Annotated in this window: 86 protein-coding genes and 1 pseudogene (1 of these 87 only partly in view); 23 read left to right on the forward strand and 64 right to left on the reverse strand. The window is 60.2% G+C overall.

The features are described 5' to 3' along the window. From KVG87_RS22165 to KVG87_RS22190, 6 genes are all read right to left on the reverse strand, one after another. Positions 1-203, reverse strand: partial view of a baseplate J/gp47 family protein gene (locus KVG87_RS22165; protein ID WP_217852610.1) — the beginning only. 793 nt of this gene lie to the left of the window's left edge; only the first 203 of its 996 coding nucleotides appear in the window; the start codon lies at positions 201-203; its stop codon lies off the left edge, out of view. Next, complete coding sequence (locus KVG87_RS22170; protein WP_207808960.1) at positions 200-532, reverse strand: phage baseplate protein; 333 nt, start codon at positions 530-532, stop codon at positions 200-202. The genes KVG87_RS22165 and KVG87_RS22170 overlap by 4 nt, the downstream gene beginning before the upstream one ends. 14 nt (positions 533-546) lie before the next feature. Continuing rightward, complete coding sequence (locus KVG87_RS22175) at positions 547-1,155, reverse strand: phage baseplate assembly protein V (protein WP_217852612.1); 609 nt, start codon at positions 1,153-1,155, stop codon at positions 547-549. Positions 1,156-1,158: 3 nt separating this feature from the next. Further along, positions 1,159-1,680, reverse strand: coding sequence for a hypothetical protein (locus tag KVG87_RS22180; RefSeq protein ID WP_217852614.1), 522 nt, complete (start codon positions 1,678-1,680; stop codon positions 1,159-1,161). A 71-nt stretch (positions 1,681-1,751) separates the two neighbouring features. Next, entirely contained in the window at positions 1,752-2,090 is a 339-nt protein-coding gene (locus tag KVG87_RS22185) for a phage holin family protein (protein WP_024011844.1), read from the reverse strand. Between the two features lie 526 nt (positions 2,091-2,616). Then, positions 2,617-3,360 carry a LexA family transcriptional regulator gene (locus KVG87_RS22190; RefSeq protein WP_110600122.1) on the reverse strand — a complete coding sequence of 248 codons (744 nt, stop codon included), beginning with the start codon at positions 3,358-3,360 and terminating at the stop codon, positions 2,617-2,619. Between the two features lie 202 nt (positions 3,361-3,562). Between KVG87_RS22190 and mutS the strand changes: the two genes are divergently transcribed. After that, entirely contained in the window at positions 3,563-6,145 is a 2,583-nt protein-coding gene (mutS, locus tag KVG87_RS22195; protein ID WP_217852616.1) for a DNA mismatch repair protein MutS, read from the forward strand. Positions 6,146-6,308: 163 nt separating this feature from the next. After that, positions 6,309-6,632, forward strand: a complete 324-nt coding sequence (gene fdxA, locus KVG87_RS22200) for a ferredoxin FdxA (RefSeq protein WP_041478114.1) — start codon at positions 6,309-6,311, stop codon at positions 6,630-6,632. A gap of 527 nt (positions 6,633-7,159) precedes the next feature. Here the strand turns inward: fdxA and rpoS are convergent. The 8 genes from rpoS to KVG87_RS22240 all read right to left on the reverse strand — a co-directional run bounded on the left by rpoS (position 7,160) and on the right by KVG87_RS22240 (position 14,385). After that, on the reverse strand, positions 7,160-8,167 hold the full coding sequence (gene rpoS, locus KVG87_RS22205; protein ID WP_016771451.1) for an RNA polymerase sigma factor RpoS: 1,008 nt from the start codon (positions 8,165-8,167) through the stop codon (positions 7,160-7,162). Between the two features lie 106 nt (positions 8,168-8,273). Further along, positions 8,274-9,143, reverse strand: a complete 870-nt coding sequence (locus KVG87_RS22210; RefSeq protein ID WP_016771452.1) for a peptidoglycan DD-metalloendopeptidase family protein — start codon at positions 9,141-9,143, stop codon at positions 8,274-8,276. A gap of 212 nt (positions 9,144-9,355) precedes the next feature. Next, positions 9,356-9,991, reverse strand: a complete 636-nt coding sequence (locus KVG87_RS22215) for a protein-L-isoaspartate(D-aspartate) O-methyltransferase (RefSeq protein WP_160768345.1) — start codon at positions 9,989-9,991, stop codon at positions 9,356-9,358. A gap of 38 nt (positions 9,992-10,029) precedes the next feature. Then, positions 10,030-10,779 (reverse strand): 5'/3'-nucleotidase SurE, encoded by a 750-nt coding sequence (gene surE / locus KVG87_RS22220; protein WP_024011837.1) that lies wholly within the window; start codon positions 10,777-10,779, stop codon positions 10,030-10,032. Next, a complete protein-coding gene (gene truD, locus KVG87_RS22225; protein WP_217852619.1) occupies positions 10,767-11,825 on the reverse strand; it encodes a tRNA pseudouridine(13) synthase TruD in 1,059 nt (352 codons plus the stop codon). The genes surE and truD overlap by 13 nt, the downstream gene beginning before the upstream one ends. Continuing rightward, positions 11,822-12,295, reverse strand: a complete 474-nt coding sequence (gene ispF / locus KVG87_RS22230; protein ID WP_076566141.1) for a 2-C-methyl-D-erythritol 2,4-cyclodiphosphate synthase — start codon at positions 12,293-12,295, stop codon at positions 11,822-11,824. The genes truD and ispF overlap by 4 nt, the downstream gene beginning before the upstream one ends. Before the next feature lie 43 nt (positions 12,296-12,338). Beyond that, a complete protein-coding gene (gene fghA / locus KVG87_RS22235; protein ID WP_039762487.1) occupies positions 12,339-13,184 on the reverse strand; it encodes an S-formylglutathione hydrolase in 846 nt (281 codons plus the stop codon). A gap of 88 nt (positions 13,185-13,272) precedes the next feature. Then, the gene (locus KVG87_RS22240) at positions 13,273-14,385 is read right to left on the reverse strand and encodes an S-(hydroxymethyl)glutathione dehydrogenase/class III alcohol dehydrogenase (RefSeq protein ID WP_007908835.1); all 1,113 of its coding nucleotides are present in this window, start codon (positions 14,383-14,385) and stop codon (positions 13,273-13,275) included. A gap of 116 nt (positions 14,386-14,501) precedes the next feature. Between KVG87_RS22240 and KVG87_RS22245 the strand changes: the two genes are divergently transcribed. Next, positions 14,502-15,398, forward strand: a complete 897-nt coding sequence (locus KVG87_RS22245; RefSeq protein ID WP_217852621.1) for a LysR family transcriptional regulator — start codon at positions 14,502-14,504, stop codon at positions 15,396-15,398. A 132-nt stretch (positions 15,399-15,530) separates the two neighbouring features. On the opposite strand, the gene ispD is transcribed toward KVG87_RS22245, so the two are convergent. From ispD to rpsB, 23 genes are all read right to left on the reverse strand, one after another. Continuing rightward, positions 15,531-16,238 (reverse strand): 2-C-methyl-D-erythritol 4-phosphate cytidylyltransferase, encoded by a 708-nt coding sequence (gene ispD / locus KVG87_RS22250; RefSeq protein WP_217852623.1) that lies wholly within the window; start codon positions 16,236-16,238, stop codon positions 15,531-15,533. Continuing rightward, entirely contained in the window at positions 16,235-16,513 is a 279-nt protein-coding gene (ftsB, locus tag KVG87_RS22255) for a cell division protein FtsB (protein WP_016771460.1), read from the reverse strand. Before ftsB ends, ispD begins: the two co-directional genes overlap by 4 nt. Positions 16,514-16,682: 169 nt before the next feature. Further along, entirely contained in the window at positions 16,683-17,972 is a 1,290-nt protein-coding gene (eno, locus tag KVG87_RS22260) for a phosphopyruvate hydratase (RefSeq protein ID WP_056783223.1), read from the reverse strand. A gap of 155 nt (positions 17,973-18,127) precedes the next feature. Then, a complete protein-coding gene (gene kdsA / locus KVG87_RS22265) occupies positions 18,128-18,973 on the reverse strand; it encodes a 3-deoxy-8-phosphooctulonate synthase (RefSeq protein WP_007954807.1) in 846 nt (281 codons plus the stop codon). Positions 18,974-18,977: 4 nt separating this feature from the next. Beyond that, a complete protein-coding gene (gene pyrG, locus KVG87_RS22270; protein ID WP_076566135.1) occupies positions 18,978-20,609 on the reverse strand; it encodes a CTP synthase in 1,632 nt (543 codons plus the stop codon). A gap of 274 nt (positions 20,610-20,883) precedes the next feature. Continuing rightward, complete coding sequence (tilS, locus tag KVG87_RS22275; RefSeq protein WP_217852625.1) at positions 20,884-22,212, reverse strand: tRNA lysidine(34) synthetase TilS; 1,329 nt, start codon at positions 22,210-22,212, stop codon at positions 20,884-20,886. 131 nt (positions 22,213-22,343) lie between these two features. Further along, on the reverse strand, positions 22,344-23,291 hold the full coding sequence (locus KVG87_RS22280) for an acetyl-CoA carboxylase carboxyltransferase subunit alpha (protein WP_016771465.1): 948 nt from the start codon (positions 23,289-23,291) through the stop codon (positions 22,344-22,346). A gap of 139 nt (positions 23,292-23,430) precedes the next feature. Beyond that, positions 23,431-26,952, reverse strand: coding sequence for a DNA polymerase III subunit alpha (gene dnaE, locus KVG87_RS22285; RefSeq protein WP_076566131.1), 3,522 nt, complete (start codon positions 26,950-26,952; stop codon positions 23,431-23,433). A gap of 76 nt (positions 26,953-27,028) precedes the next feature. Continuing rightward, complete coding sequence (gene rnhB, locus KVG87_RS22290; protein WP_016771466.1) at positions 27,029-27,655, reverse strand: ribonuclease HII; 627 nt, start codon at positions 27,653-27,655, stop codon at positions 27,029-27,031. Positions 27,656-27,666: 11 nt separating this feature from the next. After that, positions 27,667-28,797, reverse strand: coding sequence for a lipid-A-disaccharide synthase (gene lpxB, locus KVG87_RS22295; RefSeq protein ID WP_225930968.1), 1,131 nt, complete (start codon positions 28,795-28,797; stop codon positions 27,667-27,669). Positions 28,798-28,799: 2 nt separating this feature from the next. Further along, positions 28,800-29,576, reverse strand: a complete 777-nt coding sequence (gene lpxA, locus KVG87_RS22300; protein ID WP_016771468.1) for an acyl-ACP--UDP-N-acetylglucosamine O-acyltransferase — start codon at positions 29,574-29,576, stop codon at positions 28,800-28,802. Continuing rightward, on the reverse strand, positions 29,573-30,013 hold the full coding sequence (fabZ, locus tag KVG87_RS22305; protein WP_016771469.1) for a 3-hydroxyacyl-ACP dehydratase FabZ: 441 nt from the start codon (positions 30,011-30,013) through the stop codon (positions 29,573-29,575). The genes lpxA and fabZ overlap by 4 nt, the downstream gene beginning before the upstream one ends. A gap of 106 nt (positions 30,014-30,119) precedes the next feature. Further along, positions 30,120-31,175, reverse strand: coding sequence for a UDP-3-O-(3-hydroxymyristoyl)glucosamine N-acyltransferase (gene lpxD / locus KVG87_RS22310; RefSeq protein WP_056783213.1), 1,056 nt, complete (start codon positions 31,173-31,175; stop codon positions 30,120-30,122). Positions 31,176-31,178: 3 nt separating this feature from the next. After that, positions 31,179-31,682, reverse strand: coding sequence for an OmpH/Skp family outer membrane protein (locus KVG87_RS22315; RefSeq protein ID WP_003222140.1), 504 nt, complete (start codon positions 31,680-31,682; stop codon positions 31,179-31,181). Between the two features lie 45 nt (positions 31,683-31,727). Continuing rightward, positions 31,728-34,103: an outer membrane protein assembly factor BamA gene (bamA, locus tag KVG87_RS22320; RefSeq protein WP_041478127.1), complete on the reverse strand. Its 2,376-nt coding sequence runs from the start codon at positions 34,101-34,103 to the stop codon at positions 31,728-31,730. 74 nt (positions 34,104-34,177) lie between these two features. Next, positions 34,178-35,530 carry a sigma E protease regulator RseP gene (gene rseP / locus KVG87_RS22325; RefSeq protein WP_056783211.1) on the reverse strand — a complete coding sequence of 451 codons (1,353 nt, stop codon included), beginning with the start codon at positions 35,528-35,530 and terminating at the stop codon, positions 34,178-34,180. 54 nt (positions 35,531-35,584) lie between these two features. Beyond that, entirely contained in the window at positions 35,585-36,775 is a 1,191-nt protein-coding gene (gene ispC, locus KVG87_RS22330) for a 1-deoxy-D-xylulose-5-phosphate reductoisomerase (protein WP_217852627.1), read from the reverse strand. Further along, complete coding sequence (locus tag KVG87_RS22335; protein WP_016771474.1) at positions 36,772-37,578, reverse strand: phosphatidate cytidylyltransferase; 807 nt, start codon at positions 37,576-37,578, stop codon at positions 36,772-36,774. The genes ispC and KVG87_RS22335 overlap by 4 nt, the downstream gene beginning before the upstream one ends. Continuing rightward, positions 37,578-38,333: a polyprenyl diphosphate synthase gene (gene uppS / locus KVG87_RS22340; RefSeq protein ID WP_016771475.1), complete on the reverse strand. Its 756-nt coding sequence runs from the start codon at positions 38,331-38,333 to the stop codon at positions 37,578-37,580. The genes KVG87_RS22335 and uppS overlap by 1 nt, the downstream gene beginning before the upstream one ends. Positions 38,334-38,347: 14 nt before the next feature. After that, the gene (frr, locus tag KVG87_RS22345) at positions 38,348-38,905 is read right to left on the reverse strand and encodes a ribosome recycling factor (protein WP_007954771.1); all 558 of its coding nucleotides are present in this window, start codon (positions 38,903-38,905) and stop codon (positions 38,348-38,350) included. After that, a complete protein-coding gene (pyrH, locus tag KVG87_RS22350) occupies positions 38,902-39,645 on the reverse strand; it encodes a UMP kinase (RefSeq protein WP_003222124.1) in 744 nt (247 codons plus the stop codon). Before pyrH ends, frr begins: the two co-directional genes overlap by 4 nt. 209 nt (positions 39,646-39,854) lie before the next feature. Beyond that, the gene (tsf, locus tag KVG87_RS22355) at positions 39,855-40,718 is read right to left on the reverse strand and encodes a translation elongation factor Ts (protein ID WP_041478130.1); all 864 of its coding nucleotides are present in this window, start codon (positions 40,716-40,718) and stop codon (positions 39,855-39,857) included. Between the two features lie 191 nt (positions 40,719-40,909). Further along, positions 40,910-41,647, reverse strand: coding sequence for a 30S ribosomal protein S2 (rpsB, locus tag KVG87_RS22360; RefSeq protein ID WP_003222119.1), 738 nt, complete (start codon positions 41,645-41,647; stop codon positions 40,910-40,912). Positions 41,648-42,020: 373 nt separating this feature from the next. Here rpsB and map point away from each other — a divergent pair, with 373 nt between their 5' ends. The 3 genes from map to dapC all read left to right on the forward strand — a co-directional run bounded on the left by map (position 42,021) and on the right by dapC (position 46,967). After that, positions 42,021-42,803, forward strand: coding sequence for a type I methionyl aminopeptidase (gene map / locus KVG87_RS22365; protein ID WP_024011828.1), 783 nt, complete (start codon positions 42,021-42,023; stop codon positions 42,801-42,803). A gap of 40 nt (positions 42,804-42,843) precedes the next feature. After that, positions 42,844-45,546 carry a [protein-PII] uridylyltransferase gene (locus KVG87_RS22370; protein ID WP_095180486.1) on the forward strand — a complete coding sequence of 901 codons (2,703 nt, stop codon included), beginning with the start codon at positions 42,844-42,846 and terminating at the stop codon, positions 45,544-45,546. Positions 45,547-45,767: 221 nt separating this feature from the next. Continuing rightward, entirely contained in the window at positions 45,768-46,967 is a 1,200-nt protein-coding gene (dapC, locus tag KVG87_RS22375; RefSeq protein WP_217852629.1) for a succinyldiaminopimelate transaminase, read from the forward strand. 45 nt (positions 46,968-47,012) lie between these two features. On the opposite strand, the gene KVG87_RS22380 is transcribed toward dapC, so the two are convergent. Beyond that, on the reverse strand, positions 47,013-48,644 hold the full coding sequence (locus KVG87_RS22380) for a Na+/H+ antiporter (RefSeq protein WP_056783200.1): 1,632 nt from the start codon (positions 48,642-48,644) through the stop codon (positions 47,013-47,015). Positions 48,645-48,936: 292 nt separating this feature from the next. On the opposite strand from KVG87_RS22380, the gene KVG87_RS22385 reads away from it, so the two are divergent. The 4 genes from KVG87_RS22385 (at position 48,937) to KVG87_RS22400 (ending at position 52,097) form a co-directional block, all read left to right on the forward strand. Continuing rightward, positions 48,937-49,299, forward strand: coding sequence for an ArsC family reductase (locus KVG87_RS22385; RefSeq protein WP_110600145.1), 363 nt, complete (start codon positions 48,937-48,939; stop codon positions 49,297-49,299). A 31-nt stretch (positions 49,300-49,330) separates the two neighbouring features. Then, positions 49,331-50,365, forward strand: a complete 1,035-nt coding sequence (gene dapD / locus KVG87_RS22390) for a 2,3,4,5-tetrahydropyridine-2,6-dicarboxylate N-succinyltransferase (protein ID WP_003222105.1) — start codon at positions 49,331-49,333, stop codon at positions 50,363-50,365. A gap of 125 nt (positions 50,366-50,490) precedes the next feature. Further along, positions 50,491-51,696: an aminotransferase class V-fold PLP-dependent enzyme gene (locus KVG87_RS22395; protein WP_217852631.1), complete on the forward strand. Its 1,206-nt coding sequence runs from the start codon at positions 50,491-50,493 to the stop codon at positions 51,694-51,696. Further along, positions 51,693-52,097: a SufE family protein gene (locus KVG87_RS22400; RefSeq protein ID WP_217852633.1), complete on the forward strand. Its 405-nt coding sequence runs from the start codon at positions 51,693-51,695 to the stop codon at positions 52,095-52,097. The genes KVG87_RS22395 and KVG87_RS22400 overlap by 4 nt, the downstream gene beginning before the upstream one ends. A 116-nt stretch (positions 52,098-52,213) precedes the next feature. Here KVG87_RS22400 and tcdA read toward each other — a convergent pair whose 3' ends face one another. Next, positions 52,214-53,032: a tRNA cyclic N6-threonylcarbamoyladenosine(37) synthase TcdA gene (gene tcdA, locus KVG87_RS22405; RefSeq protein WP_150743265.1), complete on the reverse strand. Its 819-nt coding sequence runs from the start codon at positions 53,030-53,032 to the stop codon at positions 52,214-52,216. 214 nt (positions 53,033-53,246) lie between these two features. Between tcdA and KVG87_RS22410 the strand changes: the two genes are divergently transcribed. The 4 genes from KVG87_RS22410 (at position 53,247) to KVG87_RS22425 (ending at position 58,494) form a co-directional block, all read left to right on the forward strand. Further along, positions 53,247-55,838: a glycosyltransferase gene (locus KVG87_RS22410; RefSeq protein ID WP_056783195.1), complete on the forward strand. Its 2,592-nt coding sequence runs from the start codon at positions 53,247-53,249 to the stop codon at positions 55,836-55,838. 242 nt (positions 55,839-56,080) lie between these two features. Beyond that, positions 56,081-57,232, forward strand: a complete 1,152-nt coding sequence (gene dapE / locus KVG87_RS22415; protein WP_016771486.1) for a succinyl-diaminopimelate desuccinylase — start codon at positions 56,081-56,083, stop codon at positions 57,230-57,232. Continuing rightward, a complete protein-coding gene (locus KVG87_RS22420) occupies positions 57,232-58,041 on the forward strand; it encodes a putative RNA methyltransferase (RefSeq protein WP_217852635.1) in 810 nt (269 codons plus the stop codon). Before dapE ends, KVG87_RS22420 begins: the two co-directional genes overlap by 1 nt. A gap of 75 nt (positions 58,042-58,116) precedes the next feature. After that, positions 58,117-58,494 (forward strand): hypothetical protein, encoded by a 378-nt coding sequence (locus tag KVG87_RS22425; protein WP_016771488.1) that lies wholly within the window; start codon positions 58,117-58,119, stop codon positions 58,492-58,494. A 97-nt stretch (positions 58,495-58,591) separates the two neighbouring features. Here the strand turns inward: KVG87_RS22425 and KVG87_RS22430 are convergent, their stop codons facing one another. Continuing rightward, positions 58,592-58,801 (reverse strand): cold-shock protein, encoded by a 210-nt coding sequence (locus KVG87_RS22430; RefSeq protein ID WP_016771489.1) that lies wholly within the window; start codon positions 58,799-58,801, stop codon positions 58,592-58,594. Between the two features lie 236 nt (positions 58,802-59,037). On the opposite strand from KVG87_RS22430, the gene plsB reads away from it, so the two are divergent. The 3 genes from plsB to KVG87_RS22445 all read left to right on the forward strand — a co-directional run bounded on the left by plsB (position 59,038) and on the right by KVG87_RS22445 (position 62,774). Next, entirely contained in the window at positions 59,038-61,539 is a 2,502-nt protein-coding gene (gene plsB, locus KVG87_RS22435) for a glycerol-3-phosphate 1-O-acyltransferase PlsB (protein ID WP_217852637.1), read from the forward strand. 119 nt (positions 61,540-61,658) lie between these two features. Then, on the forward strand, positions 61,659-62,057 hold the full coding sequence (locus tag KVG87_RS22440; protein ID WP_217852639.1) for a YbaY family lipoprotein: 399 nt from the start codon (positions 61,659-61,661) through the stop codon (positions 62,055-62,057). A 27-nt stretch (positions 62,058-62,084) separates the two neighbouring features. Beyond that, a complete protein-coding gene (locus tag KVG87_RS22445; RefSeq protein ID WP_024011760.1) occupies positions 62,085-62,774 on the forward strand; it encodes a DUF4197 domain-containing protein in 690 nt (229 codons plus the stop codon). Here the strand turns inward: KVG87_RS22445 and KVG87_RS22450 are convergent. The 3 genes from KVG87_RS22450 to KVG87_RS22460 form a co-directional block, all read right to left on the reverse strand. Beyond that, positions 62,771-64,162, reverse strand: coding sequence for a Fic family protein (locus KVG87_RS22450; protein ID WP_076566091.1), 1,392 nt, complete (start codon positions 64,160-64,162; stop codon positions 62,771-62,773). The two genes, KVG87_RS22445 and KVG87_RS22450, sit on opposite strands and share 4 nt — an antisense overlap. A gap of 569 nt (positions 64,163-64,731) precedes the next feature. Then, positions 64,732-67,800: an efflux RND transporter permease subunit gene (locus tag KVG87_RS22455; protein ID WP_217852641.1), complete on the reverse strand. Its 3,069-nt coding sequence runs from the start codon at positions 67,798-67,800 to the stop codon at positions 64,732-64,734. A gap of 6 nt (positions 67,801-67,806) precedes the next feature. After that, entirely contained in the window at positions 67,807-68,907 is a 1,101-nt protein-coding gene (locus KVG87_RS22460; protein WP_041478148.1) for an efflux RND transporter periplasmic adaptor subunit, read from the reverse strand. Between the two features lie 94 nt (positions 68,908-69,001). Between KVG87_RS22460 and KVG87_RS22465 the strand changes: the two genes are divergently transcribed. Beyond that, entirely contained in the window at positions 69,002-69,655 is a 654-nt protein-coding gene (locus tag KVG87_RS22465) for a TetR/AcrR family transcriptional regulator (RefSeq protein ID WP_076566085.1), read from the forward strand. Positions 69,656-69,739: 84 nt separating this feature from the next. On the opposite strand, the gene KVG87_RS22470 is transcribed toward KVG87_RS22465, so the two are convergent. Beyond that, positions 69,740-70,522: a class I SAM-dependent methyltransferase gene (locus tag KVG87_RS22470; RefSeq protein ID WP_225930969.1), complete on the reverse strand. Its 783-nt coding sequence runs from the start codon at positions 70,520-70,522 to the stop codon at positions 69,740-69,742. Positions 70,523-70,614: 92 nt separating this feature from the next. On the opposite strand from KVG87_RS22470, the gene KVG87_RS22475 reads away from it, so the two are divergent. Next, a complete protein-coding gene (locus KVG87_RS22475) occupies positions 70,615-71,235 on the forward strand; it encodes an energy transducer TonB (RefSeq protein ID WP_076566083.1) in 621 nt (206 codons plus the stop codon). A 3-nt stretch (positions 71,236-71,238) separates the two neighbouring features. On the opposite strand, the gene KVG87_RS22480 is transcribed toward KVG87_RS22475, so the two are convergent. The 7 genes from KVG87_RS22480 to ppc form a co-directional block, all read right to left on the reverse strand. Continuing rightward, positions 71,239-71,931 (reverse strand): extensin-like domain-containing protein, encoded by a 693-nt coding sequence (locus KVG87_RS22480; RefSeq protein WP_217852643.1) that lies wholly within the window; start codon positions 71,929-71,931, stop codon positions 71,239-71,241. A 2-nt stretch (positions 71,932-71,933) separates the two neighbouring features. Next, positions 71,934-72,770: an isocitrate lyase/PEP mutase family protein gene (locus KVG87_RS22485; protein ID WP_217852645.1), complete on the reverse strand. Its 837-nt coding sequence runs from the start codon at positions 72,768-72,770 to the stop codon at positions 71,934-71,936. Between the two features lie 30 nt (positions 72,771-72,800). Next, on the reverse strand, positions 72,801-73,661 hold the full coding sequence (locus KVG87_RS22490) for a DUF72 domain-containing protein (protein WP_041478155.1): 861 nt from the start codon (positions 73,659-73,661) through the stop codon (positions 72,801-72,803). Further along, positions 73,661-73,969 (reverse strand): hypothetical protein, encoded by a 309-nt coding sequence (locus KVG87_RS22495; RefSeq protein WP_024011752.1) that lies wholly within the window; start codon positions 73,967-73,969, stop codon positions 73,661-73,663. The genes KVG87_RS22490 and KVG87_RS22495 overlap by 1 nt, the downstream gene beginning before the upstream one ends. 292 nt (positions 73,970-74,261) lie before the next feature. After that, positions 74,262-74,936 (reverse strand): tRNA (adenosine(37)-N6)-threonylcarbamoyltransferase complex dimerization subunit type 1 TsaB, encoded by a 675-nt coding sequence (tsaB, locus tag KVG87_RS22500; RefSeq protein WP_095180471.1) that lies wholly within the window; start codon positions 74,934-74,936, stop codon positions 74,262-74,264. 93 nt (positions 74,937-75,029) lie between these two features. Then, positions 75,030-75,680: an adenylate kinase gene (gene adk, locus KVG87_RS22505; protein WP_217852647.1), complete on the reverse strand. Its 651-nt coding sequence runs from the start codon at positions 75,678-75,680 to the stop codon at positions 75,030-75,032. Positions 75,681-75,980: 300 nt separating this feature from the next. Beyond that, positions 75,981-78,611: a phosphoenolpyruvate carboxylase gene (ppc, locus tag KVG87_RS22510; protein ID WP_217852650.1), complete on the reverse strand. Its 2,631-nt coding sequence runs from the start codon at positions 78,609-78,611 to the stop codon at positions 75,981-75,983. 213 nt (positions 78,612-78,824) lie between these two features. Here ppc and KVG87_RS22515 point away from each other — a divergent pair, with 213 nt between their 5' ends. The 3 genes from KVG87_RS22515 (at position 78,825) to lptF (ending at position 80,784) form a co-directional block, all read left to right on the forward strand. Beyond that, complete coding sequence (locus tag KVG87_RS22515) at positions 78,825-79,169, forward strand: hypothetical protein (protein ID WP_016771500.1); 345 nt, start codon at positions 78,825-78,827, stop codon at positions 79,167-79,169. A 366-nt stretch (positions 79,170-79,535) separates the two neighbouring features. Continuing rightward, positions 79,536-79,940, forward strand: coding sequence for a DUF4398 domain-containing protein (locus KVG87_RS22520; RefSeq protein WP_024011747.1), 405 nt, complete (start codon positions 79,536-79,538; stop codon positions 79,938-79,940). Between the two features lie 55 nt (positions 79,941-79,995). Next, positions 79,996-80,784 (forward strand): lipotoxin F family OmpA-related lipoprotein LptF, encoded by a 789-nt coding sequence (gene lptF, locus KVG87_RS22525; protein WP_024011746.1) that lies wholly within the window; start codon positions 79,996-79,998, stop codon positions 80,782-80,784. Between the two features lie 173 nt (positions 80,785-80,957). Here lptF and KVG87_RS22530 read toward each other — a convergent pair whose 3' ends face one another. The 13 genes from KVG87_RS22530 to KVG87_RS22590 all read right to left on the reverse strand — a co-directional run bounded on the left by KVG87_RS22530 (position 80,958) and on the right by KVG87_RS22590 (position 95,990). Beyond that, positions 80,958-81,287, reverse strand: a complete 330-nt coding sequence (locus KVG87_RS22530) for a PA3694 family proteiin (protein WP_217852652.1) — start codon at positions 81,285-81,287, stop codon at positions 80,958-80,960. Then, positions 81,284-82,189, reverse strand: coding sequence for an alpha/beta hydrolase (locus KVG87_RS22535; protein ID WP_217852654.1), 906 nt, complete (start codon positions 82,187-82,189; stop codon positions 81,284-81,286). The genes KVG87_RS22530 and KVG87_RS22535 overlap by 4 nt, the downstream gene beginning before the upstream one ends. Before the next feature lie 163 nt (positions 82,190-82,352). Then, complete coding sequence (locus KVG87_RS22540; RefSeq protein WP_166554750.1) at positions 82,353-83,603, reverse strand: flavohemoglobin expression-modulating QEGLA motif protein; 1,251 nt, start codon at positions 83,601-83,603, stop codon at positions 82,353-82,355. Positions 83,604-83,824: 221 nt separating this feature from the next. After that, the gene (locus KVG87_RS22545; RefSeq protein ID WP_016771505.1) at positions 83,825-84,538 is read right to left on the reverse strand and encodes a TetR/AcrR family transcriptional regulator; all 714 of its coding nucleotides are present in this window, start codon (positions 84,536-84,538) and stop codon (positions 83,825-83,827) included. Positions 84,539-84,643: 105 nt separating this feature from the next. Further along, entirely contained in the window at positions 84,644-86,146 is a 1,503-nt protein-coding gene (gene lysS, locus KVG87_RS22550; RefSeq protein ID WP_076566067.1) for a lysine--tRNA ligase, read from the reverse strand. A 79-nt stretch (positions 86,147-86,225) separates the two neighbouring features. Continuing rightward, positions 86,226-87,321 (reverse strand): peptide chain release factor 2 gene (gene prfB / locus KVG87_RS22555; protein ID WP_099758102.1). Its coding sequence is split into 2 segments (ribosomal slippage): positions 86,226-87,248 and positions 87,250-87,321, totalling 1,095 coding nucleotides; the frame shifts between segments, so codons are not numbered across the junction. 235 nt (positions 87,322-87,556) lie between these two features. Then, a complete protein-coding gene (locus KVG87_RS22560; protein ID WP_024011741.1) occupies positions 87,557-88,558 on the reverse strand; it encodes a response regulator in 1,002 nt (333 codons plus the stop codon). A gap of 48 nt (positions 88,559-88,606) precedes the next feature. Continuing rightward, on the reverse strand, positions 88,607-89,617 hold the full coding sequence (locus tag KVG87_RS22565) for a chemotaxis response regulator protein-glutamate methylesterase (RefSeq protein WP_122505651.1): 1,011 nt from the start codon (positions 89,615-89,617) through the stop codon (positions 88,607-88,609). Continuing rightward, positions 89,614-91,884 (reverse strand): hybrid sensor histidine kinase/response regulator, encoded by a 2,271-nt coding sequence (locus KVG87_RS22570; protein ID WP_217852656.1) that lies wholly within the window; start codon positions 91,882-91,884, stop codon positions 89,614-89,616. The genes KVG87_RS22565 and KVG87_RS22570 overlap by 4 nt, the downstream gene beginning before the upstream one ends. After that, positions 91,881-92,564 (reverse strand): chemotaxis protein CheW, encoded by a 684-nt coding sequence (locus KVG87_RS22575; RefSeq protein WP_136492031.1) that lies wholly within the window; start codon positions 92,562-92,564, stop codon positions 91,881-91,883. The genes KVG87_RS22570 and KVG87_RS22575 overlap by 4 nt, the downstream gene beginning before the upstream one ends. After that, positions 92,561-93,835, reverse strand: coding sequence for a CheR family methyltransferase (locus KVG87_RS22580; RefSeq protein WP_217852658.1), 1,275 nt, complete (start codon positions 93,833-93,835; stop codon positions 92,561-92,563). The genes KVG87_RS22575 and KVG87_RS22580 overlap by 4 nt, the downstream gene beginning before the upstream one ends. Next, the gene (locus KVG87_RS22585; RefSeq protein ID WP_217852660.1) at positions 93,832-94,368 is read right to left on the reverse strand and encodes a chemotaxis protein CheW; all 537 of its coding nucleotides are present in this window, start codon (positions 94,366-94,368) and stop codon (positions 93,832-93,834) included. Before KVG87_RS22585 ends, KVG87_RS22580 begins: the two co-directional genes overlap by 4 nt. Further along, positions 94,368-95,990 carry a methyl-accepting chemotaxis protein gene (locus KVG87_RS22590; RefSeq protein WP_217852662.1) on the reverse strand — a complete coding sequence of 541 codons (1,623 nt, stop codon included), beginning with the start codon at positions 95,988-95,990 and terminating at the stop codon, positions 94,368-94,370. The genes KVG87_RS22585 and KVG87_RS22590 overlap by 1 nt, the downstream gene beginning before the upstream one ends. A 438-nt stretch (positions 95,991-96,428) precedes the next feature. Here KVG87_RS22590 and KVG87_RS22595 point away from each other — a divergent pair. Continuing rightward, positions 96,429-96,544, forward strand: a pseudogene (locus tag KVG87_RS22595) (Hcp family type VI secretion system effector); the annotation flags it as partial.

Raw genomic sequence — 96,544 nt, forward strand, 5'->3', positions numbered from 1 at the left:
ACACAGAACGCTTCCAGCGCGAGGGTCAGCAATTCGCTTTCGTTTTCCAGAATCGCCTTGAGTTTCACGGCGCTGGCCGGCGAGCGAGCCCCCACGTATTCGATGACGAAAGTCTTGAACTCGACGAGCAAGTCTTCGAACGCTTCGACCGTGATCAGCGCGGGTTCGGCCAGCTGATTCTGGCCAGGTATCAGCATGCTCATGTCAGCACCTCAAAGGTTTGTTGGCGGTTTTTCCAGGTGCCGGCGAAGCGCAGCTGCAGGCCGTCGCCGTGACGGCTGGCGACAATCACTTGCGGCTGAAAATCGTCGATGCCGTTTTGCGAGTTGTAGAACGCTTGCGCGGCGTGGCTCTGTGCCAGAAGCAGAATGTCGTCACCGAGGTTCTGCCCGAGGAGAGTGGGAATCAGCGAACCGTACAAAGGTCGTTTCTGCCGAGTGCCCAGCGGTGTGGTCAGGGCTCGGGTCGCGCGCTGCACGAATTGCAGCCAGTCGTCGACCGTGGCCCCGCTGTCTCTATCGATTCCGATCATGGGAGGCTCTTGAATCAGGGGCTGATGACGCGGCCCTGGTGATCGACCAAGGGGCCGCTGAAGTGCACCCCCGAGGCGTCGATACTCAGGCCGACGGCGCCCAGTTGCAGGGTGATCAGTTCTGGCGTCATGGCCAGACGTGCAGGGCCGATGCTCAGTTCGAGCGACTCGCGAGACCCGTGGAATTGCGTTGGTCCGTTGAGCCAGTGCAAGGCGTGGCTGGCGTCGTCGTAACCGCTTTCGCTGCCGTCCTGATGCACCCGACGGGTCAGCGTCGGCACAGTCGAGGCCGGGGGGAAACGGTCACTGTTCAAGCCGAACAACGCGACACTCTGCGCACCGCTTTCACCGCTGCCATAGTTGAACAGCAGGCACTGCTCGCCCACCGTCGGGATGCGCGATTCACTTTGCGCACCAGCGCTGGGGTTGAAGAACTTGATCGCAGGGGTGAGCAATCCACCATGGCTGACCTGGCAAGTGTTACTCGCCGCATCAACTGACTGGCAGATGCCAATACGACAGAAACTCTCGGCACGGCGATGCAGGTCTTCGATTTCCGCTTCCATTTCCGCCAGACGCTCAATGATCGGACCGAGCTGCATACGCAGTAATGCATCGAACATCGGTCAGCCCTCCAGCGCGGTGTACTGGTCCGGGTCGTCGATGTTGCTGACTTCCCAGGTGCGAGCGAATTTCGGCATGCCCAGTGGATCGTCGAGCAAGGCCGGGCCGAGGTAGAGTGTCTGGTTGAACGTCAGGGTCCAGGCTTTGTATTGTTGATCAGCACTGATAAGCAACGATGGCAAGCCATCGATATTCAGGGGCAGATCGCATTGATCGCCGGGCAATCCCCAGCGGTTGTCGGTGATCAGGTTTTTCAGCACGGCGATCAGATCGCACGCTGCAAAAGCGGTCGCTGAAAGCGCCGGGATGACTTGCAGTGACAACGTCATTACATGAGCGATACGCCCATCAGCGCCGCGCACGCCGGACGCGTTCCGGTCAAAGTCGATCAGTGCCCAGGCTTGTTCACCCGCTGCTGTGAAGTCAGCGCGACTGCCGACATTGAGGTTGAGACCGGCGGTGTTGCGCAGTGTCGTCGCGATGGCTGTGAACAGTTGCGACGGCTGCTGGATCGGTGTGGGCATACATGACCTCCTTTTCAATCGTCCACGCGCAGCCCTGCCGCCAACATGGCGGCACGGAAAAATATTCAGGGTTAAGGCTGGTCGCGCGGCGGTACTTCACAGACGCCGATGCGCTTGGCCGCCCAGCGTTCGTAAAGGCCTATGGCGACATCGGCGCCGGCCATCGCGGTCAGGCAGCCAAACGCGCCAGCGGCCCAGATCGACATGCCGGCGGCATACAGCAGCATGATCGCCGACACGCCGCAGATCATGCAGGCGCCGGAACGCAGAGCCAGACGCCGCACAAGTGACCAGCCGCGGGCGCCCTCCTTGTCGGCGCGCCACATTTCGCCGGACACCCCGCCGACGACGGCGAGGAGGATGACCAGCCAGATCGGCATGTCCGCCAACGCTTGTTGCTCGTTTGTCATGTCACGCCTCCGTGGGTGATTGATGAGTGATGGTTTGGGTTCAAACGATTTCTCTTGAGGCAGGCATTCCAAAAAGCCCGGCGCTTGCACACCGGGCTTTTCAGTAATGCGCTCCTTCGCCTTCCTTCAAATCCTGTGTTCGAGAAGGAAGCTGACTTTTCGGCGCTACTGGCGCGGTACGAGTCCATTCAGATTGTTTTTCCGACCGCGGTCCCTGCCCGCCGGATAACTGCTTCTGGTGCTTTACGCTGCACACCCGGGTCAGTTGCCAACCCTCTGAACCGTTGAGGCCGGTTCATCGCTGCCTGTTCTTGTGGAACTAAAGAGCTTGTCTTGCCAGCCGCTTTGTCGAGCGGCTTGGTGGCAAGAATATGCATGGATGCATATACAGTCAATGCGTAAATGCATTTATTTATGCATTAAATTTGCGCATATGCATGAAACCCAAGCGGGCCAAGGGGTGGGGAGATTTCTGCAGGCGTAAAAAAACCTGCCGAGGGGCAGGTTTCAGTTGAATCGAAAGGGGCTAGCGGGCGTACATGCCCCACCAGAAGACGTGACCAAGGATAACGATCTGCTCTTCCTGGATTTCCTGGAAGCTGTAGTCCTCGTCCGGATGCTCGTCGCGATTGAAGCTGCGCAGACGGATACCGGTGGGCAAACGATAGAGTTGCTTCACGCGCAGCTGGCCATTGTGATTGATCGCATACAGGTCGCCATCAATGATGTCGCCGATGCCGCACTTGCCGGCATTGACGCCGACGGTGGCGCCATCGCGCAGAACCGGCAACATGCTGTTGCCGCGTACTGTCACACACTTGGCCTGGTCGAACTGCACACCATTGTGGCGCAGGCTGCGCTTGCCGAAGCGCAGGCTTGAGCGCTCGCTCTCTTCGATGACGAATCTTCCTGATCCAGCAGCCAATTCAACCTCACGTAGAAAGGGCACCGACACCTCGTCGTCATCGACGGGCGTGTCGTCGTCCCACAGGCTTATGTCCTTGAGTTCCGCATGCACGTCAGCGCGCGTACCGCCGGTCGTTGGCGCGACATCAGCGCGCCCGCGCAACTGATCGGTGCTGACGTTGAAATATTCAGCGATCTTCGAGATGTGTTTATCCGAAGGATCGACAATCTTCCCGCTGAGAATCCGCGAGAGCGTTGATTGAGGCACGCCGGTGCGACGGTGGAGCTCCGTGGGGGAGATCCCGTGCTGGTCGAGCAGTGCTCTTAAGACGGAGGAAACGTTGCGTTTTTGCATAACGCGCATAGTGCTTGAAGTTTTTCGCGAAGACAAATGCTGATTTGCATAAATCGTGCATAGATCAACTTTTCTCTACAAGTCCACGCTCACCCGACCGCAGTGCCTGCGTCGGGCTGACTGCCCATGGTAACCTTGCGCCCATCGCGGAAAAGCCCGGCCACCGCCCGCGCTTTGCCCTACATCTTTTAACGAGTTGCCCGACAATCCGATGAATAAAGCCGTCTCCGACCTGTCCTCCCACACTCCGATGATGCAGCAATACTGGCGCCTGAAGAATCAGCACCCGGACCAGCTGATGTTCTATCGCATGGGCGATTTCTACGAAATCTTCTACGAAGATGCGAAGAAAGCCGCCAAGTTGCTGGACATCACCCTGACCGCACGCGGGCAGTCGGCGGGCCAGGCGATTCCGATGTGTGGGATTCCTTACCATGCCGCGGAAGGTTACCTGGCGAAACTGGTCAAGCTCGGCGAGTCGGTGGTGATTTGCGAGCAAGTCGGCGACCCGGCCACCAGCAAAGGCCCGGTGGAGCGCCAGGTCGTACGGATCATCACGCCGGGGACGGTCAGTGACGAAGCGCTGCTGGATGAACGCCGCGATAACCTGATCGCAGCTGTATTGGGCGATGAGCGCCTGTTCGGTCTGGCGGTGCTGGACATCACCAGCGGCAACTTCACCGTGCTCGAGATCAAAGGCTGGGAAAACCTGCTGGCGGAACTGGAGCGAGTCAACCCGGTGGAATTGCTGATTCCGGATGACTGGCCAAAAGACCTGCCGGCGGAAAAACGCCGTGGAGTACGCCGTCGCGCGCCGTGGGATTTCGAGCGTGACTCTGCGTTGAAAAGTCTCTGCCAGCAGTTTTCCACCCAAGACCTGAAAGGCTTCGGCTGCGAAAACCTGACCCTGGCCATCGGCGCTGCCGGCTGCCTGCTGGCCTACGCCAAGGAAACCCAGCGCACCGCCCTGCCCCACTTGCGCAGCCTGCGTCACGAACGTCTCGATGACACCGTGGTGCTCGACGGCGCCAGCCGGCGCAATCTGGAATTGGACACCAACTTGGCGGGTGGCCGCGACAATACTTTGCAATCGGTGGTCGATCGTTGCCAGACCGCCATGGGCAGCCGTTTACTGACCCGCTGGTTGAACCGGCCGCTGCGCGATCTGACGGTGCTGCTCGCCCGTCAGACTTCGATCCGTTGCCTGCTCGACGGTTATCGCTTCGAAAAGCTGCAACCGCAGCTCAAGGAAATCGGCGATATCGAGCGGATTCTGGCGCGGATCGGTTTGCGCAATGCGCGGCCGCGTGACCTTGCGCGTCTGCGTGATGCTCTCGGCGCACTGCCCGAACTGCAAGTGGCGATGACCGATCTGGAAGCGCCGCACCTGCAGCATCTGGCGGCCACCACCAGCACCTATCCGGAACTGGCCGCATTGCTGGAAAAAGCCATCATCGACAATCCGCCAGCGGTGATCCGTGACGGCGGCGTGCTGAAAACCGGTTACGACAGCGAACTCGACGAACTGCAATCGCTGAGCGAAAACGCCGGCCAGTTCCTCATCGATCTCGAAGCCCGAGAGAAAGCCCGTACTGGTCTGGCCAATCTGAAAGTCGGCTACAACCGTATCCACGGCTACTTCATCGAACTGCCGAGCAAGCAGGCTGAATCGGCGCCCGCTGACTACATCCGCCGGCAGACGCTCAAAGGCGCCGAGCGTTTCATCACGCCCGAGCTGAAAGAATTCGAAGACAAGGCGCTGTCGGCCAAGAGTCGTGCGCTGGCCCGGGAAAAAATGCTTTACGAAGCGCTGCTCGAAGACTTGATCAGCCAGCTGCCACCGCTGCAGGACACCGCCGGCGCATTGGCCGAACTGGACGTGTTGAGCAACCTCGCCGAGCGTGCCTTGAACCTCGACCTTAACTGCCCGCGCTTCGTCAGCGAGCCGTGCATGCGCATCACCCAGGGTCGTCACCCGGTGGTCGAGCAAGTGCTGACCACACCGTTCGTGGCCAACGATCTGAGCCTGGACGACAACACGCGCATGCTGGTGATCACCGGCCCGAACATGGGTGGTAAATCCACTTACATGCGGCAAACCGCGTTGATCGTGTTGCTGGCGCATATCGGCAGTTTCGTACCCGCCGCCAGTTGCGAGTTGTCGCTGGTCGACCGCATCTTCACCCGCATCGGCTCCAGCGATGATCTGGCCGGTGGCCGCTCGACCTTCATGGTCGAGATGAGCGAAACCGCCAACATCCTGCATAACGCCACCGAGCGCAGTCTGGTCCTGATGGACGAAGTCGGGCGCGGTACCAGCACCTTTGACGGTCTTTCGCTGGCGTGGGCAGCAGCCGAGCGCTTGGCTCATCTGCGCGCCTACACCCTGTTCGCCACGCACTATTTTGAACTGACCGTGCTGCCCGAAGCCGAACCTCTTGTAGCTAACGTGCACCTCAACGCCACTGAGCACAACGAACGGATCGTGTTCCTGCACCATGTTCTGCCTGGGCCTGCCAGCCAGAGCTATGGCTTGGCGGTGGCGCAACTGGCCGGCGTGCCGAGCGAGGTGATTCTGCGAGCGCGGGAGCATCTGAGTCGCCTGGAAGATACCGCCTTGCCCCACGAAGCGCCGAAACCGGCAGCCAAGGACAAGCCGTCGACACCGCAGCAAAGCGATATGTTCGCCTCGCTGCCTCATCCGGTGCTGGATGAATTGGCCAAGGTCGATCTCGACGACATGACGCCACGCCGTGCGCTGGAAATGCTCTATGCACTGAAGAACCGGATATAAGCACTGAAGAAGCGGATATAACGCAATTCGCTTCAAGCTGTTAGAATCTCGCGCGGTTCGGGATGCTGCTGGCTCATAGCCTGGTCAGCAGGTATCGCTCCCGAACCTGGCGACCCCAACCGTGAAGGGGCAACGCTGCCGCCGCCTGAGGAGAAAATTAGAAATGACCTTCGTCGTCACCGACAACTGCATCAAGTGCAAGTACACCGACTGCGTAGAAGTCTGTCCGGTGGACTGCTTTTACGAAGGCCCGAACTTCCTGGTGATTCACCCGGACGAGTGCATCGACTGCGCGCTGTGTGAACCAGAATGCCCGGCTGTGGCGATCTTCTCGGAAGACGAGATCCCAAGCGGCATGGAAAACTTCATCGAGCTCAATGCCGAGCTGGCGGATATCTGGCCGAACATCACCGAAAAGAAAGAATCGCTGCCTGATGCTGAAGAGTGGGATGGCAAGCCGAACAAGATCGAACAACTCGAACGCTGATCTGCCCCGCGCTCGACTGAAAGGCCCCTTGTGGGCCTTTTTGCTTTTGCAGGTTTTACTTTTCTGCAGACGAAAAAAGGGGCGGTATGACCCGCCCACATTTTTTCCCTATTCCCTGTAGTCCTTTTCATCGTCCTGATGAATCGCCTCCTGCGATGTCCATTCCCCTCTTCCGTGAAGGGCGTGTCTGTCCGTCGACACAGTTGAGATATTAGAGAGTTTCTGGAGACGAGCAATTGGCCCTCGGCGTACGCGCGCTCTGTCACAAGGACATAACATTTACGAAATAATTAACAAAATCAAAAGGTTGCTCACTGAAAGTGAGCGCGATCGCCTTCCACCGAAGTGTAAAAATAACGAACACTTACGACACAGTAAGCAAAGGCTTACAGCGCGAGACTACAAATTCAGAAATTGACGACCGCTTGTCTGGTGGCTGCCGAAAGCCCGATTTGCTGCACGCGAAAAACAAAAAAGCCCCGACTGATCGAATCAGCCGGGGCTTTTGCGGGCGGAGGATAAGGCGCTTATTGAAACAGCGACTCGCTCGACAGGCCGTTCTTTTCAAGGATCTCGCGAAGGCGCTTGAGCCCTTCCACCTGAATCTGCCGTACCCGCTCGCGGGTCAGACCGATCTCCAGGCCGACATCTTCCAGCGTACTGCTTTCGTGACCGCGCAGGCCAAAGCGGCGAATCACCACCTCGCGCTGCTTGTCGGTCAGCTCCGACAGCCATTGATCGATGCTCTGCGACAGATCATCGTCCTGCAACAGTTCGCACGGATCGGTCGGACGATCGTCAGTGAGTGTGTCCAGCAGGGTTTTATCCGAATCCGGACCCAGCGAGACGTCGACCGAAGAAACCCTTTCGTTGAGGCCGAGCATGCGCTTGACCTCCCCCACCGGTTTTTCCAGCAGGTTGGCGATTTCTTCGGGTGAAGGTTCGTGGTCGAGTTTTTGCGTCAGCTCCCGTGCGGCCCGCAGGTACACGTTGAGCTCCTTGACCACATGAATCGGCAACCGGATGGTCCGGGTCTGATTCATGATCGCGCGTTCGATGGTCTGACGGATCCACCAGGTGGCGTAGGTCGAGAAGCGGAAGCCGCGCTCGGGATCGAACTTTTCCACCGCGCGGATCAGGCCGAGGTTGCCCTCTTCGATCAGATCCAGCAGCGACAGCCCCCGATTGACGTAACGCCGGGCGATCTTGACGACCAACCGCAGATTACTTTCGATCATGCGCTTGCGCCCGGCAGGATCGCCACTTTGCGACAAGCGCGCAAAATGAACTTCTTCTTCCGGGGAGAGCAGAGGGGAAAAGCCGATTTCGTTGAGATACAGCTGCGTGGCATCAAGTGCCCGAGTGTAGTCGATGTATTTATGTTGTTTGAGTGTGGCGGAGTGTCTGGATTTGGAACGAACGGAAGGTGGAGCAGCCCCTTCATCATTCAACATCGAATCCGAATCGATGCCGGTCTCCATAAGGAGAACCTCATCGTCGATGTCAAACTCCGGCACTTCTTTACTGAGAGCCATTGTTATAGTCCTTTGGTGAGTTCGACCCCAAGCTCAAGCGACGCCTTTATCCTTGGCAACGCTGGAGCCTGTCCCCTCTACGCGACGGAACAGGCTGGCCTACAAATCAACGTCTTGGCAGGAACTGCAGCGGATCCACTGGTTTACCTTGGCGGCGAATCTCAAAATGCAGTTTCACCCGGTCTGTACCCGTTGACCCCATTTCGGCAATTGTCTGTCCGACCTTGACCTGCTGCCCCTCCCGAACCAACAGCCTGCGGTTATGTCCGTAAGCACTGACGTAGGTTTCGCTGTGTTTGATGATGACCAATTCGCCGTAGCCCCTTAAGCCACTCCCGGCGTATACGACCGTCCCATCAGACGCAGCTAAAACAGGCTGTCCCAAATCTCCGGCGATATCAATTCCTTTATTCAAACTACCGTTTGAAGAGAATTTTCCAATCAGAACGCCATTAGATGGCCATCCCCAGCCGGTCGGGGCCGGGCCTGCCGGAGGCAGTGGAGCGGGTGCAGGTTTGCTCGCGACGGACGGTACAACCCCTTTGGAACCGGTGGTTGTAGTGGTTGTGGTGCCATTCGCCTGGCGCCGGATTACCGTGGTTTTACTCGACGAAGAAGGTGAAGAACTGGAGTTGCTCACCACCGCTGTCGGCGTTGAACCGCTGCGCCCGTCGAAGCGAATTGTCTGACCCGGATGGATCGTATACGGCGTAGGAATATTGTTCCGGGCGGCGAGGGTTTTGTAGTCCCAGCCGTAACGAAAGGCGATCGAAAACAAGGTATCGCCGGGGCGGACTACATATTGCCCGGTAGTAACGGTCGGACGTTGTGCGACCGAATTATTGCGATCGACAACCCGTACGTTGCTCGATTTGGTGCTGGAGCAACCGACCAGCAAGGTGCTCAAGACAAGGCCAGTCACCAGGCGCTGAAAGCTCGTGTTACCCATACGCTGCGCAATGACTGTGAGACTCACCCGCCGCTCCCTTTGTGGTGGCTGAAAAATTCTGAATGCCGCATTGCGGCATGAGGTGTCGCAAGTATAACGGGCCGAACCGGCTTTACCTTTAATGAAGCGAAATCACCGGACGCACACGTTTGCCAGGGGCAAGTACGCTGCGTTTAAACTCTGGCTGCCGGTGTAAGACCGGCGCCGTTGAAAGGAATTCAGCGCCTGCTCGCAAATGCTCAGGCCAGTGGCCCGTTGAGCAAAGGCACGAAACGCACAGCGCCCAGAACGTGTCGGGAAAAGCCATGTTCTTCGCGCACGATCAGCATCAGTTGTTGCACTTCACCGGAGCCGACCGGAATCACCATGCGCCCACCGGGGGCCAGTTGATCCAGCAAAGCTTGCGGTACATCGGTGGCAACGGCGGTGACGATGATGCCGTTGTATGGTGCCAGCGCCGGCCAGCCTTCCCAGCCATCGCCCCAGCGAAACACCACGTTGCGCAGGTTCAGCTCGACCAGACGCTCCTTGGCGCGGTCCTGCAGCACCTTGATGCGTTCGACCGAAAACACCCGTTCGACCAGTTGCGACAACACCGCCGTCTGGTAGCCGGAACCGGTGCCGATCTCCAACACTTTATCCAGCGGGCCGGCCTCCAGCAGCAGCTCGCTCATGCGCGCCACCATATAAGGCTGGGAAATGGTCTGGTTGTTGCCGATCGGCAGCGCGGTGTCTTCATAAGCGCGATGTGCCAGCGCCTCATCGACAAACAGATGACGCGGCGTGCGGCGGATCACTTCCAGCACTTTGGCGTTCGACACGCCTTCTTCATACAGCCGCTGGATCAGTCGCTCACGTGTACGTTGGGAGGTCATGCCAATTCCGCTACGCAGGCGGTCGTCATGTTCACGCATCAGCTCAGCCCCCCCAGCCAGCCATCCAGACTTCTGAAGGCATCATTGAAGGTGCGATCGAGCTGCAACGGCGTGATGGACACATAGCCCTGCATCACGGCATGAAAATCGGTGCCCGGGCCGCCGTCTTCAGCGTCGCCGGCAGCGGCGATCCAGTAACCGGCCTTGCCGCGCGGATCGACCACTTTCATCGGCGCCGCCGCGCGGGCGCGATGACCGAGGCGGGTCAACTGAATGCCACGGATGTGATCGATGGGCAGATTGGGAATGTTCACGTTGAGCACCGTGCGCGGCGGCAGATCCAGCCCGGCGTGGGCCTCGACCAGTTTGCGCGCAAAGTAGGCCGCAGTCGGCAGATTGTCCACCTGACGCGAGACCAGGGAGAAGGCAAACGATGGGCGCTCGAGAAATCGTCCTTCCAGCGCTGCCGCCACGGTTCCGGAATACAGCACGTCGTCACCGAGGTTGGCGCCCAGGTTGATGCCGGAAACCACCATGTCCGCTTCGCGCTCAAGCAAGCCGTTAAGGCCCAGGTGAATGCAATCGGTCGGTGTGCCGTTGAGGCTGATAAAGCCGTTGGCCAGGTATTGCGGGTGCAGCGGACGGTCGAGCGTCAGCGAACTGCTGGCGCCGCTTTTGTCCTGCTCCGGGGCGATAACCACGCATTCGGTGTAATCCGCCAGCGCAGCATAAAGCGCGGCGAGACCGGGCGCGGTTACCCCATCGTCGTTTGAAATCAGAATACGCATGGGCTGTCCGTCTGCCCCACCGGCACCAGATCAACGAGCTCGCGCACCAATACGGTGGCAAAGCATCCGGCCGGGAGGACGAATTCCAGTTGCAGAATGTCAGGTTGGGGATAATGCCACGTCAACCCGCCAATGGGCAGCCGCAGGATGCGACGTTCATGGCTCATGCCGGCGTGGATCAACCAGTCACGCAGATCCGCTTCGCGGGCGGCGATCTCCTGCTCCAGTTCATGGACTGCGCCAGCGGTGGGCGAGTCACCTTCGCCCCACTGCGGACCGGTCGGGTGCAGGTCGAGAATTGCCAGACGCGGGTCGCTGCATTCGGCTTCACCTGCCGGAAAAAAACTGCGGCTGTCGGTGAAGGCCAGCAGATCGCCAACCAGCGCGGTGTTCCAGGTGCCATCGGCGACGCGCGCCGCCAGCACCTGGTTGAACAGAAAGCTGCGCGCCGTCGACAGCAACCGCGAACGCACATTGCGCTGTTCCGGCAAAGCCTTGCGCGCCGCCCACGCCCGGGCATCGACAACGTTGCCGCCGTCATGGCCGAAGCGCTGGGCGCCGAAATAATTGGGAATGCCTTGTTTGGCGATCAACTGCAAACGCTGTTCAAGCGCGTCTTTGTCGCCATTGAATTGCGTCAGGCGCAGGGTGAAACCGTTGGCCGAATGCGCACCGCGTTGCAGCTTGCGCTTGTGGCGCGTGGTCTTGAGGATCTTCAGCGTGTCGTTTTCCGCCGCCGACAGATCCGGATCGGCCTTGCCCGGCAACTGCACGCTGAACCACTGTCGGGTCAGGGCCTGACGGTCCTTCAGCCCGGCATAGCTGACGGTACGCAACGGCACGCCGGCTGCCTTGGCGATCCGCCGTGCCGCTTCTTCGGTATTGAGGCCGCGCTTTTCCACCCAGATCCACAGGTGTTCGCCGTCACCGCTGAACGGGATATCCAGCACTTCATCGACCTGAAAATCTTCGGCGATGGCTTTCAGTACCGCTGTGCCGAGGGGTTCGCCATAGGCCCGTGGGCCGAGTAATTGCAGTTCATTCATGCGCGCAGCAACAAGGCAACGGAATGCACGGCGATGCCTTCTTCGCGACCGACAAAGCCAAGCTTTTCGGTGGTGGTAGCTTTGACGTTCACTTGATCCAACTCAACTTGAAGATCCGCCGCGATCAGCGCGCGCATCGATTCGATATGCGGCGCCATTTTTGGCGCCTGGGCAACGATGGTGTTGTCGACGTTGCCGATTTTCCAGCCCTTGGCGTGGATCAGACTGACCACATGACGCAACAGCACACGGCTGTCGGCGCCCTTGAATTGCGGATCGGTGTCCGGGAAGTGTTTACCGATATCACCCAGCGCCGCCGCGCCGAGCAAGGCATCGCTCAAGGCGTGCAGCAGGACGTCACCGTCGGAATGAGCGAGCAGCCCGAAGCTGTGTGCAATTTGCACGCCGCCCAGAGTAATGAAATCGCCTTCAGCGAAACGGTGCACATCGTAGCCGTGGCCAATACGCATAAAAAAACGCCCCGATTTTTGTCAGGGCGTGATTCTACCTGCATTAACCGCGCAGAGCGCGCGCGTGATGCTGCAAGTGGTCGTCAATGAAGCTAGAGATGAAGAAATAGCTGTGGTCGTAGCCCGGTTGCAGGCGCAGCTCCAGCGGATGCCCCGCTTGTTTTGCTGCGTGTTGCAAGGCCTCGGGCTTCAATTGCGTGGCGAGGAAATCGTCACGATCACCTTGGTCGACCAGCAACGGCAACTTCTCCGTCGCCTCTGCGATCAGCACACAGGCGTCCCACTCCTTCCACTTTGAACGGTCTTCGCCCAAATAGTTGGAAAAGGCCTTCTGACCCCACGGGCAATCGATCGGATGGGTGATCGGCGAGAACGCCGACACTGACTGATAACGCCCGGGATTGCGCAGCGCGCAGACCAATGCGCCGTGGCCGCCCATGGAGTGGCCGCTGATGCTGCGCTTGTCGGAAGCGGGAAAATGCGCCTCGACCAGAGCGGGCAACTCCTGCACGACATAGTCATGCATCTGATAGTGCCGCGCCCACGGCTCCTGCGTGGCGTTCAGATAAAACCCTGCGCCGAGGCCGAAATCCCAAGCCTTGTCTGCATCGTCCGGAACATCCGGACCGCGTGGGCTGGTGTCCGGGGCAACGATGATCAGACCAAGCTCGGCAGCCATGCGCATCGCACCGGCCTTCTGCATGAAATTCTCATCGGTGCAGGTCAGCCCGGACAACCAGTACAGCACTGGCAGCTTGCCGCCCTGCTCCGCTTGCGGCGGCAGGTACACGGCGAAGACCATGTCGCAATCAAGCACTTCGGAGCGATGGCGATAACGCTTGTGCCAGCCACCGAAACTCTTCTGACAGGAAATGTTTTCCAGATTCATAGCACTTCAGCCGCAAGCTGCGAGCTTCAAGCTGCAAGAGGGCGTTGCGCCTGCTTGCAGCTTGCGGCTTGTAGCTTGCCGCTGCTCCTTAGAAATGAATGACTGTGCGGATGCTCTTGCCTTCGTGCATCAGGTCGAACGCCTTGTTGATATCTTCCAGGCCCATGGTGTGGGTGATGAAGGTATCCAGCGGGATTTCGCCGCTCTGGGCCATGTCGACGTAGCTCGGCAATTCAGTACGGCCACGCACGCCGCCGAACGCCGAACCGCGCCAGACGCGACCGGTGACCAACTGGAACGGACGGGTAGCGATTTCCTGGCCGGCACCGGCGACACCGATGATGACCGACTCGCCCCAGCCTTTGTGGCAGCACTCAAGCGCGGCGCGCATCAGTTGCACATTGCCGATGCACTCGAAGGAGAAGTCGACGCCGCCATCGGTCATGTCGACGATTACTTCCTGGATCGGACGATCAAAGTCTTTCGGGTTCACGCAATCGGTGGCACCGAGTTGTTTGGCGATTTCGAACTTGGCTGGATTGATGTCGATGGCGATGATCCGCGCAGCCTTGGCTTTCACCGCGCCGATCACGGCCGACAAGCCGATACCGCCGAGACCGAAGATGGCCACGGTGTCACCCGGTTTGACCTTGGCGGTGTTGAGCACGGCGCCGATACCGGTGGTGACGCCGCAACCGAGCAGGCAGACCTTTTCCAGCGGCGCGTCTTTGGAGATCTTCGCTACGGAAATTTCCGGCAGCACGGTGTACTCCGAAAACGTCGAAGTGCCCATGTAGTGGAAAATCGTTTCGCCCTTGTAGGAAAAGCGCGAAGTGCCGTCCGGCATCAGGCCCTTGCCTTGGGTGGCGCGAATCGCCTGGCAGAGGTTGGTCTTGCCCGACTTGCAGAATTTGCACTGGCCGCATTCCGGGGTGTAGAGCGGAATGACGTGATCGCCGACGGCAACCGATGTCACGCCCTCGCCGATCGCTTCAACGATGGCGCCACCTTCGTGGCCAAGGATCGACGGGAAGATGCCTTCCGGATCCGCGCCGGACAAGGTATAGGCGTCCGTGTGGCAAACGCCGGAAGCGACGACGCGCAGCAACACTTCACCGGCCTTGGGCATGGCGACATCGACTTCTACGATTTCCAGCGGCTTCTTGGCCTCGAAGGCAACGGCGGCGCGCGACTTGATCATGCTGACTCTCCAATGAATCCAGTAAATATAAAAGCAGACAGACAGTGTAGTTCAGCGTGCCCTGAGGAATAATCCGGACGAAAGCAAAACATTATTGCCATACAGGGATAATCCAAGTGTCGGAAAACCGCTGGGAAGGCATCGACGAGTTCGTTGCCGTCGCCGAATGCAATCAATTCACCGCCGCTGCCGAGCGTCTTGGGGTTTCTTCCTCACACATCAGTCGACAAATCGTACGGCTCGAAGAGCGTTTGCAGACGCGCCTGCTCTACCGCAGCACCCGGCGAGTTACGTTGACCGAAGCCGGGCAGACTTTTCTGCAGCATTGCCAGCGCCTGCAGGACGGTCGCGAAGAAGCCTTGCGCGCGGTAGGTGATCTGACCAGCGAACCGAAAGGCATGCTGCGCATGACCTGCGCGGTGGCCTACGGCGAACGTTTTATCGTGCCGCTGGTGACTCGCTTCATGGGGCTGTACCCGCAGTTGCGCATCGATATAGAGCTGAGCAATCGCCAACTGGATCTGGTGCATGAAGGGCTGGACCTGGCGATCCGTCTGGGTCGGTTACAGGATTCGCGCTTGGTCGCCACACGTCTGGCACCACGGAGAATGTACCTGTGCGCATCGCCGTCCTACCTGGAACGGTACGGACGCCCACACAGTTTGTCGGAGTTGAGTCGACACAATTGCCTGATCGGCAGTTCGGATATATGGCAACTGGAACAGAACGGCAGGGAATTTTCCCAGCGGGTGCAAGGCAACTGGCGTTGCAATAGTGGGCAAGCGGTGCTGGATGCGGCGCTTCAGGGCGTCGGGTTGTGTCAGTTGCCGGACTATTACGTGCTCGAGCATCTGCACAGTGGCGCGCTGATTTCCTTGCTGGAGGCGCATCAGCCGCCGAATACGGCGGTGTGGGCGTTGTATCCGCAGCAGCGGCATCTGTCGCCGAAGGTGCGCAAGTTGGTGGATTATTTGAAGGTGCGACTGGCTGAAAGGCCGGAGTACAAACTTTGAGTTATTGGTTGCCTGTGCGACCGCTTTCGCGAGCAGGCTCGCTCCCACAATTGACCGAGTTCGACAGCTGAATGCATTCCCTCTGTGGGAGCGAGCCTGCTCGCGAAGGCAATGCCACAGCGCCCCCAAATCTCAGCGGCGATTCGCCCATCGCTGGCGCAACCACTCCAGATCTTCCGGTCGGGTCACCTTGAGATTATCCGCCCGCCCTTCGATCAGACGCGGTGCCAGACCGGCCCATTCCATCGCCGAAGCTTCATCGGTGATCACGGCATCCGCAACCAGGCTGTCGGCCAACGCCCGATGCAACGCACCGAGGCGGAACATCTGCGGCGTATACGCCTGCCAGATCACGCTGCGATCCACGGTTTCAACCACACGACCGTTTTTATCAACGCGTTTGAGCGTGTCGCGAGCGGGCACCGCCAACAGACCACCGACCGGGTCATCCGCCAGTTCGGCAAGCAACTTGTCGAGATCATCGCGACTCAGATTTGGCCGGGCCGCATCATGCACCAGCACCCAATCGTCATCGTCGGCACCTTGCGCATGCAGGTGCAGCAAGGCATTGAGCACCGAAGCGGAACGCTCCGCCCCGCCGCCGACCCGCTGAATGCGCGGATCGTTGACGCATGCCAGATTCGGCCAATAGGGATCATCGAGAGCAAGACTGACCACCAGGCCCTTGAGGCTCGGGTGATCGAGGAAACAGCCGAGGCTGTGTTCGAGAATTGTGCGCCCGCCCAGTTGCAGATATTGCTTGGGACGGTCCGCGGCCATTCGGGCACCGACGCCCGCGGCAGGAATCACGGCCCAGAAGGCCGGCAGGGAATTGATCATTGGGCCAACTGGTAAAGGGTTTCGCCATCCTTGACCATGCCCAGTTCGTGACGAGCCCGCTCTTCAACGGTCTCCATGCCTTTCTTCAGCTCGCTGACTTCAGCGTCCATCACCCGGTTGCGCTCCAGCAGGCCTTCGTTTTCGGCATGTTGCTCGGCGATCTGCTGTTTCAGCTCGGCGACCTGCGCCAGACTGCCATTGCCCACCCACAGGCGGTACTGCAGACCGGCCAGGAGCAAGAGCAAAACAAGAAACAACCAGTAAGGACTGCGCATCGAATATCAGGTATCCAGTGAAAAAAGACAGCCACGCATAATGTTGCAGCATCTGATAGCACGAAGCCTGGAAAGATCCAGGCTTGTGCTTAAGGCATCAGATTAGTGGCAAATCCATCGCTGTCACGACTTTTCCGACACAATCCGGTGTCCTTTGATCAGGTTGCGCTTAACCGCGGAACTCGGCACGGCCGTTGTACTGGGCCTTGCCGTTCAACTGCTCTTCGATACGCAGCAGTTGGTTGTACTTGGAAACGCGGTCGGAGCGGCACAGCGAACCGGTCTTGATCTGGCCAGCCGAGGTGCCCACAGCCAGGTCGGCAATGGTCGAATCTTCGGTTTCGCCGGAGCGGTGCGAGATCACTGCGGTGTAGCCGGCAGCCTTGGCCATCTGGATGGCTTCCAGGGTTTCGGTCAGGGTGCCGATCTGGTTGAACTTGATCAGGATCGAGTTGGCGATCTTTTTATCGATGCCTTCTTTGAGGATCTTGGTGTTGGTCACGAACAGGTCGTCGCCCACCAGCTGAGTCTTCTCGCCGATCTTGTCGGTGAGGATTTTCCAGCCGGCCCAGTCGGATTCGTCCAGACCGTCTTCGATGGAGATGATCGGATAACGCTCGGTCAGACCTTTGAGGTAGTCGGCGAAACCTTCAGCAGTGAACACCTGGCCTTCGCCGGACAGGTTGTACTTGCCGTCTTCGTAGAACTCGCTCGCGGCGCAGTCCAGCGCCAGGGTCACGTCGGTGCCCAGCTTGTAACCGGCATTGGCCACGGCTTCGGAGATCACTTTCAGCGCGTCTTCGTTGGACGCCAGGTTCGGTGCGAAACCGCCTTCGTCGCCAACGGCGGTGCTCAGACCACGAGCCTTCAGCACAGCTTTCAGGTGATGGAAGATCTCGGTGCCCATGCGCAGACCTTCCGAGAAAGACTTGGCGCCAACTGGCTGGACCATGAATTCCTGGATGTCGACGTTGTTATCGGCGTGCTCGCCACCGTTGATGATGTTCATCATCGGTACCGGCATCGAGTACACACCCGGGGTGCCGTTGAGGTTGGCGATGTGTGCGTACAGCGGCAGATCCTGATCCTGCGCAGCTGCCTTGGCCGCAGCCAGGGACACGGCGAGGATGGCGTTGGCGCCCAGGGTCGCTTTGTTTTCGGTACCGTCGAGCTTGATCATCGCCTGATCCAGGGCTTTCTGGTCGCTAGGGTCGGTGCCCAGCAGCAGATCGCGGATCGGACCGTTGATGTTGGCTACCGCCTTGAGCACGCCCTTGCCCAGGTAACGGCTCTTGTCGCCATCACGCAGCTCGAGCGCTTCACGCGAGCCAGTGGATGCACCGGACGGCGCGCAGGCGCTACCGATGATGCCGTTGTCGAGAAGCACGTCCGCTTCCACGGTGGGATTGCCACGGGAGTCGAGAACTTCACGACCTTTGATGTCGACGATTTTTGCCATTGTTGTAAACACTCCAAAGTTGACGAAAACGACGCAGCTAGAGGAAATCTTTATCGTCGGCAAGCGAAGTACAGCGGGCAGACTTGCAGACGACAACGCTCACGCCCGAGGGCATGAGCGACAAATCGTGCGGTACTTTACCGGAGAATCGAGCGTTACGCGGTTTCTACCGTCGGAAAACTCTTCACCAGTTCGTCCAGAGCCTTGAGCTGGGCCAGGAATGGCTCCAGTTTGTCCAGACGCAAGGCGCAAGGGCCGTCGCATTTGGCGTTGTCCGGATCCGGATGCGCTTCGAGAAACAGACCCGCCAGCGACTGGCTCATGCCGGCCTTGGCCAGATCGGTGACCTGCGCACGGCGACCGCCGGCGGAGTCGGAACGACCGCCAGGCATTTGCAGCGAGTGGGTCACGTCGAAGAATACCGGGTATTCGAACTGCTTCATGATGCCGAAGCCGAGCATGTCGACCACGAGGTTGTTGTAGCCGAAGCTCGAACCACGCTCGCAGAGGATCAACTGATCGTTACCGGCTTCCACGCACTTGTTCAGGATGTGTTTCATTTCCTGAGGCGCGAGGAACTGGGCTTTCTTGATGTTGATCACGGCATTGGTCTTGGCCATCGCGACAACCAGATCGGTCTGGCGCGACAGGAAGGCCGGCAGCTGAATGATGTCGCAGACTTCAGCGACGACCGCAGCCTGATCCGGCTCGTGGACGTCGGTGATGATCGGCACGCCGAACGCTTGCTTGATGTCCTGGAAGATGCGCATGCCCTCTTCCAGGCCAGGACCGCGATACGAAGTCACAGAAGAACGGTTGGCCTTGTCGAAGCTGGCCTTGAACACGTAAGGGATACCGAGTTTTTCGGTGACCTTCACGTACTCTTCGCAAACCTGCATGGCCATGTCACGGCTTTCCAGCACGTTCATGCCGCCGAACAGCACCATGGGTTTGTCGTTGGCAATCTCGATGTCGCCGACGCGGATGATCTTCTGTGCCATCGGGTTACGCCTTCTTCTGGTGTTGAGCCAACGCGGCTTTGACGAAACCGCTGAACAGCGGATGGCCGTCGCGTGGGGTCGAGGTGAACTCAGGGTGGAACTGGCAGGCGACGAACCATGGATGATCCGGCGCTTCAACCACTTCGACCAGCGCAGCATCGGCGGAGCGACCGGAGATTTTCAGGCCGGCTTCGATGATCTGCGGCAGCAGGTTGTTGTTCACTTCGTAACGGTGACGGTGACGCTCGACAATCACGTCCTTGCCGTAGCAATCGTGCACTTTGGAGCCCGGCTCGAGCAGGCATTCCTGCGCGCCGAGGCGCATGGTGCCGCCCAGATCGGACGCTTCGGTACGCACTTCGACAGCGCCGGTGGCGTCTTCCCACTCGGTGATCAGACCGACCACCGGATGGCCGCTGGCCCGATCGAACTCGGTGGAGTTGGCGTCTTTCCAGCCCAGTACGTTACGGGCGAATTCGATGACCGCCACTTGCATGCCGAGGCAGATGCCGAGGTACGGAACCTTGTTTTCGCGAGCGTATTGAACGGCAGTGATCTTGCCTTCCACGCCACGCAAACCGAAGCCGCCCGGCACCAGAATCGCGTCGACACCTTCGAGCAGCGCAGTGCCCTGGTTCTCGATGTCTTCGGAATCGATGTAGCGCAGGTTGACCTTGGTGCGGTTGCTGATGCCGGCATGACTCATCGCTTCGATCAGCGACTTGTACGCGTCGAGCAGTTCCATGTACTTGCCGACCATGGCGATGGTCACTTCGTGTTCCGGGTTCAGCTTGGCATCGACCACTGCGTCCCACTCGGACAGATCGGCGCTGCCGCATTGCAAGCCGAAACGCTCAACGACGAAATCGTCCAGACCCTGCGAATGCAGGATGCCCGGGATCTTGTAGATGGTGTCGGCGTCTTCCAGAGCAATGACCGCACGCTCTTCAACGTTGGTGAACTGCGCGATCTTGCGACGCGAGGACACATCGATCGGGTGATCGGAGCGGCACACCAGCACGTCTGGCTGCAGACCGATCGAGCGCAGTTCCTTGACGGAGTGCTGGGTCGGTTTGGTCTTGGTTTCGCCAGCGGTGGCGATGTACGGCACCAGCGTCAGGTGCATCAGCATCGCGCGCTTGGCGCCGACTTCGAAACGCAACTGGCGGATGGCTTCGAGGAATGGTTGCGACTCGATGTCACCGACGGTGCCACCGATTTCAACCATCGCCACGTCAGCGTCACCGGCACCTTTGATGATGCGGCGCTTGATTTCGTCGGTGATGTGCGGGATCACTTGGATGGTTGCACCCAGGTAGTCGCCACGGCGCTCTTTGCGCAGCACGTGCTCGTAGACACGGCCGGTGGTGAAGTTGTTGTTCTGGGTCATGGTCGTGCGGATGAACCGCTCGTAGTGCCCCAGATCCAGGTCGGTCTCGGCGCCGTCGTGGGTGACGAACACTTCACCGTGCTGGAACGGACTCATGGTGCCTGGATCGACGTTGATGTACGGATCCAGCTTCAGCATGGTGACCTTAAGCCCCCGCGCCTCCAGGATAGCCGCCAATGAAGCCGAGGCAATGCCTTTCCCCAATGAAGAAACAACACCGCCCGTGACGAATATGTAGCGCGTCATGAAAAACCCTAGAAGTCTGCGTTAAAGCGGAACGAGCCGCCGGGGAAAGCGAAGGAAGGCCGAAGCCCCCGATCACCTGCATTAATCACAGTGCACCTTTCGAAAAAACCGCCGCGTTGTGACAGACCGGCAGATGAAACACCGGTACGTTGCTCGCTACACATTTTTTGGAATCGCCCAGCAAAGACTGCTTGGTAATCGGCAACTCCTGCAATTCAGGCGAATCCACAGAAGTTGTATCAAGAAGGGAGCGTAGTCTACCGGAATGCTCCTTTCAGCTCAAACCTTGATCTTCGTCTGTTGGCTGCCAGTGCAATGTCCAGCCTTCGTCCATCTGACCAGCAAGACCCGGCAGGTTCGCCACGGCGAGCAATTCTTCGCCACGAAACAGCAGCGGCAATCTGCCACGCACGAAGGCCGGGACCGCGCGCTCGTTGAGCAGACGCTTGAGATCACGGCTGCCGCGCTCGGCCAATTGCATGACCTCACCGCCCTGCCGATAGGCAATACGCAAAGGCCCGGATGGAGCATGCCCGTGGAGCATGACGCGTCCGTTATCCGGCAAGCGTAGCGCTGAAGTCGGGGTCTGCCAGTCGGCGCCGATCACTGGCGTACCCAACCAACTGTCGCTCAGCCACCAGACGCGACCGGCGCTGCGGTGCAGCTCTCCGTCGGCCAGACGCCAGATCGGTGAAGCGTCGGCGCCGGCATTGCACAGCGTTGTCCAACCCGACCAATGGTCAGCATCTGGCAGCCGGGTCAATGGTTCGAGCCAGTGGCTGAGGGCATTTCGCTGGCGCGCGTCAGACAACGCCCTCAATGGTGTCAGCTCCAGCGATGGCACACCCAGCCAAGCGAATTCATGGGGCGTTTCGGCTTGTGCGAGATCGATCTGCGCCAGCTCATCGAGCAAGCCCTGCGCCTCACGCAGATGCGCAGCCGTGCGCGCCATGCTGGCCTGCGCTTGCGGCCAGCGTTCGGTGAGCACCGGCATGACTTGATGGCGCAGATAGTTGCGCGAAAACTGCCGGTCCTGGTTCGACGGGTCTTCGATCCAGCGCAACTCATGCGCCTGTGCATAACCTTCCAGCTCAGCACGGCTGACATCCAGCAACGGTCGAACCAGCATGCCCTGCCCCACTGGGCGCTGCTGCGGCATCGCCCCGAGCCCGCGTACACCGGCACCGCGCAACAGCCGAAACAGCAGCGTTTCCGCTTGGTCATCGCGGTGCTGGCCAGTCAGCAACACGTCATTGGTCTGCGTCAGCGAACTGAACGCGGCATAACGCGCATCCCGCGCCGCCCGCTCCAGGCTCGCCCCGCCCTTTACGGTCACCCGCTCCACTTGCAAAGGAATGTCGAGCGCATCGCAAACGGCCTGGCAATGTTGCGGCCACGCATCGGCCGCAGCCTGAAGGCCGTGGTGAATGTGGATGGCGCTTAACGTAGGGAGGGATTGGCTTTTCGCCAGAGTGGCGAGCAGATGCAGGAGGACGGTGGAATCGAGGCCGCCGGAGAAGGCGATGCGCCAGTGTGCGACGTTGCGCCAGGGCTCAAGGTTCAGCAGAAGACGGGATGGCAAATCAATCGGGGACTGGCCCATATCTGCACCTTTGCCTAGTCCTCTGTGGGAGCGAGCCTGCTCGCGAAAGCGATTTGACATTCAACAATTTCGTCGACTGTCATACCGGTTTCGCGAGCAGGCTCGCTCCCACAGAGATAGCACGCGCCTGATTAGAGACCGTAGCTCATCAGGCGATCGTAACGGCGCTTGAGCAGCGCTTCGTTATCGAACTGCTTTAGCATCGCCAGTTGCGAGCTCAGCTCGGCGCGGATCGAAGCCGCAGCAGCAGCCGGGTCACGATGGGCGCCGCCCAGTGGCTCGCTGATCACTTTGTCGACGATACCCAGGCCTTTCAAACGCTCAGCGGTGATGCCCATTGCTTCAGCGGCATCCGGTGCTTTCTCGGCGGTCTTCCACAGGATCGATGCGCAACCTTCCGGCGAGATCACCGCGTAAGTCGAATATTGCAGCATGTTCAATTGATCGCAGACGCCGATGGCCAGTGCGCCTCCGGAACCGCCTTCACCAATTACAGTGGCGATGATCGGAGTCTTCAGACGCGCCATCACACGCAGGTTCCAGGCAATAGCTTCGCTCTGGTTGCGCTCTTCAGCGTCAATGCCAGGGTAAGCACCCGGGGTGTCGATGAAAGTCAGGATCGGCATTTTGAAGCGCTCGGCCATCTCCATCAGACGGCAGGCCTTGCGGTAGCCTTCCGGACGCGGCATGCCGAAGTTGCGGCGAACTTTCTCACGCACTTCACGGCCCTTCTGGTGGCCGATGATCATCACCGGCTGGTCTTCCAGACGGGCGATACCGCCAACAATGGCAGCGTCATCGGAGAAGTGACGGTCGCCGTGCAGTTCGTCGAACTCGGTGAAGATGTGCTCGATGTAATCGAGGGTGTAAGGGCGTTTCGGGTGACGCGCCAGGCGTGCGATCTGCCAGCTGGTCAGCTTGCCGAAGATGTCTTCGGTCAGCGTCTTGCTTTTGTCCTGCAGGCGGGAGATCTCATCGCCGATATTCAGCGAATTGTCATTACCGACCAAGCGCAACTCTTCGATCTTGGCTTGCAGGTCGGCGATCGGCTGTTCGAAATCTAGAAAATTCGGGTTCATAGGCGTCCGTCTTGGGTCGTGTCCCAAGTGAGCTTGGGCCGGCCGGTTGTCTATTCGCGCCCTACCTTAAGGGAGAGGCGCGCTGAGGTCGAGATTAAAAATTCAGGTTGCGGGCAAGCGCCATGATGGCACTTGCCGGTCAACGGTATTGGAGGAAGACGTTGTCTCGCCCGAACTGGTCACGCAGGGCTTGAATCAAGGTATCCGCCGGGTCGATCCGCCAAGTCTCGCCGAACTGCAGCAAGGTCTTCGCATCCGGGCTGGTGTACTCCATGGTCACCGGGCACGCGCCGCGATGACGCTTGAGCAGTTCGCCCAACCAGCGTAGCTGATCGCCTTTCAGATCCTGGGTGTGCAGCTTCAGGCGCAGGCTCTCGGCCAGATTGGTTCGCGCATCCTCCATGCTCATCACCCGCTTGACCCGCAGGCGCAGGCCGCCGGAGAAGTCGTCATTGCTGACCTCGCCTTCGACCACCACCATCGCGTCGGTCTGCAACAACGACTGCGCGGAGTGGAACGCATCGGCAAACAACGACGCCTCGATCCGCCCGGAGCGGTCGTCGAGGGTGATGAAACCCATCTTGTCGCCCTTCTTGTTCTTCATCACCCGCAGGGCAATGATCATCCCCGCCACCGTTTGCGTGTCGCGCGCCGGTTTCAGGTCGATGATGCGCTGACGGGCGAAACGGCGGATTTCGCCTTCGTATTCGTCGATCGGGTGACCGGTCAGGTACAGGCCCAGAGTGTCTTTTTCACCCTTGAGACGCTCCTTGAGGGTCAGCTCCTTGGCCTTGCGATGTGACGCGTAGACGTCGGCATCTTCTTCGACAAACAAGCCGCCAAACAGGTCGGCGTGGCCAGAGTCGTGAGTCCGCGCAGTCTGCTCGGCAGCCTTGATCGCCTCTTCCATCGCCGCCAGCAGTACCGCGCGGTTACGGTCGATGTTGGCTTGATAGGCCTTTTGTTCGTCGTGGAAATACGGGCCGAGGCGATCCAGCGCGCCGCTGCGAATCAAGCCATCAAGAGTTCGTTTGTTGATGCGCTTGAGGTCGACCCGCGCGCAGAAATCGAACAGATCCTTGAACGGACCGGCCTGTCGCGCTTCGGTGATCGCTTCCACCGGGCCTTCACCGACGCCCTTGATCGCGCCGAGGCCGTAAACGATGCGGCCGTCGTCGTTCACCGTGAACTTGAACTCCGAAGTGTTCACGTCCGGCGCGTCGAGGCGCAGCTTCATCGTCCGCACTTCCTCGATCAAGGTCACGACCTTGTCGGTGTTGTGCATATCCGCCGAAAGTACCGCGGCCATGAACGGCGCCGGGTAGTGAGCTTTCAGCCAAGCTGTCTGGTAGGACACCAGGCCGTAAGCGGCGGAGTGGGATTTGTTGAAGCCGTAACCGGCGAATTTCTCCACCAGGTCGAAAATGTTACCGGCCAGATCCGCGTCGATGCCGTTGGTTGCGCAACCCTCAATGAAACCGCCGCGCTGCTTGGCCATTTCTTCGGGCTTTTTCTTACCCATCGCTCGACGCAGCATGTCCGCACCGCCGAGGGTGTAACCGGCCATGACCTGGGCAATCTGCATCACCTGTTCCTGATACAGGATGATGCCGTAAGTCGGCGCCAGTACCGGCTTGAGGCCGTCATATTGGTAGTCCGAGTGCGGATAGGCCAGTTCGGCGCGACCGTGCTTACGGTTGATGAAGTCGTCCACCATGCCCGATTGCAGCGGACCGGGACGGAACAGTGCAACGAGTGCGATCAAGTCTTCCAGGCAGTCGGGCTTGAGCTTTTTGATCAGCTCTTTCATGCCCCGGGATTCAAGCTGGAACACCGCCGTGGTTTCGGCTTTTTGCAGCAACTGGTAGGTCGGCTTATCGTCGAGCGGGATAAAGGCGATATCCAGCGGCGGCTCGTTGACCTTGGCGCGGTCACGGTTGATGGTCTTGAGCGCCCAGTCGATGATCGTCAGGGTACGCAGGCCGAGGAAGTCGAACTTCACCAGACCGGCGGCCTCAACGTCGTCCTTGTCGAACTGGGTCACCAGACCGTCACCGGCCTCGTCGCAATAGATCGGCGAGAAATCGGTCAATTTGGTCGGTGCGATCACCACACCACCGGCGTGTTTACCGACGTTACGCACCACGCCCTCAAGCTTGCGCGCCATCTCCCAGATTTCCGCCGCTTCTTCATCGACCTTGATGAAGTCGCGCAGGATTTCTTCCTGTTCGTAGGCTTTTTCCAGGGTCATGCCGACTTCGAACGGTATCATCTTCGACAGACGATCCGCCAGGCCGTAGGACTTGCCCTGCACCCGCGCCACGTCACGGACCACAGCCTTGGCGGCCATGGAACCGAAGGTGATGATCTGGCTCACCGCGTTGCGGCCGTACTTCTCGGCCACGTAATCGATCACCCGGTCACGACCGTCCATGCAGAAGTCGACGTCGAAGTCGGGCATCGAGACCCGTTCCGGGTTGAGGAAACGTTCGAACAGCAGGTCATATTCCAGCGGGTCGAGGTCGGTGATCTTCTGTACGTAAGCCACCAGCGAACCGGCACCCGACCCACGGCCCGGACCTACCGGCACGCCGTTGTTCTTGGCCCACTGGATAAAGTCCATCACGATCAGGAAGTAACCGGGGAAGCCCATCTGGATGATGATATCCAGCTCGAAATTCAAGCGGTCGACGTAGACCTGACGCTTGGCTTCGTAGTCTTCGGTAGTGTCCTTGGGCAGCAGCACCGCCAGGCGTTCTTCGAGCCCTTCGAAGGAGACCTTGCGGAAATATTCGTCGATGGTCATGCCATCGGGAATCGGGAAGTTGGGCAGGAAGTGCGTGCCCAGCTTCACTTCGATGTTGCAGCGCTTGGCGATCTCGACGGTGTTTTCGATGGCGTCGGGGATATCGCTGAACAGCTCGAGCATTTCCTCGGCGCTTTTCAGGTATTGCTGATCGCTGTAATTCTTCGAACGACGCGGGTCATCGAGGGCGCGGCCTTCACCGATGCACACACGGGTTTCGTGGGCGGCGAAGTCTTCCTGCTTGATGAAGCGCACATCGTTGGTCGCCACCAGCGGCGCGCCAAGCTTGTCGGCCAGCGCCACGGCGCCGTGCAGTTGTTCTTCGTCGTTAGGACGGTTGGTGCGCTGGATTTCCAGATAGAAACGATCCGGGAACACCGCCATCCACTCGCGTGCCAGCGCTTCTGCTTCCGCCGGGTTGCCGCCGATCATGGCCATGCCGATCTCGCCTTCTTTGGCGGCGGACAGCATGATCAAACCTTCGCTGGCCTCGGCCACCCACTCGCGCTCGACGATGACCATGCCGTTGCGCTGGCCTTCGATGAAGCCACGCGAGATCAATTCGGTGAGATTGCGATAACCCTGAGCGTTCATCACCAGCAGGCTGAGGCGGCTCAGCGGTGCATCCGGGTCCTTGTTCGCCAGCCACAGGTCGGCGCCGCAGATCGGCTTGATGCCGGCGCCCATGGCGTTTTTATAGAACTTGACCAGGGAACACATGTTGTTCTGGTCGGTGACCGCGACCGCCGGCATGTTCATGGCGGTCAGCGCTTTGACCAGCGGCTTGATCCGCACCAGCCCGTCGACCAGGGAGTATTCAGTGTGCAGGCGTAGATGAACGAATGAAGCCGGCATAGTGATCCTGTCCAGTTACATAGAGACAACGAGGCCCGGATTGTACCGGGCCTCGAATAAAACATCAGCCTTGCGCCTAAACCTGCGTCAGGCTTTCCCGCGCCTCGTAAGCCAGGCGTACCGGGGCGAACGAGCGGCGGTGAATCGGCGTCGGGCCGAGCCGCGCCAGCGCTTCCAGATGAACGGGCGTCGGATAGCCTTTGTGGCCACCGATGCCGTAGCCAGGGTAGATCAATTCGAATGCCGCCATCTCGCGGTCACGGCTGACCTTGGCCAGAATCGACGCCGCCGCGATCGCCGGCACCTTGCCGTCGCCCTGAATCACCGCCTCGGCACGCATCGGCAGATGCGGGCAGCGGTTACCGTCGATCATCGCCAGCTTCGGCTGAATATGCAGACCGGCAACCGCGCGCTGCATGGCCAGCATGGTCGCGTGGAGGATATTCAGATCGTCGATTTCTTCGACTTCGGCACGCGCGATGCACCAGCTCAGGGCCTTTTCGCAGATCTCGTCATAGAGCTTTTCGCGCTTGGCTTCGGTGAGTTTTTTCGAATCGTCGAGGCCGAGGATCGGCCGGTTCGGATCGAGAATCACTGCCGCCGTCACCACCGCACCGCACAACGGACCACGACCGACTTCATCAACACCGGCGACCAGTTCTTCGACTTCGGCTACCAGAGTGAAATCCAGGCCCATTTGCATGCTTGTCTTGCTCATTGTGGTTTGCCGATCAGGTCAAGGACGGCTTGCGCCGCCTGATTGGAAGCATCGCGCCGCAGCGTGCGGTGGATCTCGTCGAAGCCGCGGGTCTGTTCCTCGCCGCCATCGATCAAGGGCGACAGCGTCTGCGCCAACGCCTCGACAGTCGCATCATCCTGCAACAACTCCGGCACCAGCAAGCGCTGAGCGAGCAAGTTGGGCAGCGACACGTACGGGCTCTTGACCATGCGTTTGAGAATCCAGAACGTCAGCGGCGCCAACCGATACGCCACCACCATCGGCCGCTTGTACAGCAGCGCTTCAAGGGTAGCAGTGCCGGAGGCGATCAACACGGCATTGCAGGCGGCGAGGGCCAAGTGGGATTTACCGTCGAGCAAGGTTACCGGCAAATCCCGGCCAGCAAGCAAGGCCTCGAGTTGCACCCGGCGTTCCGGGTTTGCACAAGGCATGACAAAGCGCACGCCCGGACGGATGCCGCGCAGACGTTCGGCGGTGTCGAGGAACAGCGCACCGAGGCGACTGACTTCCCCGCCACGGCTGCCCGGCATCAACGCCACCAGCGGACCGTCGGCCAAGCCCAGTTCGGTGCGCGCAGCGGCGCGGTCGGCTTCGAGCGGAATGGTATCGGCCAAGGTGTGACCGACGAAACGCACCGGCACGCCTTTCTCTTCGTAGAATTTCGCCTCGAACGGCAACAGGGTCAGCATCAGATCGCAGCCTTCGCGGATCTTCAGCACCCGCTTCTGCCGCCACGCCCATACCGACGGGCTGACGTAATGCACGGTCTTGATCCCGGCCTGACGCAGCTTGAGTTCGATATTGAGGTTGAAATCCGGCGCATCGATGCCGATGAACACGTCCGGCTTGGCGGCGATCAGTGTGGCAATCAGCTCTTTGCGGCGCTTGAGCAATTCACGCAGCCGACCGAGGACCTCCACCAGCCCCATGACCGACAAGCGCTCCATGGGAAAGTACGAGGTCAGGCCTTCGGCCTGCATCAACGGACCGCCGACGCCGATGAACTCGACTGCCGGGTGCTGTGCCTTGAGCGCGCGCATGAGGCCGGCGCCGAGAATGTCACCGGAAGCCTCACCCGCCACCAGCGCGATACGCAGACTGGCCATGATCAGCGGGTGATGCCGCGAGTCGACGCCTGGATCGAATCGCGGAACACGGCGACTTCAGGGAACTGCGCAGACGGTTCTGCCAGCTCTGCCAGCGCCTGCTCGACCGTCAGGCCTTGGCGGTAGACAGTCTTGTAGGCGCGGCGCAGCGCATGAATCGCGTCTTCGCTGAAACCGCGACGGCGCATGCCTTCGAAGTTCATGCTGCGCGCTTCGGCGGGGTTGCCGAACACGGTGACGAACGCCGGTACGTCCTTGCCGATCGCCGTGCCCATGCCGGAAAAGCTGTGGGCGCCGATGTGGCAGTACTGATGCACCAGGGTAAAACCGGAGAGGATCGCCCAGTCGTCAACGTGTACATGCCCGGCCAACGCAGTGTTGTTGACCAGAATGCAGTGGTTGCCGATGACGCTGTCATGGCCGATGTGGGCATAGGCCATGATCAGGTTGTGATCACCCAGGGTGGTTTCCGAACGGTCCTGAACGGTGCCACGGTGAATCGTCACGCCTTCGCGGATGACGTTGTGGTCACCGATCACCAGACGGGTTTCCTCGCCTTTGTACTTCAGATCCGGGGTGTCTTCGCCTACCGAAGAAAACTGGTAGATGCGATTGTGCTTACCAATGCGGGTCGGCCCCTTGAGGATCACATGCGGCCCGATCACGGTACCCTCGCCGATTTCCACACCTGCGCCGATGATCGACCACGGGCCGACCTCGACGCCGTCAGCCAGAACGGCGGACGGATCGATGATTGCGCGAGGGTCAATCAAACTCATACTTTTTGTTCCGCGCAGATGATCTCTGCCGAGCACACCGGCTTGCCGTCTACCGAAGCCTGGCACTCGAACTTCCAGATCTTGCGCTTGCAACTGATGAAGGTCGCTTCAAGGATCAACTGGTCGCCCGGCTTGACTGGCTGGCGGAAGCGCAGCTTGTCGGAACCGACGAAGTAATACAGGGTGCCGTCGGCCGGTTTGACGTCGAGCATCTTGAAACCGAGGATCCCGGCAGCCTGAGCCATCGCTTCGATGATCAGCACGCCCGGCATGATTGGATGCGCAGGGAAGTGACCATTGAAGAACGGTTCATTGATGCTGACATTCTTGTAGGCGCGAATTCGCTTGCCTTCAGTGTCCAGTTCCACCACCCGGTCCACCAGCAGGAACGGGTAACGGTGAGGCAGGTATTCGCGAATCTCGTTGATGTCCATCATTTCAGGGGAAAGCCTATGTAAAGATTGGGAGCGCGACTGACGCGCACTCCTCTAGCAAATCAAGGAGGCAGTCCAGAGGCTGTGCACACTTGATATGGAAATGGTATCAGCCATCAGATGAAGCATTACCGTCAGGGGTCACTTCCCCAACGCGCTTTTCCAGCTGTTTCAACCGTCGCGCGATGTCATCGAGCTGACGGATGCGGGCCGCGCTTTTGCGCCATTCGGCCGCCGGTTGCATGGCTGTGCCGGAAGAATAGGCGCCTGGCTCGGTAATCGAGTGAGTCACCATAGTCATCCCGGTCAGGAAAACGTTGTCGCAAATATCAATGTGGCCGACCAGACCTACACCGCCAGCGAGCATGCAGTGCTTGCCAATCTTGGTGCTGCCGGAAATGCCGACGCACGCAGCCATGGCGGTGTGATCACCGACCTGGACGTTGTGCGCGATCTGAATCTGGTTGTCGAGCTTCACGCCATTGCCAATCACGGTATCGGCCAGAGCGCCGCGGTCGATGGCGGTGTTCACGCCGATCTCGACATCGTCGCCGATGGTCACGCCACCGATCTGGGCGATTTTCTGCCAGACACCTTTTTCGTTGGCGAAGCCGAAGCCCTCACCGCCGATCACTGCGCCGGACTGAATAACCACACGCTTGCCGATGCGCACATCGTGATAGAGCGTGACGCGCGGAGCCAGCCAGCCGCCTTCACCGATTTCGCTGCGCGCGCCGACTACGCAATGCGCGCCCAGCGTGACCTGTGCAGCGATGCGTGCACCGGCTTCGATCACCACGAACGGACCGATGCTGGCACTTGGATCAACCACTGCGTCCGCCGCGATCACCGCTGTCGGATGAATCCCGCCAGCCGCTTTTGGCTTTGGATCGAACAGATGCGAGATGCGTGCATAGGCCAGGTAAGGGTCCGGCACCACCAGGGCATTACCGGCAAAACCCTCAGCGTCGGCTTCCTTGAGCAGCAGTGCAGCTGCTTGAGAACCGGCCAGGTATTTGCGGTATTGGGGATTTGCCAGAAAGCTCAACTGAGCTGGGCCAGCCTCTTGCAAAGTGGCTAGCCCAGTAATTTGCGTCTCGGGGTCGCCACGCAGGGTGGCGCCGAGGTGCTCGGCCAACTGGCCGAGCCTGATAGTCACGGTCATGGGTTACTTCAGCTGATTCATGCGCTCGATAACCTGGCGCGTGATGTCGTACTGAGGTTTGACATCGATGACTGCGCCACGCTCGAACACCAGGTCAAAACCACCTTTCTTGATGACTTCTTCCACGGCACTGTCCAGTTTCGGCTTCAGTTGCTTGAGCATTTCACGGTCGGCAACGGCTTTGGCTTCATTCAGTTCCTTGGACTGGAACTGGAAGTCACGGGCCTTTTGCTTGAATTCCAGCTCCAGACGCTCACGCTCGCCCTGCTGCATTTTGTCGCCGCCGGCCATCAGACGGTCCTGAATGCCTTTGGCGCTGCTTTCCAGGGTTTTCAGCTTGGTCAGTTGCGGACCGAACTTCTTCTCTGCATCCACCGCGTACTTCTTCGCCGCGTCGGATTCCAGCAGAGCCATCTGATAGTTCAGCACGGCAATTTTCATGTCGGCGAACGCCGGGCCTGCCACCAGTACGGAGGCCAGGAGAACCAATTGAGTCAACTTACGCACGATGCACTCCTACAAAATCCATTGTCGTTATCTTGGGTCAGACGCTTAGAACGTCTGGCCGAGGGAGAATTGGAACACTTGAGTTTCAGCGTCATCCGGTTTCTTGATCGGCATCGCCAGGGCGAAGCTCAACGGCCCCAGTGCGGTGACCCAGGTCACGCCGACACCGACGGAACTGGCCATGTTGCTCAGGCTGATGTCGTTGCACTTGGTGTTGGACGACGAACCATTGGCGTTCGTAGTGTCCTTGCACTGCGAGTCAAACACGTTACCGACATCCCAGAAGACCGAAGTACGCAGGGAACGCTGATCCTTGACGAATGGCAGCGGGAACAGAACTTCTACACCACCCTGGATCAGGACGTTACCACCGAACGGCAGCGGATCCTGGTCCGGGTCAGCGATAGTGCCAGGGTTGTTACCACGGCTCGGCGTACTGCGCGGGCCGAGGGTGCTGTCCTTGAAGCCACGAACCGAGTTGAAACCACCGGCATAGTAGTTTTCATAGAACGGCAGACCATCGGTCGAACCGTAACCATCGCCATAACCGAGTTCGGAGTGCAGGCGCAGTGTGTAGTTTTCGGTGATCGGCTGGAACAGCTGACCACGGTAGTCAAGTTTGAAGAACGACAGGTCGCTGCCAGGAATGGTGGTTTCCAGGGTCAGGCTCTGGGAACGACCACGGGTCGGCAACACGCCTTTGTTCAGGGTCGACTCGGACCAACCGGCCGAGGCCTTGAAGTTCAGGTAGTTGTCGCCTTCCTTCTCGACGAAATCGAAAATCTCGTCAACGGTATAGCGACCGGTGTTGATCTTGTCCTGCTGGGCAGACAGACCGAACGTCAGACGCGAAGTCTCACTGATCGGGTAGCCGACGTTCACGCCCGCACCGAGGCTGTCTACCGCATAGCTGGAAATATCGGCATCGAGTTCATCGTAGTCGGTGGTGCGATAGAACGCGTTGTAACCCAGGCTCACGCCGTCGGCGGTCCAGTAGGGGTCAACGTAGCCGAAGTTGTAGCGGCTCTGGTATTCGCTGCGGGTCAGGCCGATGCTGACGCGGTTACCGGTACCGAGGAAGTTGTTCTGGGTAATCGAACCACCAAGGATCAGACCGGCGCTCTGGGCGAAACCGACGCTGGCGGTGATCGAACCGGAAGCCTGCTCTTCAACGGCGTAGTTCACATCGACCTGGTCGTCGACACCTGGCACGGCCGGAGTTTCAACGTTGACTTCCTTGAAGAAGCCCAGGCGCTCCAGACGGGTCTTGGACTGGTCGATCAGGTAGGTCGAAGCCCAGCCACCTTCCATCTGACGCATTTCACGACGCAGCACTTCGTCCTCGGACTTGGTGTTGCCACGGAAATTGATGCGGTTTACGTAGGCACGCTTGCCCGGATCGACAGCGAAGAGGATGTCCACAGTGTGGTCATCATCGTGCGGCTGAGGCACGCCGTTGACGTTGGCGAAGGTGTAGCCTTCGTTACCCAGACGACGGGTGATCAGCTCGGAGGTGGTGGTCATCAGCTTGCGCGAGAACACCTGGCCCTTCTGCACAAGCAACAGCGACTTGATCTGGTCTTCAGGGACTTTCAGGTCACCGCTGAGCTTGACGTCACGAACGGTGTACTTCTCGCCTTCGGTGACGTTGACAGTAATGTAGACGTGCTTCTTGTCCGGGGTAATCGATACCTGGGTCGAAGCGATGTCCATGTTGATATAGCCGCGGTCCAGATAGTAGGAACGCAGACGCTCCAGGTCACCGGAAAGTTTTTCACGGGCATATTTGTCATCGTTCTTGAAGAACGACAGCCAGTTGGTGGTTTTCAGTTCGAACAGGTCGGTCAGGTCTTCCTCAGGGAAAACCGTATTGCCTACCACGTTGATGTGCTGAATGGCGGCAACGGTACCTTCGTTGATCTTCACCTTCAGACCCACGCGGTTACGCGGCTGCGAAACCACTTCGGTGTCAACGGTTGCCGAGTAGCGACCCTGGGCGACGTACTGACGTTGCAGTTCGTTACGCACACCCTCGAGGGTGGCGCGCTGGAAGATTTCGCCTTCGGCCAGACCGGATTGCTTGAGGCCTTTCATCAGGTCTTCAGTGGAAATCGCCTTGTTGCCTTCGATTTCGATACTGGCGACCGATGGACGCTCGACCACGGTGATGACCAGAACGTTGCCTTCGCGGCCCAGCTGGATATCTTGAAAGAAACCGGTTTTGAACAACGCACGAGTGGATTCCACCAGGCGACGATCATCCGCCTGCTCGCCGACGTTCAACGGCAAGGCACCAAAGACGCTACCCGCGGAGACCCGCTGGAGGCCATTGACGCGAATATCAGAGATAGTGAAGGACTCGGCGTGAACTTCGGCGATCATCAATACGGTGAGAACCGCAGTTAGCAGCAGACGTTTCATGAAGTCCTTTCTTATTCCAACTGGCAATAAACAAACTGCCGCAAAATGCGGCAGATTCGCAATTCAGCGAAGCGTTACAGTCGACCCAGATCGTTGACCAGAGCAAGCAACATCACCCCGACCACCAAACTGATACCGATCTGTATCCCCCAACCTTGCACCCGATCCGACAAGGGGCGACCACGCACCCACTCGATCAGATAAAACAACAAATGCCCCCCATCCAGTACAGGAATGGGCAGCAAATTCAGAACGCCCAGGCTAATACTCAGATAAGCAAGGAAATTCAGGAAATCAGCGACGCCCGACTGGGCAGAAGCGCCCGCCACTTTAGCAATGGTTATCGGTCCACTCAAGTTTTTTACCGAGAGCTCGCCGAACAGCATTTTCTTCAGTGAATCCAGCGTCAGAATGCTCATGGTCCAAGTGCGACGGGCACCCTCGCCAATCGCGGCCAGCGGGCCATAGCTGACTTCGCGGATCATTTCCGGTGGCCAGTCGATGGCTTTGACGCCAGCGCCCAGATAACCGCTTGGCGATTTGCTTTCACCGCGCGCCGCCAAGGTCACAGGGACGTCGATTTGAGCATTGTCGCGCTCGATGCGCAGCATGATTTTGGTATCAGGACGCGTACGAACGGTATCAACCACCTGCTGCCAGTCACTCAGCGGCTGACCATCAAGAGCCAGCAAGCGATCGCCGGTTTTCAGCCCGGCGGCCTGGGCCGGACCTTTCGGGTCCAGCTCGGCAAGCACCGGCGGCAAGGCCGGACGCCAAGGACGAATGCCCAGCGAGCGGATCGGATCCGGCTCGTCGGCACCTTTTAGCCAGTTATCCAGTGCCAGCGTGCGGGGCGACTCAGCGGTCGAGCCCTGCTCGCGCACCAGCAATTGAATCGCACCGCTTTCACCGAGACGACGCACCAGTTGCAGATTGACCGCAGCCCAACCGGACGTTGGCTCGCCATCGATCGAGACGATCTCCTGACCCGCGTTCAGACCAGCCTTGGCGGCAATGCTGCCAGACTCGACCGCGCCGATGACCGGACGCACCTGCTCGCTGCCGAGCATCGCCAGCACCCAGAAAAACACCAGCGCCAGCAGGAAGTTGGCAATCGGGCCGGCGGCAACAATAGCAATGCGCTGACGTACCGATTTGCGATTGAACGACTGATCAAGCTGATCGACCGGCACTTCGCCTTCGCGCTCGTCGAGCATCTTGACGTAGCCGCCCAGCGGAATCGCGGCGACCACGAACTCAGTGCCTTGCTTGTCATGCCAGCGCAGCAGCGGCATGCCAAAGCCCACGGAGAAACGCAGAACCTTGACGCCACAGCGACGCGCGACCCAGAAGTGGCCGAATTCGTGGAAGGTGACCAGCACACCCAGGGCGATCAGGGTGCCGGCAATCATATAGAGCGCGCTCATCTACTTTCTCCGCAATCCTGTTCAGTGTCGCGTGTCGCCGTTGTGTTGCAAAAACTATCGGCCGTGCCGACTCAACCATTGCTCGGCCAGCAATCGCGCTTTCGCGTCCGCCGTAAATACGGCATCCAGATCGTTCAGCGCCACCACCGGCTCCAGATTCAAGACTTCCTCGATGATACTCGCGATTTCCAGGTAGCGAACCCGTCCGTCGAGAAACGCTGCAACCGCCACTTCATTGGCCGCGTTAAGCATCGCCGGCGCGCTGTCGCCAGCTTCGGCCGCCTGACGGGCCAAACGCAGGCAGGGGAAACGGCTTTCATCGGGCGCTTCGAAATCCAGTCGTGCAATGGCGAACAGATCCAGTGGCGCTACGCCGGAATCGATACGCTCCGGCCAGGCCAGGGCATTGGCGATCGGGGTGCGCATGTCGGGGTTGCCCAATTGCGCCAGCACCGAGCCATCGACGTAATCCACCAGAGAATGGATCACGCTCTGCGGATGGATCACTACTTCGACCTGAGCCGGCCTGGCATCGAACAACCAGCAGGCTTCGATCAGTTCCAGGCCCTTGTTCATCATGCTCGCTGAATCCACGGAGATCTTGCGCCCCATGGACCAGTTCGGATGTGCACACGCCTGCTCAGGCGAAACATTCGCCAGCTCGGACATCGGTGTCTGCCGGAAAGGCCCGCCAGAGGCTGTCAGCAAAATCCGCCGCACACCCACCGAGCTCAAGCCGCGGGCGAAATCCGCTGGCATGCATTGAAAAATCGCATTGTGTTCGCTGTCGATCGGCAGCAGTACCGAACCGCTTTTGCGCACGGCCTGCATGAACAGAGCGCCGGACATCACCAGCGCTTCTTTATTGGCCAGCAGAATCTTCTTGCCCGCCTCGACCGCCGCCAGTGTCGGACGCAGCCCGGCCGCACCGACGATGGCCGCCATTACTGCATCGACTTCGGGCGCGGAGGCAACCTGACACAGGCCCTCCTCGCCTACCAGGACGCGAGTCGGCAAACCGGCTGCACGCAAGTCATCCTGCAAACCGCGCGCTGCGGCCACTTCAGGCACCACGGCAAACTGCGGCACATGACGCACGCACAACGCGAACAACTCAGTGAGGCGCGTGAAACCACTCAATGCGAAAACCTGATAACGCTCAGGATGACGCGCAATCACATCAAGGGTGCTCAGACCGATCGAACCGGTCGCACCCAACACCGTAATCTGCTGGGGACGACTCACGGTGCGGCCATCCAGAGCAATACGGCGAACACCGGAATGGCCGCGGTCAGGCTGTCGATGCGATCCAGCACGCCACCATGCCCGGGCAGCAGATTACTGCTGTCCTTGATGCCGGATTGGCGCTTGAACATGCTTTCGGTAAGGTCACCGACCACGGAAATAAAGACGATCACTGCAGCGCCGATCAGGCCTTTGAGCAGCTCGGCCACGGTCCAGTCGCGCACCAGCCCGACAATCGCGGTAATCACCAGACTCAGCGCCAGACCACCGTACACGCCTTCCCAGCTCTTGCCCGGGCTGACCTGCGGCGCGAGCTTGCGCTTGCCGAACTTGCGCCCGGAAAAGTAAGCGCCGATGTCCGCGCCCCAGACCAACACCATCACCGCCATGATCAACCAGTTACCCAGCGGGTACTGCTTGATCTGCACCAGACCCTGCCACGCAGGTAGCAGGATCAGCAGACCAATCAGCAGTTTGGTCGCCGCTGTGGACCAGTGCGCGCTCGAGCGTGGATACGTCAGCACCAGATAAGTCGCAATCGCCCACCAGATTACCGATGCACCGAGCACCCAAGGCGCAAGCCCGGGCAGCACGTACATGACAAACAGCATCAAGGCGACCACGGCGGCAAAGCCGACGCGGAACGATTGTGCGGTGAAGCCGGCCAGACGCGCCCATTCCCACGCACCGAGACTGACTACCAGACCGATGAACAGCGCGAAGCCGGCACCTTTGAGCAGGAAAAACCCGCACAAGGCGATCGGCAGCAGGATCAGTGCAGTGATGATTCGTTGTTTAAGCATTAAACCCGGGCTCCAGCTTCGACCTGTTCGCTCGTTTTACCGAAGCGACGCTGGCGTGAAGCGAAATCGGCCAGCGCGGTGCGCATGGCGTCGTGTTTGAAGTCCGGCCAGAACAGGTCGGAGAAGTACAGCTCGGCGTAGGCCAGCTGCCACAGCAGGAAGTTGCTGATGCGATGCTCGCCACCGGTGCGGATGCACAGGTCAGGCAACGGCAGATCGCCGGTGGCCAGACAAGTCTGCAGCAGATCCGGGGTAATGTCCTCCGGGCGCAAGTGCCCGGCCTGGACTTCACGCGCCAGACGCTGCGCGGCCTGAGCGATATCCCACTGACCGCCATAGTTGGCGGCGATCTGCAGGACAAAGCGGTTGGCACCGACCGTCATGGCCTCGGCCTCGCGCATCGCCGCCTGAAGCTCAGGGTGGAAGCGCGAACGATCGCCAATGATGCGCAGGCTGATGTTGTTGTCGTTGAGACGCTTGGCCTCACGACGCAGCGCCTTGAAGAACAGATCCATCAAGGCACTGACTTCATCGGCCGGGCGCTGCCAGTTTTCACTGGAGAAGGCGAACAGGGTCAGGACTTCGACCTTGGCCTCAGCGCACACCTCGATCACCGCCCGCACAGCATCCACGCCCGCTTTATGCCCGGCGACACCCGGCATAAAGCGTTTTTTCGCCCAGCGATTATTGCCATCCATGATGATCGCGACATGGCGCGGCACCGCGGACGGCGCAGTCTGCTTGGTCTTGTCCATTTAAAGCTCGACCCTTATACGGCCATCAGGTCTTTTTCTTTCTCGTCCGTGGCCTTGGTGATCTGGGCCTCGGACTCTTTGGTCAGCTTGTCGATATCGGCGATGGCACGACGCTCTTCGTCTTCGCTGATTTCCTTGTCCTTGACCAGTTTTTTCAACTCGCCCAAGGCATCGCGACGGATGTTGCGCACGGCTACGCGCGCGTCTTCGGCTGCACTGCGGGCCTGCTTGGTGAAGCCTTTGCGCGTTTCTTCGGTAAGGGCAGGCATCGGGATCAACAGCAACTCGCCCAGATTGGTCGGGTTGAGGTTCAGACCGGCGCTCTGGATTGCCTTGTCGACGGCAGCGAGCATGTTGCGCTCGAAGGCCACGACCTGCAGGGTGCGCGAATCTTTCACGGTGACGTTGGCAACGCCGCTCAGCGGAGTGTCAGTGCCGTAGTAAGGCACCATGACGCTGCCGAGGATGCTCGGGTGAGCCTTGCCGGTACGAATCTGGCCGAACGCGTGGTTCAGAGATTCCAGGGATTTCTGCATACGCGCTTGGGCGTCTTTCTTGATTTCGTTGATCATTGTTGGCCTTCCTCGATCAAAGTCCCTTCAGCGCCGCCGTGCACGATGTTCAGCAGGGCGCCGGGCTTGTTCATGTTGAATACGCGCAGCGGCATCTTGTGATCGCGGCACAGGCAGATGGCAGTCAGATCCATTACGCCCAGCTTGCGATCCAGTACTTCATCATAAGTCAGATGATCGAACTTCTCGGCATGCGGGTCTTTGAACGGGTCTGCGGTGTACACGCCATCAACCTTGGTGGCCTTGAGCACAACGTCGGCGTCGATTTCGATTGCACGCAGGCAGGCTGCCGAATCCGTGGTGAAGAACGGATTGCCGGTACCGGCCGCGAAGATCACGACGTCTTTGGAGTTCAGGTGACGCATGGCTTTGCGGCGATCGTAGTGATCGGTCACACCGACCATGGAAATGGCCGACATGACGATGGCCGAGATATTGGCACGTTCCAGCGCATCGCGCATGGCCAGGGCGTTCATCACAGTGGCCAGCATGCCCATGTGGTCGCCCGTGACCCGATCCATCCCGGCCTTGCTCAGGGCCTCGCCACGGAACAGGTTGCCACCGCCGATCACCAGACCGACCTGGACGCCGATGCCGACCAGTTGGCCGACTTCCAGCGCCATGCGATCCAGTACCTTAGGATCGATCCCGAACTCTTCCGAGCCCATCAGGGCCTCGCCGCTAAGCTTGAGTAGAATGCGTTTATAGCGAGCCTGATAACCACTGCCCTGCTGAGCCATTGCGAATCTCTCCTGCGGCGTATTTAAAATTCTTTGCGAGCTGTTTACAGCTGGCGTTCACTCTAGCTTGGCGCTGCTGCAGCGCCATCGGAACATGGCTTTGTAAGTCAGTTCCGGGTGGAAACCAAATAAAAAATTGGTACCCCATCTGAAAAGAGGCTGCGCGCGTTAGCGGGCAGCCTCTTTCGGGCGACAGTTGAAAAACCGTCTTATTGCTTGGCGGCAGCCAGCTGGGCAGCAACTTCTTCAGCGAAGTTGTCGACCGGCTTCTCGATGCCTTCGCCTACTTTGAAGTAAGTGAAGGAAACGATTTCAGCGCCGGCTTTCTTGGCCAGCTCGCCAACCTTGACTTCAGGGTTCTTGACGAACGCCTGCTCGACCAGGCTCGCTTCTGCCAGGAACTTGCTGATACGGCCTTTGACCATGTTCTCAACAATGTTTTCTGGCTTGCCTTTGATCTTTTCTTCGTTCAGCTGCAGGAACACAGCTTTCTCACGCTCGATCGCTTCGTCGGAGACTTGCGAAGGCAGCAGGAACTCAGGGTTGCTTGCAGCAACGTGCATAGCGATGTCTTTGGCCAGCTCGACGTCACCGCCTTTCAGGACAACAGCAACACCGATCTTGTTACCGTGCAGGTAGGTGCCGACAACGTCACCTTCTACGCGTACCAGACGACGGATGTTGACGTTCTCGCCGACTTTGGCAACCAGCGCTTCACGAGCCGCTTCCTGAGCGGCGATCAGCGGAGCTGCGTCGGTCAGTTTTTCGTCGAAAGCTTTTTCTACGCTGGCAGCAACGAAGTTCTTGAAATCGTCTTGCAGGGCCAGGAAGTCGGTCTGCGAGTTGACTTCCAGCAGCACGGCTGCCTTGTCATTCGATTTGATGGCGATTGCGCCTTCAGCGGCAACGTTGCCAGCTTTTTTCGCAGCCTTGATGGCGCCCGAAGCACGCATGTCATCAATGGCTTTTTCGATGTCGCCGTCAGCCTTTTCCAGGGCTTTCTTGCAATCCATCATGCCTTCGCCGGTACGCTCGCGCAGTTCTTTGACCAACGCTGCAGTAATTGCTGCCATTTTCAAATTCCTCTTGGATAGGTTTTCAACCATTCCACCCGATCGAACGGGCGTTCAATTCTTCCCGAACCACCCATGTTGGCTGCCGCACATGACAAATACAGACGTGGGCGCCGACAAATGGTTTTCGAGGTGGCAAAAAGGGGGCCAAGCCCCCTTTTTGCTTACTGAGTCAACGCCAGGGGCGTCGATTACTCAGCTGCAGCCTGAGTTTCTTCAGCTGCGAATTCAACAGTACCGCCAGCAACGTTGTTGCGACCGCGGATAACTGCGTCAGCCATCGAACCCATGTACAGCTGGATAGCGCGGATGGCGTCATCGTTGCCTGGGATGATGTAGTCAACGCCTTCCGGGCTGCTGTTGGTATCGACAACGCCGATGACCGGGATGCCCAGCTTGTTGGCTTCGGTGATCGCGATGCGCTCGTGGTCAACGTCGATCACGAACAGTGCGTCTGGCAGACCGCCCATGTCCTTGATGCCGCCCAGCGAACGATCCAGCTTCTCAAGATCACGGGAGCGCATCAGCGCTTCTTTCTTGGTCAGCTTGGCGAAAGTACCGTCTTCGGCTTGAACTTCAAGGTCACGCAGACGCTTGATGGAAGCACGAATGGTCTTGAAGTTGGTCAGCATGCCGCCCAACCAGCGGTGATCGACGTACGGCGAACCGCAACGTGCTGCTTCTTCAGCAACGATCTTGCCAGCGGAACGCTTGGTGCCGACGAACAGAATCTTGTTTTTGCCCTGGGCCAGACGCTCTACGAAAGTCAGAGCTTCGTTGAACATTGGCAGGGTTTTTTCAAGGTTGATGATGTGAATCTTGTTACGCGCGCCGAAAATGTACTTGCCCATTTTCGGATTCCAGTAACGGGTTTGGTGACCGAAGTGCACACCGGCCTTCAGCATATCGCGCATGTTGACTTGGGACATGATAGTTCCTTGATAAGTCGGGTTTGGCCTCCACGTATCCCAATGACCAACCAGAGGCATAAAGCCCAAGGCACCCAGGTCATCGTGTCGACACGTGTGTGGATTTAAGCTTTTCGGGGCATCCCCGGAAAGCGGCGCATTTTATACCACAGGGTGCGCAGAAACGGAACCCGGAATCTGTATTCGCACCAGTGACATGGGCGCAGCCCCCTTGGAATCGGCTCGATGGGCACCATTGTATAGATAGAAGCTGGACATGCAGGCGCGGATTTGCGCCTCCCGTCTGGTAGAATCGCGTTTTTCAGGGTCGCAAAATGTCCGCTTGCCACCCAATTCGTATCCGTAAGCGCCGCCGAGCGCAGAGAGAGCCTGTATGACCGTCAACCTCAAAACCCCCGAGGACATCGCTGGCATGCGTGTCGCCGGCAAACTGGCCGCCGATGTGCTGGAAATGATTGCCGAACATGTCAAACCGGGCGTGACCACTGATCAGCTCAACCAGATCTGCCATGACTACATCGTCAACGTGCAGCAGGCCATCCCTGCCCCGCTCAACTACAAGGGCTACCCGAAGTCGATCTGCACTTCGATCAACCATGTGGTCTGCCACGGCATCCCGAACGACAAACCGCTGAAAAACGGCGACACCCTGAACATCGACGTCACGGTGATCAAGGACGGCTACCACGGCGATACCAGCCGCATGTTCCACGTCGGCGAGGTACCGGTCTGGGCCGAGCGCCTGTCGCAGGTCACCCAGGAATGCATGTACAAGGCGATCGAGATCGTCAAGCCCGGCTGCCGCCTCGGCGACATCGGCGAAGTAATCCAGAAGCACGCGGAAAAGAACGGTTTCTCAGTGGTGCGCGAGTTCTGCGGCCACGGCATCGGCAAGGTCTTCCACGAAGAACCGCAGATCCTGCACTACGGTCGCGCCGGCACCGGCATGGAACTGAAGGCTGGCATGACCTTCACCATCGAGCCGATGATCAACCAGGGCAAGGCCGACACCAAGGTGCTCGGCGACGGCTGGACCGCGATCACCAAGGACCGCAAGCTGTCGGCACAGTGGGAACACACCCTGCTGGTCACCGACACCGGCTACGAGATTTTCACTTTGCGCAGCGATGACACCATCCCGCGTATCTCGGCCTGACACCCAGAACGCTCCCAGCCTATAGAAGGAAAGCCAATCGATGCCGCAGGTGGATCCCGAACTCTTCGACCGCGGCCAGTTCCAGGCTGAACTGGCCCTTAAAGCGAGTCCGATCGCGGCGTTCAAGAAGGCGATCCGCCAGGCCCGCGAGGTTCTCGACACGCGTTTTCGCAAGGGCCGCGATATCCGCCGCCTGATCGAAGACCGCGCCTGGTTTGTCGACAACATCCTGCAAAAGGCCTGGGAGCAGTTCAACTGGAGCGAAGACGCCGACATCGCTCTGGTGGCAGTGGGCGGCTACGGCCGCGGCGAGCTGCATCCCTATTCCGACATTGATCTGCTGATCCTGCTCGACAGCGCTGACCACGAAGTTTTCCGCGACTCCATCGAGCGTTTTCTGACGCTGTTGTGGGACATCGGTCTGGAAGTCGGCCAGAGCGTGCGCTCGGTCGATGAGTGTGCCGAAGAGGCCCGCGCCGACCTGACGGTGGTCACCAACCTGATGGAAAGCCGGACTATCTGCGGCCCCGAGCGTCTGCGCCAGCGCATGCTCGACGTCACCAGCACCGCGCACATGTGGCCGGCCAAGGAGTTCTTCCTGGCCAAGCGAGCCGAGCAGAAGGCTCGTCATCACAAATACAACGACACCGAATACAACCTCGAACCCAACGTCAAAGGCTCGCCCGGCGGTCTGCGTGACATTCAGACAATCCTCTGGGTCGCCCGCAGACAGTACGGCACCCTGAACCTGCGCGCCCTCGCCGGCGAAGGTTTTCTGGTCGAAAGCGAAAATGCCCTGCTCGCCTCCTCCCAGGAATTTCTGTGGAAAGTGCGCTATGCCTTGCACATGCTCGCCGGCCGCTCCGAAGACCGCTTGCTGTTCGATCATCAACGCACCATTGCCGGCCTGCTCGGCTTTGAAGGAGACGACGCCAAACAGGCGGTCGAAAACTTCATGCAGCAGTACTTCCGCACCGTGATGAGCATCGCCCAACTGAGCGATCTGATCATCCAGCACTTCGAGGAAGTCATCCTCGCCCCGGAAGATGAAGCGCCGCCGCAACCGATCAATTCGCGATTCCAGCTGCATGACGGCTACATCGAGGCGCGCAATGACAATGTGTTCCGCCGCACGCCGTTCGCCATGCTGGAAATTTTCGTGCTGATGGCCCAACAGCCGGAAATCAAAGGCGTGCGCGCCGACACCATTCGTCTGCTGCGCGAACATCGTCATCTGATCGATGACAGCTTCCGTAACGATATCCGCAACACCAGCCTGTTCATCGAGCTGTTCAAATGCAAGATCGGTATCCACCGCAATCTGCGGCGGATGAACCGTTACGGCATTCTCGGCCGTTATCTGCCGGAGTTCGGTTTTATCGTCGGGCAGATGCAGCACGACCTGTTCCACATCTATACGGTCGATGCGCACACGCTGAACCTGATCAAGCACCTGCGCAAACTGCAGTACACCCAGGTCTCGGAGAAATTTCCGCTGGCCGCCAAGCTCATGGCCAAGCTGCCCAAACCTGAGCTGATCTACATGGCCGGTCTGTATCACGACATCGGCAAGGGCCGGCATGGCGATCACTCGGAGATTGGCGCGGTCGATGCCGAGGCGTTCTGCCAGCGCCATCAGTTGCCGGTGTGGGACAGCCGCCTGATCGTCTGGCTGGTGCAGAACCACCTGGTGATGTCCACCACTGCGCAGCGCAAGGATCTGTCCGACCCGCAGGTGATCCACGATTTCGCCCAGGCGGTCGGCGACGAAACACGCCTCGACTATCTCTATGTGCTGACCGTGGCCGACATCAACGCGACCAATCCGACGCTGTGGAATTCATGGCGCGCCAGCCTGTTGCGCCAGCTCTACACCGAGACCAAACGAGCCCTGCGCCGGGGCCTGGAAAACCCGGTGGATCGCGAAGAGCAGATCCGCCAGACGCAGAGCGCCGCGCTGGACATTCTGGTGCGCGGCGGCACCGACCCGGACGACGTCGAGCAGCTGTGGGCGCAATTGGGCGATGACTATTTCCTGCGCCACACCGCCGGCGACGTCGCCTGGCACAGCGATGCGATCCTGCAGCAACCGGTGGATGGCGGGCCGCTGGTGCTGATCAAGGAAACCACCCAGCGCGAGTTCGAGGGCGGCACGCAGATCTTCATTTATGCACCGGACCAGCACGACTTCTTCGCCGTGACCGTGGCGGCGATGGACCAGCTCAACCTGAACATTCACGACGCCCGGGTCATCACCTCAAGCAGCCAGTTCACCCTCGACACCTACATCGTGCTCGACAACGAAGGCGAATCGATCGGCGACAACCCGGCGCGGATCAAGCAGATCCGCGAAGGCCTGACCGAAGCGCTGCGCAACCCGGACGACTACCCAACGATCATCCAGCGCCGTGTGCCGCGCCAGCTCAAACACTTCGCCTTCGCCCCGCAAGTAACGATCCACAACGACGCCCAACGTCCAGTGACCGTGCTGGAGCTGACCGCGCCTGACCGGCCGGGCCTGCTGGCGCGGGTCGGAGGGATTTTCCTCGAGTTCGACCTGTCGCTGCAGAACGCCAAGATTGCGACCCTGGGCGAGCGCGTGGAAGACGTGTTCTTCATCACCGACGCGCACAACCAGCCGCTGTCCGATCCGCTGCTGTGCAGCCGTCTGCAAGATGCGATCGTCGAACAACTGAGCGTCAATCAGGAACCGGATATCAAACTTTCGCGAATCAGTATCTGAATCACCCGTTTATCCCTGTGAATGCAGCCCATGCTTTCCTCCGGTACATACAATCCCCTGTGGCGAGGGGATTTATCCCCGTTCGGCTGCGAAGCAGTCGTAAAACCTGTGTATGCGGACATTCAGTTGAACCGCAGTGATGGTTTTGGGGCCGCTGCGCAGCCCAACGGGGATAAAGCCCCTCGCCACAGAAAGCTCTTGAGCATTTAAAAGAGGCCCCAATGAACAACGCTCTGAACCAGCTCCAGCCGTACCCGTTCGAAAAGCTCCGCGCCCTGCTCGGCAGCGTTACGCCGAACCCGGACAAACGCCCGATCGCCCTGTCGATCGGCGAGCCGAAACACCGTTCGCCGAGTTTTGTCGCCGAAGCGCTGGCGAACAATCTGGATCAGATGGCGGTGTACCCGACTACCCTCGGCATTCCGGCCCTGCGCGAAGCCATCGCCGGCTGGTGCGAGCGTCGTTTTGGTGTGCCGAACGGCTGGATCGATCCGGCGCGCAACGTGCTGCCGGTCAACGGCACCCGTGAAGCGCTGTTCGCCTTTACCCAGACCGTGGTCAATCGTGGTGACGATGCGCTGGTGGTCAGCCCCAACCCGTTCTATCAGATCTACGAAGGCGCGGCGTTTCTCGCCGGGGCCAAGCCGCATTACCTGCCGTGCCTAGATGAAAACGGCTTCAACCCGGACTTCGACGCCGTTTCGCCAGACATCTGGCAGCGCTGCCAGATTCTGTTCCTGTGCTCGCCGGGCAATCCGACCGGCGCGCTGATTCCGGTTGAGACCCTGAAGAAGCTGATCGCCCTGGCTGATCAGTACGACTTCGTGATTGCCGCCGACGAGTGCTACAGCGAACTGTACTTCGATGAACAGACGCCGCCGCCGGGCCTGCTCAGCGCCTGCGTCGAACTGGGCCGCAATGACTTCAAGCGCTGCGTGGTCTTTCATAGCCTGTCCAAGCGCTCCAACCTGCCAGGCCTGCGCTCAGGCTTCGTTGCCGGCGATGCCGACATCCTCAAGGGTTTCCTGCTCTATCGCACTTACCACGGCTGCGCGATGCCGGTACAGACTCAACTGGCCAGCGTTGCCGCGTGGAATGACGAAGTGCATGTGCGCGCCAACCGTGCGCTGTACCGGGAGAAATTCGATGCGGTGCTGGAGACCCTCGGCCCGGTGATGGACGTGCAGCGCCCGGATGGCAGCTTCTATCTGTGGCCGAATGTGCAGGGCGATGATGCGGCGTTCTGCCGCGATCTGTTCGAACAGGAGCACGTGACCGTGGTGCCGGGCTCGTATCTGTCTCGCGATGTCGATGGCGTCAATCCTGGCGCCGGCCGTGTGCGTATGGCACTGGTTGCGCCGCTGGCGGAATGCGTCGAAGCCGCCGAACGGATTCGTGACTTCATCACCCGCCAGAAGTGATCACGGAGCGCTTGCGGCAGCCCCCTGCTGCAAGCGCTCAACCGGCTATTTGACCTGGCCCAGATTGGCCTCGCTCAAATCCAGTTCCCCGAGCACTTCTCGCAACACGTCATCACCGATCTGGTGCTGACGACTGAGGCTGTAGAGTTCCAGGCGTTGCGCGCGCAGCGCTTTCAAACGCAGGCGACGCTCAAGCAGATCCATCTGGAATGCCAGCGCCTGAGCCTCGGCAGAATCATTGAACACATCAAGTTGATGGCGATATTCGGACATGATCCGCGCCTTGAGCTCCGCTGCCAGCGCTGCTTGAGCGGCATCCTGTGGGACCACTTCTTCGCTTTCCAGCGAGTGAATCGCCGCTTCGGCCGTCTTGCGCCAGGCGTCGCGCACTTCCTGACGACGCTTGTCGTCGGGACTTTTGTCGATGCCGCGCAGCAGCAAGGGCAGCGCGATACAGGCCGAGACCAGCGACAGCAGAATCACCCCGGCAGCAATGAAGATCAGTAAGTCGCGTTCAGGAAAAGCCTCGGCGCCGATCAGCATCGGCACCGACATCACGCCTGCCAGCGTCACCGCCCCGCGCACACCGCCCACCGTCAGCAACCAGCATGAACGCGCCGTCGGCACTTGGGTCAGCTCGCCCTTGCCGCGCAGTCGGCGCAGCAACACCGACAAGCGCCAGATGCTCTGCACCCAGATGAACCGCAGCAGCACCAGCGCGACGAAAATCGCCAATACATCGAGGCAGCGATAGAACAACGTCGGCCACAGCGTCGGCTCATGGCTGACCACAGCCTTGATGATGTCTGGCAATTGCAGGCCCAGCAGCAGGAAGATCAAGCCATTGAACGCAAATTCGAGCAGCGCCCAGACGCTGCGATTAAGCAATCGCGTGCTGGTCTGGCGCGGCAGCAGGTCGAGCCAGCTTTGCATCATCCCCGCCGCCACCGCCGAGAGAATCCCTGAAGCGCCCAAACGTTCGGCCAGTACATAAGCGGCGAACGGCAGCAGCAACATGAACACCACGTGAGTGGCCGGATCGTCCCAGCCCCGGGCGATCATCCACGCTCGCAGACGCCCGACCAGCCAGCTCAACGCTACACCCACAGCCAGGCCACCGAGGGCCACCGCGACGAAGGTCAGACTGGCATTGGTCAGCGAAAACACGCCCGTGATCGCTGCAGCGAGGGCGAATTTGAAGGTCACCAGGCCTGAGGCGTCATTCATCAGCGCCTCGCCCTGGAGGATGTGCATCAGCGGCGTGGGGAGACGGTTCTGCGAAATCGCTGAAACCGCCACGGCGTCCGTCGGTGACAAAACCGCGGCAAGGGCGAAGGCCACTGGCAGCGGAATAGTTGGCAACAGCCAATGAATGAAATAACCGGCACCGACCACGGTGAACAGAACAAGGCCGACGGCCAGGGTCAGGATCGGTCCACGCAATTGCCAAAAGGCGCGTTTGGGCATGCGCCAGCCATCGGAAAACAACAACGGCGGCAGGAACAGAAACAGGAACAATTCCGGGTCGAGGGCGACGTGCAGCCCCAGGGTCGGCCAGGCGAGCAAGGCACCGGCGGCGATTTGCACCAGCGGCAATGGCAGCGGGATAACCCGCCCGACCAGGCGCGAGACGCTGACCAGCATCAGCAGGATCAGGACGGTGTAAGCAGTTTGCATAAAACGAAAATCTCAGGCGATCGACAGCGTTGAACTGCCATATTAGCGCCTTAGGCTGTGGCTGACCGTTGCACCTATGTCGCACGACCGGAACGCGACCCCCTTGTGGGAGCGAGCCTGCTCGCGAAAGCGGTCGTTCAGCACACAGAGATATTGATTGATGTGGCCTCTTCGCGAGCAGGCTCGCTCCCACAGGTTTTACAGCGTTACGACAACCGTGGCCGACGAAACCGTCCGGTCATGGCATAATCCGTCACCATTTTTTTCCAGCACCTGTAAAGGGGGCGATTCCTTGGCCGTTTCAAGTAAAACGTTGCACCTTTTCGGCATCAAAGCCTGCGACACCATGAAAAAGGCGCGCACCTGGCTCGATGAACACGCTGTCAGCTATGACTTTCACGATTACAAGACCGCCGGCATTGACCGTGAGCACCTGAGCCAATGGTGCGACGAGCACGGCTGGCAAACCGTGTTGAACCGCGCCGGCACGACCTTTCGCAAACTCGATGACGAACGCAAAGCCGATCTCGACCAAGCGAAAGCCATCGAACTGATGCTCGCGCAACCCTCGATGATCAAGCGCCCGGTGCTCGATCTCGGTGACCGAACCCTGATTGGCTTCAAGCCAGATATCTACGCGGCCGCTCTGAAGTAAGCAGCCCGTCACTCTTTGTAGAGGTATTCACATGTCCAATTCCCTGTTCAGCATCGCCTTTGGTGTCGGCACCCAGAACCGTCAAGGCGCATGGCTGGAAGTGTTCTACGCACAGCCACTGCTCAATCCTTCGGCCGAACTGGTCGCGGCTGTTGCGCCGATCCTCGGTTACACCGAAGGCAACCAGGCCATCACCTTCACCACCGCCCAGGCTGCGCAACTGGCTGAAGCCGTGAAAGGCATCGACGCCGTGCAAGGCAAGCTGCTGACCCGCCTGGCTGAAAGCCACAAGCCGCTGGTCGCCACGCTGCTGGCCGAAGACGCGCAACTGACCTCCACGCCTGAGGCCTACCTCAAGCTGCATCTGCTCTCGCACCGTCTGGTCAAGCCGCACGGCGTGAGCCTGGCCGGTATCTTCCCGCTGCTGCCGAACGTGGCGTGGACCAGCCAGGGCGCGATCGACCTGAGCGAACTGGCGGAAATGCAACTCGAAGCGCGCCTGCGCGGCGAGCTGCTGGAAGTGTTCTCGGTGGACAAGTTCCCGAAAATGACCGACTACGTGGTACCGGCCGGCGTGCGTATCGCTGATGCTGCACGTCTGCGTCTGGGCGCTTACGTCGGCGAAGGCACCACCGTCATGCACGAAGGTTTCATCAACTTCAACGCCGGCACCGAAGGCCCGGGCATGATCGAAGGACGCGTTTCCGCTGGCGTATTCGTCGGCAAGGGTTCGGACCTGGGCGGCGGTTGCTCGACCATGGGTACCCTGTCGGGCGGCGGCAACATCGTGATCAAGGTCGGCGAAGGCTGCCTGATCGGCGCCAACGCCGGTATCGGTATTCCGCTGGGCGACCGCAACACTGTGGAATCGGGCCTGTACGTGACCGCCGGCACCAAGGTTGCGCTGCTGGACGAGCACAACAATCTGGTCAAGGTTGTGAAGGCGCGTGAGCTGGCTGGTCAGACTGATCTGCTGTTCCGTCGCAATTCGGAAACCGGTGCAGTGGAATGCAAGACCCACAAATCGGCGATCGAACTGAACGAAGCGCTGCACGCTCACAACTAAGCGCTGTAGGCCTGTGGGAGCGAGTCTGCTCGCGAAACTTCTGGCGTCCTCAATGACGCTTTCGCGAGCAGGCTCACTCCTACAGGTTTGGCGTACATCCCGCCCAATTTCACAGGGCTGAACCCATGATGATCCCCTCCCCCTGGCGCGCCGATTTCCCGGCTATCGCCGCCCTGCAACGGCAAGACCAGACCTATCTGGACAACGCCGCCACCACGCAAAAACCCCAGGCCCTGCTCGACGCACTGACGCATTACTACGCCAACGGCGCGGCCAATGTGCATCGTGCGCAACACCTGCCGGGTGCTCACGCGACACAAGCGTTCGAAGACAGCCGGCGCAAGGTTGGCCAGTGGCTGAATGCCGGTGACAGCGGGCAGATAATTTTCACCCACGGCGCCACCAGTGCCTTGAATCTGCTGGCTTACGGTCTTGAACATTTGTTCGAGCCGGGCGATGAGATTGTCATCAGCGCTCTGGAGCATCACGCCAACCTGTTGCCGTGGCAGCAACTGGCGCAACGCCGCAACCTGAAACTGGTGATCCTGCCGCTGGATGCCGACGGCCTGATCGACCTCGCCGCTGCCGTGCATCTGATCGGCCCGCGCACGCGTTTGCTGGCGGTCAGCCAGTTGTCCAATGTGCTCGGCGCCTGGCAGCCACTGACCGCTTTGCTCGGCATGGCCAAGGCGCAGAACGCGCTGACCGTGGTCGATGGCGCGCAAGGCGTGGTGCATGGCCGGCATGACGTGCAGGCGCTGGGTTGCGACTTTTATGTGTTTTCCAGCCACAAGCTCTACGGCCCGGATGGTCTGGGCGTGCTGTTCGGGCGCAACGCTGCGCTGGAGCAATTGCAGCATTGGCAGTTCGGCGGCGAGATGGTGCTCGACGCCAACTATCAGGATTCGCGCTTCCGCCCGGCGCCGTTGGGGTTCGAGGCAGGCACACCGCCGATCGCCAGTGTCATCGGCCTCGGAGCGACCCTCGACTACTTGGCCGGTTTGGATCAGGACGCCGTATCTGCCCATGAAGCGGCGCTGCACGACTACCTGTTGCGCGGCCTCGCCGCCCGCAACGGCATTCGCCTGCTCGGTAAGCCGCAACTGGCGCTGGCCAGTTTTGTCGTCGAAGGCGTGCACAACGCCGATCTGGCGCATCTGCTCACCGAACAAGGCATTGCCGTACGCGCGGGGCATCACTGCGCCATGCCGCTGATGAAAAGCTTCGAACTGGCCGGCGCGATTCGCGTGTCGCTGGCGCTGTATAACGACTCGGAAGATCTGGAGCGCTTTTTCGAGGCGCTGGATCAGGCGCTGGAGATGTTGCGATGAGCCTGCCGGTGGAGGCGGCCGAAGCGCTGCAGACGTTTCAGACTGCGGCGGGCTGGGAACAGCGGGCGCGGCTGCTGATGCAGTTTGGCGATCGCTTGCCGGTGCTGGATGACGCGCAAAAGTGCGAGGCCAACCGGGTGCATGGCTGTGAGAGTCAGGTGTGGCTGGTCGGGGATTTGCGCGACGGGCACTGGCAGTTCAAGGCAAGCAGCGATGCGCGGATGATTCGCGGGTTGGTGGCGTTGCTGCTGTTGCGGGTCGACGGCTTGTCGGCGACTGAGTTGCAGCAGGTGGATTTGCCGGAGTGGTTCAATCAGCTGGGACTGTCGCGGCAGCTGTCGCCTTCGCGCAGTAATGGCTTGAATGCGGTGCTCCAGCGGATGAATGAGTTGGCCGGTTAATCGCCATCGCTGGCAAGCCAGCTCCCACAGGGTTCGGTGGTGTTCATAGATGCACTGAACTTACCCAATACCTGTGGGAGCTGGCTTGCCAGCGATGAGGTCATCAGCCTCACCGTTCAAACCTGAGGTTTTACTCGGTCCGAAGGGCGCCGCACCCCCGCCACAATCTTGTCCACAGCCTTGGTCGCCGCGACCATACCAAATGTCGCCGTGACCATCATCACCGCGCCAAATCCGCCGGCGCAGTCGAGCTTCACGCCATCGCCGACAAAACTCTTCTGCAGACAAATGCTGCCATCCGGTTTCGGGTAGCGCAGCTGTTCGGTGGAAAACACGCACGGCACGCTGTAGTGACGGGTCACGGTGCGGGAAAAGCCGTAGTCACGACGCAAGGTCGAGCGCACTTTCGAAGCCAGCGGATCGTTGAAGGTGCGGTTCAGGTCGCAAACCTGAATCAGCGTCGGGTCAATCTGCCCGCCCGCGCCGCCGGTGGTGATGATCTGGATCTTGCGGCGTTTGCACCAGGCGATCAGCGCCGCTTTGGCATTGACCGCATCGATGCAGTCGATCACGCAGTCGATGTTCGGCGTGATGTATTCGGCCATGGTGTCGCGGGTGACGAAATCGGCCACGGCGTGCACCGTGCAATCGGGGTTGATCCCGCGCAGGCGCTCGGCCATCACCTCGACCTTGGGTTTGCCGACAGTGCTGTCCAAGGCGTGCAACTGACGGTTGGCATTACTGACGCAGACGTCATCAAGGTCGAACAGCGAGATCTCCCCAACTCCGCAACGGGCCATGGCTTCCGCCGCCCAGGAACCGACGCCACCGACGCCGACGATCGCCACATGGGCGGCGCGCAAGCGTTCCAGGCCCTCGATGCCATACAAACGGGCGATGCCTGCAAACCGCGGATCTTCTGTACTCATGACCATTACCCCAAAAACCGGCGCGCATTATAGGGCTACGCAGCGACAAGTTTTAAGCTGCAAGCGACAAGTGTAAGAACTTAAGTCAGAGACGGCTGCCCAATGTCAGGCATTTTCCCGTCAGTTGTACGACTGGTTAACCGCCGGTGTAGGATGCGCGCCCCTCGGGCGTCTATCCGACCGATCCTTCGTTCCACAGCCTTTGGAACCCGAAACAGCTATGTCATCGCGTAAATTTGGACTCAACCTGGTGGTGGTGCTGGCCATCGCTGCCTTGTTCACCGGTTTCTGGGCGCTGGTCAATCGCCCGGTCACGGCGCCGAACTGGCCGCAGCAAATCTCCGGCTTCTCGTATTCGCCATTCCAGCAGGGGCAATTCCCACAGAAGGATCAGTATCCGTCTGACGATGAAATGCGCCGTGACCTGGAAATCATGAGCAAGCTGACCGACAACATTCGTATCTATTCGGTCGACGGTTCGTTGGGAGACATCCCGAAACTGGCTGAAGAATTCGGCCTGCGTGTCACCCTCGGTATCTGGATCAGCCCGGACCAGGAACGCAACGAACGGGAAATCACCAAAGCCATCGAACTGGCCAACACCTCGCGCAGCGTCGTGCGCGTGGTGGTCGGCAACGAGGCGCTGTTTCGTGAAGAAATCACCCCGGAAGCCCTGATCGTTCTGCTGGATCGGGTGCGCGCTGCGGTAAAAGTACCGGTGACGACTTCCGAGCAATGGCACATCTGGGAGAAATACCCGCAACTGGCCAAGCACGTTGACCTGATCGCCGCCCACGTCCTGCCCTACTGGGAATTCATTCCGGTGGACAAGGCCGGCCAGTTCGTCTTCGACCGCGCCCGCGATCTGAAAAAACTCTTTCCGAAAAAACCGCTGCTGCTGTCCGAGGTCGGCTGGCCGAGCAACGGTCGCATGCGCGGTGGCGCCGATGCCTCGCCGGCCGATCAGGCAATTTATCTGCGCACGCTGGTCAACAAGCTCAATCGCCAGGGCTTCAACTACTTCGTGATCGAAGCGTTCGATCAGCCGTGGAAGGCCAGCGATGAAGGTTCGGTCGGCGCCTACTGGGGCGTGTTCAACGCCGCGCGCCAGCAGAAATTCAATTTCGAAGGCCCGGTGGTGGCGATTCCGCAATGGCGCGTACTGGCCATCGGCTCGGTGGTGCTGGCGCTGCTGTCGCTGACCCTGCTGATGATCGACGGCTCGGCGCTGCGCCAGCGCGGTCGCACGTTCCTGACGTTTATCGCGTTCCTCTGCGGTTCGGTGCTGGTGTACATCGGTTACGACTACAGCCAGCAATACAGCACGTGGTTCAGCCTAACGGTCGGATTTCTCCTGGCGCTCGGTGCGCTCGGGGTATTCATCGTCCTGCTCACCGAGGCCCATGAACTGGCCGAAGCGGTGTGGATTCACAAACGCCGTCGGGAATTCCTGCCGGTGCTCGGCGATTCCGACTACCGGCCGAAAGTGTCGATCCACGTGCCCTGCTACAACGAGCCGCCAGAGATGGTCAAACAGACCCTCGATGCCTTGGCCGCGCTCGATTATCCAGACTTCGAAGTCTTGATCATCGACAACAACACCAAGGATCCGGCGGTGTGGGAACCGGTGCGCGATTACTGCGCAACCCTCGGCCCGCGCTTCAAGTTCTTCCACGTTTCGCCGCTGGCCGGTTTCAAGGGCGGCGCGCTGAATTATCTGATCCCGCACACCGCCAAGGACGCCGAAGTCATTGCGGTGATCGACTCCGATTACTGTGTGCACCCGAACTGGCTCAAGCACATGGTGCCGCACTTCGCCGACCCGAAAATCGCCGTGGTGCAGTCGCCGCAGGATTATCGCGACCAGAACGAAAGCACCTTCAAAAAGCTGTGCTACGCCGAATACAAAGGCTTCTTCCATATCGGCATGGTCACCCGCAACGACCGTGACGCGATCATTCAGCACGGCACCATGACCATGACCCGCCGTTCCGTGCTGGAAGAATTGGGCTGGGCTGACTGGTGCATCTGTGAAGACGCCGAACTCGGTTTGCGCGTGTTCGAGAAAGGCCTGTCGGCGGCGTATTACCACGACAGCTACGGCAAGGGCCTGATGCCGGATACCTTCATCGACTTCAAGAAACAGCGTTTCCGCTGGGCCTATGGCGCGATCCAGATCATCAAGCGCCACACCCGCAGCCTGCTGCGCGGCAAGGACACCGAACTGACTCGCGGTCAGCGTTATCACTTCCTCGCCGGTTGGCTGCCGTGGGTCGCCGATGGCATGAACATCTTCTTCACCGTTGGCGCGCTGCTATGGTCGGCGGCGATGATCATCGTGCCGCAACGGGTCGATCCGCCGTTGCTGATTTTCGCGATCCCGCCGCTGGCGCTGTTCGTGTTCAAGGTCGGCAAGATCATCTTCCTCTACCGCCGCGCCGTCGGCGTGAATCTGAAAGATGCGTTCTGCGCGGCGCTGGCCGGGCTGGCGTTGTCGCACACCATCGCCAAAGCGGTGCTGTACGGTTTCTTCACCAGCAGCATTCCGTTCTTCCGCACGCCGAAAAACGCCGACAACCACGGTTTCTGGGTGGCGATCAGCGAGGCTCGCGAGGAGCTGTTCATCATGCTGTTGCTGTGGGGCGCGGCGCTGGGGATTTTCCTGGTGCAGGGCATTCCGAGCAATGACATGCGCTTCTGGGTAACCATGCTGCTGGTGCAGTCGCTGCCGTACCTGGCGGCACTGATCATGGCGTTCCTGTCGTCGCTGCCCAAACCTGTGGCCAAGGCTGAGCCGGCACCGGTCGTCTAAATCCGCAACGCAGCACTAAACGGCGGCCAATGGTCGCCGTTTTGCTTTAAGATAACCGCCATTTTGCGGGGCTTGGCGTGATAACCGGTCTGACTGACCACCCCTGTCCCTTGTGGGCGCGAGCCTGCTCGCGAAGGCGTTGTAACATTCAACCTTTAAGGTGCCTGGTAGACCGCTTTCGCGAGCAGGCTCGCTCCCACATTAGAAGCCCAAGCTCATACCCCATGATCCCGGAGTTTTCCATGACGGCCCACGCCGACCTATCGCCGACCCTTCAACTGGCCATCGACCTGATCCGCCGTCCTTCCGTGACCCCGGTCGATGCCGACTGCCAGAAGCAGATGATGCAGCGCCTGGGCGATGCCGGTTTCACCCTGGAGCCGATGCGCATCGAAGATGTGGATAACTTCTGGGCCACTCACGGCAACAACGACGGCCCGGTGCTGTGCTTCGCCGGTCACACCGACGTGGTGCCGACCGGTCCGGTTACCGCATGGCAGATCGATCCGTTCAATGCCGTGATCGACGAACATGGCATGCTTTGCGGTCGTGGCGCGGCAGACATGAAAGGCAGCCTGGCATCGATGACCGTCGCCGCTGAACGCTTTGTCGCCGATTACCCGAACCATAAAGGCAAGGTCGCGTTCCTGATCACCAGCGATGAAGAAGGCCCGGCGCATCACGGCACCAAGGCTGTGGTCGAACGTCTGGTCGCGCGCAACGAGCGTCTGGACTGGTGCATCGTTGGCGAGCCGTCGAGCACCACCCTGGTCGGCGATGTGGTGAAAAACGGCCGTCGCGGTTCCCTCGGCGCCAAACTGACGGTCAAAGGCGTGCAGGGCCACGTGGCCTACCCGCATCTGGCGAAGAACCCGATCCACCTCGCCGCTCCGGCGCTGGCAGAGCTGGCCGCCGAGCACTGGGACCACGGCAACGATTTCTTCCCGCCGACCAGTTTCCAGATTTCCAACCTCAATTCCGGAACCGGCGCGACCAACGTGATTCCCGGTGATCTGGTGGCTGTGTTCAACTTCCGTTTTTCCACCGAATCGACCGTCGAAGGCCTGCAGAAGCGTGTGGCCGATATTCTCGACAAGCATGGTCTGGACTGGCACATCGACTGGGCACTGTCCGGCCTGCCGTTCCTCACCGAACCGGGCGCGCTGCTCGATGCGGTATCGTCGAGCATCAAGGACATCACCGGTCGCGAGACCAAGGCGTCGACCAGCGGCGGCACCTCCGATGGCCGCTTCATCGCGACCATGGGCACGCAAGTGGTTGAACTTGGCCCGGTCAACGCGACCATTCACCAGGTCAACGAGCGCGTGCTGGCGGCGGATCTCGATGTGCTGACGGAAATCTATTACCAGACCCTGATCAAGTTGCTCGCCTGATGCTCGCGTGCCCGATCTGCAGTGAGCCGCTCAATGCGGTAGAGAACGGCGTGGTCTGCCCCGCCGGGCATCGGTTTGACCGTGCGCGTCAGGGTTATCTGAACCTGTTGCCGGTGCAGCACAAGAACAGCCGCGACCCGGGCGACAATCAAGCGATGGTCGAGGCGCGGCGTGATTTCCTCAACGCCGGGCATTACGCGCCAGTGGCCAAGCGTCTGGCTGAACTCGCGGCCAGCTATGCGCCGGAGCGCTGGGTCGACATCGGTTGTGGCGAGGGTTACTACACCGCGCAAATCGCCGAAGCGTTGCCCAATGCGGATGGCTATGCACTGGACATTTCCCGCGAAGCTGTCAAACGTGCCTGCAAGCGCAATCCGGCGATTACCTGGTTGATCGCCAGCATGGCCCGCGTGCCATTGGCGTCAGGCAGTTGCCAGTTTCTCGCCAGCGTCTTCAGTCCGTTGGACTGGGAGGAAGCCAAGCGTCTGCTCAGCGCCGGCGGCGGTCTGATGAAGGTCGGCCCGACCCGCGGCCATCTGATGGAATTGCGCGAACGCCTGTACGACGAAGTGCGCGAGTACACCGACGACAAGCATCTGGCCCTGGTGCCAGAAGGCATGGTTTTGGCGCACAGCGAAACCCTGGAATTCAAGCTGACCCTGGACAAGCCCGAGGACCGCGCCAACCTGTTGGCGATGACGCCTCACGGCTGGCGTGCCAGTGCCGAGCGTCGTGCGGCGGTGATCGAGCAGGCCGAGCCGTTCGAGACCACCGTGTCGATGCGCTACGATTATTTCGTTCTTCAATAACTTTTGGTCTCGGGCACAGACCCGGGGCCGGCTAAATCCGCGAATGGATTTTTCAGACCCGCAGTGAGGACATCCATGCGCCAACCGGACATCGAGATTTACCTGAAAGACGCCGACGTCGACCACAAGGCCATCGCCGCCTGGCTCGGCCAAGCGCTGGGCCCGTGCAGCGACTGGGTACAGAAAGGCCAGACGTACAAGTGCAAGGCCGGCAACGTGCCAGTGACCTGGCTGCCGAAAGCCGTGGGCAAGTGGAACAGCCTGTTCCTGGAAAGCGACCAGACCCCTTGGGACGACGACATCGCCTGCGCCCGCGCAGCGTTTGCTGCGCTGAACGTCGAGGTGCGTTGTGCACCGGGGACGTGGGTCGAAGAAGAAGGTGAAGAAACCGCCGATCGCTGGATTCGCATCAGCGAAGACGGGGAAGAAGAAATCACCTGGAAAACGGCTTAAAAGCAGCTGCAAGTTACGAGCTGCAAGCTGCAAGCTGCAAGCCTTAAGCGGAACTGCTTATAGCTTGTGGCTTGCAGCTTGAAACTTGAAGCTGCTGTTACAGACCTACAACGTCTTCCGCCTGCAACCCCTTCTCGCCGGTGATCACCGCATACTCGACCTGTTGACCTTCGGTCAGCGAGCGGTGCCCTTCGCCGCGTATCGCGCGGTAGTGCACGAACACGTCCACGCCGTCGTCGCGCTGGATAAAGCCATAGCCTTTGGCGTCGTTGAACCACTTCACGTTGCCGGTTTCGCGTGTTGCCATCTGTTCATACTCCTTTTTTATTATTGAACGGGCTTTTCGCAGGAAAGCCTTCGAGGAACGTCAGCCTGCGTCCGACGTCCATAACAGGGCACCGGCAACAGAGCGCCGAGTATATGACAGGTGCGGAAACTCTCAACAGGAGATTACTTCGGCGCTTTTTTGCCGATTTTCGCCTAATACGGCAAACTGTCCGCCCCGAGCGCCTGCTCGGTTTTATTCACTCACGCAGAAGCCGTATGACCCGTTCCCCGTTCCGCCGTCTTGTGTTTGGCACCCTGCGCCGCCTGTTGTATCTCTGGGTTCGCTCCGAGACCATCAATCAGTCGTCGTTCACCCTCAACCTCGACCGCAGTCGTCCGGTGTTCTACGTCCTGCAAAACCCATCACTGACCGATCTGGCGGTGGTCGACACCGAGTGCACCAAGGCCGGCCTGCCCCGCCCGGTGCTGGCGGTGTCGGTCGGTACGCTGATCGAACCTGCGGCGTTTTTTTACCTGACGCCGGACCCGGACTGGCTCGGCCGTCAGGACAAACGCGGTGCGCCGCCGACTCTCACCCGTCTGGTCAGCGCGCTGACACAGAATGCAGCCGAAGACGCGCAGATCATTCCGGTCAGCGTGTTCTGGGGCCAGTCGCCAGACAGCGAAAACAGCGCGTGGAAACTGTTGTTCGCCGACAGCTGGGCAGTCACCGGGCGCCTGCGCCGGCTGCTGAGCATCATCGTCCTCGGGCGTAAAACCCGCGTGCAGTTTTCCGCGCCGATCCACCTGCGCGAACTGATCGATCACAACAAGGGTCATGAGCGCACCGTGCGCATGGCGCAGCGCATCCTGCGCGTACACTTCCGCAACTTGAAAGCCGCGGTGATCGGCCCGGACATTTCCCACCGACGCAATCTGGTCAAAGGCCTGCTCAATCAGCCGTTGGTCAAACAGGCGATCCTCGACGAAGCCGAGCGCGAAAAAATCTCGCCGGAGAAAGCCAAGGCCCAAGCCCTGCGCTATGGCAACGAGATCGCCTCGGACTACACCTACACCGCGATCCGCTTTCTAGAAGTGGTGCTGAGCTGGTTCTGGAACAAGATCTACGACGGCATCAAGGTCAACCACATCGAGGGCGTGCAGAACGTCGCGCAAGGTCACGAAGTGATCTACGTGCCGTGCCATCGCAGCCACATCGATTACCTGCTGCTTTCCTATCTGCTGTTCCGCAACGGCCTGACCCCGCCGCACATTGCTGCCGGGATCAACCTGAACATGCCGGTGATCGGCAGCCTGCTGCGTCGCGGCGGTGCGTTCTTCATGCGCCGCACGTTCAAGGGCAATCCGCTGTACACCTCGGTGTTCAACGAATACCTGCACACGCTGTTCACCAAAGGTTTCCCGGTGGAGTATTTCGTCGAGGGCGGGCGCTCGCGCACCGGGCGCATGCTGCAACCGAAAACCGGCATGCTCGCGATCACTCTGCGCAGTTTCCTGCGTTCGTCGCGGATGCCGATCGTGTTCGTGCCGGTGTACATCGGATACGAGCGCGTGCTCGAAGGCCGCACCTACCTCGGTGAGCTGCGCGGCGCGAGCAAGAAGAAAGAATCGATCTTCGATATTTTCAAAGTGATCGGCGCGCTCAAGCAGCGCTTCGGTCAGGTCGCGGTCAACTTCGGCGAGCCGATCAAACTGGCGGAATTTCTCGACGCCGAGCAACCGGACTGGCGCCAGCAGGAGCTCGGCCCGCAGTTCAAACCGGCGTGGCTGAACGAAACCACCAACCGCCTCGGCGAGAAAGTCGCCCGGCACCTCAACGAAGCGGCCGCGATCAATCCAGTGAATCTGGTGGCGCTGGCACTGCTGTCGACCACGCGTCTGGCCCTGGATGATCGGGCCATGGCGCGGGTGCTGGATCTGTATCTGGCGCTGCTGCGCAAAGTCCCGTATTCGCCGCACACCACCTTGCCGGAAGGCGATGGCCGGGCGCTGATCGAGCATGTGAAAGACATGGATCTGCTCGCCGAGCAGAACGATGCGCTGGGCAAGATTCTGTATCTGGACGAGCAGAACGCGGTCCTGATGACTTACTACCGCAACAACGTCCTGCACATTTTCGCTCTGCCGTCGTTGCTGGCGAGTTTCTTCCAGAGCACCTCGCGCATGAGCCGCGAGCAGATCCTGCGCTACACCCGCGCGCTGTATCCGTACCTGCAATCGGAGCTGTTCATCCGCTGGAGCCTGGAAGAACTCGACGCGGTGATCGATCAGTGGCTGGAAGCGTTCGTCGAGCAGGGCCTGCTGCGTTTCGAGAAGGACGTTTACCTGCGCCCGGCGCCGAGTTCGCGGCATTTCGTCCTGCTGACACTGCTGTCGAAAAGCATCGCGCAGACCCTGCAGCGGTTCTACATGACCGTATCTTTGCTGCTCAACAGCGGCCAGAACAGCATCAGCGCCGAAGAGCTGGAAGACCTCTGCACAGTGATGGCCCAGCGCCTGTCAATCCTCCATGGCCTGAATGCGCCGGAGTTCTTCGACAAGAGTCTGTTCCGCCACTTCATCCAGACCCTGCTCGACCTCGACGTCCTGCGCCGCGACGAAGCCGGCAAGCTCAGCTACCACGAACTGCTCGGCGAGCTGGCCGAAGGCGCGGCCAAGCGCGTGCTGCCGGCGGAGATTCGCCTGTCGATCCGCCAGGTCGCGCTGCACCGCAGTGAAGATGCGGCGGATCAGATCACGCCACAGCCTGAGGCTTGAAGCCTTACCCCTGTGGGAGCGAGCCTGCTCGCGAAGACGGAGTGTCAGTCGCCATTTATTTTGACTGATCCAGCGCTTTCGCGAGCAGACTCGCTCCCACATTGAAAGGAGATTCACCCATGAAAAAACTGCTGACCATCGCTGCCGCCACCCTGCTCAGCGCCTGCCAATCAACCATACCCGCCGGCAAGGCAAGCCTCGACGGCGAAGTCTCCTACCTGCAACGCATCGCCCTGCCCCCGAGCGCGACCCTGAGCGTGAGCCTGCAAGACGTGTCGCTGGCCGATGCACCCGCCATCGTCCTCGCCGAACAGAAAGGCCCGATCAAAGGCCAGGTGCCGCTGCCGTTTCATTTGAGCTACGATCCGGCGCAGGTCAAACCCGGCCATCGTTATTCGATCAGCGCACGCATTGAAGTCAACGGCGAGCTGATGTTCATCACCACCGAAAACCACGCCGTGCAACTCGACGGCAACGACCCGCAGCCGCTGAAAATCCGCGTCGACGCCGTTCGTTAATCCATTTTTCGCCACAAGGAAGCCGCCATGCGCCGCCCTACCCTTCGCTTCGCCGCCGCCTGCGCCGGTCTGCTGATCTCCGCCAACGCCTTGGCCTTGTCGCTCAACGACCTGTCGCAACAAGACGCCACCGGCGGCCTCAAGGACGCCCTGACCCAAGGCGCCCAGATCGCCGTGAAACAGCTCGGCACCCCGGGCGGCTTCAGCAACAACCCCGAAGTGAAAATCGAACTGCCGGGCAAACTCGGCAAAGCCGCGAGCAAGATGAAAGCCTTCGGCATGGGCGCCCAGGTCGAAGAACTGGAAACCGCGATGAACAAAGCCGCCGAATCCGCCGTGACCCAGGCCCAGCCAATCCTCGTCGATGCAGTGAAGAAAATGAGCGTGGCCGACGCCAAAGGCATCCTCAGCGGCGGCAATGATTCGGCGACCCAATACCTGAACAAATCCAGCCGCGAACAGATCCGCGCGAAATTCCTGCCCATCGTCAAACAAGCCACCGACAAGGTCGGCGTCGCGCAGAAGTACAACTCGTTTGCGGGCCAGGCCGCTGCGTTTGGCGTGGTGGACGCGAAGAGCGCAAATGTCGAGAACTACGTCACCGAGCAAGCACTGAATGGCCTGTTCGAGATGATCGGCAAACAGGAAGAAACCATCCGCCAGAACCCGGCCGCTGCGGCGACGAGTCTGGCGAAGAAAGTGTTTGGTACGCTTTAAGTCGTTACAACATGGGGGCGATTCAATTCGCTCCCATGCTTGCCTCCACGTAAAGAACTACGTAAAAAAAACACCCACTCCCGCCCCATATTCCTTCTCTCAAAAAGCTGCAATTGGTCCAGCCCTTCCAGAATCGACGCCGCCTCGCTACCCGAGCAGGAAAAATTTTCCGCGACATTGCTCGCCGTAAACTCCTTCGCCTCCCCGCTTTTAGCCACCTGATACACCGCGCGCTGCCGTTCCGTCAGTTGAGCAATTACGCCAGAGCTCGTCAGCCAGCGCTGAAAGTCCTGAGTGTCTGCCAGACTCTTGCGGTACACAGTTGTAAAACCGACCACGGCTCGCAAAACAACCGCGCATTGAAACTCGATGAAATAAGTCAGATCCAGCTCATCCGCCTCGGTGTGCAGGTAGGAGCGTCCGTATTTCACCGGTGCATTGCGCAGCAGCAGACTGATCGCAATGTAGCGAAACGCCGCGAACTCATGTTTGAACATGAACCAGTAAAACAAGGCTCTCGCGACCCGCCCGTTACCGTCGCGAAATGGATGTTCATAACCCATGGCGAAATGCAGCGTCACGGCCTTGATCAGTGGATGCAGATAATTTTTGTCCAGAATCGAGGCAGCGGGCCGGTTGATCCAGGCGGACAGCCTCGCCAACCGCGCGACCAATCCTGCAGCAGGAGGTGGTCGGTGCACGGTGTTGCCTGAACCATCCTGAACAACCACCTCATCATTGGTCCGGAACAATCCTGGGGAATACTGCTCGTCATCGATCCCCTCCATACCCACTCGATGGATCTCTGCAATCAGCTCAATGCTCAGAGGTTCATAACGCTTTTCCCAAGCGAAATTCATCATTCGATAATTACCCATGACCATGCGCTCATCTGGCGTCCGCGGCTGGCGCTGATGCTTGAGCATGTCCTTGGCTACGCGCGTGGTAGTCGCCGCGCCCTCCAACTGGCTACTGGCGATGGCTTCGTCTTCGATCAGGTCATTGAGCAGACAGGAGAAATGCGCCCGCTCGCCGATCTGACTGGTCATGTAATCCAGCGCGGCCGTACTGGCGTAACGATCCACCACAGCCAAGGTTTTCTGCGCCAACGGCGTTGGCACGTATTTGCCCCACTGCACCGGCTCGCCCAACGGCAACAAATGAATGTACTGGGCCGCCCGCGCCTTCTTCACCAACGCCCAACAAAGATTCGCGTCCAACCCAGCCGCCCAGCGATAGCGCAACGCCTCGAATGGCAGATAGCGCCCCTGATCATCGAGCGGCTTGAGCAGCGCCAGATAATCCGCAAGTCGTTGCTTGTGGGGCGAGCGGGCCAACAGGTCGAAAACAGGATCCGTTCTGCCAGCTAATGTCGGTGGTTTCTTCATCAGACAGACTCAAGGACTCGGAAAAGCAGAACCCGGAGTACAGCATTGGACGGCAAGCGCCTCAAGATCGGAGGACTCTGAAAAAGCTGTAGGAAGGCAGCGTGAATTGGCGATTCGAAATGAATTGGCTGTCAGACCGCCTTCGCGAGCAGGCTCGCTCCCACAAAAGCAAAGCAGCGCAGCTGCCCGCGGCAAAGCCGCCCCACTCAACAATGAGCGCAAGCTCGAGTACCGCTTTTGATCTTGATCCACCGGCGACGTCGGAAGGCTGAGTGGAGGGATTGATCCGGGCGTGGGAGCGCAGCGACCGTACGACGCAGTCGTACACAGCGAGTGTAGGTGCAGCGAAGCAAACCGGAGCCGCTGCGCCCGGATCGATCCCGCAGCGAAGGAACCCGAGCCTGCGAGGGCCGAACGCAGGAGCAAGCGTTTTGGGTTACCTTTTTGGCGTTTGAAAAAGGTGACCCGCCGTAAGGGCGGAACCGTAATCAGCAACACCCACAGCAACGGATATACACCCAAAACCCCCAAGTCATGGTCGGCCCGAAGGCCGCCACGACACAAAAACCTCAAGCCTCCTTACGCACCCTGAACCAGGCCGCATACAACGCCGGCAAAAACAACAGCGTCAGCGCAGTCGCGACAATCAACCCACCCATGATCGCCACCGCCATCGGCCCGAAAAACACACTGCGCGACAGCGGAATCATCGCCAGCACAGCCGCCAGCGCCGTCAACACAATCGGCCGGAAGCGCCGCACCGTCGCCTCGATGATCGCCTGCCAAGGCTTAAGCCCGGACGCGATATCCTGCTCGATCTGATCGACCAGAATCACCGAATTGCGCATGATCATCCCGGACAACGCGATGGTCCCGAGCATCGCCACAAACCCGAACGGCTGCCGGAACACCATCAGAAACAGGGTCACCCCGATCAAGCCCAACGGCGCCGTCAGAAACACCATCGCCGTACGCGAGAAACTGCGCAACTGCACCATCAGCAAGGTCAGCACCACGACAATGAACATCGGCACCCCGGCATTCACCGACTTCTGCCCGCGCTCGGAATCCTCCACCGTGCCGCCGACATCCAGCAGATAACCATCGGGCAACTCAGCGCGAATCGGGTCCAGCGTCGGCATGATCTGTTTGACCAGCGTCGCCGGTTGCTCCTTGCCATAAATGTCAGCGCGTACGGTCACGTTCGGCAGGCGGTTGCGGTGCCAGATGATGCCTTCCTCGAAGCCGTATTCCAGCGTGGCAATCTGCGACAACGCCACACTGCGACCGTTATCCGTCGGCACCGCCAGGCTCGGCAATAACGACAATTCAGTGCGCTCGTGCACGGTGCCGCGCAGCAGAATCTCGATCAATTCGTTGTCTTCCCGGTACTGGCTGACCGTCGAACCCACCAGCGAACTCTGCAGGAATTTCGCCAGATTGGCCGTGCTTACACCCAGCGCGCGGGCGCGATCCTGATCGATGTTCAGGTAGACAACTTTGCTTGGCTCTTCCCAGTCCAGATGCACGTTGACCACATGCGGATTCTCGCGAACCTTTGCCGCCACCTTGCGCGCCAACGCACGGACTTCTTCGATGTGCTCGCCCGTGACGCGGAACTGCACCGGATAGCCAACCGGCGGGCCATTTTCCAAACGAGTGACCCGCGAACGCAGGGCCGGGAACTGTTCGTTGAGGGTTTCGATCAACCAGCTGCGCAGCGCTTCACGCTCTTCGATGGTTTTTGCCAACACCACGAACTGGGCAAAACTCGCCGCCGGCAGTTGCTGATCCAGCGGCAGGTAGAAGCGTGGCGAACCGGTGCCGACGTAGGCCACGTAATTGTCGATGCCAGCGTGCTCCTTGAGCATTGCTTCGAGGCGTTTGACTTCACTGGTGGTGTTGGCCAGCGAAACGCCTTCGGCCAGTTTCAGGTCGACCATCAACTCCAGCCGGTTCGAAGCCGGGAAGAACTGCTGCGGCACAAAGCGGAACAACATCACCGAGGCAATAAACAGGCCCACAGTCAGCACGATCACCGTCTTGCGATGGGCCACGCACCATTCCACCAGACGCCGCACGCGCTGATAAAACGGCGTGGCATACGGATCCGGTTGACCATCGCCAGTGCCGTGTTTTGCCGCGTGAATTTTCGCCAAATCCGGCAGGAGTTTTTCCCCCAGATACGGCACGAACATCACCGCCGCGACCCATGAGGCGAGCAAGGCAATGGTCACCACCTGGAAAATCGAGCGGGTGTATTCACCGGTGCCGGACTGCGCAGTGGCAATCGGCAGGAAGCCGGCGGCGGTGATCAGCGTGCCGGTAAGCATCGGGAATGCGGTGCTGGTCCAGGCATAACTCGCCGCGCGAATGCGATCGAAGCCCTGCTCCATTTTGATCGCCATCATTTCCACGGCGATGATCGCGTCGTCCACCAGCAGACCCAGCGCCAGCACCAGCGCACCGAGGGAAATCTTGTGCAGACCGATGCCGAGGTAATACATGCAAGCGAAGGTCATCGCCAGCACCAGCGGAATGGTCAGCGCGACGACCATGCCGGTGCGCACGCCGAGGGAAAAGAAGCTCACCAGCAAGACGATCGCCAGTGCCTCGACCAGTACCTGAACGAACTCGCCGACGCCGGTTTTTACCGCTGCCGGCTGATCAGACACCTTGCGCAGTTGCATGCCGGCCGGGAGGTTTTTCTGGATCCGCGAGAACTCGCCCTCCAGCGCCTTGCCCAGCACCAGAATGTCGCCGCCGTCCTTCATCGCCACGGCCAGACCGATCGCATCGTCGCCCATGAAACGCATGCGCGGCGCCGGTGGGTCGCTGAAACCGCGACGCACATCGGCGATATCGGCGATGCGGAACGTACGATCGGCGACGCGGATCGGAAAGTTCTTTATCTCATCGACTGTCTGAAAATTCCCCGAGACGCGCAGCTGCAAGCGCTCGCTGCCGGTTTCGAAGAACCCCGCCGTGGACACCGCATTCTGTTCCTCCAGCGCCTGCTGCACCGCCGCCAGCGGCAAGCCGAGGGTGGCGAGCTTGACGTTGGACAGCTCGACCCAGATTTTCTCGTCCTGCAGGCCGAGCAGTTCGACCTTGCCGACGTCCTTGACCCGCTGCAGTTGAATCTGGATGCGGTCGGCGTAATCCTTGAGCACGGCGTAGTCGAAACCGTCGCCGGTCAGCGCGTAGATATTGCCGAAGGTGGTGCCGAACTCATCGTTGAAGAACGGCCCCTGAATTCCCGGCGGCAAAGTCTGGCGGATATCGCCGACCTTCTTGCGCAACTGATACCAGAGATCGGGGATTTGCTTGGAGTGCATCGAGTCGCGGGCGATGAAGGTCACCTGGGACTCACCGGGGCGGGAGAACGACATGATGCGTTCGTACTCGCCGGTTTCCATCAGCTTCTTTTCGATGCGTTCGGTGACCTGACGCGAGACCTCCTGCGCGGTCGCGCCGGGCCAGCGGGTCTGAATGACCATCGCCTTGAAAGTGAACGGCGGGTCTTCGCTCTGGCCGAGCTTGGTGTAGGACAACGCGCCGACAACGGCGAGCAAAAGCATCAGGAACAGTACGATCTGGCGATTACGCAACGCCCATTCGGAGAGGTTGAAGCGCATCGGGGCTTACTCCTTGTTCGCCAGATTGACCACACGGTTGGAGCGATCCACTGGTCGCACCTGCTGGCCGTCGAGCAATACGTGAACGCCGGCAGCCACCACCCAGTCGCTGGCATTCAAGCCCTCGAGCACCGCCACGCTTTTCTCGCCGAACGGACCGACCCGCACCGGGGTTTTCTTCAACGTGTTGTTGCCGTTGACCACCCAGACGTAAGTCGCGCCGTTTTCAGCGGTCAGCGCGGAAAGCGGTATCGACAACGAGACACTGTCAGCCGATTGCACGAACACCCGGGCGCTCTGCCCCAGCTCGGCCGGGACTTTGCCGCTGGTGAACGAGATACGCGCGGCAAAAGTGCGCGAGCGCGGATCGGCGGATGGCGACAACTCGCGGATCTGCCCGGCAAACCGCTGATTCTGCTGCGCCCACAATTCCACGGTCACTGGCTGACCGACCTTGAAGCGGCCGAAGCTTTGCTCCGGCAGGCTGATCAACACTTCGCGCTCACCATCGGTGGCGAGTGTGAACACGGTTTGCCCGGCAGCGACCACCTGACCGACTTCCACCGAACGCTTGGCCACCACACCATCCTGCGGCGCACGCAGCACCGCGTAACTGGCCTGGTTGGTCGAAACGTTGAATTCAGCTTTGATTTGTTTAAGGCGGGCTTCGCCGGAGCGATATAGATTTTCGGCGTTGTCGTAGGCCGAGCGGCTGACCATCTGCCGATCCATCAGGGTTTTATAGCGATCCCGTTCGGCGCGGACCAGGTTCAGATTGGCCTCGGCGGCGGCGACCTGCGCGCGGGTGGCTTCCAGTTGCAGGCGCACGTCCTGCGGATCGAGTTCGGCCAAGGGCTGATCGGCCTTGACGCGCTGGCCTTCGTCGACCAGTCGTCGGCTGACTTTGCCGCCGATGCGGAATGCCAGATCAGGCTCATAACGGGCACGCACCTCGCCCGGATAACTTTCCATCGCCTGCGCCGAAGGCTCGGGCTGTACCACCATGGCCGGTCGCACGGTGACCTTGGTCACCTCTTCCTGACCGCACGCCGATAACAGGAACGCCAGACTGACTGGCACGGCAAAGGACAACGCATGGCGGAACATGGTGACGGACCTTTCGCGAATGAGGCTTGGAATATTTATACTGGCGGGTATGGTATTAATAGCAAACTCACCAGTCCAGTATTAAAAGCGAAGAATGTCGAACAATCTTTCAGCTCCAAACGGCCCGGGCCGCCCCAAGGATCTGGCCAAACGCCAGGCGATCCTCGATGCGGCGAAAACCCTGTTTCTCTGCCATGGCTACGCCAACACCAGCATGGACGCGGTTGCCAGCGAGGCGGGCGTGTCGAAGTTGACGGTCTACAGCCATTTCAACGACAAGGAGACGCTGTTCTCCGCCGCCGTCGTCGCGAAATGCGAGGAACAATTGCCGCCGCTGTTCTTCGAATTGCCGGACGGCATCGCGGTGGAAAATGTATTGCTGAACATTGCCCGGGGCTTTCACCAACTGATCAACAGCGATGAATCAGTGAACCTGCACCGCCTGATCATGGCGCTGGGCAGTCAGGACCCGAAGCTGTCGCTGATCTTCTTCGAGGCTGGCCCAGAGCGCGTGGTCAACGGCATGGAAGGTCTGCTGGCGAAAATCCATGCAACCGGCGCGCTGAGCATCGACCAGCCACGCAACGCCGCCGAGCACTTCTTCTGCCTGATCAAAGGGGCGGGAAATTTTCGTTTGTTGTACGGCTGCGGCGAGCCGCTGACCGGAGAGGCAGCGGAGCGGCATGTGCGGGAGGTGGTGGGGTTGTTTATGAGGGCCTATGGGGGAGGAGCAGCTGCGAGCTTCTAGCTACAAGCTGCAAGAAAAAGCAAAAGCAGTGAATTGGCTCTGGCTTGTAGCTTGCAGCTTGCAGCTTGCAGCTTGCAGCTGCTTCTAGGGCTTCAGTGCTTTCTTCGGATAAATGTCATACCGGCTCGATTTGCCATCCAGCGCATGGCTCGGTTTCGGCCCTTCGATGCACGGCGCCTTGCGCGGGCGTTTGACTACCACCCGATGCGTGGCCAGGGCCAGCGCCGCTTCAAGCAGGGCCGGGGCATCCGGATCATCACCGACCAGCGGGCGGAACAGGCGCATTTCCTTTTTCACCAGCGCGGTTTTCTCGCGATGCGGGAACATCGGGTCGAGATAGATCACCTGCGGCGCCTCCCCTTCCCAACTGCGCATCACTTCGATGGAATTGCCCTTGAGCAGTTTCATCCGCGCCACGATCGGCGCCACGTCGAAATCTTCTGCCGCCCGGGCCAGGCCGTCCTCAAGCAGCGCGCCGATCAGCGGTTGACGCTCGATCAGGCTCATTTCACAACCAAGACTGGCCAATACAAACGCATCCTTGCCCAAGCCCGCCGTGGCATCCAGCACCCGCGGGCGCACGCCTTGGGCGATGCCGACCGCTTTAGCGATCATCTGGCCGCTGCCGCCGCCATACAAACGACGATGCGCCGCGCCGCCTTCGACGAAGTCGACCCGCACCGGTCCAGGCGCATCCGGGCCAAGCTGCTGCAACTGCAAACCCTGCTCGCCGACCTGCAAGGCGAACTCACCGTCGGCCTCGCCGAGCGGCAGGCCGAGACGTTCGGCCCAGTGCTCGGCTTGCGCTTGAAACGTCGGGGCAAGGGCCTGGACATGGATGCGGCAGGCCGCGGGTGACTCGATCATGAAAAAACGCTCAAAAAAGTTAAGGATCGACAAAAACCGCCGATAAACCATTCAACGCGCATTTTGCCAGAGCTGAGCGTCAACCGAAAAAAATGTCAGGCATTCTTCCCACATCGATTGGCTACGTTTCGCCCCATGGCGACTTCAGCCGTCATAACACTCAAGCACTGAGCGGCGTCAGTCACCTGTGGCAGGATTTCTTTGCCCAGGCTCTGGCCGAACAGACGAGTGAAGTGGTGCCTGCCTGTGGCACGTTTCCACCGGTAGACCTGAACAGCCCGGAAGAACCAACCGTTGGCAGCGAGCTGCACGCGCATATCGTCAGCCAGCGCGAGTGCGATGTGGTGGAAACCGAAGTTCGTCCGCCAGAGCCGCTGTTCCTGCCGATCGCCGAGTTCGAAATGGAGCTGCTGGACAAGCCGTTCCCACCGTTCCCGCCAGAAGAACTCAAGGCTCAGCAAGAGCAACAGGATTTCGACAGCAGCTGGGTACGCCCGATTGTGATCAACAATGGCCAGCCAGTGCCGGAGCCAGGCCCTGCTCCGCAGAAACGTCCGCTGTACCTGCCGATTGCCGAGTTCGACCTGGACTTGCTGCAGAAGCCTTACCCGCCGTTCCCGCCGGAAGAAATCGTCGAGCAACAGAAAGCTCTGGACTTCGATAATGGTTGGGCTCGCCCGATCGTTCTGCAGAACCTGCGCCTCGCCGCCTGATCCTCAGCGACACACGCTCCAGCGCCCGACATCGACATGAAAGTGATTGCGATGAGCGGCATTGTAGTCCGGACTCAACACCACACTGAATGACTCACAGGCGCCGTCACGCAGCTGTCGCAGAAACTCTGCGTCCTGATTTTGCTTGGGCCAATCCTTGAGCACGCTGATCGTGCGTCCGTCAGCCAGGCGGAAACCGGCGATGTCCAGCGCGTCGGCACTCGCATGTCGACTGAGGGCACCGCTCTCACGGTTGTAGACATTGCGGCAGGCAAAGCTGCCGAGGTGATCGACCCGCGCGATTTTCTGGCCGTAAACCGATTGCGCCGCCGGTTGCAGGGTGTGGTGTTCAAACATTGCGTAGGCCACCGCCAGCGGGCAACTGGCGATGAAACTGCTGCTCAGCGCCACTCCACCGCCCTGCACCCGCAGAGCACCGATCAGCGGACACTTGGCGCTGGGGCTGTCGGCTTGGGGGCTGACGCGCAGATCCGAGCTGCTCAATGCCTGTGCGCAAAGCGCGGGATCACTGCGCAGGCGCATGAGTTTGTAACCGGTGAGCCAGTTGGGCGCGGCTTTTACGTCCAAGGGCGCCCACGGGTTCCACTGTGGTGGCACGTCCAGCCAGCCACGCCAGACACTCACCGCGCCACCAGCGATCGCGAGCAACACCCCCCAGAACAGCCAACGTCCCATGCTCAGTCCTTGCAGAGTTGATTGGCCCTGGCATACGGCATCGACTGTGACGTGAAGCCAAAGGTGCCGGATTGCTGGATTTCCTCAGCCGCGCGGAAAAACTCGCCGAACGCCGCCAGCGCCAGTGCCGAGCCGGTGCTGATCCGCCGGACGCCTAGTTCCTCGAGCTGTTGCACGGTCAGTTTCAAACCGCCAGACATCAACACATTGACCGGTTTCGGCGCCACCGCTTGCACCACTGCCAGCACTTCTTCGGCGCTGCGCAAACCCGGCGCATAGAGCACGTCGGCACCCGCTTCGGCAAATGCCTGCAAACGGCGAATGGTGTCGTCGAGATCGGGATTACCGTGCAGGTAATTTTCCGCGCGAGCCGTAAGAATGAAGGGAAACGGCAGGGTGCGCACCGCCGCGACAGCGGCTTCAATCCGTGCAACCGCGTGTTCGAAGCAATAGATCGGCGCGTCCGCACGGCCCGTGGCATCTTCGATCGACCCGCCCACGGCACCCGCCTCTGCGGCGCGCAGAAGACTCTGCGCAGCCTCGACCGGATCATCGGCAAAGCCGTTTTCCAGATCCACCGCCACCGGCAGATCCGTCGCCGCGACAATCGCGCGGACATTGGCCAAGGTCTCGTCGAGACTCAACGCGCCATCAGGCTTGCCTTGGGAAAACGCGTAACCGGCGCTGGTGGTGGCCAAGGCCTGATAGCCAAGACTGGCGAGCATCTTCGCCGAGCCGGCATCCCACGGATTGGGGATGACGAAGATCCCCTGGCGATCATGCAGGGCCTTGAAGGCTTGGGCTTTGAGGAGTTGCTGTTGACTGACTTGGACGTTCATCGACGGGCTCCCGGGCAGAAAAAACCCGCCTCAGAGCAAGCCAAGCTGCTCGGCGGCGGGTTCTCTGTATAGCTCAGGCAGCGCGGGCAAGCCAGGCAAACGTTGCATCAGTTGTGCGTGAAAACGTTGCGCCAGTTTCGCTGCCAACAGGTTATCGGCCGTATGCAGAAAGACGTAGGGCGTGCGCCCCTCTTCGATCCATTCAGCAATCTTCGCCACCCACGGCACGAGAAACGCATCGTTGGCCTCAAGCTCGGGATGGCCAATGAAGCGCACCTGCGGAAACTGCGTGAACGCCGCCGGACGGGTCGGCACTCGCGGCTTTTTCGACTGCGCGTGGATCACCGAGGACTCGGTCGACAAGCAGCTGAACAGCGCGCGCGGGTCGAGGCAGATGCGCTCGACACCGCGATCCAGCAACAGACGATTGAGCAGACGCTCGCTCTCGCCCTTGGCGAAGAACTGTTCATTGCGCACCTCGACCGCAAGCGGGCAATCCAGCGCATCGATAAACGCCGCGAGCTCCGGCAGACGCTGCGGCGTGAAGCTTTTCGACAGTTGCAGCCACAGCGGCGAAACACGTTCGCCTAATGGCTTGAGTAATTGCAGGAACGTTTCGGCAGCGGTCAGTTGCTCACGCAAGTCGCCGCTGTGGCTGATGTCGCCGGGGAATTTGGCAGTGAAGCGAAAGTGCGCCGGCATGATCTCGGCCCAGCGTTGCACAGTGGCTGGCGACGGGCTGGCGTAGAAGGTGGTGTTGCCTTCGACGGCGTTGAACACCTGGCAGTAGAGAGCGAGAAAGTCGGAGGTTTTTGCGTCTACCGGATACAGATACTCGCGCCAGGCATTTTCGCTCCAGGACGGGCAACCGAGGTAGTAAGGCAGATCCATCAGATATACAGATCGAGGCCCAGCACGTCTGCGTCCCAATCGACAAAACCGGCGGTGCTCAGGTAGCTGGCCAGAGCCATGGCTACGCTTTTCTTCATCGCGCGGTGGTAAATCATGTCTTGTTGACGGGCAGGCAGGTTGCTCAGGCGTTGCGCGGTGGCTTGGGCAGCACGGGCGGCCAACTGCTCTTCGCTCGGGAATTCCAGCTCACCGTCGATGATGTCGACGGACTCATCCAGCGCCGCATTGCCTTTACGCGGCTTGCGCTTGATGGGGTAGGACTGAGTGGAAACGCCGTCTATACGCATAATGTCATGCTCGGTATCAATGATGGCAATTTAGCGGCACTTGACCGACTTAGCAAACCGCCGAGTGATAACTAGAACACATAAAGCGCAAAAGGTTTAAAACCGGAGCTGGAAACTGACGATTGGCAGGATTTGCAGAATGGCGCATGCGCCTGTGGCGAGGGGATTTATCCCCGTTGGAGTGCGCAGCACTCCCCTGCATTTTCTCAGTGCCGCCGCATTTTCAGGACCTGCGACTGCTGCGCAGCCGAACGGGGATAAATCCCCTCGCCACAAAATCAGCCCGGAGGTATCAGCGGGCTTTCGGGGTGGCGACTTTATCGCGCAGGTAAACCGGCTGGGCGTCATCTGCCGGGATCGCCTCACCGCGCTCCCAAGCGAAACGCGCCAGGGTCAACAGGTCTTCGGCGTGGGGCAGCATGCCGGCGTCGGAGCCGCTCAGATTGACCGCGATGCGCTCGCCGTAGCCCCAACCAGTACCGGCACCGAACCAATCGCCACTTGCATCAGCGGGCAACGCGGCGACTTCCGGTGGTAACACGGCTTCGGCGCCAACCAGACGCATCTCCCCCGCCGTCTCGCGGTAGCAGCCCCAATACACTTCATCCATCCGCGCATCGATCGCAGCCGCGACCTGGCTTACGCCATGTTCACGAAAGGCACGCTGGGCCAGCACGGCAAGGTTGGATACCGGCAATACCGGACGATCCAGAGCAAAGGCCAAACCCTGCACCACACCAATGGCAATGCGCACACCGGTGAACGCGCCCGGGCCACGGCCGAAGGCAATCGCGTCGACCGCTTGCAACGTGGTGCCCGCATCGGCGAGCAATTGCTGGATCATCGGCAGCAGCTTCTGCGCATGCAGGCGCGGGATCACCTCGTAATGGCTCGTCACCTTGCCGTCATGCAGCAAGGCAACGGAGCAAGCTTCAGTCGCGGTGTCCAGGGCCAGCAAGGTGCTCATCGATGTTTCCAAAACAGGGGTGGGAAAAAGTGCGTCAGTATAAACAACAACGGCCCGCAAGCGGGCCGTGGATGATGCAGCCGATCAGACTTTTCAGCTCAGCGCGGCCAGCACCTTGGTGGTGATTGCATCAACCGAACCAACGCCTTCGATGTGGCTGTACTTTGGCTTGCCGCCGTTCTTGGCGGAAAGGTTCTGGTAGAACTCCACCAGCGGTTTAGTCTGCGAATGGTAGACCGACAGGCGATGACGCACGGTTTCTTCAGTATCGTCCTTGCGCTGCACCAGCTCTTCGCCGGTGATGTCGTCCTTGCCAGCCTGTTTCGGCGGATTGTAGATGATGTGGTAAACGCGGCCACTGGCTTCGTGGACACGGCGACCGGCAATACGCTGCACGATTTCTTCGTCTTCTACAGCGATCTCGACCACGGCATCCAACTCGACACCGGCAGTGACCAGCGCTTCAGCCTGCGGAATGGTGCGCGGGAAGCCGTCGAACAGGAAACCGTTGGCGCAATCAGGTTGAGCGATGCGGTCCTTGACCAGCGCGATGATCAGGTCATCCGACACCAGGCCGCCGGCATCCATGATGCTCTTGGCTTGCACGCCCAGTGGAGTGCCAGCCTTGACCGCAGCACGCAGCATGTCGCCGGTGGAGATTTGCGGAATGCCGAATTTCTCGGTGATGAACTTTGCCTGAGTACCTTTACCGGCCCCGGGAGCTCCCAGCAGAATGACGCGCATCGATGTGCTCCTCAATTTTTTATATAAAAGCTTTACAAAACAAAGGATTCGCTCGTAACCGGCGGATCCTGAAAATACGGGTCGTGGCCGCACAAACGGCCAAAGGCTGATCAAGATACACAGCAGGCTGCGCCCACACAAGACGCCAAAAGTCGGAGAAACCGACGCCCGCCGTGACCTTGCGACGCGGTAACCCAAGTCGCAACCCCATCAATAACTGTCGCTTCGCGGCACTTTCCTACGGCAGGAGAAGCGGCATCCGACCCTTGTCGCGAATGCCGCCTGAGGTGCCCAGCAACCTTAGCCGGTATTGCGCAATCCGGCGGCAATCCCCGCCACAGACACCAGCAGCGCCTGTTCTACCGGGCTGCCCTGCTCGACATCCTGTCGCCGCGAACGCGCCAGCAGTTCCGCCTGCAATAGATGCAGCGGGTCGAGGTAGGTGTTGCGCAAGCGGATGAATTCGAGGGTGTCCGGGCTGTGCGCCAGCAGCTGCGACTGCCCGGTCAGGCCCAGTACCACGGAGCACGCCTGCGACAATAGGTCGCGTAACTGCGCGCCCAATGGCAGCAGATCAGCCTCGACCAAACGTTCGTCGTAGGACTGCGCAATATCCGCATCGGCCTTGGCCAGAACCATTTCCAGCATATCGATGCGCGTGCGGAAGAACGGCCACTGTTCGCGCATCTGCCCCAGCAACTCACCTTCGCCGCGCTCCAGCGCCTTGCTCAACGCAGTCTCCCAACCCAGCCAGGCCGGCAACATCAATCGGGTTTGGGTCCAACCGAAGATCCACGGGATCGCCCGCAGGCTTTCGATACCGCCCGCACGGCGTTTGGCCGGACGACTGCCGAGCGGCAAACGTCCGAGCTCCTGCTCCGGGGTCGACTGACGGAAGTACTCAACGAATTGCGGATTTTCCCGCACCACCTGACGGTAAGCGCTGACACCGTCCGCCGCCAATTCGTCCATCAGATGGCGCCATTCAGGCGTCGGCGGCGGCGGTGGCAGCAAGGTCGCCTCGAGCACGGCAGCCAGATACAGATTGAGGTTTTGCTCGGCGATGTCCGGCAGGCCGAATTTGAAACGAATCATTTCGCCCTGTTCGGTAGTACGGAAACGCCCGGCCACCGAACCCGGTGGTTGCGACAGAATCGCCGCGTGCGCCGGACCGCCGCCACGGCCAACGGTGCCGCCGCGACCGTGGAACAGCAGCAGCTCGACTTGCTGCTCACGGCAGATTTCCACCAGTCGTTCCTGCGCTCGATATTGCGCCCATGCCGCAGCGGTGGTGCCGGCATCCTTGGCCGAGTCGGAATAGCCGATCATCACTTCCTGCGGGCCATGCAAACGCGCGCGATAGCCCGGCAACAACAGCAGACGCTCCATCACCGGCCCGGCGTTGTCGAGGTCGGCGAGGGTCTCGAACAGCGGCACCACGCGCATCGGCCGCAGTACGCCGGATTCCTTGAGCAGCAGTTGCACCGCGAGCACGTCGGAAGCGGCGCCGGCCATGGAGATCACGTAGGAGCCCAGCGACGCAGCGGGCGCGGCGGCGATTTCCTTGCAGGTGTTGAGCACCTCGGCGGTGTCCGCCGATGGTTTGAAATGCGCGGGCAGCAACGGACGACGGTTGCTCAGCTCCTCGGTGAGGAAGTTGATGCGCTGTTCTTCGTCCCATTCCTCATAGCGGCCGAGGCCGAGGTAATCGGTGATTTCCGTCATCGCCGAGCTGTGCCGGGTCGAATCCTGACGCACATCGAGGCGCACCAGAAACAGGCCGAACGTCACCGCCCGACGCAGGCAATCGAGCAACGGGCCGTCGGCGATGACGCCCATGCCGCACTCGTGCAGCGAGTTGAAACACAACTGCAAAGGCTCAAGCAGATCGCGATTGTCGTGCAGCACATCGGTGGTGGCCGGGGTCGGCGCGGTCAATGCAGCGTGCGCCCAATTGCGCGTCGCACGCAGACGTTCGCGCAATTGTTTGAGCACCGCGCGATACGGTTCGGCGCTGTCGCCGGCCTTGGCCTTCAGCGCGTCGCTGGCCTGCTGCATCGACAGCTCGGCAGCAAGGTGATCGACATCGCGCAGGTACAAATCAGCGGCCATCCAGCGCGCCAGCAACAACACTTCGCGAGTGACGGCGGCGGTGACATTGGGGTTGCCGTCACGGTCGCCGCCCATCCACGAGGCGAAGCGGATCGGCGCGGCTTCCAGCGGCAAGCGCAGACCCGTCGCGGCGAACAGCGCCTGATCGGCCTTGCGCATATGGTTGGGGATCGCCTGCCACAACGAATGCTCGATCACCGCAAAGCCCCATTTGGCTTCATCGACCGGCGTCGGGCGGGTGCGGCGGATTTCTTCGGTGTGCCAGGCTTCGGCGATCAGCCGTTGCAGTTTGCTCTGGATCTGCTCGCGCTCGGCGCTGGTCAGGTCGCGATGGTCCTGCGCGGCCAGTTGCGCGGCGATCGCGTCGTACTTCTGGATCAACGTGCGTCGCGCCACTTCGGTCGGGTGCGCGGTCAGCACCAGTTCGATTTCCAGGCGCGCCAGTTGCCGGGCCAGAGATTCGGCGCTGTGCCCTTCGCTGCGCAGGCGCGCGAGCAGTTCCGGCAACACCCGCGACTCGAACGGCGCCGGTTGCGACTCCTCGCGGCGATGGATCAGCTGATATTGCTCGGCGATGTTGGCCAGGTTGAGAAACTGATTGAAGGCCCGCGCGACCGGAAGCAATTCGTCTTCACTCAATTGATTGAGGCTGGCGCTCAGCTCAGCGTCCATCGAGCCGCGCCGGTCGGCCTTGGCGCCTTTGCGAATCTGCTCGATCTTGTCGAGGAACGCCTCGCCGTACTGGTCTCGAATGGTGTTGCCCAACAGCTCTCCGAGCAGGTGAACATCTTCGCGCAAGCGTGCATCAATATCGGTCATCAGCAGTTCTCCAGCGGTAATCGGGGACAGCGCAGAAACGAATGCTTTGCCAGAGAGTGCCGCTCTGCGCCGCTTCTTACAAGCAGGCGACGAATTGACTTTAAACCTTGCCGGCGAAAGCTAGTCTCAACAGTAAGCCGTACGACGGCCCGCCGCCGGCGCTGCCGGACACTCACCCAGGCCTGCCATCAGCAGGCGCTAAATGAGGTCATCATGAAAATTCGTGAACTCGCCCAGCATTGGGAAGAAAACGCCAAAGGTCGCCTGACCGACACCGGCTACACGATTCATCTGGACGTCGAAGCAGCCGCAAGGCTGGCGGCGATTGCCGAAATGTACCCCAAGCGTCACCCCGAGGAACTGCTCGGTGAACTGATCGGCGCCGCGCTTGAAGAATTCGAAGCGAGCCTGCCGTATGTGAAGGGTTCGACGGTAGTAGCGACGGACGAGGAAGGTGATCCGTTGTATGAAGATGTTGGCCCGACGCCGCGTTTTCTGGCGTTATCGCGGAGGCATTTGCATGATTTGTCCTCGGCTGAGAACAAGCAAAAGCACTGATTCCTGACACCGAGAAAAATGTGGGAGCGGGCTTGCCCGCGATGGCGGCAGTTCAGTCAAAGATGTGCTGAGCACGATGGCCTCATCGCTGGCAAGCCAGCTCCCACAGGGTACTGATCATCCCTGATATCACCTTAAAACTCACCCGCGCGTACCGCTCCAAAGCCCCAAAGTTCCCGCCCCAGAGCCTTGTCCAAACGGTCAATTAAATTTTTGGCGATAGGCCATCTTTTCTGAACTTTTCAAAAATGCCGCCGGTCGGAACAGGTAACCACGCCTGGAACGAGCGTTTCAATTCGCGTCTACAAGCGATGCTTTCGGCTCCTCTGCCAGGATGGATTCAGTTGTATTTTCAGGAGATGCCTAATGGAGTTGAAGACCATGAAAACCCAAACCTCGTTTTCCCACCTGCGCGGTCTGAAACTGGCCGCTCTGGCCATCGGCACCAGCTTCGTACTGGCCGGTTGCGCCGGTAACCCACCGACCGAGCAGTACGCCGTGACCCAATCGGCTGTGAACAGCGCCGTCAGCGCTGGCGGTACCGAATTCGCTGCGGTGGAAATGAAGCAGGCTCAGGACAAACTGAAACAAGCTGAAATCGCCATGCACGACAAGAAGTATGACGAGGCCCGTCGCCTGTCCGAACAGGCTGAATGGGACGCTCGCGTCGCTGAACGCAAGGCTCAGGCCGCCAAGGCCGAACAGGCTGTGAAGGATTCCCAGAAAGGTGTTCAGGAACTGCGTCAGGAAAGCCAGCGCACTGTGCAGTAAGCGCGCATCCCGACCGCAAAGCTGAAACTCTTACCGATAGAAAGGACGAAAAATTATGCGTAAGCAACTGATGATTCCCGCTCTTCTGGCCGCAAGCGTTGCACTGGCAGCCTGCTCCACCCCGCCTAACCCGAACCTGGAACAGGCGCGCACCAACTACGCCGGCCTGCAGGCCAACCCACAGGCGAGCAAAGTCGCGGCACTGGAAACCAAAGACGCCAGCGATTACCTGGACAAGGCCGACAAGGCTTATCTGGACAAAGAAGATGCAGCCAAGGTTGACCAACTGGCTTACCTGACCAACCAGCGCGTCGAAGTGGCCAAGCAGACCATCGCTCTGCGCACCGCTGAAAACAACCTGAAAAACGCCGCTGCGCAACGTGCCCAAGCCCGTCTGGATGCCCGTGACCAGCAGATCAAACAGCTGCAGGACAGCCTCAACGCCAAGCAGACCGATCGCGGCACCCTGGTGACCTTCGGTGACGTGCTGTTCGCCACCAACAAGGCTGATCTGAAATCCAGCGGCCTGGTGAACATCAACAAACTGGCGCAATTCCTCCAGGAAAACCCGGATCGCAAAGTGATCGTCGAGGGTTACACCGACAGCACCGGCACCGCGAGCTACAACCAGTCGCTGTCCGAGCGCCGCGCGACTTCCGTGCAGATGGCTCTGATCAAGATGGGCGTCGACCCTTCGCGCATCGTCGCTCAGGGTTATGGCAAGGAATATCCGGTAGCGGATAACGGCAGCGTTTCGGGTCGTGCGATGAACCGTCGTGTGGAAGTGACCATTTCCAACGACAACCAGCCAGTAGCACCACGTTCTTCGGTGAGCTCGAACTAAGCTCCACCCGGTAACGCAAAAGCCCCGCCTGACTTGATCAGGCGGGGCTTTTTCATGCGCGACCAGAGATTCCTTGTGGGAGCGAGCCTGCTCGCGAAAGCGGAGCGTCATTCACATCAATGTTGAAGGTGAAACCGTATTCGCGAGCAGGCTCGCTCCCACATTTGATGGGGTTACTGCTCAAGTTTCTGCGGGGTCTCCTCACCCATACACCGCACGGCTTTCTTCTGCGAATTAACCAGCACCCCGGTCAGGCCTTTCTGTTCGATATCGAACAGCACCAGCACGCCATCAATGCACTGCGCCACTTGCGGCGCGGGGGTCAGCGAGACTTTGTAGTCCTCGCCCGGTACGGTCTTGAGCATGGTGAATTCGCTGAGCAACAACGCATCCTCCGGCTTGGCAAAGTGCAGGTAGCCGTAGTACCACAGCGCCCCGACGGTGCCGAGGATGCTGCAGATACCGGTGATGATCAGCGGGATGGCATTACGTTCTTCAGTCATTGCGGGCTCTCATCTTCGGAATTCGGGGGCGGAGGATAGTTGGGGATTTCGCCGAGGCGGCGCAGGCCGTCGAAGTGTTCGGGATCATCGAGGTAGCGCAGCATGACCTGACGCCATACCGGGTCGCCGAAGGTTTGCACATGACCGCCACGGGTCAGCTGCAACACGCGCGGCGGCGGCGCTGCCTGATACAGGCGAATGCCGTTCGCCATCGGCACCAGCGGATCATCGATGCTGTGGAAGATCAGCTTGGGCACGCCGGTCAGCTGCGCCATCGAGTTGATCGCGCTGTCTCCGTCCGGCACCAGCCACGACAGCGGCACTTGTAATGGCCAGGTCAGCCACGAAGTGCTGAGGGCGAATTGGCCGACGCTGCGATAACTGGCCGGCACGCCATCCAGCACCAGGGCCTTGAGTTGTTTTTGCCGCTCCGGGTGCTGCGCCAGCCAATGCACCGACATCGCGCCGCCCAGACTCTGTCCGAGCAGCACCAGCGGTTTGCCTTTGACCTCGGGCGCGTTGTCGAGCCAGGCGAAGGCCGCATCGATATCCTGATAGATCGCCGGTAGGCTCGGCTTGCCTTCTGACAAACCGTAGCCGCGATAGTCGACCAGCAGCACCTGGTAGCCGTTCTTCGGCAACCACCAGCTCCCGCCCAGATGCATCGGCAGATTGCCGCCGTTGCCGTGCAGATGCAGGACCGTGCCTTTGACCTCGACGCCAGGTTTGGCCGGCAGCCACCAGGCGTTGAGCTTCAAGCCATCAGCGGTGAGCAGAGTGACGGTGCGGTATTCGAGTTTGGCTTTGTCCGGGGTGAATATCTGGCCCGGTTCCGGGTAGAACAGCAGCGAACTGCAACCACCGAGGGTCAAGAGCAGGCAAAGGATGCCGAGGATTCTCATCCGGTGAAACCTCGCAAGAAATGGGCAGACAATCGATTCAGAGAAAAACAAATAACCCTGTGGGAGCTGGCTTGCCAGCGATGGCGGTGGGTCAGCCAACATCAATATTGACTGACAGAATGCAATCGCTGGCAAGCCAGCTCCCACAGGGGATTGTGTTGGGTTAGAGGATATTGGAGTAATCCGCCTCAATCCGGTCCAGGCTCAAATGGTTGAGGAAGTTGGAGAAACACATCCACGCCGACAACGCATTCAAGTCCCGGAACTGGTCCGGCAGATATTTCGGCGGCACCACCAGTCCTTCGTCCACCAGTTGGCGCAAGGTCCGCATGTCTTCCAGTGTGGTCTTGCCACAGAACAACAACGGAATCTGCTCAAGCTTGCCCTTGCGCACGGCCAACTGAATGTAGTTGTAAACCATGATGAAGCCCTTGAGATAGGACAAGTCTTTGGTGAATGGCAGACCGGTGGGCGTCGAGCCACGGAACACCCGGCTGGCATTGCCGTAGCTTTCGGCCATCTCGAAACCTTGCTCGCGGAAAAATTCGTAAATCTGCAAAAAGTCCGCGCCCTCCTCGACCATATGAATCGCACGGGTGCGGTTGGTCAGTTTGCGCAGGCGACTCGGGTAAGAGGCGAAGGTGATGATTTCCATCAGGATCGCCAGCCCTTCCTGGGTCACCGTTGACGAGGGCGGGCCTTTCGACAGGAAAGTGCAGATCGGCTGGTTCAAGCCATTGAGCGTAGTGCCGACATGCACCAGACCTTCGTGGACTTCCAGGGCGCGCACGTCGCGGTCGTTGAACAGCGCATCCGTGCGAATCTTGATGTAGTCGGCGCCGGCCGCGGCGTCGGCGACGATGCCGTCGGACTCGAACACGCGAATCGTCTCTTCGGCCTCACCGAATACCTTGTTCAGTCGGGTCTGCAGCAGGTGCACCGCGTCTTTGGCGGTAAGGATTTTCGGCTCGTCCTTCAGATCGCCGCGTCCGTCGATGTTGTTCAGGTAGTCGGACATCATCAGGCCGAGGTCGGCCAATGTCGGGTCACCGGCGTGAAAGGCATCGGACGCCGCGCCGTACAGCTCTTGCGAGATCAGGCCGAAGTCCTCGGTGCCGCGCGCCTCGAGCATGCGCACCACCATGCGGTATTCCTTGCACATGCGCCGCATGATCTGCCCGACCGGGTTGAACTGGCCGAGCTGGCGGGTGATGTCGCGCTCGATGTTCTGGAATTCCAGTTTGACCTGGCTCGAATCGAACGACAGCGGGCGGTTGAGGTAGTAGTCGCGATCCACCGCCGGCATTTCCTTGCCTTTGGCCTTGAGGAAGCCCTTGCGCACGTTGTCGTCCCACTTGACCGCATCGAGCACGCGGATCGGCGTCTGCGCCAGCACAATGCGATCGGACAACATGCGTATCGTCTGCTGGTAATCGTCCACCCGAAACTCCTGTAGAAAACGTGACGTGCTGAAACTCAGACTTTTGATCGTTCCCACGCTCTGCGTGGGAATGTCGCCCGGGACGCTCCGCGTCCCTTTTTGCTGCGTGACGCAGAGCGTCACAGGATGCATTCCCACGCGGAGCGAGGGAACGATCATCAACGGCTCGCTCCCACAGGGTGTAGCGTGAAACGCTAGACCGACGCCAGCACCAGGTGCATATACCGCGTCAGAATCCCGAGCATGTCCTCTTCGGCCAATGGCTCGGCGTCGTTGAGCAGGCCCTGATATTCCATCCGGCCGATAATCGCCGTCAACACCTTGGCATCCTGCTGCGGTTCACGCGAGCCCAATACCTGGAACAACTGGCAGGTGCCCTGCAACAGAATCTGCTGATGCGAGCGCACCAGAATGGCCAGACGCGGATTGAGCAGCGCTTCCTGACGGAACGCCTGTTCGGCCATCAGATGCTCGCGCCGGTTGATCAATTGCCGGTGCACGTAATCGGCCATCAGCCGCGCAATATCATCGGCCAATTGCGAGCGCGACTCCGGGCTGCCGTCGGCGCTGACCACCATTTCGCGCAACAGACCTTCATTATTGATCCACAACTTGGCCATGTACGCCGCGCTGCGTTCAACGTATTGGGCGAAGGTATCGGTGAGCAGGTCATCGATGTCCTTGAAGTAATACGTGGTCGCCGACAGCGGCACGCCAGCCTCTGCCGCGACCGCACGATGGCGCACGGCACGCACGCCGTCGCGCACGACAATGCGCATCGCGGCGTCGAGAATGTCCTGGCGACGCTGCTCACTGCCCTGTCGGCTGGCCTTGCGGCCCTGGTACTGAACACTTTCAGCGACCGCAGTGGCGATACCCGCTGCACCTTCTTGAGCTAATGCACCCATCACGACAGCACTTCCTCTACTAATGCCAAATTAACCAATTGATACATTTGTACCAGACAGGCAATAAAAAGCCGCCTGTTTTAGGCGGCTTTTCAACTGAAACGTTTACGCTTGCGGTCGCATGTGCGGGAACAGGATCACATCGCGGATCGACGGCGAGTTGGTCAGCAACATCACCAGACGATCGATGCCGATACCTTCGCCGGCGGTTGGCGGCATGCCGTACTCCAGCGCACGGACGAAGTCGGCGTCGTAGTGCATGGCTTCGTCGTCGCCGGCGTCCTTGTCGGCCACCTGCGCCATGAAGCGCTCGGCCTGGTCTTCGGCGTCGTTCAACTCGGAGTAGGCGTTGGCGATTTCACGACCACCGATGAACAGCTCGAAGCGGTCGGTGACGTTCGGGTTCTCGTCGTTACGACGGGCCAGCGGCGACACTTCAAACGGGTACTGAGTGATGAAGTGCGGCTGCTCGAGCTTGTGCTCGACCAGCTCTTCGAAAATCATCACCTGCAATTTGCCCAGACCTTCGAAGCCCAGCACCTTGGCGCCGGCCTTCTTGGCGATGGCGCGAGCCTTGTCGATGTCGTTCAGATCATCGGCAGTCAGCTCAGGGTTGTACTTGAGGATCGAGTCGAACACCGACAGACGCACGAACGGCTCGCCGAAGTGGAAAACCTTGTCGCCGTACGGCACGTCGGTGCTGCCCAGCACCAGCTGCGCCAGCTCGCGGAACAGTTCTTCGGTGAGGTCCATGTTGTCTTCGTAATCGGCGTATGCCTGATAGAACTCCAACATGGTGAATTCAGGGTTGTGACGAGTCGAAACGCCTTCGTTACGGAAGTTGCGGTTGATCTCGAAGACCTTTTCAAAACCGCCAACCACCAGACGCTTCAGATACAGCTCTGGCGCGATACGCAGGAACATTTCCATGTCCAGCGCGTTGTGGTGAGTTTCGAACGGCTTGGCCGCAGCGCCGCCGGGAATGGTCTGCAGCATCGGCGTTTCGACTTCGAGGAAGTCGCGCTTCATCAGGAAGCTGCGGATGTGCGCGATCACTTGCGAACGCACGCGGAAGGTCTGGCGCACGTCTTCGTTGACGATCAGGTCGACGTAACGCTGGCGATAGCGCTGTTCGGTGTCGGTCAGGCCGTGGTGCTTGTCCGGCAGCGGGCGCAGCGACTTGGTCAGCAGGCGCACGTTGGTCATTTCAACGTACAGGTCGCCTTTGCCGGAACGCGCCAGGGTACCTTCGGCGGCAATGATGTCGCCCATGTCCCAGGTTTTCACCGCGGCCAGGGTTTCTTCGGACAGCGTCTTGCGGTTGACGTAGACCTGAATGCGCCCGGTCATGTCCTGAATCACCATGAACGAGCCACGGTTGAGCATGATGCGACCGGCAACCTTGACCGGGATTGCAGCCTCTGCCAGCTCTTCCTTGGTCTTGTCCGCGTACTGTTTCTGCAAGGCATCGCAGTAGTTTTCGCGGCGGAAGTCGTTCGGGAAGGCATTGCCCTTGGCGCGCTCGGCAGCAAGCTTTTCCTTGCGCAGGGCGATCAGGGAGTTTTCTTCCTGTTGCAGGGCTTGCGGGTCGAGTTGTAGGTCGCTCATGTCTTTAAGTATTCCATCAGGTTCGTTGCCCCCAGCCTTCGGCTGGGGATCGCGGGCGAGCCCGCTCCCACAGAGGGTGTTACAGGCCGGATTTCAGGCTCGCTTCCAGGTACTCGTCGATGTCGCCGTCGAGCACCTTGTCGCAATCGCTGCGTTCGATGTTGGTACGCAGATCCTTGATCCGCGAGGCATCGAGCACGTAAGAGCGGATCTGGTGACCCCAGCCGATATCCGACTTGGTGTCTTCCAGCGCTTGCGAGGCCGCATTGCGCTTCTGCATTTCCTGCTCGTACAACTTGGCCCGCAGCATTTTCATCGCGGTGTCCTTGTTGGCGTGCTGGGAACGTTCGTTCTGGCAGCTGACCACGGTGTTGGTCGGTACGTGGGTGATACGTACGGCCGAGTCGGTGGTGTTTACGTGCTGACCACCGGCACCGGAGGAACGATAGGTGTCGATCCGCAGATCTGCCGGGTTGATTTCGATTTCCACCTTGTCATCGATCTCTGGCGAGACGAAAACAGCGGAGAACGAAGTGTGGCGACGGTTGCCGGAGTCGAACGGGCTTTTGCGCACCAGACGGTGCACGCCGATCTCGGTACGCAGCCAGCCAAAGGCGTATTCGCCCTTGATGTGCACGGTCGCGCCCTTGATCCCGGCGACTTCACCGGCGGACAGTTCCATGATGGTCGCGTCGAAACCGCGTTTGTCAGCCCAGCGCAGGTACATGCGCAACAGGATGTTGGCCCAGTCCTGCGCTTCGGTACCGCCGGAACCGGCCTGGATGTCCAGGTAGGCGTTGTTCGGGTCCATTTCATGGCTGAACATGCGGCGGAATTCCAGCTTGGCCAGATTTTCCTCAAGACGGGCCAGCTCGGCGACGACATCGCCCACTGCGCCTTCGTCGTTCTCTTCGACGGCCATGTCCAGCAGGTCGCGGCAATCGGCCAGACCGCCGTTCAGTTCGTCGAGAGTGTCGACGATCTGCGCCAGCGCGGCACGCTCGCGGCCCAGCTCCTGGGCGTATTCAGGTTTGTTCCAGACACTCGGATCTTCAAGCTCGCGATTGACCTCGGTCAGACGCTCATGCTTTTGATCGTAGTCAAAGATACCCCCGAATAGTTTCGGAGCGCTCGGACAGGTCCTTGATGGTGTTCAGGATCGGGTTGATTTCCATGACGGGCAGCACTCGTTGGCGAACTTTTGAAAGCCGGCGAGTATAACGTAAACAGCCTGTCGCGGCAGCCCGTCTGGCGGGTGTGGAGGTGATTCACTTGACACTGACCTGAAGCGATCTCCTGTGGGAGCGAGCCTGCTCGCGAAGGCGACCTGCCAGCCGCCGGCAATGTCGAGTGCACAACCGCTTTCGCGAGCAGGCTCGCTCCCACAGGGGGACTGCATTGTCAGGAAAGTTATTCAATCCCGACCTGATTGCGCCCATTGTTCTTGGCCAGATACAAGCCGCGATCCGCCGCCGAAATCAGCAGCCGGCAATCACTGCCCGCCTGCGGCACCATGGTCGCCAGACCAATGCTGATGGTCAGACTGGAGCCCTCGGCCGGCGTGTTGTGCGGAATTTTCAGCGCCGCCACGGTCTGGCGCAGTTTTTCGGCCAACAGCCGCGCGCCGCCCGGCGAAGTGTTCGGCAGCACCAGCACAAACTCCTCGCCGCCATAACGCGCCGGCAGGTCCGATGGCCGCGAGCTGGCGTCACGGATGGCTGCGGCAACCTTGCGCAAGGCTTCGTCGCCTTCAACGTGGCCAAAACTGTCGTTGTACGACTTGAAGTAATCGACATCGATCATCAGCAATGACAGCTGCGTCTGATCACGCAGCGAACGGCGCCACTCCAGTTCCAGGTACTCGTCGAAGTGCCGGCGGTTGGACAGCCCGGTCAGGCCATCGGAATTCATCAGCCGTTGCAGCACCAGATTGGTGTCGAGCAATTGCTGCTGGCTGACCCGCAACGCTCGGTACGCGGCGTCGCGCTGCAGCAATGTCATGTAGGACCGCGAGTGGTAGCGAATGCGCGCGACCAGTTCGATGGTGTCCGGCAGCTTCACCAGATAATCGTTGGCGCCGGCGGAGAACGCCGCGCTCTTGATCAGCGGGTCTTCCTTGGTCGAGAGGACGATGATCGGGATGTCCTTGGTCGCCGGATGATTGCGGTATTCGCGCACCAGGCTCAGGCCATCAAGGCCGGGCATCACCAGGTCCTGGAGGATCACCGTCGGTTTGATCCGCACCGCCTGGGCAATGGCCTGCTGCGGGTCGGAGCAGAAGTGGAAGTCGATGTTTTCCTGATTCGACAGCCCACGGCGCACCGCTTCGCCGATCATCGCCTGATCATCTACCAACAACACCATGGCGGCGTTTTCGTCGGTTTTAATGTCGTCGATCTGTAAATCATTCATGAGCGGTCACCTGAGTACTGCGGGGGCCTGGATTGCCGATCAACCTGTTCATTTGGGGAAAATCTCCAGCAATCGTGGCGCTATCTTTTCCAGCGGGCGGATTTCCACCGCAGCATCGATCGCCGCGGCAGCCTTGGGCATGCCATACACCGCACTGCTGTGCTGATCCTGCGCAATGGTCAAATAACCCTGCTGGCGCATGAGCTTAAGCCCTTGCGCGCCATCGCGCCCCATCCCGGTCAATAAAACCCCGACGGCGTCACCGTTCCAGTAACTGGCAACGCTCTCGAAAAACACGTCGATCGAGGGGCGATAGATCTCGTTGACCGGTTCGGCGGTGTAGGCCAGCGTGCCGTTTTTCAACAGGCGAATATGGTGATTGGTCCCGGCCAGCAGCACCGCGCCACTCTGCGGCGGCTCGCCTTCACGGGCCAGACGCACATCGAGGCCGCTGGCGCTGGCCAGCCATTCGGCCATGCCGGCGGCGAACACCTGATCGACATGCTGCACCAGCACGATCGCGGCGGAAAAATCCTTCGGCAGGCCTTTGAGCAGCACTTCCAGCGCCGCCGGCCCACCAGCAGACGAGCCGATCGCCACCAGCCGCTGACGTGACGGCGAACTGCGCGGCGAACTCGGCGCCGGGCGCGCGCGTGGCGCCTTGTCGCCGATCAGCCAGCCGATGTTGAGGATCTTGCGCAACAACGGCGCCGCCGCTTCCTGGGCATTGCCGGCGCCGATCGCCGGCGTGTCGACCACGTCCAGCGCGCCGTGACCCATGGCCTCGAACACGCGGTGCACGTTCTGTTGACGATCCACGGTGACGATGACAATCGCGCACGGCGTCTCGGCCATGATCCGCCGCGTCGCTTCGACGCCGTCCATGATCGGCATGATCAGGTCCATCAGAATCAGGTCTGGTGTGCACTCGGCGCAGCGTTGCACCGCCTCGGCACCGTTGCTGGCGACCCAGATCACCTGATGCGCAGGCTCGAACGCCAGCGCCCGGCGCAGGGCCTCCACCGCCAGGGGCATGTCGTTGACGATTGCGATCCTCATGCCCGCGCTCCTCCGATGAGCTCGACCACTGCATCGAGCAGGGCGTCGTCATGAAAACTGGCTTTGGCTAGATAATAGTCGGCGCCGGCATCCAGTCCACGGCGGCGGTCTTCTTCGCGATCCTTGTACGACACGACCATCACCGGCAGCGATTGCAGACGGTTGTCGCGGCGCAGCAGCGTGACCAGCTCGATGCCGTCCATGCGCGGCATGTCGATGTCGGTGATCAGCAGATCGAAGTTCTCCGAACGCAGCGCATTCCAGCCATCCATGCCGTCCACCGCCACCGCGACGTCATAGCCGCGATTGAGCAGCAGTTTGCGTTGCAGCTCGCGCACGGTCAGCGAATCGTCGACCACCAGCACCCGTTTGCGCGCGGCTTCGGCAGCTTGATTGCCGTGGCGGGCAATGCGCTCCAGGCGCCCGGTATTGAGCAGCTTGTCCACCGAACGCAGCATGTCTTCGACATCGACGATCAGCACCACCGAACCATCATCGAGCAAGGCCCCGGCGGAAATATCCTGAACCTTGCCCAGACGCTCGTCCAGCGGCAACACCACCAGCGTGCGCTCACCCACGAAGCGCTCGACAGCCACCCCGTAAATCGCCTCGCGCTCGCGGATCACCACGACTTTCAGGGTAGCGCCATCGTTCTGACTGGCCGGGCGATTGAGCAACTGGCTGGCCGCAACCAGCCCGACATGCTGGCCTTCGTGCCAGAAATGCTGGCGTCCTTCGACCTGCACGATGTCTTCGGGGGCCAGATCGCACATGCGTTCAATGTGCGCCAACGGGAATGCGTAAGCCTCTTCGCCGACTTCCACCACGAGGCTGCGTACCACCGAAAGCGTCAACGGCACCTCCAGATGGAAACGGCTGCCCTCGCCCGCCGTCTGCTCCAGCACCACGGCCCCACGCAATTGGCGGACCATATGCTGAACAGCGTCCAGACCGACGCCACGCCCGGACACTTCGGTAACCTTGTCACGCAGGCTGAATCCCGGCAGAAACAGGAAGGTCAGCAGTTCTTCTTCGCTCAATTGCGCTGCGGTTTCGGCTGGGGATAACTGCCGTTCGACGATGCTGCGGCGGACTTTCTTCAGATCGACGCCACCGCCGTCATCGCTGAGTTCCAGCACCAGCAAACCGGCTTGGTGGGAAGCGCGCAAGCGAATCAGGCCCTCTTCCGGCTTGCCCTTGAGCAGGCGTTGTTCCGGGGATTCGATGCCGTGATCGACGGCGTTGCGCAGCAGATGAGTCAGCGGTGCTTCAAGCTTTTCCAGCACGTCGCGATCGACCTGGGTTTTCTCACCTTCGATCTCCAGGCGCACTTGTTTGCCAAGGCTGCGACCGAGGTCGCGAACCATGCGCGCCTGCCCGCTCAACACGTCGGCGAACGGGCGCATGCGACAGGCCAGCGCGGTGTCATAGAGCACTTGCGCACGCTGGCTGGCCTGCCAGGCGAATTCGTCGAGTTCGGCGTTTTTCTCGCTGAGCAATTGCTGCGACTCGGCGAGCAAACGTCGCGCATCTTCCAGCGACTCGAGCGCTTCCAGGCTCAGCGCATGCTCCTTCAGGTGCACATTGAGATTTTCCAGCGCGCGCAGACCGTTGTTCTGCATGCGTTTGAGGCGCTGCATGGTCGCCAGATGCGGCTTGAGACGCTGGGTTTCCACCAGCGATTTGCTCGACAGATCGAGCAGGCTGTTCAGGCGCTCGGCGGTGACGCGCAAGACGCGCTCGCCGCCCTCGGTGGTGCGTTTGTTTTTACGCGGGGTCGGCTCGGCGGGCTCGTCGACCATCGGCGCTGACATTATCGGCGCTGGCTCGATCGGCAACTCGGCCATCGGCGGCGTGGCAACCACAGAGGCTGGCGCCGACGGATCGAGCAAACGCCCCATCAGCGTCACGTAGGCTTCAATGTCAGCAGGTTGCGGCGCATTGGCCGGCGTAGCGATGCGCATCAGCAGGTCGGTGCCCTGCAACAACGCGTCGATGTGCTCGGGACGCAGCAACAAACGGCCTTCCTGGGCGCTGACCAGGCAATCTTCCATGACGTGGGCGACGCTGACGCCGCTGTCGATACCAACAATCCGCGCCGCACCTTTTAGGGAGTGCGCCGCGCGCATGCACGATTCCAGTTGATCGGCCTGGGTCGGATTGCGTTCCAGCGCCAGCAACCCGGCGCTGAGCACTTGGGTCTGGGCTTCGGCTTCGAGGCTGAACAGTTCGAGCAGAGAGGCGTCGCGCATTTGCTCGGGGGTCATGTCAGGCTCCGGGTCACGGCGGACAACAGCTGTTCTTCATCCAGCCAGCGCAGGCTGCGATCGCGATATTGCAGAACGCCACGGGTGTATTTGGCACTGGCTTGCGCACCGGACTGCGATGCGGCATCGAGGATGCGTTCGTCGATGGCATGAATGCCGTCGACCTCGTCCACCGGCACCACCACCGGCCCGCCATGGGCAGCGATGATCAGCATGCGCGGCATGACTCGCCCGCCACTGACCGGCGCAACGCTGCCGTCGAGGTCGAGCAATTCCACCAGCGACAGGCACGCGACCAGTGCGCCACGGACATTGGCCACGCCGAGCAAGGCCCGCGAGCGCTGGTGCGGCAGCGAATGTATCGCCTGCAACGGCGCGACTTCGACAAGCGTGCGCGTGGCCAGCCCGAGCCATTCCTCGCCGAGGCGAAACATCAGCAGCGAGCGGGTCTTGACGTCGATTTCGACTTTGCTGACCACTGCTTCGCGCTGGTCCTGCTGCAACGAATAGCGGTCGAGCAGGCGCGTGGCGGCGGCGGAATACACCGAGCAGTTGCGGCAATGAATGTGCTCTTCCAGCAACGGGCAGGACTTGTCGCCATGAATGCCGATGCGGTTCCAGCAATCGTCGATGGCGCGGGCGTCTTCGTGGGTAACGTTCAAGGTGTCGGACGCGCTCATCGTTTACGCTCACTGTCGGCGGTGCGCCCGCTGCGGGCGGCGCGCTCCTGCAATCGTCGGGCACCCGCCGTGTCGCCCTGAGCCTGCAGCAACGCCGCCAGGTGCATCAGCGCTTCGGGGTGTTGCGGTTCGAGGTACAAGGCCTTGCGATAAAAACCCTGGGCCTCGAGGCTCAGGCCGGCGACATCGCTGAGCAGGCCGAGCCAGTAGAACACCTGCGCCACCGGCTCATGGCTGCGCAGATAGTGTTCGCACGCGGCACGGGCTTCGGCGCTTTTGCCTTCGTTGGCCAGTGCAGCGATTTGCGCCAGCAGCGTCGCGGCGTCGGGGTTGGCAGTTTTTTTCGTTACCGGCAAAGGCGTCACGGCAGCGAACGGCCGATTGCGCACTGGCGCTGGCGGCAGCGCGCTGCGCATTGGTTGGCTGGCCGGCACGGCGACCGGTTTCGGCGTCGGCAGCGGTTCGGGGTGCGGCTCGTTATGGCGGCTGAAAGCGAACGACTGCGGAATGCCGATCGAGCGCATGCCCAAGCGCCCGAGCAGACTGCCCTCCGCCGGGCCGATAAACAGCACGCCGTCGACGTGGGTCAGGCGCTTGAGCACTTCGAACACCTGTTTCTGCGTCGGCTGGTCGAAGTAGATCAGCAGGTTGCGGCAGAACACGAAATCGAAGGCAGGCTCGGTCGCCAAAAGCGTTGGATCGAGGACATTGCCGACCTGCCAGCGCACCTGTTCGCGAACGTATTCGTTGACCCGGTGGCCGTCCTGCTCAGGCATGAAATGCCGGTCGCGAAACTGCAGATCCTGCCCGCGAAACGAGTTCTTGCCGTAAACAGCACGGCGCGCCTTGTCCACCGACAACGGGCTGATGTCCATGCCATCGACCTTGAACTGATGCGGTTTGAGCCCGGCATCGAGCAGGGCCATGGCGATCGAATAGGGTTCTTCGCCGGTCGAGCACGGCAGACTGAGGATGCGCAACGCGCGCATGTTGTTCAGCTCGGCGAGACGCTGACGGGCCAGTTTGCCCAAGGTGGCGAAGGATTCCGGATAACGGAAAAACCACGTTTCCGGAACGATCACCGCTTCGATCAGCGCCTGCTGTTCATCCCGCGAGCCTTGCAACAGCTGCCAATATTCGTCGGCGTGGGCGGCTTGGGACAACGTCGTGCGCTGGCGCACGGCGCGCTCGATGATCGCCGCGCCCACCGACGCGACATCAAGGCCGATGCGTTCCTTGAGGAAATCGAAAAAGCGCTGCTCACTGCTCATGGCTGCGCCTCAAGCTGCGCCGGATCACGCGGCGGATCGGGGAACAGCAAGCTGCGCACGGCGTCATCGAGCAAGTCAGTGACCCGCACCCATTGCAGCAATCCCTGCGCATCTTCGCGCACCGGGCCGAGGTACGGCGCCTCGCGGTTATCGAGGCCGTAGGGCTGGAAATCTTGCGGATGACAGCGCAGCGTGTCGGTGGCCTGCTCGAGGATCAGCCCGAGCCATTGCGCTGCTTGCGCTTGCTCCGGCTGATAATTGACCAGCACCAGCCGCGTGCTGGTCCGCGCCTCGGCGGCCTGGCCAAAAGTCAGCGCACTGAGGTCGATCACCGGCACCACCGCCCCGCGATAGGCGAACACCCCGGCCACCCAGTGCGGCGCCCGGGCAATCGGTTTCAACGGCAGGCGCGGCAGCACTTCGGCCACTTCGGTGGCGCGCAGGGCGTAGCGTTCGCTGCCGATGCGAAACAGCAGAAACAGCGCCTGCTTCGCCACTGGCGCGGCGCCACGCTTGGCGATGATTTCGCTCATCAGACTTTGAATCGCGAAACGCCGCTGCGCAGGCCGACGGCCACCTGGCTCAGTTCGTCGATAGCGAAACTGGCCTGACGCAGCGATTCGACGGTCTGGCTGCTGGCATCGCCCAACTGCACCAGCGCATGGTTGATCTGCTCGGCGCCAGTGGCCTGGGCCTGCATGCCTTCGTTGACCATCAGCACGCGCGGCGCCAGCGCCTGCACCTGATGGATGATCTGCGACAGCTGCTCGCCGACCTGCTGCACTTCCGACATGCCGCGGCGCACTTCTTCGGAAAACTTGTCCATGCCCATCACCCCGGCCGACACCGCCGACTGGATCTCGCGGACCATCTGTTCGATGTCGTAGGTGGCCACGGCGGTCTGATCGGCCAGACGCCGGACTTCGGTTGCGACTACGGCAAAACCGCGACCGTACTCGCCGGCCTTCTCGGCTTCGATCGCCGCGTTGAGCGACAGCAGGTTGGTCTGGTCGGCCACCTTGACGATGGTCACCACCACCTGATTGATGTTGCCGGCCTTCTCGTTGAGGATCGCCAGTTTGGCGTTGACCAGATCCGCCGCGCCCATGACCGAGTGCATGGTGTCTTCCATGCGCGCCAGGCCTTGCTGGCCGGAGCCGGCGAGCACCGAGGCCTGATCGGCAGCGGTGGACACTTCGGTCATGGTGCGCACCAGATCCCGCGAAGTCGCGGCGATCTCACGGGAGGTTGCGCCGATTTCGGTGGTGGTCGCTGCGGTTTCGGTGGCGGTGGCCTGTTGCTGCTTGGAAGTGGCGGCGATCTCGGTCACCGAGGTGGTCACCTGCACCGAGGAGCGCTGGGCCTGGGATACCAGCGACGTCAGCTCGGTCATCATGTCGTTGAAGCCGGTTTCGACCGCGCCGAACTCGTCCTTGCGATCAAGGTTCAGGCGCGAACTCAGATCGCCGGTGCGCATGATGTCGAGGATGGTCACGATGCGGTTCATCGGCGCCATGATCGCGCGCATCAGCAGCAGACCACAGAGGCCGGCGGCCAGCACCGCGACCAGCAGAGAAATGACCATGCTGACTTTGGCCGCTGCCACCGCGTCGTCGATGTTGGCCATGGCGTTATCAGCGACGACTTTGTTTTCGCCAATGATGTCGTTGAGTTTCATCCGCCCGGTGTACCACGCCGGGGTCAGTTTCTCGTTGAACAGCTTGATGGCATCGGCTTCCAGATTGCGCTTGTGCAGGTCCAGCACGGCATCCTGAATCTGCATGTAGGTATCGTGGTACTTCTCAAACAGGGCGAATTCGGAACGGTCTTCATCGGTGGCCATGGTCTTGCGATAGCTGGCCATATGTTCTTGCAGACGCGCCTCGAACGCCTTGTAGTCGGCAGCGTCTTCACTGGAAACGCCCTGGCCTTCCTTGAGGCCGAGCAGTTTTTGGGTCTGCAAATAACTGTCGACCCATGCGCCGCGAATCATCGAGCTGTAATAGACGCCGGGGATGGCATCGTCGCGCACGCTGTTTTCACTGGCCTCGATTTTCAACAACCGCGAGTAGGACAGCACCACCATCAAGAGCATGATGGCGATAATCACCGCAAAGCTCGCCAAAATGCGTTGGCGCAACGTCCAGTTCTTCACAGTGAATCCTCGTGCCTGATCGAAATGCGGGGAGTATAGCCGAGGGCGGTGTTTCATTTATAAGACGCTTTCGCTGGCAGTACTGTCCTTGTGGGAGCGAGCCTGCTCGCGAAGGCAACACCGCAGTCCCGGCAAATACCCTACTGCGCAAGAAGTTGCGCAGTAGGGCGTAATATTTCAGGGGTAAATTGCCCTGCAGCCCAAGCGGCGCAAGCCCTGCAGCCAAGTGCGCAAGAAGTTGCGCAGTACTGCGCAACTTCTTGCGCACTTCCTCCCGATTTTCCCGCTGAAAATCGCCCCGAATGATCACCGACTACCGTGCCGCCCCCGCCATCCGGGCACCGCGCAAAACCTGGCACGCTCCTTGATAACTCTCAGCCACCCACCGGGCGATTTCGCCTCCGGGCACCCTAACTTTATCCGCAAGGAGAGCACCCCATGGCAACACCAGCGTACATGTCGGTTACCGGCGAAAAACAAGGCCTGATCACTGCCGGCGCTTTCACCGCCGACTCCGTTGGCAACACCTACCAGGAAGGCCACGAAGACCAGGT

The organism is Pseudomonas siliginis, assembly GCF_019145195.1.
Classification (GTDB): domain Bacteria; phylum Pseudomonadota; class Gammaproteobacteria; order Pseudomonadales; family Pseudomonadaceae; genus Aquipseudomonas; species Aquipseudomonas siliginis.

Coding starts and splice junctions, on each gene's coding strand:
- KVG87_RS22475 (WP_076566083.1), top strand. CDS start 70,615: ATGTCAGGCATTCTTCCCACATCGATTGGCTACGTTTCGCCCCATGGC.
- KVG87_RS22430 (WP_016771489.1), bottom strand. CDS start 58,801: ATGGCAACACGCGAAACCGGCAACGTGAAGTGGTTCAACGACGCCAAA.
- rseP (WP_056783211.1), bottom strand. CDS start 35,530: ATGAGCGCGCTCTATATGATTGCCGGCACCCTGATCGCCCTGGGTGTG.
- eno (WP_056783223.1), bottom strand. CDS start 17,972: ATGGCAAAAATCGTCGACATCAAAGGTCGTGAAGTTCTCGACTCCCGT.
- adk (WP_217852647.1), bottom strand. CDS start 75,680: ATGCGCGTCATTCTGCTGGGAGCTCCCGGGGCCGGTAAAGGTACTCAG.
- rnhB (WP_016771466.1), bottom strand. CDS start 27,655: ATGCAAATGGGCCTGGATTTCACTCTGGTAGCCGAAGTCGAAGAACTG.
- KVG87_RS22490 (WP_041478155.1), bottom strand. CDS start 73,661: ATGGATCTGCCTTACTACCTCGGTTGCCCGTCCTGGAGCGAAAATGCC.
- KVG87_RS22335 (WP_016771474.1), bottom strand. CDS start 37,578: ATGCTTAAACAACGAATCATCACTGCACTGATCCTGCTGCCGATCGCC.
- KVG87_RS22465 (WP_076566085.1), top strand. CDS start 69,002: ATGTCGAACAATCTTTCAGCTCCAAACGGCCCGGGCCGCCCCAAGGAT.
- frr (WP_007954771.1), bottom strand. CDS start 38,905: ATGATCAACGAAATCAAGAAAGACGCCCAAGCGCGTATGCAGAAATCC.
- KVG87_RS22565 (WP_122505651.1), bottom strand. CDS start 89,617: ATGAGGATCGCAATCGTCAACGACATGCCCCTGGCGGTGGAGGCCCTG.
- KVG87_RS22170 (WP_207808960.1), bottom strand. CDS start 532: ATGATCGGAATCGATAGAGACAGCGGGGCCACGGTCGACGACTGGCTG.
- KVG87_RS22450 (WP_076566091.1), bottom strand. CDS start 64,162: ATGAAGAAACCACCGACATTAGCTGGCAGAACGGATCCTGTTTTCGAC.
- dapE (WP_016771486.1), top strand. CDS start 56,081: ATGACGGCCCACGCCGACCTATCGCCGACCCTTCAACTGGCCATCGAC.
- KVG87_RS22515 (WP_016771500.1), top strand. CDS start 78,825: ATGAAAATTCGTGAACTCGCCCAGCATTGGGAAGAAAACGCCAAAGGT.
- KVG87_RS22215 (WP_160768345.1), bottom strand. CDS start 9,991: ATGACCTCCCAACGTACACGTGAGCGACTGATCCAGCGGCTGTATGAA.
- ppc (WP_217852650.1), bottom strand. CDS start 78,611: ATGACCGATATTGATGCACGCTTGCGCGAAGATGTTCACCTGCTCGGA.
- tsf (WP_041478130.1), bottom strand. CDS start 40,718: ATGGCAGCAATTACTGCAGCGTTGGTCAAAGAACTGCGCGAGCGTACC.
- KVG87_RS22520 (WP_024011747.1), top strand. CDS start 79,536: ATGGAGTTGAAGACCATGAAAACCCAAACCTCGTTTTCCCACCTGCGC.
- KVG87_RS22400 (WP_217852633.1), top strand. CDS start 51,693: ATGAGCCTGCCGGTGGAGGCGGCCGAAGCGCTGCAGACGTTTCAGACT.
- KVG87_RS22545 (WP_016771505.1), bottom strand. CDS start 84,538: ATGGGTGCATTAGCTCAAGAAGGTGCAGCGGGTATCGCCACTGCGGTC.
- dapD (WP_003222105.1), top strand. CDS start 49,331: ATGTCCAATTCCCTGTTCAGCATCGCCTTTGGTGTCGGCACCCAGAAC.
- KVG87_RS22180 (WP_217852614.1), bottom strand. CDS start 1,680: ATGCCCACACCGATCCAGCAGCCGTCGCAACTGTTCACAGCCATCGCG.
- map (WP_024011828.1), top strand. CDS start 42,021: ATGACCGTCAACCTCAAAACCCCCGAGGACATCGCTGGCATGCGTGTC.
- KVG87_RS22240 (WP_007908835.1), bottom strand. CDS start 14,385: ATGATCAAGTCGCGCGCCGCCGTTGCCTTCGAGGCCAAGAAGCCGCTG.
- KVG87_RS22585 (WP_217852660.1), bottom strand. CDS start 94,368: ATGAGCGAAATCATCGCCAAGCGTGGCGCCGCGCCAGTGGCGAAGCAG.
- KVG87_RS22580 (WP_217852658.1), bottom strand. CDS start 93,835: ATGAGCAGTGAGCAGCGCTTTTTCGATTTCCTCAAGGAACGCATCGGC.
- KVG87_RS22440 (WP_217852639.1), top strand. CDS start 61,659: ATGAAAAAACTGCTGACCATCGCTGCCGCCACCCTGCTCAGCGCCTGC.
- fabZ (WP_016771469.1), bottom strand. CDS start 30,013: ATGATGGACATCAACGAGATTCGCGAATACCTGCCTCACCGTTACCCG.
- KVG87_RS22420 (WP_217852635.1), top strand. CDS start 57,232: ATGCTCGCGTGCCCGATCTGCAGTGAGCCGCTCAATGCGGTAGAGAAC.
- fghA (WP_039762487.1), bottom strand. CDS start 13,184: ATGAATCTGGAAAACATTTCCTGTCAGAAGAGTTTCGGTGGCTGGCAC.
- KVG87_RS22560 (WP_024011741.1), bottom strand. CDS start 88,558: ATGAATGATTTACAGATCGACGACATTAAAACCGACGAAAACGCCGCC.
- tsaB (WP_095180471.1), bottom strand. CDS start 74,936: ATGAGCACCTTGCTGGCCCTGGACACCGCGACTGAAGCTTGCTCCGTT.
- fdxA (WP_041478114.1), top strand. CDS start 6,309: ATGACCTTCGTCGTCACCGACAACTGCATCAAGTGCAAGTACACCGAC.
- KVG87_RS22455 (WP_217852641.1), bottom strand. CDS start 67,800: ATGCGCTTCAACCTCTCCGAATGGGCGTTGCGTAATCGCCAGATCGTA.
- uppS (WP_016771475.1), bottom strand. CDS start 38,333: ATGGACAAGACCAAGCAGACTGCGCCGTCCGCGGTGCCGCGCCATGTC.
- KVG87_RS22190 (WP_110600122.1), bottom strand. CDS start 3,360: ATGCGCGTTATGCAAAAACGCAACGTTTCCTCCGTCTTAAGAGCACTG.
- lysS (WP_076566067.1), bottom strand. CDS start 86,146: ATGAGCGACCTACAACTCGACCCGCAAGCCCTGCAACAGGAAGAAAAC.
- rpoS (WP_016771451.1), bottom strand. CDS start 8,167: ATGGCTCTCAGTAAAGAAGTGCCGGAGTTTGACATCGACGATGAGGTT.
- lpxD (WP_056783213.1), bottom strand. CDS start 31,175: ATGACCGTGACTATCAGGCTCGGCCAGTTGGCCGAGCACCTCGGCGCC.
- pyrG (WP_076566135.1), bottom strand. CDS start 20,609: ATGACGCGCTACATATTCGTCACGGGCGGTGTTGTTTCTTCATTGGGG.
- ispD (WP_217852623.1), bottom strand. CDS start 16,238: ATGATCAATTCCCTGCCGGCCTTCTGGGCCGTGATTCCTGCCGCGGGC.
- dnaE (WP_076566131.1), bottom strand. CDS start 26,952: ATGCCGGCTTCATTCGTTCATCTACGCCTGCACACTGAATACTCCCTG.
- rpsB (WP_003222119.1), bottom strand. CDS start 41,647: ATGTCCCAAGTCAACATGCGCGATATGCTGAAGGCCGGTGTGCACTTC.
- KVG87_RS22175 (WP_217852612.1), bottom strand. CDS start 1,155: ATGTTCGATGCATTACTGCGTATGCAGCTCGGTCCGATCATTGAGCGT.
- lpxA (WP_016771468.1), bottom strand. CDS start 29,576: ATGAGTTTGATTGACCCTCGCGCAATCATCGATCCGTCCGCCGTTCTG.
- KVG87_RS22185 (WP_024011844.1), bottom strand. CDS start 2,090: ATGACAAACGAGCAACAAGCGTTGGCGGACATGCCGATCTGGCTGGTC.
- KVG87_RS22280 (WP_016771465.1), bottom strand. CDS start 23,291: ATGAACCCGAATTTTCTAGATTTCGAACAGCCGATCGCCGACCTGCAA.
- KVG87_RS22470 (WP_225930969.1), bottom strand. CDS start 70,522: ATGATCGAGTCACCCGCGGCCTGCCGCATCCATGTCCAGGCCCTTGCC.
- KVG87_RS22575 (WP_136492031.1), bottom strand. CDS start 92,564: ATGAGCGCGTCCGACACCTTGAACGTTACCCACGAAGACGCCCGCGCC.
- KVG87_RS22370 (WP_095180486.1), top strand. CDS start 42,844: ATGCCGCAGGTGGATCCCGAACTCTTCGACCGCGGCCAGTTCCAGGCT.
- KVG87_RS22570 (WP_217852656.1), bottom strand. CDS start 91,884: ATGACCCCCGAGCAAATGCGCGACGCCTCTCTGCTCGAACTGTTCAGC.
- kdsA (WP_007954807.1), bottom strand. CDS start 18,973: ATGGCACAGAAGATCATCCGCGTCGGCGACATCGAGATTGCCAACGAC.
- truD (WP_217852619.1), bottom strand. CDS start 11,825: ATGAATGAACTGCAATTACTCGGCCCACGGGCCTATGGCGAACCCCTC.
- lpxB (WP_225930968.1), bottom strand. CDS start 28,797: ATGGCCAGTCTGCGTATCGCGCTGGTGGCGGGTGAGGCTTCCGGTGAC.
- KVG87_RS22425 (WP_016771488.1), top strand. CDS start 58,117: ATGCGCCAACCGGACATCGAGATTTACCTGAAAGACGCCGACGTCGAC.
- tilS (WP_217852625.1), bottom strand. CDS start 22,212: ATGGGCCAGTCCCCGATTGATTTGCCATCCCGTCTTCTGCTGAACCTT.
- KVG87_RS22495 (WP_024011752.1), bottom strand. CDS start 73,969: ATGCGTATAGACGGCGTTTCCACTCAGTCCTACCCCATCAAGCGCAAG.
- ispF (WP_076566141.1), bottom strand. CDS start 12,295: ATGCGTATTGGCCACGGCTACGATGTGCACCGTTTCGCTGAAGGCGAT.
- KVG87_RS22460 (WP_041478148.1), bottom strand. CDS start 68,907: ATGTTCCGCCATGCGTTGTCCTTTGCCGTGCCAGTCAGTCTGGCGTTC.
- KVG87_RS22410 (WP_056783195.1), top strand. CDS start 53,247: ATGTCATCGCGTAAATTTGGACTCAACCTGGTGGTGGTGCTGGCCATC.
- KVG87_RS22380 (WP_056783200.1), bottom strand. CDS start 48,644: ATGCAAACTGCTTACACCGTCCTGATCCTGCTGATGCTGGTCAGCGTC.
- dapC (WP_217852629.1), top strand. CDS start 45,768: ATGAACAACGCTCTGAACCAGCTCCAGCCGTACCCGTTCGAAAAGCTC.
- tcdA (WP_150743265.1), bottom strand. CDS start 53,032: ATGGTCATGAGTACAGAAGATCCGCGGTTTGCAGGCATCGCCCGTTTG.
- KVG87_RS22395 (WP_217852631.1), top strand. CDS start 50,491: ATGATGATCCCCTCCCCCTGGCGCGCCGATTTCCCGGCTATCGCCGCC.
- bamA (WP_041478127.1), bottom strand. CDS start 34,103: ATGAAACGTCTGCTGCTAACTGCGGTTCTCACCGTATTGATGATCGCC.
- ftsB (WP_016771460.1), bottom strand. CDS start 16,513: ATGCGCAGTCCTTACTGGTTGTTTCTTGTTTTGCTCTTGCTCCTGGCC.
- KVG87_RS22535 (WP_217852654.1), bottom strand. CDS start 82,189: ATGAGAATCCTCGGCATCCTTTGCCTGCTCTTGACCCTCGGTGGTTGC.
- KVG87_RS22445 (WP_024011760.1), top strand. CDS start 62,085: ATGCGCCGCCCTACCCTTCGCTTCGCCGCCGCCTGCGCCGGTCTGCTG.
- KVG87_RS22485 (WP_217852645.1), bottom strand. CDS start 72,770: ATGAACGTCCAAGTCAGTCAACAGCAACTCCTCAAAGCCCAAGCCTTC.
- KVG87_RS22480 (WP_217852643.1), bottom strand. CDS start 71,931: ATGGGACGTTGGCTGTTCTGGGGGGTGTTGCTCGCGATCGCTGGTGGC.
- pyrH (WP_003222124.1), bottom strand. CDS start 39,645: ATGGCTCAGCAGGGCAGTGGTTATCAGGCTCGCTATAAACGCATTCTA.
- KVG87_RS22530 (WP_217852652.1), bottom strand. CDS start 81,287: ATGACTGAAGAACGTAATGCCATCCCGCTGATCATCACCGGTATCTGC.
- surE (WP_024011837.1), bottom strand. CDS start 10,779: ATGCGTATTCTGATTTCAAACGACGATGGGGTAACCGCGCCCGGTCTC.
- KVG87_RS22540 (WP_166554750.1), bottom strand. CDS start 83,603: ATGTTGTCCGATCGCATTGTGCTGGCGCAGACGCCGATCCGCGTGCTC.
- mutS (WP_217852616.1), top strand. CDS start 3,563: ATGAATAAAGCCGTCTCCGACCTGTCCTCCCACACTCCGATGATGCAG.
- lptF (WP_024011746.1), top strand. CDS start 79,996: ATGCGTAAGCAACTGATGATTCCCGCTCTTCTGGCCGCAAGCGTTGCA.
- plsB (WP_217852637.1), top strand. CDS start 59,038: ATGACCCGTTCCCCGTTCCGCCGTCTTGTGTTTGGCACCCTGCGCCGC.